Origin of the sequence: Caballeronia sp. LZ034LL (assembly GCF_031451215.1) — a bacterium.
Taxonomy (GTDB): domain Bacteria; phylum Pseudomonadota; class Gammaproteobacteria; order Burkholderiales; family Burkholderiaceae; genus Caballeronia.
Window position 1 is genome coordinate 313,753 of record NZ_JARUXR010000003.1, and the last position, 114,596, is coordinate 428,348.

A 114,596-nucleotide genomic window follows, 5' to 3' on the forward strand; every position below is an offset into this window, starting at 1 on the left:
AAGATCTACGAATACCTGGCGGCAGGGCGGCCGGTGGTGTCGGTTGATCTGCCGGAAATGGCGCAGTTCGGCGAACTGGTGCGCACGGCGACCACTTACGACGGTTTCGTCGATCAGCTGCGCGCCGCGCTGGCGGCGCTGCCCGATTCGAAGGCGGTCGTCTCGCGCCGCAAGGCCTTCTCCGCGGGTCAGACCTGGGCGCATCGCGTCAACGACATCCGCCGCGCGGTGGAAACCTTGCCGCGCCCGACGGTCAGCGCCATCGTGCTGACCTACAACAACATCCATCTGACGATGGACTGTCTCGAGAGTCTGGTGCGCAACACGGCCGGCGTGGATCTCGAGATCGTCGCGGTCGACAACGCCTCCAGCGACGGCTCGCGCGCCTACCTGACCGCGTGGGCCGCTGCGCACTCGAACGTCAAGCTGATCCTCAACGACAAGAACCTCGGCTTTGCAGGCGGCAACAACGTCGGGCTGGCCGCGGCGACGGGCGACTATCTCACGATCCTGAACAACGACACGGTGGTCACGCGCGGCTGGGCACGGCGGCTCGTCAATCATCTGCGCCACCATCCGGAGATCGGGATCATCGGGCCGGTGACCAACAATATCGGCAACGAGGCGCGCCTGACGACGCACTATCGCGGCATCGACGAGATGCACGTCGAGGCCCGCTCGCTCACGGAGCCTTACCGGGGCGAATGGTTCGAACTAAGCGTGGCCGCGTTCTTCTGCGTGATGATGCCGCGCAGCACCTATGAGCGTTGCGGGCCGATCAGCGAAGACTACGGCATCGGCTTCTATGAAGACGACGACTATTGCCGGCTGGTGGAATCGGCGGGACTGCGCGTCGCCTGCGCGGAAGACGTGTTCGTGCATCACTATCTGTCCGCGTCCTTCAACAAGCTGGGCGAGGAACGGAAGCTCGCCTTGCTCGCGACGAACCGGGCGGTCTATGAGGCCAAGTGGGGCACGTGGATGCCGCACAAGTCGCGCGAGCGGTCCAGGGTCGAGGGGGCGGCGGTCTAGCAGCGCGCATTGCGCAGGTTCGAGGCGGCCCGGCCGCTTGTGCAACCTGTCGGAGGCCGGCGCTGCGCGCGCCGGCCTGGCGCTTGATTCATGTCTTTCGCGGGCGTTCAGCCATTTCCCCTTTGGGAACGGCGCACGCTCGCGCACATTCGGCGCGCGCTGACGCGCCAGTCATCGGAACGGAGTTTCAAACATGCAGGTCTGGTCCCGCACGGCCTCGGGAGAAGGGCGCGTCAACTTGCCCTTGATGATCGCCGTCGCGTTCGTTGCTTTCTTCATGACGGCGTTTTATGTGTCATACGCCCACGCCGCCTGGTTCTTCCAGGACGACTTTGGCTTCCTCGAGCGCTATGCAGCAGTGGTCAAGCTCCCGGAGCTGTGGCGCTTCACCAACTTCGGCCGCTTCATCACGCGCAACGTCTACTGGCACTACGGCCAGCAGCTTTTCGCACTGGACGCGCTGTATTTCTATCTCTTCAATCTCTTCTGCATCGGCGTGACGAGCGTGCTGGCCGGGCTGATCGTCACGCGCGGTCATGACCGCTTCGCGGGCGTCGTGGCCGGCCTGTTCTACTACGCATTGCCGGCGACCGCCGCGGCCTACGTGTGGCTGTCGAACTCGCAGCATCTGATCGGCCATGTGTTCGTGATGCTGTTCGTGTACCTGTTCATCAGCCAAGTGCCATCCGCCGATGGCCGCACGCGCTTCGGCACCATCCTCGCGCTGCTGATCGTCCTGGCGTTCGGCTACATGTCGAACATCTTCATGTGCATGGCAGTCAGCCTGCCCGTCTGGATGCTGGTCACGGATGCGAAACACCGGCGGGACTGGCGCAACTATGTGGTGCCGCTGGCGGGCATCGCCTTGTTCGTCGTGTTCTTTCTCAAGCTGAAGGGACAGCAGGTGGATGAATATTCCACGTCCTACACGCTCTCGACGCTGTGGGACAACGCCGCTTATTACTTTGGCGGCCGCGCCTCGCGAGTGGTCTGGGCGATCGTCGTCGTGGCCGGCGCGGCGTATTCATGGGCTAAAGGCAGGCTCTTTACGGCCTGGCTGTTTCTCGCTTCGCTGGCATTCTTCGTGCCTTTCGCGTTCCTGCTGCATCAGCGCTACATGAACTATGGCGTACTCGCGCAACTGTTCTTCCTGATGGGCGTGCTGTCCGCGCTGCACGAGTTGCTGCCGGCGCGGCGCGTGAACCTTGCGCGCTGGATCGGGGTGGCTGCGCTGTTGTTCATCTTCGGATCGGCGTTCCGCGAGCCGATCGCCTGGTTCAGCCGCGAGCCGTACGGCGCGGGCGTGCGTGCCGACGTCGAAGCGCTGCGCAACTATGACCGCGCGCATCCGGAAGTTGCCACGTATTGTTTCCGTCCGAGCCAGATGACCGTCAATTCATCCGGTGCCGCGCACGGGGACATTCCCGCGGAGTGGTGGTTCTCGGGCTTCGGCACGGCCTATACCGTGTTCGTGAATCACGCCAAGACCTTCAGGCTCGCGTCCGGGCCGGAAGCGCCCCGTTGCGACGTCACGCTGGTGCTCGAGAACGGCCATGTCCAGATTCCCGCGAACTGATGCTGCTGCGCGGACCAGGACAAGCGTCCGTCGCACCGTAGGCGGTAACATATAATCCAGCGCGCCGAAACGATGCTCCGCGAGGCGGAAAGCGCAAGGCGTGCATGGCATTGCAGTTCAAACAGAAGCTAGTGGAAGAAGAGAGGGCATCATGATTCTGGTCACGGGCGGCGCGGGGTTCATCGGCGCCAATTTCGTTGTCGACTGGCTCGCGCAGACGGATGAGCCCGTGCTGAACGTCGACAAGCTGACGTACGCCGGCAATCTCAAGACGCTCGAATCCCTCTGGAACGATACGCGTCACGTGTTCGCGCGTGCGGACATCTGCGATCGCGCGGCCATCGACGAGCTGCTGGCCCGGCACACGCCGCGCGCCATCCTGCATTTCGCGGCGGAGAGTCATGTGGATCGCTCGATTCACGGTCCTGCCGATTTCGTGCAGACCAATGTGGTCGGCACCTTCACCTTGCTCGAAGCGGCGCGCCTGTACTGGAGCAAGCTGCCCGAAGCCGACAAGCAGGCCTTCCGTTTCCTGCACGTCTCGACCGACGAAGTCTTCGGTTCGCTCTCGGCCACGGACCCGCAGTTCTCCGAGACCACGCCGTATGCGCCGAACAGTCCCTACTCGGCCACGAAGGCCGGGTCGGACCATCTGGTGCGCGCGTATCATCACACCTACGGTCTGCCGGTCCTCACGACCAACTGCTCGAACAACTACGGCCCGTTCCAGTTCCCCGAGAAGCTGATTCCGTTGATGATCGCCAATGCACTCGGCGGCAAGCCGTTGCCGGTGTATGGCGACGGCCAGAACGTGCGCGACTGGCTCTATGTCGGCGACCATTGCGCGGCGATCCGTGAAGTGCTCGCGCGCGGCGTGCCGGGCGAAACGTACAACGTCGGCGGCTGGAACGAGAAGAAGAATCTCGATGTCGTGCATACGCTCTGCGACCTGCTCGACCAGGCGCGGCCCAAGTCGGGCGGCTCGTATCGCGACCAGATCACCTATGTGAAAGATCGCCCGGGCCATGACCGGCGCTATGCCATCGACGCGCGCAAGCTCGAACGCGAACTCGGCTGGAAGCCGGCGGAGACTTTCGAGACCGGACTCGCGAAGACGGTGCAGTGGTATCTGGACAACCAGGTGTGGTCCGACGAAGTCGCTTCCGGCGAGTACCGGAAATGGGTGGAAACCAACTACGCGCAGCGCGCGTGAGGGAACTGACGATGGCGCGCAAAGGCATCATTCTCGCGGGCGGATCGGGCACCCGGCTCTATCCGATCACGCACGTCGTCTCGAAGCAGCTGCTGCCCGTGTACGACAAGCCGATGATCTACTACCCGCTGTCGACGCTGATGATCGCGGGCATCCGGGACGTGCTGATCATCTCCACGCCGCAGGACACGTCGCGCTTCGAGACGATGCTCGGCGACGGCAGCCAGTGGGGCATGAACATCCAGTACGCGGTGCAGCCTTCGCCCGACGGACTGGCGCAGGCGTTCCTGATCGGCCGCGAGTTCATCGGCAACGATCCCTGCGCGCTGATCCTCGGCGACAACATCTTCTACGGGCACGATCTCGCCAAGCTGCTGGAAAGCGCGAATGCGCGCACGGAAGGCGCCACGGTGTTCGCCTATCACGTGCATGACCCGGAACGTTATGGCGTGGTGGAATTCGACCGCGCGTTCCGCGCGCTGTCGATCGAAGAAAAGCCCGAGAAGCCGCGCTCCAACTATGCGGTGACGGGCCTGTACTTCTACGACAACAGCGTCTGCGACATCGCGGCGGACATCAAGCCTTCGGCGCGCGGCGAACTCGAGATCACCGACGTCAACTCGTGCTATCTGAACGACGGCAAGCTCACCGTGCAGATCATGGGGCGCGGCCATGCCTGGCTCGACACCGGCACGCATGATTCGCTGATCGAAGCCGCCACGTTCATCGCCACGTTGCAGAAGCGGCAGGCGCTGGTGGTGGCCTGTCCGGAAGAGATTGCCTTCCGCCGCCGCTGGATCGACGAGGAAGCCTTGCTCGCACTCGCCCGGCCGCTCGCGAAGAACGCGTACGGACAATATCTGCTCAACCTACCGAAGGACCAAGTCGCATGGCCATCAGCGTAACCGCCACGGCGTTGCCCGAAGTCAAGATCATCGAGCCGAAGGTCTTCGGTGACGCGCGCGGCTTCTTCTACGAAAGCTTCAACGCCCGCGAATTCGGCGAGCTCGTGGCGCCCGGCGTCGAGTTCGTGCAGGACAATCACTCGCGCTCGGCCCGCGGCGTGCTGCGCGGCTTGCATTATCAGATCGAGCATGCGCAGGGCAAGCTCGTGCGCGTGGTGGAAGGCGAAGTGTTCGATGTCGCCGTCGATATCCGCAAGCATTCGCCGAACTTCGGCAAATGGGTGGGCGTGACGCTCTCGGAAGCGAACCATCGGCAATTGTGGGTGCCGCCAGGCTTTGCACATGGCTTCGTGGTGCTGTCGGAGTCGGCCCAGTTTCTCTACAAGACCACCGACTACTGGTATCCGGAGCACGAGCGCAGCCTCGTCTGGAACGACGAGACGATCGGCATCGAATGGCCCATCGACTTCGAGCCGATGCTCGCCGCGAAAGACCGCGACGGCAAGCGCCTCGCCGAAGCGGATTGCTACGCATGAGCGCGCCGGCCCTGCCCACCATCCTGCTGACCGGCGTGAACGGTCAGGTCGGTTATGAACTCGCGCGGACCTTGCAGGGTCTCGGGCGCGTGGTGGCGCTGGATCGCCAGGCGCTCGACCTGCGCGATCTCGATCACGTGCGCAGCGTGCTGCGCGAACTGCGGCCGGCGGTCGTCGTGAATCCCGCGGCCTATACGGCCGTGGATCGCGCGGAAGACGAGCGCGACGAAGCCCGGCATCTCAATGCGGCCTTGCCTGCGACGCTTGCCGAAGAGTGCGCCCGCACGAATGCATGGCTCGTGCATTACTCGACGGACTACGTCTTCGACGGCAGGAAGGACACGCCCTATGTGGAAACCGATGCTGTCGCTCCGCTCAACGTCTATGGCGAAACCAAGCTCGCCGGGGAACAGGCGATTGCGGCAAGCGGCTGCCGGCATCTGATCCTGCGCACGAGCTGGGTCTATGGCGCACGCGGCGCGAACTTCATGCGCACCATCCTGCGGCTGGCGGAGCAGCGCCCGGAACTGACGATCGTCGCGGACCAGTTCGGCGCGCCGACCTGGAGCCGGACCATCGCCGAACTCAGCGCCGGCATGCTGAGCCAGATCGCCTATGCGGAACGCACGCGGCCCAGCTCGGCCGATGCGCTCAGCGGCCTCTATCACCTGACCAACGGCGGGCGCACGTCCTGGTGCGAGTTCGCCGGCGAGATCCTGCGCGTGTGGGGCAAGACGGAGCAGACCCGCGTGACGCCGATTCCGGCCAGCGCCTATACGGTGAAGGCGCGCCGTCCGGTCAACTCGTGTCTGTCGAACGCGAAGCTCGCGGCGGCCTTCGGCCTCGTCGCGCCCGACTGGCGCCACGCGCTCGAACTGTGCGCGCAGCAGACCTGATTCACGCCTGCATCGTCATCCAGTAACATGGCCGCACGGCGCACAGGGCGGCCGGTTCAGGCGCGGGCATGACCTTGTCGCGCGCCGCATCAGGAGCGAGATCAGGGTGGGAAGAAAAGGAGCGACTCAGGCGACCTCGATGAAAGACGTCGCGCGTCTCGCCGGCGTATCGACGATGACCGTCTCGCGCGCCATGCGCGCGCCGGGCAGCGTCTCGCCACACGTGCTGGAGAGCGTGCGCGCGGCCATCGAGGCGAGCGGCTATGTGCCGAACCGCATTGCGGGCAGCCTGTCGTCGAATCGCTCCACCGTGGTCGCGCTCGTCGTGCCGAGCCTGCGCAATGCGCTCTATGCCGAAACCATCAAGGGCATTTCCGAAGTGCTCACGCGCAACGGCCTGCATCTGATGATCTCCGACAGCGGACTCGATCTCGACGAAGAAGAGAAGCTCGTCGCCGAATACATCGCGATGCGCGTCTGCGGCGTCATCCTGCACAACACGAAGCACACGCCGCGCACCGTCACCATGCTGCGCAACAACGGCATCCCCTGCGTGGAAACCGGCAATCTCAGCAGCGACCCCATCGACATGGTGGTCAGCTACTCGAATCATGCCGCGGGCAAGGCCATGGCGCGGCATCTGCTCGAACTGGGCTATCGGCGTTTTGCGTTCGCAAGTCTCGCGGTGGCGGGCAGCGACCGGCTGCGTCAGCGGCGCAACGGGTTTCTCGCGGAACTCAAGCGTGCGGGCGCGGGCATTGCGCCGGGACTGGTGCTGGAAGTGGAGCCGGGACTCGAAAGCGGTTCACGCGCGCTGGCGCGCATCGTAGAACAGGAGCCTTCGGTGCAGGCCGTGTTCTTCGCCGGCGACGTGCTCGCCGCCGGCGCCGTGTTCGAATGCCAGCGGCGCGGCATCGCGGTGCCGGAGCGCATCGCGGTGGCCGCATCCGATGACAACGAGCTGATGCAAAACATCGTGCCGCCGATCACCACCGTTGCGTTTCCGCGCTATGAGATCGGCGTGCGCAGCGCGAGCATGATCGTCGCGCGGACCAAGGGGGTGACGTTGCCGGTGTCGAGCGTCGATGTCGGCTTCGAAGTGATCCAGCGCGGCAGTACCTGAGCACGGTTGCTTTAACCGAGGCCGCTTTCGTCCATCGCTTTGAGCGCCGCGATCAGCGCGAAGCGCGACTGCTCGACCGCCTCGTTCGGATTGCTGCAACGCGTGTTGTAGTAGAGATCGCGGCCGAGGCTCACGATGTCGCGATTCCATTGCGCCGTGCAGCCCGCCAGTTCCACAGCACGCTCCAGCACGCTGTCCGCCGGCACGATCTCGTTGACGAGATGGAACTGCTGCGCCTCCGCCGCGCTCAGCAGCCGCGCGCGATACACCATGTCCCACAGCACCTTTTTCGGCAGACTGTCCTTCACGATGGCCAGCGCAAGGAACGGAAACAGTCCGTGCGCGATTTCCGGCAGACCGAAGGTCGCGCCTTCGTGCGTCACCGCGAGATCGCACGCGGTGAGCAGGCTGAAGCCGCCTGCATGCGTGGGGCCGTTGTTCGCGCAGACCAGCGGCTTGCCGACACGCGTCATCGCACGTTCCATGTCGCTGAACGCGCGCGCGAAACCGAGGCGTCCTTCGCTCGTGCCGCCCGCGCTCATGTAGTCGCCGCCGGTGCAGAAGACCTCGCCGTGGCCCGTGAGCACGACGCCGCTCACCGACTTGTCGATGCGCGCCGCCTCGAACGCGCGCACGGCCTGCTCGGCCATGGCTTGCGTGACGCGATTGTTCTTGTCCGGCCTGGACATCGTGAGGATGCGGACGCTGCCGCGATTTTCGATTTCAATCGTGCCTTCCTGCGCTGCGTTCATAGAGGGTTTCCGTTTTGAGTGGTCGATGAGAAGAGTCAGCCGCGCGCCTCGCGAAGCGCCTGCGCGGCGTCCTGCGCGTTCGTATCCCGGCGATGGTGCCGGCTGACGACAGCAAGAATCAGCCACGCGATCACGCCATACGCGCCGATGGCCTGCAATCCGCCCGCCGTGCTGCCGGTCGCATCCTTGATGACGCCCACCACGTAGGGCGCGGCGAAGCCTGACAGGTTGCCGAGCGAGTTGATCGCCGCGAAGCCGATAGCCGCGACCGCCGGCCCGAGCAAACCGGGCAATAGCGCCCAGAAGACCGGCAGCGCCGAGAACACGCCGAACGAAGCGAGACACAGCAAGGCGAGCTTCAGCGCGGGCACGGCGACGAGCGTCGAGCCGACGAGCCCGATAATGCCGAGCGCCATCGGCAGCAATACATGGAAGCGGCGTTCGCCATGACGGTCTGAGCGACGGCTCCACCACATCATGCCGAACGCGCCGACGACAAACGGAATCGCGGCGACGATGCCGACCTGCATGAGACTCAGATGGAACTCGCGCACGATCTGCGGCAGGAAGAAGCTCAGCCCGAAGTTGATGCCGACAATGCCGAAATAAGCGGCCGCGAGCATCAGCACGAGCGGCCGTCTGACGATGTTGAGGAAGCCGTGCTCGTTGAACGCGACGCTGCGCGTGCGTTCCGCATTGAGCGTGGCATCGAGCCAGGCGCGTTCGTCGTCGGCGAGCCATTCGGCTTGCGCGGGGGAATCGCGCAGCACCTTCAGCACGACGACCGCGAGCACGAGCGAAGGCAGCGCTTCGGCGATGAACATCAGTTGCCAGCCCTTCAGGCCGAAGACGCCGTCATGGCTCAGCAGCCATCCGGACAAAGGTGCGCCGAACACGCTGGCGAACGGCATCGCGGCCATGAACGCGCCCACTACACGGCCGCGATGACGCTCCGGCACCCAGTAAGTCAGGAACAGGATCACACCCGGGAAGAAGCCCGCTTCGGCGGCACCGAGCAGCACGCGCACGATGTAGTAGCTCCATGGCCCGGTAATGAACGCCGTGGCTCCTGACAGGATGCCCCACGTGAGCATGATGCGCGCGATCCAGCGGCGCGCGCCCACGCGTTCGAGCGCGAGGTTTGACGGCACCTCGAAGAAGAAGTAGCCGATGAAGAACAGTCCCGCACCGAGGCCGAACACGGTGGAGGAGAACTTGAGATCCGCACTCATGGTCAGCGCGGCAAAACCGACGTTGACGCGATCGAGGAATGAGATCACGAAGCAGATGATGAGCAAGGGCACGAAGCGGCGCGTGACCCGGCGCATGGTTCGCGATTCGATGTCGGACATGGGTGTGTCTCCTGGGAGCGGCCGGGCGCTTTTGGTCCGGCTTTGTGCATGCATTATCTTGAGCGAGCCGGGCTTGCGAGGAATAGGGGAATACCCTTCGCACCGGTCTCAAGCATCCCGTTTTAACCACTCAAACTATTGATAAATAACGATAAAACGAAATTCCCCCTTGTCGTGATATCGATATCAAAAAGTCGCCGCCAAGCCTTGCTTCCTGCATTGAGTTATCGATATCATGAAACCTCGTCATTCACGCAAGCAGGGGAGAAGACCTTGAACCGTTCCGCCCGATTCCGCGAGTTGCTCAAATCCCCGCCGTTCGTGTGCCTGGGCGCACACGACGCCGTCACCGCCATGCTGGCCGAGCAGGCCGGCGCGAAGGCCATCTATGTGAGCGGCTTCGCGGCGTCCGCCATCGTCGCCGGGCAGCCCGACGTAGGCCAGCTCACGCAGACGGAAATGTTCGATCACATCCGCCGCATCTGTCGCGTGACGAAGGTGCCGGTCTTCGCCGATGCCGATACCGGCTACGGCGGCGTGCTTGACTGCCAACGCACCATCAAGCTGTGGGAAGAAGCAGGTGCATCGGTGCTGCATCTGGAAGATCAGGCGGTGCCGAAGAAGTGCGGGCACTTCGCCGGCAAGCAACTGGTGCCGAAGGAAGAGATGCAGCAGAAGCTCGCCGCGATGCTGGCCGCGCGCACGGATCCGAATTTCTTCATCGTCGCGCGCACTGATGCGATCGCGGTGACGGGTCTGAACGACGCCATCGAGCGGCTCGAATCGTATGCGGCGATCGGCGCGGACGGCCTGTATGCCGATGCACCGGAAAGCATCGACCAGATGCGCGAACTGATCCGCCGCCTGAAGCCGCTCGGCAAGCCGATCCTGTTCAACATGGCGCGTTCGGGCAAGAGCCCGTACCTGTCGTTGAAGGAAGTGCATGAGATCGGTTTCGACTACGCGCTGTGCCCGATCGAACCGATGTTCGCGATGCACAAGGCCGTCAAGGAAATGATGGAGATCTTCATGCGCGAAGGGTCAACCAATGCGGTGGCGGATCGCCTGACCTCGTTCGAGGACTTCAACAAGTTCGTCGGCCTCGACAAGGCCGTCGCGGAAGAGGCGCGCTACGCGAACATCGGCCGCTGAGCGGACGCCGATGCCGATGCCGGGCGCAGCAGCCATGCGCCCGCAAGCCTGGAGGAGACATGCACATCAAGGACCGCATCAGGCATTTTGCCGCGCAGGGCGGGACCTGGAACGCCTCGCTCGATGCGCTCGCGGACGCCGCGCCCGAGTTCATCGACGCGTGGCTCGACTTCGCGGGCAAGCCGCTGCGGCACGGGCCGCTTGCACCGAAGACCAAGGCGCTGATCGGTCTCGCGCTCAATGCGGCGATGACGCATCTGCACGAGGACGGCATCCGCGAACACTTGCGCCGGGCGCTCGACCATGGCGCGACGCGCGAGGAACTGGTCGAGGTGCTGCAACTGGTCAGCGTGATGGCCGTGCATGCGTGCACGCTCGGCGTGCCGATCCTCGCCGAATGCCTGGCGCTCGATCCACATCAGGCCGACGAACTGCAACGCAGCGATGCACGCCGCGACGCGTTGCGCGCGGAGTTCGAGGCCAAGCGCGGCTACTGGAATCCGCTGTGGGAAACGCTGCTTGCGCTCGATCCGGAGTACTTCAAGGCTTTCATCGATTTTTCGGCGGCGCCGTGGTTGTCGGGCGCGCTGGAGCCGAAGGTCAAGGAGTTCGTGTATATCGCGGTGGCGGTATCGGCGACGCATCAGTTCGCGCCGGGTACGCGCATCCACATCAAGAACGCATTGGGCTATGGCGCGAGCGCGGCCGAACTGCTGGAAGTGATGCAGCTTGCCAGCGCGATGGGCATCCAGAGCTTCACGGTGGCGTGGCCCTTGCTCGACGAAGCCATCGCGGAGCATGCGCTCAGACCTGATCGAGGCGAAAGTCCCTGAGCGTGTCGAGCTGCTTCTGCACGCCACGCGCGCGATGCTCGCGGAACAGGCGCTGCGCGGTATCGGCATCGGCGCGGGCGAGCGCTGCGACGATCTCGCGATGTTCGCCCGCCGATGCATGCGGTTTCGGCCCGAGCTTCAGCGTGATGAAACGCACGCGATGAATCTGGTCCCAGTACTTGCGCACGATCTGTTCGAGCCGCGCGTTGCCGCACAGCTTGAGCAGATGCAGGTGGAAGGCTTCGTCGGCGGCGGCCCAGGCTTCGAGATCGTCCTTTGCGAGCGCGCGGTCCATGGCGACGCACGCGCGTTCGAGCGTTTGCAGATCCTTCGCGGCGGGCTTGCTCATGGCGACGAGTTCCGCGGCGGTTGCTTCGAGGCTCGTGAGGATCTGATAGATCTCGCGCATGTCCGCGACCGACACCGGCAACACGCGCATGCCGCGACGCGGCACGAGTTCGACGAGGCCTTCGTCGCGCAGCCGCACCATCGCCTCGCGAACCGGCGTGCGGCTCACGCCGAAGGCTTCGGCGAGATCCTGTTCGGTGGCGTAGGCGCCGGGGCGCAGCGCGTTGTCGAGAATGCGCGCGCGGATCTGGGCGAAGACGGTATAGGAAGAGGTGGTGCGGGAAGAAGGGACGGCGGTCTCGTTCGCTGGAGTCTTCGGCATGGAGGTCGCTCGATGATGATGCGCGCTGTCGCGGGCGTGCCAGGCTGAACGCATTATAGCCAGCGTGTTCACGCTGCATGACGATGTTCAAGGAGACCTGCATGGATGAACTCGAAGTCCGCACCATGCGCCGGGTGCTGCGGCGTTATGTGCCGCTGTTGATCGTGTGCTTCGTCGTGTCGTTTCTCGACCGCGTGAACATCGGCTTCGCCGCGCTGACGATGAATCGCGCGCTTGGTTTCTCGGCGACGACTTTCGGCATCGGCGCGGGCCTGTTCTTCATCGGCTATGTGATTTTCGAGGTGCCGTCGAACCTGATTCTCGAACGGGTCGGCGCGCGCCGCTGGATTGCGCGGATCATGCTGACCTGGGGCGTGCTGTCGGCCTGCATGGCCTTCGTGCAGGGACCCGCGAGCTTCTTCACGCTGCGCGTGCTGCTCGGCATCGCCGAGGCGGGCTTCTTTCCCGGCATCATGCTGTACTTCACGTACTGGATTCCGGGGGCGTGGCGCGCGCGGGTCGTGAGCGTCTTCATGGCCGCGATGCCGTTCGCCAATGTGTTCGGCTCGCTGTTGTCGGGCTGGCTGCTCGGACTCGACGGCGTGTTCGGCCTGCACGGCTGGCAACTGATGTTCATCGCGGAGGGCTTGCCCGCCGTGCTGCTCGCATTCGCCGTGCTCGCCGTATTGCGCGATACGCCCGCGCAGGCGCAGTGGCTTGCGCCGGACGAACGCGCGTGGCTCGCAAACACCATCGCCGCTGAACGCGCCCGCGTGCCCGCCGCGCGACACGGCGGCTGGAGCGCGGTGCGCAACCCGGTGATCGTCGCGCTGGCGCTGGCGTATTTCGGCATCAACCTGTCGATCTTTGGACTGAGCTTCTTCCTGCCGCAGATCGTCCGCGAGTTTCATCTGAGCCTGAGCATGGTCGGCGTGGTCGCGGCCATCCCGTTCTTCATCGCCGGCTTCGGCATGATGTGGTGGGGCCGACGCTCCGACCGTCACGACGAACGCCGCTTCCATGTGCTGCTGCCGATGGCGCTTGCCGTCGTCGGACTCGGCGGCTCCACGCTTGCAGCCGCACCGGTGCTCAAGCTTGGCTTTCTCTGTCTCGCCGCGTTCGGCACCTTCTCGGCGGTGGCGATCTTCTGGTCCACCTTGCCGCTGCTGCTCGGGCCCGCGGTCGCGGCCATCGGCTTCGGCGCGATCAATTCGTTCGGCAATCTCGCGGGCTTCACCGCGCCGTATGCGATAGGCGTCGTGAAGGATGCCACGGGTCATTTCGACGCCGGCATCCAGCTGATTGCGCTGTACGGCTGCTTCGCACTCGCAGCGCTGGCGTGGGCCATGCGCGGCCGGCATGGCCGGGCCGAAGGCGAGACGAACGAACTCGCCGCCACCGAGCGTTCCTGATCCCTGAACTTCAAACCTATCGATGAACATCGTCTTTCTCGACCGCGCCACCCTTGCTCCGCAAACCCGTCTGCGCCGTCCGGATTTTGCGCACACGTGGCGCGAGTATCCGGCGACTGCCGCGCACGAAGTGGCCGAACGCATTCGCGATGCGGACATCGTCATCACGAACAAGGCGCCGATCAGCGCGGCCGCGCTCGAACACGCGCCGCGCGTGAAGCTGGTGGCGGTGGCGGCGACGGGCACGAACGTCATCGACCTGGAGGCGTGCAAGGCGCGCGGCATCGCCGTCTCGAACATTCGCGACTATGCGCGGCATACGGTGCCCGAACATACCTTCGCGCTGATTTTCGCGTTGCGGCGCAGTCTGGTTGCGTATCGCGAGTCAGTGCGCGCGGGCCGCTGGGAAGAGAGCGGTCAGTTCTGTTTCTTCGATCATCCGATCCGCGACCTCGCCGGTTCGACGCTCGGCGTCATCGGCGACGGCGCGCTCGGACGGGCGGTGGCCGCACTGGGTCGAGCGCTCGGCATGCGCGTGCTGATGTCGGCGCACAAGGGCCGCGAGGGCATGGGTTCGCTGTACACGCCGTTCAACACGGTGCTGCGCACGAGCGATGTCATCACGCTGCATTGCCCGCTCACGCCCGCGACGCGCAACCTGATCGACACGCCGGAGTTCGCCGCGATGGAGCGCCGCCCGCTGCTCATCAACACGGCGCGCGGCGGGCTCGTCAACGAGCATGCGCTGGGTCCGGCGCTGCGGGACGGGCAGATTGCGGGCGCGGGTTTCGATGTCGCGACGTCCGAGCCGCTCGCCGACGATCACCCGTTCCGCGCCTTGCTCGACCTGCCGAACTTCATCCTGACGCCGCACGTCGCGTGGGCCAGCGAGGAGGCGGTGCAGGCGCTGGCTGACCAGCTGACCGGCAACCTCGAAGCGTTCGCGCGCGGTGCGCCGCGCAACCTCGTCATCGTCTGAGCATCGTCATACAAACATCGTTTCCGGAGACCGACATGCAGGCTGACACCCGTATCGGCGCACGACTCGACAGCGTGCCGCTGTCCCGCTATCACTGGAAGTTGCTCGCGCTGATTGCGGCGGGCATGTACTTCGATTCGTTCGACATCTACATTGCCGGCACCGTGCTCGCCGCGATGATCAAGAGCGGCGAGTCGACGCTGCAACTCAACGCGACCTTCGTCTCGGTGACCTTCATCGGCATGATGGCGGGCGCGTGGCTGTCCGGCGTGATGGGCGACCGCTACGGACGGCGCTTCTGCTATCAGTTCAATCTGCTGATCTACGGTCTCGCGTCCATCGCGGCGGCGCTCGCGCCCTCGATGACCTGGCTGATCTTCTTCCGGCTCGTGATGGGCATCGGGATGGGTGCGGAGATCGTGGTCGGCTACGGCACGCTGAGCGAGTTCATTCCGCCTGCGTGGCGCGGCCGCTTCGGCACGATCGTCAATCTCATCATCAACTCGTCGCTGTTTCTCTCGACGCTGCTCGGCTGGATGATCGTGCCGCATTACGGCTGGCGCTGGATGTTCGCGATTGCCGGCGTGGGCGCGCTGGTCGCATGGTTCCTGCGCAAGCGCATGCCGGAATCGCCGCGCTGGCTGGCGTCGAAAGGGCGTGAGCGCGAGGCGCTGGCGGTGGTCGAGTCCATCGAGGCTGCTTGCGGCGTGACGTCTTCTGTGTCGCCTTCTGGGTCGTCTTCGGTTGGGCGTGAGAGCGTGCCTGAGGCGAGCAGCCGTCTCCGCGACCTGTTCGCGCCCGGCATGCGTGCGCGCACCATCAGCGCGATCACCGTGCTCGTGGTGCAGTTCGTCGCGCAGTTCGCGTTCGTCAGCTGGATCCCGACTTTTCTGGTCAAGGAAGGCCACACGATTTCCAGTTCGCTCGGGCTGACGGCCATCATGTTCGCGGGCGGACCGGTCGGCTCGCTCATCGCGTTCCTGCTGACCGAGCGCATCGGGCGCAAGTGGGGCATCGTCGCGTTCTCGCTGATCTGTGCGGCGCTCGGGGTCGGCTATCCGTTCGCGCAATCCGAATTCGTGATCGCCGCGCTGGGGTTTGCGATCACCGCGTGTCTTTATGTGTTGTCGTCGTTCACTATCGCCAGCTACGTGCCGGAGCTGTTTCCCACTGCGTTGCGGCTGCGTGGAACAGGGCTCGCGAACACCATCGGGCGCGCGGTCAGCATCGCGTTGCCGTATGCCGTGGCGGCGGCGTATGCGGGCACGGGCATCGCGGGCGTGCTGACGCTGATCGTCGGGACACTGCTGGCGCAGGCGTTGATCGTGGGGATGTTCGGGCCGGAGACGAAGAACCGGTCGCTCGAGGCGATCTCCGTGGGGACAGAGGAAGGGGCGCGGGAGCGTGGGGAGGGGGTGGGGGCGTTTGAGCGGGGAAGGTGAGGGGTTGGGACTTTTCAGATTTTAATCATTCCGTTGTAGTGCGGGATGCAGCAGGCTCGATAGCTTCGATTAACGAGGCTACGAGCGCATGATGCTGACAGGGCACCTTATCCTTCTGGTTGACCGTTGCCGGATCGATCTCAAGCTGAGCATGGCGGAGATTCATGTTCGGCAGCCAATCGGCAGGGAAGAAGCCTGATGAGCATGCCGGCGGTCACGCACCTGACGCCCGTCATCGGCGTGGACGTGCACATGATTCAGACGCCTGCGGGCGTCGTCATGCCTCTGCCGCATCCGCACGTGGGCTTCGTGCTCGATCCGATGGAATACTTGTCGACGCTGCCGGAAGGCGTCGGCAGCATGGTGTCGATGGGGATGATGGCGAGAGCGCGGGAGCCATCGTCAAGCTGGGAAGGCGCAGTGTGAGCGCGGCGGCCGTGGCAGCGGGCGCGATGGCCGTTGCGGTGACTGCCGGCGGTGGCGGTGGCCCGATCTGGGTCAACGGCCTGATGCGCTCGACTGCCGGCACGCAGACCATGCATATGCCCGGGCTGCATTTTCCGATTGGCGGCGTTTTCACGGGTCCTGATGCGCCCAAGCCAGCAGGCAGCGGCGAAGCCTTCCTCGGCCGCATGACCGTGCAGGCCAACGGCGATCCGATGGCCTATGCCGTGCTGCCCGCGCTGACGTGCTGGTTCACGGGAATGCTTTCGCTCTCGCACAACAGCGAGCACACGCGGCGTGGAAGCATGTCGCTGCCCACTTCAGTCATGCTGCCGATTCCGGCATCCCGTCCGGTGTTGGTGGGCGGGCCGCCCGTGCCCAGTATCGCGGCGCTGGCCGGCATAGCGATGCGTGCGGCGTTTTCGCACGGTCTGTCCAGACCGTCGCGTGCCTGCACGGTATCCAGAGCGATTCAGGATCGCGTGGGCAACGGACAATGGGGCAACTTCGTCAGTCTGGTCGCCAGATGGGTCTTTGGCGAACCGGTCAACGGCATCACGGGTGAAGTGGTCGTGCAGCAGCACGACTTCACGGTGCCGGGGCGCTTGCCGCTCGTATGGAACCGCCGCTACGCAAGTCACGACACGCGCCTGGGCGCAGTGGGCTGCGGCTGGCAGTCGCCCGCTGATATCCGCATCGAACTCTTTGAGCACGATGATGAGATCGGCGGCATCGTCTATTTCCCCGACACATGGGTGTGCTTCGACCAGATGCCCGCCGATGAAGGCAGGGCGGCGCGCATCATCGAAGGCATCGGTGGTCATGCGCTTTATCTTGACGGCGCGCATTTGATCGTGCGAAGTCGGGAAGGCATCGAATACCGTTTCGCGCTGCCCGAACGATGGCGCGAACAAGCGCTTGCAGGCAGTCCGCAGCAGCCGCTCCGGTCATGGCTCGTGCAATTCAACGATCTGAACGGCAATGCGTGGCGTATCGAGTTGCCCCGTGAAGGCGGACTGCGTTTCATCGAATGGTCGGACGATGCCCCGACGGGTCGCATCGTGCACTGCGCTCCGGGTGATGTGCTTGGCTGCATCGGCAGGGTGATATTGCACGACGCAGAAGGCCGAATCTGGCCGCTGGCGTGCTACGAGCAGAACGCGCGCAGCGATCTGATCGCGGTCCATGATGCGCTCGACAATCCTTACCGCTTCGAATATGCCGGCGAGCACGTCATGGTGCGGCATACCGATCGCAACGGCTTGTCGTTTTACTATTCGCATCAAATGCACGAGGACGGTCTGTGGCGCGTCGATCATGCATGGGGCGATGGCGGTCTTTATGACTATCGCTTTGAATATGACCTGACGTATCGCGAGACGCGCATTACTGATTCGCTCGGTGGACTTATGCGTCTGCAATGCGATCAGCGCGGACTGCCGGTCATGCTGATCGATCAGTTGGGCAGCATGTCCAGTTATCGCTATGACGGGTGGGGACGCACTGTTGCAGCGGTGGACCCAGCAGGGAACAGGACCACGTGGGAATACGACGTGTGCGGCAATCTGCTAAGTCACACGCTGCCGAATCGTAGCGAGACCCACACAGAGTACGACGACAATCTTCGGCCTATCGCCATTACTGACCCGGAAGGCGGAGAGTGGAAACAGGCATGGGACACGCGCGGTAATCTCGTTAAACAGACCACGCCCTCGGGCCTCGTCATGGCGTTCGCTTACGACCCGCGAGGACAACTTGTGCAGGTGCGCAACGCCGCCCAACAGGTCACGACCCTCGCCTATGACCCGCTGGGTTATCTGGTGGGATTGACCGATCCGCTCGGACGCACCACGCGTCTGAAGCACGATGCCCGCGGCAAGCTGATTGAACGGCAAGCGCCGGGAGAAGAGTCAGCCACCTATAGATGGGACGCCAAGGGACGGCTTGCGGCCTGCATGTTGCCGGGATATCGCTTGGTGTCTTGCAAATACGACGCCGAAGACAACCCCATGCAGTACACCGACGAAGCCGGCCACATCACGCGCTTCAGCTTCTACGGGCAAGGCCAGCTAGCGAGCCGCACCGACGCCAATGGCAATGTCACGCGCTATCACTACAACACCGAAGAACAACTGGTTGGCGTGATCAATGCGCGAGGCGAGACGTGGCATCTGAAGCGTGATGCTGTAGGAAGGCTCGTCGAAGAAATCGGCTATGACAAGCGCTCGCGTCGCTATGCCTATGATCCGGCGGGGCATCTGACGCAGAGCATCGATCCGCTGGGGCAGGTGCTTGCGGTGACGTGCGATCCGTTGGGACGTATCACGCGGCGTGCGGTTACGGGCAGCGATCAAAACGAAGCCTTCACGTACGACAAGCGCGGACAGTTGATTCGTGCGAGCAATGCAAACAGCGTGGTCAAGCGTGCCTATGACCTCGATGGGCAGCTGATGATGGAGCTGCAACAGCACGTCGATGCAACGGGCACGCTCGCATATGCGTACGACGTGGCCGGGCGTCTGATCGAGCAGACGCGCAAGTTGCAAACGGCCGATTCCGTGTTCGAGCAGACGCTCGCTTATACGTATGACGCGCTGGGCGCACCGCAGTCCATCCAGATCGACGACAACGAGCCGATCCGTTTCACGCGCGATATCGCGGGACGGCTGGCTCGTACGCGGTTCACTGGAAACCTCGAACACGTCTACGGATACGACAGCACAGGACGCCTGACGCGCCATGCAACCCGCCGCGCGGGCTTGCACGACGACGATACGCACTTCGGCTATGACATCAATGGCAATCTGACTGAACGCCGCGACAGCCGTATCGGTAGCGATCAATTCAGCTATGACCCGCTCGGACGCATTCTCGCGCATACCGATCCGACCGGGCGGCTGAAGTATTTCGGCTACGACGCCCTTGGAGACCGCTTCAAGGTCGTATGCGACGACGACCGCGGCGAGAACTACAACACAACGATGGCGCGCGCTGGCTACTGGATGCGGCGGGCCAACTGGTGATCCGCCAGGGCGGCGGACATGGCGTGCAGCGCTTCGAGTGGGATGCGTTCGGCCGGCTGGCGAGCTTCGAGAACACGCAGAACGAGCGCTGGGCGTATCGCTATGACGCGCTGGGGCGACGCATCGGCAAACGGGCGACCGATGCATGGCATGGAAAACATAGCCAGCACGGTTCGCAAACGTGGTTCCTGTGGGACGGCGATGCGATGGCGGGTGAGCTGCGGCGCGCTGCGAACAAACAGGACTCAGCACGCTTCTATGCATACCACCTGGGAAGCTTCGAGCCCCTGGCGATGCAGACGAAAGAAGCCGCATCGAAGCGGCTGTACTTCTACCAGAACGACCCGAACGGCGCGCCGGTACGCCTGCGCAACGCGAACGGCGAGATCGTATGGGAAGTACACTACGGCGTGACTGGCGGGGTCGATCATGTCGGGACGGAGCGCATCGAGCAGCCGATCCGTTTGCAAGGGCAATACGAGGACTATGAGAGCAGGCTGAGATATAACCGGCATCGGTACTTCGATCCGCAGACGGGAATCTTCGTCAGTCAGGATCCGATTGGCCTTGCGGGGGGGGTGCATCCTTACCGGTTTGGACCTAATACGTCAGGATGGATTGATCCGCTAGGCCTGACCGAATTAGTAGCGTTCGATCCTTTACCCGACGGTACGCAGGTATTTCGAATTGGAAGTGCGAGAAATCCGTTTGGCTTTGATTTCAGCGGTCCAGAGCTGGCAGCGATCGAAAAGGGGAGGTTCAACGGCCCTCCGGGCATATCGGTAATCAGAGCGGGCAGTGCTGACGAGGCTCGCGAGATATGGAACCGTACGTTCCCGCAAAATCCGGCAACGAGGATAATGCAAGCAAGTGCTGAGGAAATCAGAGTTGCGGGGTTTGATGTCATTCATAATCCGAGCAGGAACGGATTAGGTGATAGCCATGCCCGTTTGATACATCCAGATGGTCCTGACGGGCATAATGCGAACAGGGGTAACCTGATGCAGGTCTTCAAGTGCGGAGGGGGAGGATGAGAGACTATTTGGCAGGAAGCGACGGTGAAATATATGCAACTCTTGATTATGTTCATGACGCAGAGATCGAGCATTTCTTTAGAGGCGAAATAATTGACTATCGACTGCCATCAGAGCTGACCAGCCTTCTCGCGGAATATTCTGAGATTTTGGATGGCATGGCGCTTTCGCTGCTGGATGAGGTTGAAGCTAAGATAGCCAGCTATCATCTGCACTTGAAAAACGCAGGAAAAAGTGTTTTCAACCTCGAAATAGTAAATAAGACGAGCCTAACATTTTTTGACAGATATCCAACTGCAAAGGGATTTATTGACAGACATCCTGGATCGGGTCTTTAAAAAATGGTGGTGCATGAAGGATGAGATCAGAAGTCGACCGGGCGACGAGCGCCTGTTCACGCCATCGCTCAGGCGGCACAAAGCAGCCGTTGATCCAAGACGAGAGAGGCGCCGACGTGTTTCTCGCCGGGCGGCGCGGCGGCGTCTTGGCGGACCGAGTCGAGCGCTTGAAGAAAGCAAGCGGCCAAGCGTCCTTCATCCAGATCGACGTCAACGATGCAACTTCGCGCCAGCAGATGGCCGAGTCGATCGGCGCTCTGGACGTGCTCGTGAACAACGCCGGCGTGGTGATCGACAAACCCGCCGTCGAGCAGAGCGAGGCCGATTGGGATACCGTTGTCGATACCAACCTGCAGGCGATGTTCTTCGTCGCCCAGGCGTTGATGCCCGCGCTGAAGGCCCGCGCGGGATCCGTCATCAACGTGGCGTCGATTCTCGGGCTCAGACAGGCGGGCAATGTGCTGTCGTATGCGGTGTCGAAGGCGGGCGTGGTTCAGCTGACGCAGTCGCTTGCGCTCGAATGGGCGCGCCATGGCATCCGCGTGAATGCGATCGCGCCGGGCTACATCGAGACGCGACTGAATCAGGCGTTCTGGCGCACACCCGCCGGCGAAGCATTGATCCGCCGCATTCCGCAACGCCGCCTTGGGGCAACTCGACGACCTCGACGGCCACTTGACCAGCAGTCTCTAACTCACTCCATCGACCCATGCTGACCGCTACTCCCACTGCACGCAGCCGCGAGATCGCGGACCGCGTCGAAGCGTTCGTTCGTGAACGCGTGATTCCGTATGAACGCGATGACCGCCTCGGGCCACATGGCCCTTCGGCGGAACTGGTCGCGGAACTGCGGGCGCTCGCACGCGAAGCCGGCGTGCTGACGCCGCACATCCTGTCCGACGGCGCGCATCTGTCGCAACTCGAAACCGCCGCCGTGCTCAAGCGTTCAGGGCTATCGCCGCTCGGACCGGTGGCCGTCAATACGATGGCGCCCGACGAAGGCAACATGTACCTGCTCGGCAAAGTGGCCACGCCCGCGCAGAAGACGCGTTTCCTCGACCAGCTCGTCGCAGGCGAGGCGCGCTCGGCGTTCTTCATGACGGAACCCGCCGAAGACGGCGGCGCGGGTTCGGACCCGGGCATGCTCAGGACCACGGCGCGGCGCGACGGCGACGCGTGGATCATCGACGGCGACAAGACCTTCATCACCGGGGCGGTCGGGGCGAAAGTGGGCATCGTCATGGCGCGCACCGACGACGGCGACAAACCGCGCGCCACCATGTTCCTCGTGGCGCTGCCCGATCCGGGCATCGAGATCGTGCGGGTGCTGGATACGATCGACAGTTCGATGCCGGGCGGCCATGCGCGCGTGGCCATTCGCGGCTTGCGCGTGGCTTCGGACGCGGTGCTGGGCGAGGTTCACGGCGGCTTCGAATACGCGCAGATCCGTTTGTCGCCGGCGCGTCTGTCGCATTGCATGCGCTGGCTCGGACTCGCGGTGCGCGCGCAGGAGATCGCGGTGGACTATGCAAGCAAGCGCCATGCGTTCGGCAAGCGGCTGATCGATCACGAAGGCGTCGGCTTCATGCTGGCCGACAACGCGATCGACCTGCAACAGGCCGCGCTGATGATCGACTGGTGCGCGGGCGTGCTCGATCAAGGCGATCTCGGCACCACCGAAAGCTCGATGACCAAGGTCGCCGTATCGGACGCGCTGTTCAGGGTGGCGGACCGCTGCGTGCAGGTGATGGGCGGGTCGGGTGTCTCGCGCGATTCGATCGTGGAACAGTTGTTCCGCGAGGTCCGCGCGTTCCGCATCTATGACGGTCCGACCGAAGTGCACAAGTGGTCGCTGGCCAAGAAGATCAAGCGGGCCGCGCTGGGAGGAAGCTATCGTGTCTGACGCGGCGAATTTCGCAGGGACCGGGCCGGTACGCGACGCGCATCGCTTCGATGAAGCGGCACTCGGCCGATGGATGCAGGAGCACGTCGAAGGTTTCGCCGGACCGATGCAGGTCGAGCAGTTCAAGGGCGGACAATCGAATCCGACGTATCAGCTGCGCACGCCAGACCGCGAGTATGTGCTGCGCCGCAAGCCGCCCGGTCCGCTGCTGAAGGGCGCTCATGCGGTGGAGCGGGAAGCGCGCGTGATCGCGGCGGTCGGCGCGGCTGGGTTTCCCGTGCCGAAGGTGTTCGGCGTCTGCGAAGATCCGCAGGTGCTGGGCAGCGCGTTCTTCGTGATGGAGCGGGTGCGCGGCAGGATCTTCTGGGAATCGGGCTTTTCGAACGTGCCGCAGGCGGAACGGTTCCGTTACCTCGATGCGATGAACGCGACGCTCGCCGATCTGCACCGGCTCGACTATGCGGCGCTCGGTCTCGGCGACTACGGCAAGCCGGGACGTTACGTGGCGCGGCAGGTGGAGCGCTGGTCGCGTCAGTATCTCAGCGACGAAGCCGCCGGACGCAATGCGGACATGGACCACGTCATCGCGTGGCTCGAAGCGAATCTGCCCGCGCGCGATGAAACCGCGTTGACGCACGGCGATTTCCGCGTGGACAACCTGATCTTCGATGCCGTCGAGCCGCGCGTGATTGTCGTGCTCGATTGGGAACTCTCGACGCTCGGCGATCCGCTCGCCGACTTCGCCTATCACGCGATGATGTACCGCCTGCCGACCGATATCCTGGGCGGCATCGGCGGGCTCGATTTCGCGCAACTCGGCCTGCCCGACGAAGCGGCCTACGTGCAGGCCTACTGCCGCCGCACCGGGCGCGAAGCCATCGCGGACTTCGACTACTACGTCGTCTTCAACATGTTTCGCTTTGCGGCGATCCTGCATGGCATCCGCGCGCGCGTCGCCCGAGGGACGGCGGTCAGCGAGGACGCGCGCGCTATGGGCGACCGGTTCGCACGCGTGGCGCAGCTTGCCTGGAGCGAGGCGCAGCGGGCGGGCGGTATGCGCTCGTGACGACGTGCATCGGCGGTGGCCAGGGAATCGCGGCGGTGTTCGAGCGCATCTGAACGTCGCGTTCCCCGATGGCTCCTTGAAAGCCAATGCCTGCACAATGCTCGATCAGTCCAGACCGGGGAGCGACTGCATGACAGATCTCGAGTTGCGAACGTCCAGGCCGCTCAGTGCCGCGTATTCGACGATAGACGGCGACGCGCTGGGCGGCTTCATTGCATCGGCCTATCCCTTCGATGCGCCGTTCACCTGCCGCCTGCTGAGGCGCGGTTTCAATGATGTATATCTGCTGCGCTTCGCCGATGGCCACAAGAAGGTTGCCCGACTGAGTTCGCGCCGGGCGAGAGGGGCGTCGAACGTCGCTTATGAAACCGCGCTGCTTCGGCACCTGAAGCAAGCCGGCGGCGATGTAGCAGCGCCGCTTGGCACGAATACGGGGGCGCTGAGCATCGAAGTCGCGGCGGTGGAAGGCCAGCGATCGCTCGTCGTGTTCGAGTATCTGGAAGGTCAATTTCCCGGTGTCGACCTGCAGGACACGAAGGCGATGGCGGCCAGCCTCGCGACGCTGCATCGTCTGGCGGGAGACTATGGCGGTCCGCCGAGTCAGTATGTGCTGGATCTCGGGCATCTCGTCATGCGGCCGTTGCAGCGGCTGCTGGATCACGAATCGACGGACAAGGCGCTCGCGGAACGCCTGCGAAAGATTGCCGCGGACCTGATCGCGAAGATCGAGGCGGCGCCGCAACTGACCAGGGTGGTCTGCCACGGCGACTGTCATGGCGGCAACACGTTCATGACGAGCGCTCCGGATGGCCGGCGCGTCGGCTCGTTCTTCGATTTCGACGACGGAGGCCCGGGTTATCTCGCCTATGACCTTGCGGTCTATCTCTGGGCCATGTTGCTGCACAGGGAGGAAGCGGCGCTCAGCGAAGAGCAGCACGCACGATGGACGTGTTTCGTCGAGGGTTATCGCGCGGTGTCGCCGGTGTCTCCGAACGATTACGCGGCGATTGCACGGTTCGTCTGCGCGCGGCATTTCTGGTTCCTGGGCGAATATGCAAGCCGCAGCGACGAATGGGGCTCGGCGGCGCTGCCGCTGGAATGGCTGCGGAAACAGGCCGGCAAGCTGGAGTCGTGGAGCGGGATGGAGACGCCGTGAAGGATGCGTGCCGTGGAACAATGTGCGGAAAGACGTGGCACGCAGGGCAATCAAGGACCATCGACAAGAATGAATTTCGACATCATCGGAGACATCCACGGGCAAGCCGACAAGCTTCGCGTGCTTCCGCAACGCCTGGGCTATGTCGAGCGCCATGGCGCAATGCGTCATCCGGAACGAACGGCGATCTTCGTCGGCGACTTCATCGACCGGGGTCCGCATCAGATGGACACGCTCCGGATCGTCCGCGCGATGACGGACGCAGGCAGTGCGCTAGCGGTCATGGGCAACCATGAATTCAATGCCATTGCGTGGTTCATGCGCGACCCCGCGCAAGACGAAGCGTATCTGCGTACCCGGCATGGAGCGCTGGGCGCGAGGAATCGTCATCAGCACGCCGCTTTTCTGGCCGAGGTCGAGGACACGCCGCACGTGCACGCGGACGTGATCGACTGGTTCATGACACTGCCGCTCTGGCTCGATCTGCCCGAGTGTCGCGTAGTGCATGCGTGCTGGCATCCGGACTTCATGGCGGAACTCGAACCGCAGCTGAAGCCTGGCCGTCTGCTCGACGAGACCATGATGGTCAAGGCGAGCCGCAGGGGTTCGAAGGAATACCGGCAGGTCGAGACCGTGCTGAAGGGCATCGAGGTGAAGCTTCCGCCTGGTTGTGGGTTCAAGGACAAGTCGGGCATCACGCGGCATGAAGCGCGCACGCGCTGGTGGGATCCGCATGCCGTCACGTATCGCGACGCTGCGCTCGTGCCGCCCGAGGACAAGGCGCAATTGCCCGATGCCGACATTCCGCCGACAGCCGCAATCGGCTATGCCGGCGACAAACCGGTGTTCATCGGGCACTACTGGATGACGGGCCGTCCCGAGGTTTTATCGTCGAAGGTGGCGTGTGTCGACTACAGCGCGGGGAAAGGCGGCCCGCTGGTCGCGTATCGGTGGAGCGGGGAGGATGCGCTGTCGTCGGCGAACTTCGTGTTGACCGGGGAGGGTTGAGTGGATTACGGAGGAGAGCGCGTCAATCATGCCTCCCGACCCTGATTCCGTTCGACCAGAACGTCCGCGCGTCTTCACCTGAAGGAAAGTCGGTGGGCGCGTCCCCCACAGCCAATGGGTCCACGTTTCGGACACAAAGTGTCCGAGTCGGCCATTACACTGGGCTTCGATCGATAACAACCTCGACACGCGCGACATCGTCGAGGTGTTGCTGGACAAGCTGCCGCGTTCCGCTTGAAGCGCTGCCCACGCGAATCGAAGCCTCCGCACATTCGCTAAAATTGATCCCCGCCGACAGCTCCACAGCCGATGCCGTCCGCCTGCTACCGCCGCACTCAATACGGAGTCTGCTTGAACCCGAATTCCCTGTCTCCCGGACTGATGCTCGTCCATGGCAACCGTTCCGAGCGTCTGCGCGACTTGCTGGTCGAGTGGATGAAGCGCTATCCGCTCGCGCCGCTCGAAAACGAAACCATCCTCGTGCAAAGCAACGGGATCGCGCAGTGGCTCAAGCTCGCGCTCGCCGCGCCCGCGCGTGCCGCGACCGGCGAGGGTGGCTGCGGGATTGCGGCGGCGCTCGACATCGTGTTGCCGTCGCGTTTCATCTGGAAGGCGTACCGCGCGGTGCTGGGCGCGGAGCAGGTCGCGGAAGTGTCGCCCTTCGACCGCACGCGCCTTGCTTGGCGCCTGATCCGCGTGGTGCCGGCGCTTGCCGGCCAGCCCGGCTTCGAGCCGCTCAGGCGCTTCATCAGCGAGGACGACGATCTCCGCAAGCGCTACCAGCTCGCCATGCGTCTCGCGGATCTGTTCGAGCAGTATCAGATGTATCGCGCCGACTGGCTCGCGGCATGGGCACGCGGCGAGGACGTGGCGATCAGTGCGCGCGGCGAACCCGAGCCGCTGCCCGACGAGCAGCGCTGGCAAGCCGCGTTGTGGCGCGCGTTGCTGGACGACGTGGCGCAGTCGCCGGGCGCCGGAAGCGGCGATATCTCATCGACGGGCGGGCGCGCCGCCGTTCACGAAGCATTCATGGCCGCCGCCGCCAGCTTGCCTCACGACATACGCCCCGCGGGCTTGCCGCGCCGTATCGTCGTGTTCGGTATTTCGAGCCTGCCGCGCCAGTCGCTGGAGGCGCTCGCGGCGCTGTCGCGTTGGAGCCAGGTGCTGTTGTGCGTGCCGAATCCGTGCGCGCACTACTGGGCCGACATCGTTCCCGACAAGGACCTGCTGCGCGCCGAGCACTCGCGCCAGACGCGGCGTGCCGGCGCGCCCGCCGAACTGAACGCGGACGAACTGCATCTGCATGCGCATCCGCTGCTCGCGTCCTGGGGCAAGCAGGGGCGCGACTTCATCGGCCTGCTCGACGAGTTCGATAGCGCCGAAGCCCGCGAGAGCTATCGCGCGCAGTTCACCAACATCGGCGAGCGGATCGACCTGTTCGAGGAACGCGAAGCCGAAACGATGCTGGAGCAGTTGCAGGACGACATCCGCGACCTGCGTCCGCTCAGCGAAACGCGCGAGACCTGGCCGCCCGTCGATCCGGAATTCGACGATTCGATCCGCTTTCACATCGCCCATGGCGCGCAGCGCGAGGTGGAGATCCTCCACGACCAGTTGCTCGCCGCCTTCAACGCCGATGAAACCCTGCGCCCGCGCGACATCATCGTGATGGTGCCGGACATCGAGAGCTATGCGCCGCATATCCAGGCCGTGTTCGGTCTGCTGGAGCGCGGCGATCCGCGCCATATTCCGTTCACGGTCGCCGACCGCGGCCAGCGCGCGGCCGACCCGTTGATCGGCGCGCTGGAAACGCTGCTCGATCTGCCGCGCTCGCGCTTCACGGTCAGCGATCTGCTCGATCTGCTCGATGTTCCCGCGCTGCGCCGCCGTTTCGGCATCACGACCGCCGACCTGCCGCGCCTGCGCGCCTGGGTGCGCGGCGCGAACGTGCGCTGGGGGCTGCACGCGAAGCAGCGCGCGAGTCTCGGCTTGCCGAAGGAAGCCGAAGCCGACGCGCTGCATACCTGGGCGTTCGGCCTGCGGCGCATGCTGCTCGGCTACGCGGTCGGCAGCGATGCGGCGGCGTGGCAGGGGATCGAGCCGTTCGGCGAAGTCGGCGGCCTCGATGCCGCGTTGCTCGGCCCGCTCGCGCGCCTGCTCGACGCGCTCGATCACGCATGGACCACGCTCGGCACGCCGGCGACGCCCGCCGAGTGGGCCGTGCGTTTGCGCGGCCTGCGCGAGACCTTCTTCTTCTCGGAGGAGGCCGACGACGCCTATACCTTCGCGCATCTCGACAGCGTGCTGCAAGGCTGGCTCGACGCCTGCACGGAGGCGCAGCTGGAAGACGCGCTGCCTCTTTCGGTGGTTGCGGATCACTGGCTGTCGCAGCTCGACCAGAACGAACTGTCGCAGCGCTTCTTCGGCGGCGCGGTGACCTTCGCGACGCTCATGCCGATGCGCGCGATCCCGTTCCGCCGCGTCTGCCTGCTCGGCATGAACGACGGCGACTATCCGCGCACCCGCGTGCCGATGGACTTCGATATGATGCGCGGCCACTATCGTCCGGGCGATCGTTCGCGGCGCGAGGATGATCGCTACCTGCTGCTGGAAGCGGTGCTGTCGGCGCGGGATCACCTGCATGTGTCGTGGGTCGGGCGCAGCATCAACGACAACACCGAGCGGCCGCCGTCGGTGCTGATCGGGCAATTGCGGGATCACCTGGCGCAGGGCTGGACGTCCTTCGACGAGTCCAATCTGCTCGAAGCCATCACCGTGGAGCATCGCTTGCAGCCGTTCAGCGCGGCCTACTTCCACGACGAGGACGCGCGTCTCTTCACCTATGCCGGCGAATGGCGCAAGACGCCTGCCGCCGATGCCCGTTCAGCCGATGACGCGCCGCTCGAGCTGCCCGAGCGCGAAGAGCCGCTGTCGCTGCGCGAGCTTTCCGAGTTCGCCAAGGATCCGGTGAAGAGTTTCTTCCGACAGCGCCTGCGCGTATCGCTCGACGACGAAGAAGCCGCCAGCGCCGACGAAGAGCCGTTCGAACTCGATCATCTCGCGCAATGGTCCTTGCAGAACGAGCTGATCCAGGCGCAGGCCGCCGGTCCGCTGACCGACGAAGCGCTCGCCCAGACCCGCGAGATGGTCATGGCGGCCATCCGGAGACGTGGCGATCTGGCGAGCGGCGGTTTCGGCGATCACGTGAGCGGCAAGCTGCTCGAACCGATGGACGCGCTCTTCGAAGCATGGCGCGCGCAGCTCGAACGCTGGCCGGTCGTGATCGAGCGCGATCGCGAGGTGCGCTTCGAGACGGCGGGCGTCGCGCGGAACACGCTCGAACTGGCGGACTGGCTCGGTCACTGGCGCACCGACGAAACAGGCCGGGTCGCGCGTCTGCTGCTGTCGAGCAGCGCGCTCGTCGATGACAAGCGCCAGTATCGCTATGCGAAGCTGCTCGGACAGTGGGTCGAGCATCTGGCTGCGAATCTGGACAGCGCCGTGACGACGGTGGTGGTGAGCAAGAAGGGCTCGGTCGAGATGGCGCCGGTCGCGCAGGAGGACGCGCGCACGCATCTGGGCGATCTGATGCGGCTGTGGGAAGAGGGCATGACCCGGCCCTTGCCATTCGCGCTGGATACGGCGCTCAAGTGGCTGTTCGAAAGCGGCAAGGGCGAGGCGGCGGCGCACGGCAAGGCGCGCTCCACGTACGAAGGCAGTCCGCCGTTCAAGTTCGGCGAAGTGGAGGAGAGCGCGTCGCTGCGGCGCGCCTATCCCGACTACGACGCGCTCGTCGCGAGCGGCGAATTCATGGCGTATGCGAAGCGCATGCTCGAACCGATGCTCGCCGCGCTCGCCAGCAATCCCGCCGCCACCGATGCCGCCGATGCCGCCGCAGGAGCCGAAGCATGACCGACCCGCTCGAACCGTCCCACCTGCCGCAACCGCTCGAACCGCTGCGCTTTCCGTTGACGGGGCGCAGTCTCATCGAGGCGAGCGCCGGCACGGGCAAGACCTTCACCATCGCGATGCTTTATGTGCGGCTCGTGCTCGGCCACGATCCCGAAGCCGCGTACGGAGACGGGCCGTCGCGTCCGCTCACGCCGCCGGAGATTCTCGTCGTCACCTTCACGGACGCGGCCACGAAGGAACTGCGCGACCGTATCCGCGCGCGCCTGACCGAAGCGGCGCGCTACTTCCAGGATGAGCCGGACGCCGTCGCCGACGATCTGCTGCACGAACTGCGCGAGCAATACGATCCGGCGCTGTGGTCCGCGTGCGCACGACGTCTCGCGCTCGCTGCCGAATGGATGGACGAGGCCGCGGTGTCGACCATTCACGGCTGGTGCAATCGCATGCTGCGCGAGCATGCGTTCGACAGCGACAGCCTGTTCGAACAGACGCTCGAAACAGATCAGAGCGACCTGCTCGCCGAAGTGGTGCGCGATTACTGGCGCACCTTCATGGCGCCGCTCAATGCTGACGACGCAGCCGCCGTCACGATCTGGGCAGCGGGACCCGAGGCGCTGCAAAAGGCGCTGCGCAACCTGCTCGACGTGAGCGCGCTGCTGCCCGACGCGAAGACGCCCGCCGAGGAACTTGCCGCGCGCCCGCAACTGCTGGCGGCGCTCAAGGAGCCGTGGAAAACGTGGCCCGCGGAGATGTCGGACCTGCTCGACCAGGCGCACAAGGAAGGACGCTACGACAAGAAAAAGTACGCACCGGCCACCTGCCGCAAATGGTTTCAGGCGCTGACCGACTGGGCGAACGATCCCGAACTGCACGAGCCGAAGCTGACGAAGACGGCGATCAGCCGGCTGTCGCCCGGTGAACTCGAAGAGCACTGCGCGCCGGGCGCGACGCCGCTTGCGCACGAAGCATTCGATGCGCTCGCGACGCTCATGCCCCGGCTCGACGCGATCAAGGCATGCCGCGGCACGATCCTCGCGCATGCGGCGCGCTGGGTGGCGCAGCGCTTCGGCGACGAGCAGGCGAGCCGCGCGCAGATGGGTTTCGACGATCTGCTCGAACGGCTCGACGCGGCGTTGCAGGGGCCGAACGGCGCGCGCCTCGCGGAAGTTATCCGCCGGCAGTTTCCGGTCGCGCTGATCGACGAGTTCCAGGACACGGACCCGGTGCAGTACCGCATCTTCGACGCGGTGTATCGCGAGGAAGCCGACGGCGACGGCAGCCGCACGGCGCTCATCATGATCGGCGACCCGAAGCAGGCCATCTATGCGTTTCGCGGGGCCGACATCTTCACTTACCTGGCGGCGCGGCGCTCCTGCGGGACGCGGCTGTTTACGCTGGCGAAGAACTTCCGCTCGACGCACGCGATGGTGGCCGCCGTGAACCACTGCTTCAACCTGGCGGAGACGCGCGAGGACGGCACGGGCGCGTTCCTGTTCCGGCGCGGCGGGGCGAATCCGGTGCCGTTCGTGAGCGTGGCCGCGCAGGGCCGCAAGGACCGTTTCGTCGTGGAAGGCGAGACGCCGCGCGCGCTGACGCTGTGGTCGATCGGACCCGGCAGCGCCGAAACCGCCGATGAACCGCTTGCCAAGGGCGCCTACCTCGAGCGCATGGCGGCGGCGTGCGCCACCGACATGGTGCGGCTGCTCGAACTCGGCCGGCGCGGCGCGGCGGGCTTTGAAGGCGCAGCGGGCTTCGAAGGCGCAGCGGGACGGCGCGCGCTGCGTCCCGCCGACATGGCCGTGCTCGTCAACAACCGCGATGAAGCGCGCAAGATCCGCGCGGAACTGGGCGCGCGCGGCGTGCGCTCGGTGTATCTGTCCGACAAGGATTCGGTGTACGCGAGCGAACAGGCGGGCGAGGTGGCGCACTGGCTGGCGGCGTGCGCCGAACCGGAAGATGGCCGGCTCGTGCGCAATGCGCTCGCCACCACGACGCTCGGCCTGTCGTACGCAGACCTCGATGCCCTGTTCCGCGACGAAGCGCGCTGGGAAGCGTGCATGCTGCAATTTCGCGGCTATCGCGAATACTGGCGCACGAAGGGCATCCTGCCGATGCTGCGCACGTTCCTGAACGACTTCCACGTGCCGGCGCGGCTGCTCGGACTCGATGCAAACGCTCCGCGCCCGGACGCCGACGGCGAGCGCGTGCTCACCGACCTGCTGCATCTGGCGGAACTGTTGCAGCAGGCCAGCGTGCTGATCGAAGGCGAGCAGGGTCTGATCCGGCATCTGCACGAAGAGCGCGAAGCCGCCGGCGACGGCGCGGGTGGCGATGCGCGCCAGATCCGCCTGGAAAGCGACGGCGATCTGGTCAAGGTGGTGACCATCCACAAGTCGAAGGGGCTGGAATATCCGCTCGTGTTCCTGCCGTTCATCTGCGCCTACCGTCAGGTCGATGCCGGCGACACCCTGATCAAATGGCACGATGACGACGGCGCGCTGCACGTCGCCATCGACGGTGCCGGCGAGATGCTCGGACGCGCCGACGACGAGCGCCTCGGCGAAGACCTGCGCAAGCTCTATGTCGCGTTGACGCGGGCGCGTTACGCGACGTGGCTCGGCATCGGGCCGCTCAAGGCGCTGGAGCGCAGCGCGATCGGCTATCTGCTGAACGGGCGCCATGCGCTCGGGCCGGCGCGTCTGGGCGCAGCGTTGCAGGAGGGCTTCGGGGCGTCGGACGACGTCGCATTGCTGCCCGCCCCCGAAGCCGGCGTCGAACGGTTCCAGGCGGATGGAACGGAGCAGCAGCGCGGCGCGGCGCGCGTCTCGGCGCGCGTGGTGCGCGAAGCGTGGTGGATCGCCAGCTATTCGAGCCTGAAGACGGTGGGCGGCGTGCATACGGTCGAGCCGGAAACGCGCCGGCAGGACGTGTTCAACGAGATCCGCGACGCGCAAAGCGATGGCGAGGACGCGGCGAGCGGCGCAGAGGACACCGCGCCCGACATCGCCGCGCCGCGCATGCCGGCGCCGTCCAGCGATACCGCCGCCGCCTTGCACGATTTCCCGCGCGGCTCGCAGCAGGGCAGCTTCCTGCACGACCTGCTCGAATGGGCCGCCGAACGGGGCTTCGAGCAGACCGCGAACGATCCGGACGAACTGCGCGAAGTCATCGCCCGGCGTTGCAGCGTGCGCGGCTGGGAACGCTGGATCGATCCGCTCAATGCGTGGATGCAGCAGATCATCACGACGCCTTTCGTATTGAAGCCGGACTACGGCATGCGGCCGGCGTCGTTCACGCTGGCCGGCCTGAAGACGGCCATCGGCGAGATGGAGTTCTGGTTCGCGGCCGAGCGTGTCGACACCATCGAGCTCGACCGGCTCGTGTGCGCGCATACCTTCGGCGGCGCCGAGCGTCCCGCGCTGGAACAGACCCAGCTCAACGGCATGCTGAAGGGCTTCATGGATCTGGTGTTCGAGGACGACGGACGCTATTACGTGGCGGACTACAAATCGAACTGGCTCGGCGCGGATGACGCCCAGTACACCGTCGAGCGCATTCGCACGCAGATGCTGCGCTCGCGCTATGACCTGCAAATGGTGCTGTATCTGCTCGCGCTGCATCGTCTGCTGAAGGCGCGCCTGCCGGACTACGACTACGACGTGCACATGGGCGGCGCGGTCTACCTGTTCGTGCGCGGATTGAATGCGCCGTCGCAGGGCGTGTGCGCGGAGCGTCCGCCACGCGAGCTGATCGAACGGCTCGATGCCTTGTTCATGGGCGAGCAACATGCCCTTGCCGCCAGACTGGAGACACAATGAGCACGCAGTTCTTTCCGGCTGCGGCCGCCGTTCCCTTCGATGCACGCCGCGCGCTCGACAGCGCCCATGACGCGATCCAGCTGCTCACGCAATGGGTGCAGCGCGGCTGGCTGCGTGAAGTCGATGCCGCCTTCGCCCAGTTTCTCGCGCGCGAGGCCGACGACGCCTCCGGCCTGCTGATCCTGGCGGCGGCGTTCGCCAGCCATCAGCTCGGGCGCGGGCACGCGTGTCTCGACTTGTCCGCGACGCTCTCCGATCCCACTTTCGCGTTGTCCCTGCCGCCGGATGGCGCGCCTGCCCGCGGCCACTCCGGCGCTGAGGACGACGACGACGCGCACCTGCTGCCGTCCAGCGTGCTCAAGGGCGTGACGCTCGAACGCTGGCAGACGGCGCTGGCTCATCCCGCCTTGCTGAGCGACGGCCCGGGCGACACGCCGCTCGTGCTCTCGGACGAGCGGCTGTATCTGCGTCGCTACTGGCGATACGAACAGGATGTGTGCCGGGCGATCCATGAACGCATCGCGGCTGACGACACGGTGCAGGACACGTTCGACATGCCCGCGCTGCGGCATGCGCTCGATGCGCTCTTTCCCACCGCCCCCACGGCATCCGGCGACGAAGCCGAAGCCGACTGGCAGAAGCTGGCCTGCGCGCTGGCCGCGAAGAGCGCGTTCGCCATCGTGACGGGCGGGCCGGGCACCGGCAAGACGACGACCGTCGTCAAGCTGCTGGCGCTGTTGCAGGCCCAGGCGCTGGCGCGCGCCGCCTCCCCGCGCGCGTTGCGCATCCGCCTCGCCGCGCCGACCGGCAAGGCGGCGGCGCGGCTGAACGAGTCGATTGCGGGCGCGGTGGCGAAACTGCCGCTCGACGCCTTTCCCCAAGGCGAGGCGATCCGCGCGGCGATTCCCGTCGACGTGACCACGCTGCACCGGCTGCTCGGCACGGTGCCGGACTCGCGGCGCTTTCGCCATCACGCGGGCCGTCCGCTGTCGCTCGACGTGCTGGTGATCGACGAAGCATCAATGGTCGATCTGGAGATGATGAACGCGGTGCTTGCCGCCTTGCCGCGCGGCGCGCGCATCGTGCTGCTGGGCGACAAGGACCAGCTCGCGTCGGTCGAGGCGGGCGCGGTGCTGGGCGAGTTGTGCAGCCGGGCCGCGCGCGCGCATTACACGCCGGCCACGCAGGCCTGGCTCGAAGCGGCAAGCGGCGAACGCGTCGCCGCGCATTACATCGATCCGGCGGGCGGCGCGCTGGATCAGGGCATCGCGATGCTGCGCAAGAGCCACCGCTTTTCGTCGACGAGCGGGATCGGCAAGCTCGCGCATGCGGTCAACGAAGGCAAGGGCGGCGACCTCGCGAAGATTCTCGCGAAGGGCCATGAGGACATCGCGTACGTGGACTGTCCCGAGCGCGGCGATGCGGTGCTGAAGGCGCTGGCTGTGGAAGGCGCGGTGGCCGCGACGGGCGTGACCGGCGACCTCTTTGCCGAGACGCCCGTGCGCCACGGCTATCGGCACTATCTGCAGACGATGCACGACCACAAGCCCGCGTCAAACGCCGATGACGACGCCTTCGACGCCTGGGCGCATGCCGTACTGCGCGCGCATGGCGAGTTCCAGTTGCTGAGCGCGCTGCGGCGCGGGCCGTGGGGTGTCGAGGGCTTGAACCGGCGCATTGCGCGGCTGTTGCAGGACGAGCAGCTGATTCACGCGGGCGCCGAGTGGTATGCGGGACGGCCGGTGCTCGTCACCCGCAACGACTACGAACTGGGACTCATGAACGGCGACATCGGCATTACGCTCGCGCGGCCGGACCGCGACGGCAAGCCGATGCTGCGCGTCGCGTTCGCGGCCGGCGATGGCTCGTCGCGCATTCATTGGGTGCTGCCGAGCCGGCTGCAGGCCGTCGAGACCGTGTTCGCGCTCACGGTGCACAAGTCGCAGGGTTCCGAGTTCACGCACGCCGCGCTGGTGCTGCCCGAGCGGATCAGCCCGGTGCTGACGCGCGAACTCGTCTATACCGGCATCACGCGCGCGCGCAGGTTCCTGACGATTGCCAGCGCGGGCGGCATGGCGCTGGTCGAGCAGGCGGTGCGGGCGAGCGTGCAGCGCGCGAGCGGTTTGTCTGCGGCGTTCGACGCGCGGTGATTCCGGCATCGGCGGGACGGTCATCGGGCAAGGGACGAACTACCTCCCCGCGCTCTGCCCGCCATCCACATGCAGGATCTCCCCCGTGACGAACGGCGCCGAATCGAGATAGAGAATGGCGTTCGCGATATCGCTCGTCTCGCCCATGCGCCCGAGCGGATGAAACGCCCCCAATGCCTCGTGATTCTCCGCCGCATGCATCGGCGTCTTGATGATGCCGGGCGCCACCGCATTGACCCGGATGCCCTTACGCGCATATTCGATCGCCAGGGATTTCGTCGCGGCGTTCAGGCCGCCTTTCGTCAGCGCGGCCAGCACCGAATAGATGCCGCTCATCGCCGCATGATCGATGCTGGTCGTCACGGTCACCACATGGCCGCTCGCCTGCTTTTCCATTTCGGCGATCGCAAGCTGCGTGATATGAAAGAAGCCCGCCATGTTCACGTTCATCACGGCCGCGTAGTCTTCGGCGGTGTGTTCGGTGAACGGCTTGCCGAGGTAGATGCCAGCATTGTTCACGAGCGTATCGATTCTGCCGAAGCGGGCCATGCCTTCCGAAATGACGCGGCGGGCCGTTGCCGAGTCGCCGATATCGCCGGCGACGCTCAGGATGTTCTCGTCGTCCGACGGCCTGATGGATCGCGAGGTCGCGACGATGCGGTAATCGAGTTGACGGAATGCCTTGACGACTGCAGCGCCAATGCCTTGCGATGCGCCGGTGACGACGACCACCTTGTGTGACGTGTTCATGCTTGACCCAGGAAAAGAGTGTGTGGCTTGACGGCGGAATGATGGAAGCTTTCGATCGAAGCCATTCCGCCGCGTTGATGCGGGCTTTAGAACTCAGCGCTTGCCCGCCTGCGCGAGCCATTGCTCGAGACTGATGCGGCCGATCCGCGCCTGGCCGAGCGGCACGAGCGACTGCTCGTCGACACGGCCGCCATAGTAGAGGGCATCGCGATCCGTCACGACCGGGCGCGTGTCGCCCTGCGCTTGCAGATAGCGCGCGATGATCTCCGCGAAAAGCTTCCGGTCAGGACCCGCGATGTCGACGATGCCGTTCACCGGCGCACCGAGCGCGACCTGAGCGAGGTTGTCGGCGACGTCATCGGCGGCGATCGGCTGGAACAGGCCTTCGCCGATGCGCACCGTTCCATCGACCATGCTGAAATCGGCGATGCCGCCGATGAACTCCATGAACTGCGTCGCCCGAACGATGGAGTACGGCACGCCCGCGGCCGCGATCAGCTTTTCCTGCTCGACCTTGGCGACGAAGTAGGCATTCTCCGGCGTGCGGTCGCACCCGACGATGGAAAGCGCAACGTGATGACGGACGCCCGCCGCGGCTTCGGCGCGGCCGACATTGCGGGCCGACGTGCGGAAAAAGTCGAGTACCGCCTGCGGTTCCCACGAAGGCGCGTTCGTGACATCGACGACGGCATCCGCGCCGGCAAAGGCGTGATCCAGTCCTTCGCCGGTGATCGCGTTGACACCGCTGCGTGGCGATGCGGCGAGCGCTTCATGGCCGACCTCGCCGAGCCGTGCGACGACACGCGATCCGATCAGGCCGGAACCACCCAATACGACGATCTTCATGGCAGATTCTCCCGAACATAAGAATGATTACGCGATGTCTGGGGAGGCTGCGACTTGCGCACAGCCGGTCGCGCCAGGACATCGTGTAAAGCATTGTGGAAGAATCTTGTTCCACCATAAAGTGCCAAGAATGGGTGATCTGACTAGTCCATTCCGGCGCTTCTGTCCAGGGCTTCAGTAGCAACTAGCCAGCGGGTCCACGCGGCTCGTCTGCGGGAGACAGCCGCATGCGTTCGAGAACGGCTGCCACCAGCGCGGCTGCGTCTTCGATATCGTCGGTGATCTGCGCGATGCTGTTGAGGCGTTCATCGATGAGCAGCATCGCCAGCCCGTGCACATAGGCCCAGCCGGCCGTCATCTCGATGGCCCGCGCCGTGTCGATGCGCTGTATCGGCTATTCCGGCACATTCGCCGGACCCAGCGTGCCTGCCAGCGCGCGAATCGACATGCGTCTGGCCTGAAGCAGCGCCTCGTTCGACTGATCGAGCAACTCGTTGCGCGACATCAGCCTGAAAAGATCCGGCTGCTTCAGCGCGAAGCGGATGTAGCCGCGCCCGATTTACGCGATATCCTTCGCCTGGGCGGTCGCATTCGCGGTGATGGTCGCGGCCGATGTGCTGATGGCGTACATGACGTCGGTGCCGCACTCGGTCGGCATTGTCATTACGATTGCGGCGCTGTACGCGGCGATCAAGTTCACCGGATGGTATCCGCAGCAGCAACAGCGTGCGGCCCAGCGGGCATGAAACACCCTTATCGGAGAGGTTCATGAGCACGCCATCGAGGATCGTCGACGCACATGTCCACTTCTACGACTCGGGACACAATCGTCACGCATTCCTGGAGCGCGTGGATCCGGGCTATGAAGCCTTCGGCGGCCACTGCGATGCGCTGCCGCGTCGCTATCTGGTGGCGGACTCTCTCGCGGATACGCGCGATCATCGCGTCGAAGGCGTGGTCTGGCATGAGTTCCTGTCCGACGATCCGTGGCAGGAAGCGTCCTGGGCACAGGAACGTGCGAACGATTCCGGCGTACGGCATGCGCTTGTCGCCATCGTCGATTTTCTCGATCCGGAACTTGAACGCAAACTCGATCAGTATCAAGAGTTGCCGAAGCTGACTGCCGTGCGCGAGCATCTCATCTGGGATCCGTCGAATCCGCTCAAGCGTTTCGCCAAGCGGCCCGATCTGCTTGAATATCCGGCGTGGCGCAAGCAGCTGGGTCTGCTCGAAGGGCGCTCACTCAAGTGCGGTCTGGAGATATTCGCGCACCAGCTGCCTGCGTTGACGGCTGTCATCAACGCCTATCCGCATATCGGTTTTACGGTGGCCGTGATGGGCTGGCCGCTCGACCTGTCCAACGACGGTTTCACGCGCTGGCGCAACGACCTCGCCGAACTGGCACGCTGCGACAACATCCGCGTAAGCATCTCGGCGCTCGAATGCATCTTCGGCATGCGGTGGACAGCGGACCAGGCGGAGCCGTGGGTGCGTGCCACGCTGGACACGATCGGCGTGTCGCGATGCATGTTCGGCAGCCATATGCCGATTGCAGGACTGTCGACCGGCTATGCAGAGCTGTACGCGCGTTATGCGGGCTTCGTCGAAACGTATTCCGCCGATGAGCGCGATGCACTTTTCTACGGCGTCGCGAACGACTGGTTCAATCCATCCTGAGCGCCGCATCGACGATGACTGCTCGCGATGCCGGCCGCCGGCCGGCAGGCGGGCTCATGTTACGATCGTTGCTGTATTCCGAAAGCTTTCCAGCCATACCCTGTTGCCGTTCACGCCGCGTCCTTCCGCGCGTACTGCACGACAGGCGTGACCGCACCGTCCATCCCTGAACATCCCGACACGACCCGATGGCTTCGCCATGAAGCAGCCCATGCAGGTCGAGCAGAAGTGACACTGGAGTCATGCAGCAATGAACAAGTCAAAGACCAAGTTGACCCGTATGGATGCCGAGCGGCTTTTCGAAGGGCTGGCGCCGTCGAAGACCAAGGTGTCGAGTCGCCCGGAGAATCCGTTCGGTCCCGCGACGTCGGACGTCGTGAAGCGCGTCGAGGACGACGAGGCCGCGCTGTGGAAGGACAACCTGATTACGCTTCCGGTCGGCATGGATCTGCCAAAAGGCTATGCGTCGGCGGCACTGATGCGCGAAGCGATGACACGGGCATTGCACGTGAAGTGGGTCCGGGAAGGCAAGGACGAGATCGTCGCGGAATTCCCGGAAGGCTGGGAAGCGGTTCGCCCGAAGACTGGCGCCATCGAACTGCGGGATGCCGGCGGCCGCGTTCGCGCGGTGTACGGCTGGGCCAAGGATGCCGAGTTTCGGCTGCTGCCGCGTTATCTCGTCGAATCACAGTCGCATGGCTCGAACGGACTCGGCAGCGTGCTGGTTCGCGATCGCGAGAACGGGCGCATCGTCGAGCGCTCGTCGAACTGGTCTGCACAGACCGGAACCCGTCATCCGGACTGGCCGAAGCTCACCGCGTGGCTCGATGCCCACTATCCGGATCACCATGATCCGCTGCGTTACTGGGAAGACTGCGAGAGCAATCTGCGGGGTTGAGCGGGGCGGGAAGCGTCTAGCCTGTCTCGGCCAGGCAAGCATGGATCTGTGCGACCACCGCCGCGCCTTCGCCGACCGCCGATGCGACACGCTTGATCGATCCCGACCGCACATCGCCGATGGCGAACACGCGCGCCACGCTCGTCTGCAGGGACATCGCGCCGGCTTCCGGCTGAGGCTGCGGCACCTGCGGGCCGGTCAGGACGAAGCCTTTGCTGTCCAGCGCGACGCCGCATGTCGCGAGCCATCTGCCGTTAGGCTGCGCGCCGATGAAGACGAACAGATGATGCGTCGCGACACTATCGGCCGCCCCGTCTTCACGCCGGTAGTGAACGCGTTCGAGCCGGGCATCGCCTTCGAGCGCGGTCAGATCGGTACGGACATACAGCGTCACGTTGGACAGCGACATGATCCGCTCGATCAAGTAATGCGACATGCTGCGCCGCAAGCTCGCGCCCCGGATGCACAGATGCACGTGTTCGGCATGCGACGCCAGGAACACCACGGCCTGTCCCGCCGAGTTGCCGCCGCCGACCAGCACGACGGGTTCCTTGCGGCATAGCCGGGCTTCGATGGGCGTCGCCCAGTAATACACGCCGTTGCCCTCGAAGCGCGCGAGTCCCTGGATATCCGGACGGCGATATTCCGCGCCGGTTGCAATCACGATCGTCCGTGCCGTGATGCGCCGGCCATCCGTCAATTCGACGCAGGGCAACGCGCCGCCGCAGTGCAAGGCCGTCGCTTCGCAAGGAATGCCGATATGCGCGCCGAACTTCTGCGCCTGGACGAAGGCGCGTCCGGCGAGCGCATGACCGGTGATGCCGGTCGGAAAGCCCAGATAGTTCTCGATGCGCGAACTGCTGCCTGCCTGACCGCCGGGCGCGCGGCAATCGAGCGCCGCCACCGACAAACCTTCCGACGCCGCATACACCGCCGTCGCCAGCCCGGCCGGTCCCGAGCCGACGATCGCCACGTCATAGACATGCGCCGGGTCGAATTCGGGAATGAGCCCGAGACAGGACGCCAGTTGCCCCGCGTCGGGGTTGCGCAGAATGGCGCCGTCCGGACACAGGATCAGGGGAAAGTCGTCGGGCTTGGGGGCGAGGCGTTCGAGCAGTGCGAGCGCTTCGGCATTGCCTTCGGCATCGAGGGCGGTATGCGGAAACACGTTGCGGCGCAGGAAGGTCTGCAGGTCGAGCAGGCGCGCATCGTTCGACGATCCCACCAGCACCACGCCCTGACCGCGTTCGAACACGAGCACGCGGCGCAGGATCAGCGCGCGCATGATCGTCTCGCCGAGATCGGCTTCGCTGATCATGACGGCCTGGAGCGCATCGGGGCGCAGCAGCAGCGCGTCGACGTCTTCGAGAACATGGGCATCCACGACCGCCGGCTTGCTCGACAACTGGGTCACGTCGGACGTGAATTCGCCGCGCTGCGTGTAGGTACAGAGGACGCGCTCGTGTCCGAGCGCATCGCGGCTGACGATGCGCACCGTGCCGGCGAGCAGCACGAAGACGCCGGGACACAGGCTGCCGGCGCTATAGAGCAGGGTGCCGCGCGCGTGCCGGCAGGGTTCGCCAAAACGGCGCAGCCGTTCGATATCGCGCTCCGTCAGGACGGGGAACATCTGTTGATGTCGCGGATGCTCGCGCACGCTGGCTTCGTCCGACTCGGGTGCGCCGAAGAAATCGCTCATGCGGGTGATGCTCCATCGAGGGTCCGAACCGGCCGTCGGGCGCTCCACAGCTCGGCTGCGATTTCCATCATAGGCGAGCCATGTGCGCACGACAGGAGCACCATTGATCGCCCTTGGCCGGCTCATGCGCAATTGGCTGAAGGTCTTGCCGGAGCATGCCTTCGTATGGCTTTGCAAGCAGCACGACGCGGACGCCCGTGCTTTATCTTGCGACGAACTCGGGGTTTGCCCTTGTCCGCCAACATCTCGTTGACTTAGTTAAATCAATTGATTTAATGTCGTTTCGACGCGGACGGATCGAGCCTGCGTTGTCCATACCAAGATCACAAGATCGAATAACGGAGACATGATGACTAGCCAATCCCGGACGCTATTGAGCGCGGCCACGTTTGCGCTCGCCTTGTCGAGCGGCGCCGCCACTGCAGCAACGAGCGGCACCGTTGCATTCCTGATGCCCGATCAGGGCTCGACGCGCTACGAGCAGCACGACTTTCCCGGCTTCAAGGCGGAGATGGGCAAGCTCTGTCCGAACTGCAAGGTGCTGTACCAGAACGCCAACGGCGACGCATCGCAACAGCAGCAGCAATTCAACTCGGCGATTTCGCAAGGCGCGAAAGTGATCGTGCTCGATCCGGTCGATTCGGCCGCCGCCGCGTCGCTCGTGCATCTGGCGCAGAGCCAGGGCGTCAAGGTGATCGCCTATGACCGGCCGATTCCATCGACGCCCGCCGACTACTACGTCTCGTTCGACAACCAGCAGATCGGCCGGGCCGTGGCGCAATCGCTGGTCGAGCATCTGAAGGCAAGCGGCGTCGCGCCGGGCAAGGGCGGCGTGCTCCAGGTGAACGGTTCGCCGACCGATGCCGCCGCGGGCCTCATCAAGAAGGGCAGTCATGAAGGTCTCGCGGGCAGCGGCTACAAGACGCTCGCCGAGTACGACACGCCGGACTGGGCCCCGCCGAAGGCGCAGCAATGGGTCGGCGGGCAGATCAACCGCTTCTCCGGGCAGATTGTCGGCGTGGTCGCCGCCAACGACGGCACCGGCGGCGCCGCCATCGCGGCGTTGAAGGCCGCGGGCGTCAATCCCGTGCCGCCGGTGACGGGCAACGACGCCACTATCGCGGGTCTGCAACTGATCATCGCGGGCGAGCAGTACAACACGATTCTCAAGCCGAGCGAGATCGTCGCGGCAGCGGCGGCGCGCGTCGCGGTCGGGCTGCTCGACGGACAGAAGCCCAAGGCGCAGACGACGCTCTTCAACACGCCGTCGCAACTCTTCCAGCCGACGGTCATCACGCAGAAGAACCTGAAAGCGGAGGTCGTGGACAAGGGCATCGAAAGCGCGAAGAACCTCTGCACCGACCGCTATGCGGAAGGCTGCAAGAAGCTCGGCATCAACTGATCCGGCGCAGTGGCTGCACGGATGCCGTGTCTGCGGCATCCGCCTTCTTCCGATCCGAGGCCTGTCCAAATGAGCGACCAACCGACTGCGGGAGCGCGGACCGGCGAGCTCGTGCTGAGCTTGCGCGGCATCTCCAAACATTTCGGCGCGGTGTCGGCGCTGACGGATATCGAGCTCGACGTGCACGCGGGCGAAGTCGTCGCGCTGGTCGGGGACAACGGCGCGGGCAAGTCGACGCTCGTCAAGATTCTCGCCGGCGTGCATCAGCCGAGCAGCGGCACGATCACCTTCGGCGGCCGCGAAGTGACGCTCGCCGATCCCGGCGCGGCGCTCGACCTGGGCATCGCGACCGTGTTCCAGGACCTCGCGCTGTGCGAGAACCTGGATGTCGTCGCGAACATTTTCCTGGGCCGCGAACTCGCCCCGATGCGTCTCGACGAAGTCGCGATGGAAGTGCGCGCGTGGACGCTGCTGAACGAACTGTCGGCGCGCATTCCGAGCGTGCGCGACGTGGTGGCGTCGCTGTCGGGCGGCCAGCGGCAGACCGTGGCGATCGCGCGTTCGCTGCTGCTCGACCCGAAACTCATCATGCTCGACGAACCCACGGCCGCGCTCGGCGTCGCGCAGACCGCCGAGGTGCTTAACCTGATCGAACGGGTGCGCGACCGCGGTCACGCCGTGATCATGATCAGCCACAACATGGAAGACGTGCGCGCCGTGGCGGACCGGATCGTCGTGCTGCGGCTCGGGCGCAATAACGGCGTGTTCTATCCGGATTCGTCGAATCAGTCGCTGGTCGCGGCCATCACCGGCGCCACCGAGAACGCCGTGTCGCGCCGCGCGGAGCGTCGTCAGGCTGCGCCCAACGCCTGAAGCCAGGAGCCATCGAGATGAGCGACAAATCTACCGAAACGCGCCCGGCCGGCGCGCCGCTCGACCGCAGCGACGTGCGCGTGAAGCACGCCGCGAGCGCGGGCGATGTCATCTCCGCCTTCTTCGACCGCGTGCGTTCCGGCGATCTCGGATCCTTGCCGGTGGTCGTGGGCCTGATCCTCATCTGGACCGTGTTCACGAGCCTGAATCCGGTGTTCCTGTCGGCCAACAATCTGGTCAACCTGTTGTTCGACTGCTCGACCATCGGCGTGATCTCGCTCGGGATTGTCTGCGTGCTGCTGGTCGGACAGATCGATCTTTCGGTCGGCTCGATGAGCGGCTTCGCCTCCGCGCTGGTAGGCGTGCTGTGGGTCAACCAGGGCTGGCCCGCGCTGGCGGCGATCGTCGTGGCGGCGATCGCGGGTGCGGCCGTGGGCGTGCTGTATGCGGTGCTGCTCAACCGCTTCGGCATGCCGAGTTTCGTCGCGACGCTCGCGGGTCTGCTCACGCTCCTGGGCTTGCAGCTCTACGTGCTCGGTCCGTCAGGCTCGATCAACCTGCCGTACGACTCGGTGATGGTCAACCTCGGGCAACTGATGATCATTCCCGCTGCCGTTTCCTATGTCATCGCGCTGCTGCCCGGCGCGGCGCTGCTGATCGCCGGATGGCGCACGAGCGCACGGCGGCGGGCCTCTAACCTGTCGGCGGCTTCGAGCACCTCGTTGCTGATCCGGAGCATCGTGATCACCGTGCTGCTGGAAATCGTCGTGGCTTATCTCAACACCGGACGCGGCGTGCCGCTGATGTTCGGTCTGTTCGTGGGTCTCGCGGTCGCACTGGACTACGCGCTGCGCCGCACGCGCTGGGGCCGGTCGATGAACGCCGTCGGCGGCAATCGCGAAGCCGCGCGGCGCGCGGGCATCAACGTGCGGGCCATCTACACCAGCGCCTTCGTGCTGTGCGCGACGCTAGCCGCGCTCGGCGGCGTGCTGACGGCCGCGCGCCTCGCGTCGGCGAGCACGCAGGCCGGCACCGGCGATGTCAACCTGAACGCCATCGCGGCGGCGGTGATCGGCGGGACGAGTCTGTTCGGCGGTCGCGGCAGCGCGTATTCGGCGGTGCTGGGCATGATCGTGATCCAGTCGATTGCAAGCGGCCTCACGCTGCTGAATCTCTCCTCATCGCTGCGCTTCATGATTACCGGCGCGGTGCTTGCCATTGCGGTGATCGTCGATTCGCTGGCGCGGCAGTCGCGGGTATCGCACGGACGCGCCTGACTTCATTTCAAACCTCACGAAAGGCAGAAACGGACATGAGTGAACTGCTGAAGGGTAAGGTCGCCGCCGTGACGGGCGCGGCATCGGGCATCGGTCTCGAATGCGCGCGCACGTTCGCGGCGGAAGGGGCGAAGGTCGTGCTGATCGATCGCGCCAAAGAGCGGCTGGACGCGCTGTGTGCCGAGATCGGGCCGAACGCAGTGCCGCTCGTCGTGGACCTGCTGCAGCCGTCGCAGGTGAGCGGCATGCTGTCCGGCATTCTCGATGCCGCCGGCGGTCTCGACATCTTCCACGCCAACGCCGGCGCCTATGTGGGCGGCGAGGTCGCGGCAGGCAATCCCGACGACTGGGACCGCATGCTCAATCTCAACATCAACGCCGCGTTTCGCTCGGTGCACGCCGTGTTGCCGCACATGATCGCGCAGAAGTCCGGCGACGTGATGTTCACGAGTTCGGTGGCGGGCTTCGTGCCGGTGGTGTGGGAGCCCGTCTACACGGCATCGAAGTTCGCGGTGCAGGCCTTCGTGCATACGCTCCGGCGGCAGGTGATCAAGCATGGAATTCGCGTCGGCGCGGTCGCGCCCGGTCCGGTCGTGACCGCGCTGCTCGACGACTGGCCGAAAGCGAAGATGGAAGAAGCGCTCGCGGCCGGCAGTCTGATGCAGCCGAAGGAAGTCGCCGATGCCGTGCTCTTCATGCTGAGCCGCCCGCGCAATGTGACGATCCGCGATCTCGTGATTCTGCCGACGAGCGTCGATATCTGAACGCCTTTCAGGACCCCATTCCATGATTCTCGATAAATTCCGCCTCGACGGCAAACTCGCGCTGATCACCGGCGGCACGCGCGGCATCGGCCTGGCGATTGCCCATGCGTTCGGCGAAGCAGGCGCGCGCCTGGTCATCAGCAGCCGCGCTCCGGTGCCGGAAGCCGAACGCAGCCTGCGTGACGCAGGCCTCGAATTCGACTTCATCGCGGCCGATCTTCAGGAAGAGGACGCGCCGCAACGTCTGATCGATGAAACGGTGCAGCGGCACGGACGGCTCGACATTCTCGTCAACAACGCGGGCGTCGCCATTCACGGCGACAGCGGCGATTTCGACGAAGCGCGCTGGCGCCGCATCATGAGCCTGAATCTCGATGCCGTGTTCCGCGCCTGCCGCGCCGCCCTCGTGCCGATGCGCGCGCAGGGCAGCGGCGTGATGCTCAACATGGGTTCGATCTCGGGCATCGTCTCGAATATTCCGCAGAACCAGGTGGCCTACAACAGTTCGAAAGCGGCCGTCCACATGATGACGAAGAGCCTCGCCAGCGAACTGGCGACGGAGAACATCCGCGTCAATGCGGTTGCACCGGGCTATATCGACACGGATATGTCGCGCGGCGGCATCGAGAATCCGGAGTGGTTCAGGATCTGGAGCGGCATGACGCCGATGGTGCGCGTCGGCCAGCCCGAGGAAGTCGCGGCGGCGGCGCTGTTCCTGTGCTCGCCCGCCGCGAGCTATGTGACCGGCGAAGTGCTGGTCGTCGACGGCGGCTATACCACGCGCTGAAAAGCGCGTCGATTCAAGGCAGAACTGGAGTTTCCAAGCGTGCCCGATAAGCACACACGATCGCACACCCGACAGCACACCCGGCATCAGCACGGCTTCAACGGACCTCGCGTGCGCGACCTCAATCGCGCGCTGGTGCTCGAAGTCATTCGACAGGAGCCGGGCATCGGACGCGCCGACATCGCGGCTTCGACGCGGCTCACCGCCGCGACGATCACCAACATCGTCGGCGGCCTGATCGGCGACGGCGCGGTGGAGGAATCGATCGATCGCGAAGTGCGCGCGACCGGACAGCCGGTGCGCAGTCTGCACATCATTGCGGACTATGCCTCGACCATCGGCCTGCACTTCGATCACGAATTCGCGACCGGCGTGCTGGTGGACGTAGCGGGCAACGTGATCCACAAGATGCGTCAGCAACTGTCGATAGAAGATCCCGAGCGCGCGGTCGAGGTGCTTGCTTCGCTTTACAACGCGTTGTACAGGCATCCCGGCCGCGTGGGGAAGATGCTCGGCGTGGGCGTCTCGGTGATGGGGCCGATCGACGGCGCGAGCGGCCGCGTCTGTCAGTCGGCGCAGTATCCGGCCTGGCGTGAGTACGGCTTCCGCGATGCGCTGTCGCAGCACATCGACCACGAGATCCATATCGAGAACAACGGCACGGCGGCGGGACTCGGCGAGTACTGGTTCGGCGATGGCCGGCATTTCGGCAGCTATCTGCACGTGAGTATCGGCAATGGGCTGGGCGGCGCGCTGCTGGTGAACCGGCGCGCGGTGCGCGGCCTGACGGGCAACGGTTGCGAGATCGGCCACGTCAATGCGTACCGCGACGGCGTACCGTGCTTCTGCGGCGCGCGCGGCTGCCTGGAAACCATCGTGTCCTTGCGCGGGCTTGCGCATGCGCTGGGCTGCGAGCATATCGGCGATATCGATCTGAACGCGCTCGACAACGAACGCAGCGCGGCCTTCGAGCGCTGGATCGAGCAGGCCGGCGGTGATCTGGGCCGCGTGCTGGCGAGCGTGTCGAATATCGTCGACGTGTCGGATGTGATCGTGAACGGCATGCTGCCGCCGGAGCCGTTGCAGAGGCTCGTCGCCCGGGCGCGCGACGGCGTGGCTGCCTATGAAATGAACGGCCGTCCCGCACGCATCGCGCTGCATCAGGGCCGCGCCGACAGCGAGATTTCCGCGGCGCTCGGCGCGGCCACCATGCCGCTCTACAGCAACCTGTTCTAGCGGCATACGCAGCGCCGGTTCATCAATGATCGAGGGCACAGGCATGGCTAAATCATCACTCTTCGGAATCCAGACAAACGGCGTCATCATGACGATGGGGGAGATCCTCGTCGAGATCATGGCAACCGAGCGCGGGCAATCCTTTCGTGCGCCGGGCCTGCTGATTGGACCGTATGCAAGCGGCGCGCCGGCCATCTTCATCGATCAGGTGGCCAGGGCGGGCAGCCGTTGCGCGATGATCGGCTGCGTCGGCGACGACGACTTTGGCGTGCTCAACGTGGAGCGGCTGCGCGCGGATGGCGTGGATGTGTCGGCCATCGACGTGCGGCGGCATGAAACCACGGGCAGCGCCTTCGTCACCTATCGCGACGACGGCGAGCGCGACTTCATCTACAACATCGCCAACAGCGCGTCGGCGAAGCTGTCGGAGGCGCAGGTGAGCGAGGCGCGGCTCAAGGACTGCGCGCATTTTCATGTGATGGGTTCGTCGCTGTTCTCGGCTGCGATCATCGACGCCGTGAAGAAGGCGGTCCGTATCGTCAAGGCGCAGGGCGGCACGGTGAGCTTCGATCCCAACGCGCGCAAGGAGATCCTGAACCGGCCCGGCATGCGCGAAGCATTCGATCATCTGATCGCCAGCACGGACGTGTTCCTGCCGAGCGGACACGAAGTCACGCTGCTGACGCAAGCCGATTCCGAGGAAGCCGCCATCGAGGAGCTGCTTGGACGAGGCGTGCGCGAGATCGTCGTCAAGCAGGGCGCGCAGGGCTGCCGTCTGTACGACGGTGGGCAGCGCCTGGACCATCCGGCATTTGCCGTCGAAGAGGTCGATCCCACCGGCGCGGGCGACTGCTTCGGCGCCACTTACATTGCGTGCCGCATGCAGGGCATGGACGCGGAACGCGCGCTGCGCTATGCGAGCGCGAGCGGCGCGCGTGCGGTTCAGGCCAAGGGTCCGATGGAAGGCACCTCGACACTCGCACAACTCGATCAGTTCATCTCGGAGCACTGACATGCATGACGTGGTGACACGCCTTTCCGGCGATGCCGACGCGGGCCGCAGGCTCAAGGGCATCTACTCGATCTGTTCCGCGCATCCCTGGGTGCTCGAAGCCGCGCTGAGACAGGCGCTGGACGACGATACGCCGCTGCTGATCGAATCGACGTCGAATCAGGTCGATCAGTTCGGCGGCTACACCGGCATGAAGCCGGCGGACTTCGTGCGCTTCGTGCACGGCATCGCCGACAAGGTGGGGTTCGCGCGCGAGCGGTTGATCGTCGGCGGCGACCATCTCGGTCCTAACGCGTGGCGCGCATTGCCTGCCGAGGAAGCGATGCAGCGCGCCGATGCGCTGATCGATACCTATGTCAGCGCGGGCTTCAGCAAGATTCATCTCGATGCCAGCATGCCGTGCGGCGGCGATCCCGAGCGGCTGTCCGACGCAGTCGTGGCCGAGCGCGCGTCGCGTCTGTGCGCGATTGCCGAAGCGGCGGCGCAACGCGCGGGGTTCGCCACGCAGCCGGTCTATGTGATCGGCACCGAGGTGCCCGTGCCGGGCGGCGCGAGCGAGGCACTGGAGGGCGTCGAGCTCACGCATGCGGATGCGGCGCTCGAAACGGTCGCGATTCATCGCGCCGCCTGGCACGCGCGCGGTCTCGACGATGCCTGGCAACGCGTGATCGCGCTGGTCGTGCAGCCGGGCGTCGAGTTCGATCATACGAAGGTGATCGACTATCGGCCCGAGCTCGCGGGCGGCCTGTCGCAGGCCTTGAAGCAACTGCCGGGCATGGTCTTCGAGGCCCATTCCACCGACTATCAGACCGCCGACGCCCTGCGTGCGCTGGTACTTGATGGCTTCGCGATCCTCAAGGTCGGTCCGGGCGTGACCTTCGCGCTGCGCGAAGCGCTGTACGCACTCGCCGATATCGAAGCGGAACTCGTGCCGGCGGGCGAGCAGTCGAAGCTGCGCGAGGTGGTCGAGCAGGTGATGACGGACAAGCCGGGTAATTGGGAGCGCTACTACCACGGCGACGAACACGAAAAGCGTCTGCTGCGCACCTATAGCTATAGCGACCGCGTGCGCTACTACTGGACCGATCCCGCAATCGATGCCGCGACGCAGCGCCTGCTGCACAACCTCGACGCGACGCCGATCCCCGAGAACCTGCTGAGCCGTCATCTCCCGGCGCAGTACTGGGCGCTGCGGGCGGGACGCATCGACGGGACGCCGTCGAGCCTGATTCAAAGCAAGGTACGTGAAGTCATCGAGATGTACGCGGCTGCGTGCCGCGCCTGAATCCCTTCTTTTAATGGACGCTGCAAATGAAACTCGAAGGCAAGATTGCGATTGTGACCGGCGCGGCAGCCGGCATCGGCGAGGCGGTCGTGCGCCGCTATCTGGAGGAAGGCGCGAAAGTCGCGGCGGTCGATGTCAAGCCGCAGGCCGACATGAGCGCCACGTTCGGCGGCATTCCGGCCGAACGGCTCCAGCTCATCCAGGCCGATGTCACGGAGCGAGAGGGAATCGAACAGATCGTGAGCGCGACGCTCGGCGCGTTCGGGCGTATCGACATTCTCTACAACAACGCGGCCATCTTCGACATGCGGCCCTTGCTGGACGAATCGTGGGAGATATTCGACCGTGTGTTCGCCGTCAATGTCAAAGGCATGTTCTTCCTGATGCAGCGCGTGGCGCAGCAGATGGTGGAGCAGGGCGGCGGCGGCAAGATCATCAACATGGCGTCGCAGGCGGGCCGGCGCGGCGAAGCGCTGGTGTCCCATTACTGCGCCAGCAAGGCCGCGGTGATCAGCTATACGCAGTCGGCGGCGCTCGCGCTGGCGCCGCACAAGATCAATGTGAACGGGATTGCGCCTGGCGTGATCGATACGCCGATGTGGAAGGACGTCGATGCACTCTTCGCGCGTTATGAGAACCGGCCGATCGGCGAGAAGAAGCGGCTCGTCGGCGAAGCGGTGCCGCTCGGACGCATGGGCAAGCCGGATGAACTGACCGGCGCGGCGGTGTTCCTTGCATCGGCGGATGCGGATTACATCACGGCCCAGACGCTCAATGTGGATGGCGGTAACTGGATGAGCTGACCTGCAATGGGTCATCCCTTTGTCAAACGCGCTGAGGAGCATCCACGCATGTACATGCACAAATTCCGGCTGGACGGCCGTGTCGCGGTGGTGACCGGCGCGGCACGGGGCATCGGTTTCGCCATTGCCGAGGCGCTTGCCGAAGCCGGCGCGCGCGTCGTGCTGACCGACTACGACGCGAAGGCGCTCGACGATGCCGTCGCCAGGCTTGCCGCGACCGGCGCGACGGTGGAAGGCGAGGTGTTCGACGTCACCGATCCCGCCGCGGCGCAGCGCGTGAACGACGCCATCGTGGCACGGCACGGGCGCGTGGATGTGCTGGTGAACAACGCGGGCATCGCCATCTCCGATCATCCGGCGGAAGACATGAGCGACGAAACCTGGAGCCGCGTGATCGATGTCAATCTGACCGGCGTGTTCCGGGCCTGCCGCGCGTTCGGCCGGGGCATGCTGGAACGGGGCGGCGGCAGTATCGTGAACATCGGCTCGATGTCGGGATTCATCGTCAACCGGCCGCAGGAACAGGTGAACTACAACGCGTCGAAGGCGGGGGTGCATCATCTGACGCGTTCGCTGGCGGCCGAATGGGGCGCGCGCGGCGTGCGGGTGAATGCGGTCGCTCCCACTTATATCGACACGGAGATGAACCAGTACGTGCACGCGAAGGAAAACGAGGCGCGCTTGCAGGGCTGGGTCGGCAACACGCCGATGCACCGGCTTGGCCGCGTGGACGAGATCGCCTCCGTGGTGCTGTTTCTCGCAAGCGATGCGGCGAGTCTCATGACCGGAGCGATCGTGCTCGCCGATGGCGGATATGTGTGCTGGTGAGGATGCGCAAGCGCATCGCTTCCGGCCGATGCCTGCAAACCCTGGCGTTTGACGCTACGCTGTCGAATTCGCCTTCAACTTAGTCCGCACATGTCCCGCACTCTTCAAATCGACTTCGTTTCCGATATCGCCTGCCCGTGGTGCGCCGTCGGGCTTGCCTCGCTGCAACGCGCGCTGGACCGCCTCGGCGACTCCGTCGACGCCAGCATCACGCTTCATCCGTTCGAACTGAATCCGGACATGCAGCCGGAAGGCGAGCGCATCGTCGACTATATCGGCCGCAAATATGGCCGCACGCCCGCGCAGATCGCCGAATCGCAGGCGATGATCCGCGAGCGCGGCGCGCAGGAAGGCTTCACGTTCGGTGAACGCAACCGGGTCTACAACACCTTCGATGCGCACCGGCTGCTGCATTGGGCGCGCATCGAAGGCAAGCAGCTCGAGCTCAAGCTCGCGCTGTTGCGCGCCTATCACAGCGAGGGCAAGGACGTGAGCCAGGCGGACGTGCTGATCGATGCCGCACGAAGCGTCGGACTCGATGCCGAGCAAGCGCGCGACGTGCTCGCCAGCGGCCGGTTCGCGGATGAAGTCCGCGCGGAAGAGCGCGAGTTCCAGGAACTCGGCATTCAGTCCGTCCCGGCGATCATCTTCGACCGCAAGTATCTGGTGAGCGGCGGACAGCCTTCGGAAGCTTTCGAAGAAGCGATCCGGAAGATCATCGACGGGCAGGCTTGAAGCGCTTTCATGAAGGCATCGCCTGACTCGATTCCACTGCGAGCAGATTCAGCACGAGCAGGATCGCCGGTTGATTGTCCGCGCCGATCGCGATGTCCAGCACGCCGCCGATTCATTGCCCGAACTTCGTCGAGACGAAATCCGCGCTGTGCGCCGACTTCCTCAAACAGAAAGGCACCGAACGAATGCGCGGTGCCCATCGCGGCCGTCGCGGCGCTCCACACCACGATGGATGCGCCCAGCAGCTTGCGCGGACCGAACCGATCCACGAACCATCCCGACGGCAACTGCCCGAACGCGTAGAACAGCGAGAACGCGCTGCCCAGCAGACCGATGTCAGTCGCCGTGAATCCGAGTTCGTGCTGCATGGCGGGGGCCGCGATCGACAAGGTCAGCCGGTCGATATTGTTGACGAGCGCAATCAGGCATAGGAGGCCGAGAACCATCCATCGCTGACGTCCGGCGGGCTTGGGCATCGGGCTAAGGCCCGGCTCTTTTTTCATGTGCAGCATGAACACGTCTCCTGCGAGTCTTCGATATGCGTGTGTACAGCCGTGACGCCGCAGGGAATGCGGCATGCGTCGGCTGATGAGTTAACGGAAAGGTGAGCGCTTCAGACGCGATCGGCCGGATCGAGCCTTTTCTCGAGCGCACGCTTGATGCGGATGATGTTTGAAATGCCGAAAGACAATTGGTCGATCTCTTGATTGCGCTGCGCGAGATAGTCGGATGCAATCTGATAAGCCATCGTGCGTTCGCGGAGCAGGGCGTCGAGCGCGGTGATGAGTGTCGAAAGTTCGAGCGAGGTCACTTCGACCTGCACGGGCGGATCATCCATCGCCCGCGCTTTCATCACGGGGAATGCCGCGTGTCGTTTGGAGCTTTGCATGTCGCTTCGATCCCGGCGCTAGAGCGTGGCTTCACCACTGAAAGTGGCGATCGCGACCACTGACTTGCCCGACACCGCGCGATGACGCAAGGCGTCGAGTCGTTCTGGAAGTTGGTCGAATGCTCCGGTCAAGATCGATTCAGGCGTCATGCGTCTATCGGCGATGAGTTGCAGAATCCGGTTTCCCGCATCGACGAGGCGCGCCCAGTCGGCATTGTTGCCATGCTGGTGCAGCGCGCCCAGCGCGACTTCGTGCAGCGACAACGTGCGTCCGAACGGCGGGCTCGGCCAGTCCGCGACGCGCCCCTGAATGCAGACCAGATGCCCGTTGGCGGCGAGCGCAGGCGACAGGCGCGCGGCGTGCGTGGCATCGACCGCATCGACGATGGCGAAGAAACGGTTTGCCTGGGTTCGCAGCCATGCACTGTCCGCACCGAGCGGCCCTTCGAAACACTCGCTCGCGCCAAGCATGCGCAAACGGTCCCAATGCCGTGGATGACACATCACGCTGACATCGAAGCCCTGCATCGCGGCGAGTTGCACCGCGTAAAGACCGACCGCGCCGCCCGCGCCGCTGATCAGGACGCGCGCTTCCCGCCTGGACGGGAGCTTGTCGAGCGCGAGCCACGCGGTCAGCGCCGGACATGGCATGCTCGCGGCCGTGGCGAAATCGACCGAAGCGGGAACGGTGAGCAGCGCACGCGCATCGACCGGCGTGTACTCGGCAAAGCTGCCGGGCGACGCCAGACTCGTGTGATACGCGACCCGTTTGCCAAGCCATTCGCGGGGCACATCTGCGCCGATTCCGACGACCTCGCCCGCACCGTCGACGCCCGGCACCTTGCCAGGCTGCCAGTCGACGAGATCGCCGCCCAGCACCTTCCAGTCCACCGGATTCAGGCCGATGACGGCATTGCGCACAAGCACCTGTCCGCGTGCCGGCGGTACGGCGTCGACGGTTTCCAGCGCGAGCGAGAGCGGATCGGCGTGACCGGTCCATGTCCACGCTTGCCATGACCGGGGCATCGAAACTTCATGTTGCATGTGCAGCATCCTTGTTGTGGCGACACGTCAGAAGCGGTCAGCCCTATCGCTCGTCGCGTCGTCCGTGTGAATCCGGTTGAATACGACGCCTGCGAAGCCATCCGCGAACAGTGCCGCAAGCACGTCTTCCGGCGCGGGTGGAACCTGTTGTTCGCCCGGCGCTCCGGACGACCATTCAATCCTGTACTCGATGGGCCAGTTCATGTGCTTTCGGAAGGTTCCGTTGCAAGGGCCGCAGCTGACAGCCGGTATTGAATCGTGCGCGTCTCGCCCGCCTTGAACGTGCTGCCGACGCGACCGGCCAGCGGATGATCCTGCGGCGGCGTCACCACGCGCCCCAGATCGAAGAAGCCGTTCACCGGTTCCACGCCCAGCGCAAAGTTCTTCCCCAACCACGGCGCATAGTCTCTGCCGCCGTTGCTGATCCAGAGCACGGCATCGGGAAAGTCCCCGGTGCTCCAGTCGAGCCGGACTTCGGCGCTGTCAGCCGGATAGCGGAGGACGAACGGCGGCTGGCATGCTTCGAGTTGCACCAGTTCCTCCGTGATGCGCGGCAGCGGGAGCCGCGTCGCATCGAACGAACCGTCGGTTGTTTCGAGCGCCCGCAGCGAGTCGAACGTCCGGTTGGTGACGATGCGCGAGTACGCAGGTTCAATCGGCACGGGATAGGTATGGACAGCGCGATACGGACACGCCACGACTTCGACGCCTTCTTGCGGTACCTTGAAGGTGGGATGCAGCGCGAAGGGCAGTGTGATGTCGCGCCGCACGCGCACGGTCAGCGAAACCGTGAGCGCCGGTTCGCCGGGACTCGCTTCAATGACGCGATCGAGACTTTCGACCGGGTCGTCGGCGGGGTAATCGATGTGCAGCCCGATACGGTGCGGCCCCTGCTCGACACAACGCCACAGATGATTCGAGCTGAAGCCGTGGCGCCATTCGTCGTGCGCCGTGCGCGCTTCGAAGCCTTCCGGGAGACCGGCCGGAACGTCGATCGTTCCGAACGGCAGACACGGCCATTCGCCCCGCAACGCACGCATCAGTCCGGGCCAGGCGGGATCGTCGCCCCACGGCGCGACGTGGAGCGGCGAGACGCTGCGGCCCGCGCCGAGATCGAAGCGCACGGGCGCGAGCATGCCCCCCATGGCCTGCACGGTGGCTTCGCCGTGCGCCCAGTTCAATGTCCAGCGTTCGTTGTCTTGCATCGTGCTGTCCTCGAGAGTGGTGTCGGATGTCGGGCCTCAGGCGCCGACGCGGATCGCCGTCTTGTCGAAGAATGCCTGATCCAGTTCGAAGCCGAGTCCCGGCGCGCCCGGTACGTCGAGCCAGCCGTTCTGCTGTTCCAGCGGCTGCCTGACGAGCGCGGTGCGGTAAGGATGCGACGACGTGTCGTACTCGAACAGCGGTTGATCGGCATAGAGCGAGTAATGCGTGTCGGGCGTGGCCGCGATCATGTGCATCGACGCGTATTGCCCGATCGCCGTGCCCCACACGTGCGGATTGACCTTCACGCCATTGACCTGGGCCAGGGTGTTGATATGCCTGAGCGCCGTGAAGCCGCCCGCGAGACAGATATCGGGCTGGGCGATGTCGACCGCGCCTGCCTTGAACAGATCGTGGAAACCGTACATCGAGAATTCGGCTTCGCCGCCGGCGACGGGCGTATCGATCGCGTCGCGCACGCGCCGATAACCCGCGAGGTCTTCCGGCACGACCGGCTCCTCGATCCACCGCAGCTTGAAGGCCGCCAGCGCACGGCCGAGGCGGATCGCTTCGTTCGCCCCGTAGGCGTGGTTCACGTCGATCATCAGGCGCGTGTGCGGGTCGAGCGCGTCGCGGATCGCCTGCATCACGGCGATGTCGTCGTCGATGCCGAAGCCGAGCTTGACCTTCATCATCGAAAAGCCGGCGGCCTGATGACGCTGTGCCTCGAGCGCCATCTCGGCGGCCTGGCCTTGTCCGGCCGGACGGAAAAAGCCGGTCGCATAGCATTGCACGCGCTGCCGGAATGCGCCGCCGAGCAGTTGCCATACGGGCCGGTTCGCCACCTTGCCGCAGATGTCCCACAACGCGATATCGACCGCGCTGATCGCCTCGAGCACGACGCCCTTGCGGCCGAAGTCGCGCGTGCGCAGATACATGGTGTTCCACAGCACTTCGGTGTCGAGCGGATTGTGCCCGAGCAACAGCGGCTTGAGCGCGCTGTCGATCACCGTGGCGGCGATTTCCGGTGGCTGCAGGCCCACGCTGAAGGTTTCACCCCATCCCTCGACGCCGTCGGTGGTGCGGATGCGCACCACGGTCGTCGAGCGGCCCGTGACCCATCCCTGCGAATAGGCGAACGGCTTGTCCAGCGCCGTCTTGAGCACGAAGGTATCAACGCTTTCGATCTTCAAAGTCTTCTCCTGACGTGAGCGCGGGCGCGCTTCAGATGCGGCCGAATTTATCGAGCAGGTCCTGGAACGTCTTGCCTTCGAGAATCATGCCGCGCATGCGTTCTTCGTTGTCGGCGATGGTGCGAGCCCGTTCATAGACGGCGGCGAGATCCGCGTGCGGCACGACCGCGACGCCGATTTCGTCGGCCACCACCAGATCGCCCGGATTGACGATCACGCCGCCGCAGGAGATCGGCACGTTGATGCTGATCGGCTCGCGCCGTCCGCTGATGGCCGTGTGCGCCTGACGCGGTCCGGCGACCTTGGCCGACACCGGGAAGTCGAGGAAGCGGGCCTCGTCGGTGTCGCGGCAGCTCCCGTCGATCACCGCGCCCACCACGCCCGCATTGCGCGCCAGGCCGGTCATCAGACCGCCCCAGATCGACGTTTCGGTTTCGCCGAACGCATCGATGACGATCACGTCGCCAGGCTTGGCCACGGTGAAGACGTCGAGGCAATCGACGATATCGCCCGCCGTGAGCTGCACGGTCAGCGCCGTGCCGATGATCTTGCGATCCGCGCCCTTCGGCTTGATGTCGTGGCGCATGGTGCCGTTGCGTTGCAGCGCATCCGACACCACGCAGGACAGCGACATGACTTCCGACATGGCGACGAAGCGCGCGACGAGTTCGCTGTCGACTTCGGGACGGGGCTTGATAATGGCGCTCATGAGCATGATTCCTTTGAATGGGTTAGTAACCGGAGACGACCGGATTGAGCGGCTTCTCGCCGAGCAGGACGGCACGCACGTTTTCGGCGGCCACCCGGCGCGCTTCGTGCAGGGCGTCCTGCGAGATGTACGCCGCATGGGGCGTGATGATGCAGTTTTCGAGTGCGAACAGCGGGTTGTCTTCCGGCGACCAGTCGGCTTGCTTGGCGGGTTCCTCTTCCGTGTCGTCGAGCGCCGCCGCGGCGATATGGCCGCTGACCAGCGCGTCGTACAGCGCGCGGTTGTCGACGACCTTGCCGCGCGCGCAGTTGACCAGCAACGCGCCCGGCTTCATCGCGGCCAATGCCTTCGCGTCGATCAGATGATGCGTTTGCGGTGTGTACGGACACATGACGTCGACCAGATCGGCATGGGACAGCAGGTCTTCGAGCGTGACCTTGCGCACGCCATGCGATGCCATGAGGCTGGCGCTGACAAATGGATCGTAGGCCACGACATCGAAGCCGAACGGAATGAGCTTGCGCGCCATGTTCTGCGCGATGCGTCCGAAGCCCACCAGACCGAAGACGCTGCCGCGCATGCGGGGAATCGGCCGGTTCCAGGTGTTCCAGTGCCACTCGCCGCGCCGGGTGGACGCCGCATAGGTCGGGATCGAGCGAAAGATCGTCAGCGCCATGCTGATGGAGTGATCCGCGACTTCCTCGATGCAGTAGTCCGGCACGTTCGTCACGACGATGCCCGCTTCGCGCGCGGCATCGACATCGAGAATGTCCACGCCGATGCCATAGCGCGCGATGACCTTGCACTGCTTGAGGGCGCGGATGGTCGCGGCGGGAATCTTCGCGTATTGCTGCATCAGCGCGTCGGCGTCGCGGGCGAGTTCGGCGAGGCCTTCTCCCGTGCGGGACTGCAAGCCGATCACCTGCGCGCCGATAGGTTCGAGAATCCCGCTCTCGATGGCGAGATCGGGATAGTCGTAATCGGTCACATACACTTTGAACAAGGTCGTTCCTTTCATGAGGGGTTGTGCGATGCGTTGCATCAGTCGAGATTGCGCTCGGCGTATCGATCCATCGCGATCAGCGCGGCGACCACGCTGGACGGCGTGACCGGATAGGGTTCGTTGTGAATGATTTCGCCGGCCCGGCAGGCGCGCTTGGCCACGGTCGTCAGGGCGTCGATGTCCTCGGGGTCCAGGCCGATCTCGCGAAGGCGATACGGCAAGTCGACCGCGCGGCAGAAGCGGAACACGCGCAGACGTTCTTCGTCGGGCACGGCCGACAGAAACAGCGACGCGAGCGTGCCGATCGCCACCTTCTCGCCGTGCAGGAAGTCATGCGAGGAAGGCAGTTCCGCCAGTCCGTGATGAATCGCGTGCGCGGCCGCCACGCCGGCCGATTCGAAGCCGATGCCCGACAGCAGCACGGTGGCTTCCAGCGTAGCGTCGAAATCCGGCGTGACGATGTTGGCTCGGCAGTCGTCGACCGCTTGCGCCGCGTGTTCGAACAGCGTGTCGCGGCAGAGCCTCGCTGTTTCCAGCGCGAGCGCCGTGCCGCGTCCGCCGCACAGGTTCGCGGCATGGGCGCGGGCGCACGCCTGCGCTTCATACCAGGTGGACAGCGCGTCGCCGATACCCGCGATGAAGAAACGCACCGGCGCGTTCGCGATGATCTGCGAGTCCACCAGCACGAGGTCGGGATTGCGCCGCACGAAGCGGTCGCGGACCACGCGGCCCGCGTCGTCGTAGATTACGGAGAGCGCGGAACAGGGCGCATCGGACGCTGCGATGGTCGGCACGCAGACAAAGGGCAGGCGCAGGGCATCGGCGGCGGCGCGGCCGACATCGACCACCTTGCCGCCGCCGAGGGACACCACCATCTGCGCGCCGGTGTCGCGGACCCAGGCGGCCACGGCTTCGATGGCGCGCTCGGTGCACGAGGCCTGCACGCTCCGCGCGTGGATACAGACTCGCTGTACGCGTGCCGTCACGCCTTCGAGCAGCGCGGACACGTTGGCGTCGACCAGACACGCTGCCGACGAGCCGTAGCGCGCGAGTTCGTCATCGAGCACGCTCAATGCACCCGCGCCTTGGACGTAGCGCGATGGAAACACGCTGGTGCGCAGCATCACGGAGGACGAGTTCATTCGAAGGTTCCTGTTCAGCCGACGACATAGCCGCCGTCCACTGCGATCGTCGCGCCGGTGATGTAGCGCGCGGCGGGTGTCGACAGAAAGATGGCGGCGCCCACGAGATCGTCGGCTTCACCCCAGCGCTTGAGCGCCGTTCGTTCGGCTATTTTCGTCGCGGCGGCGTCGTCGCTCCAGAGTCCGTGCGTCATCGCCGTGCGGTGATAACCGGGCGCAATGGCGTTCACCCGCACGCCGTCGCGTCCATGACGATGCGCCAGGGCGCGGGTCAGGCCGAGAATGCCGCTCTTGCTCGCGCAATAGGCGGGCACCTCGGCATCGGCCAGATAGCTCAGCATGGACGCGATATTGATGATCGTGCCTTGCGAACGCTGGAGCAGCGGTATCGTGGCGCTCGCCAGGCGCATGGCGCTGATCAGGTTGATGTCCATGACGTTCAGGAATGTCGTGTCGTCGTATTCCTTGCCGGGCCGCGAGATGCCTTGCGAATTCACGAGAATGTCGAGCCGCTTGAAGCGCTGCGCGAATGAAGCGATCGCGTCGGGATCGGTCACATCGAGATGATCGAAGGCGATCCCGGCGCTCGTGTCGAGGCGCTTGAGTTGCGTGATCTTGTCGATGGAGCTGCCGGTCGCCGTGACCCGCGCGCCGAGTGCCGCGAGTCCTCTGGCAATCTCAAGCCCGATTCCGCTGGTGCCGCCTGAAACGAGCGCGGTCTTGCCGGTCAGTACGTCCGGTGCAAAGCAGGAAAGCATGTCGTTCATGTGGCGTCTTCCGTGTGTTCATCCGAATGGCGATGCGCGCGCGAAGCGCGTTCCATGCTTGCGTCAGAGGGCATGGGTCAGACCTGAATCGGCAGGCTCGCCGTCATGGGTGCGGGCCTGCGCAGGCAGGGTTTCGCCCATCATCAGCGCGACGCCGCGGTCGGCCACGGCATACGTCGTCGCAACGGTGTTGCCGCTGATGATGGTGGGCCACGACGAGGTGTCGAAGACCCGCAAGCCCTCGATGCCGCGCACCGTCATGTCGGTGCGCAGAACGGCCAGCGGATCGTGGTCGGCGCCCATGCGCGCGGTGCCGGCCGGGTGATAGACCGTCTTCACGGTGCGGCGGCAATGTTCCGCCAGCATTTCGTCCGATGCCGCCGATGCATCCGCCAGCGCGCGTTCGTCCGGCAGCACGATCCGCTCGACCATGCCGGCGAGCGGTCCGGCGCGCATGATGCGCGCCGCCCGGCGCATGCCCGCGATCGACAGCCGAAGATCATCGGGATGATGCAGATAGTTCGGATAGACGATCGGCGTCGCCGCCGGGTCGGCCGTCTGCAACGAGACGCGGCCTCGGCTTTGCGGGCGCATCACGCAACTGTTCAGGGTGAAGCCGTAGGTTGCGCGCGTCGACGTGACATCGGGGTCGAGGTACACGGTCGGCAGGCAGAAGACCTGAATCGACGGTGCGCCGGCAGCATCGTCGGGATTGAAGAACGCACCGGCCTCGACGGCGTTCGAGGCGACCGGGCCGTTGTGGAACGCGAGATATTGCAGCCCGTTGCGAATCTGGTTCCAGCCGCGATCCTGATTGAAATAGCCGTATCGTCCCTTGCAGAACGCGACGACGGGCACTTCATGATGATCCTGAAGATTCTCGCCGACGCCGGGCAGGTCGGCGTTCACTGGAATATTCAGGCGCGCCAGTTCGCTGGCCGCACCGATGCCCGACAACATCAGCAGCTTGGGGGTGACGAGCGCGCCCGCGGTCAGGATCACCTGTCCGCCGAAAATCTGTTCGCGCTGCGTTCCGCTTTGCACTTCGATGCCGCGCGCCACGTGGCCTTCGATCAGGATGCGCGTGACCGTGGTATCGGTGCGGATCTCCAGACGCGGATCGTTCATGACCGGCGCAAGGAATGCATCGACCCCGCTGCAGCGGCGGCCACGATAAGTGGTCGTCTGATAGAAGCCCGCGCCCGTTTGCGTGCCGCTGTTGAAATCAGGGTTGAAGGGCAAGCCATCCTGCTGCGCCGCCAGCACGAACGCGCGCGATACATCGCTCAGATTCGCGCCGTCGGACACCTTCAGCGGACCGTCGACGCCGTGTGCCGCGTTGTTGAAGGTGGAGTTGCCTTCGAGCCGGACGAAGTGCGGCAGCAGACGGCGGTAACTCAGGGACGCGTCGCCGGTCATGGAGACCCAGTCGTCATAGTCGCGCGCCTGGCCGCGAATGTAGACCATCGCATTGACGGAACTGCCGCCGCCAAGCACCTTGCCTTGCGGAATCGAAGGCTGGCGGCGGTTCAGATGCGCATGCTCCGCGCTGCGATGAAACGTCATGTAGTCGCGGTTCGTCAGCAGCTTGACGAAGCCTGCGGGCATGTGAATGAGCGGATTGCGGTCGCGCGCGCCCGCCTCGACGAGCAGAACCCGCGCACCATGATCGCGCACCAGCCGCCCGGCGGTCAGACAGCCCGCCGCGCCTGCGCCAATCACGATGAAATCGTAGTGTGTCGATGCTTTGGCCATGACTTGAATTCTGGAAACGATGTGATCGGTCGGAAGCAATCAACGACGCGTGCGCCGCGCCATGCCGGCGAGAATGGCGGCCCCGGCGATCGCCAGACCTTGCACGATCAGCTTGCCGGACTCGCCCGCGCCATAGGCATTGAGCACGTTGAAGAGCAGGGTGAGCGCGAAGGCCGCGGCGCACGGTCCAATCAAGCCGCCGCGTCCGCCGCCGAAGGTGATGCCGCCGAGGATTACGCCCGCGATCGAGTTCATCACCACGTCGGTGCCCACACTGGTCGTGCTCACGCCCACGTAGCCGGACAGCAGCAGGCCGCCCGTCGCCGCGAGCAGACCCGCCGCGACATGCGAGGTGATGAAGACGCCCTCGACCGGCAAGCCCGAAACGGTGGCCGCCACCGGATTGCTGCCCACGGCCTTGAGCAGACGGCCGAAGACCATGAAGCGCAACGGGATCGTGAGCAGCAGCAGCACAGCGATCCAGATCACGGTCGCGATCGGCACGATGCCGAGCTTGGCGCTGCCGAGTATCTGGACCGGCTCGGGCACCGAGCCGGGGCTGCTGCCCGAGCTCAGGAACAGCACCGTGCCCGTGAGGATGGAAGCCATCGCCAGGGTGGCGATCACGGCGGACGCGCGGAACTGCGTGATCAGCACGCCGTTGACCAGGCCGATCAACGCGCCCATCGCCAGCGCGCCGAGAATCAGCAGTGGCGCGGACAGCTCGTTGAGCGGCGCGGTGGTGATCAGATAGTTGGTCATCACAAAGACGCCGCCGATCGACAGGTCGATGGAGCGGCATCGCATCACGATCATCTGCGCGGCGACCGCGAGGCCGAGCGGCGCCGCCTGACGCGCGATGACCATCTGAAACGGCAGTTGCAACAGCACCGGGCGGAAGAAGACGCAGAACAGCAACAGCGCGGCGAGCACGAAGATCGATGGCGGCACGGCGACAATGAGCGTGCGGAAGTCGAAGCGCGGCGCGGCGCGCATCGAAAGCTTGCCGGCTTCGGAGGCGGGTTGGAGAGACATGGCTTGGGTTTCCAGGCTTAGATTCCGATTTCTTTGCGACGGCGCAGGCAGACCGCGAACAGCAGCAGCGCGCCGTTGACCACGGACAGCAGGAAGGGATTGATCTGCACGATGTTCATGGCGTTGCCGACGATACTCAGCAACAACGCGCCGAATGCCGTGCCGAGCGGCCCGCCGATGCCGCCGCTCAGTTGCGTGCCGCCGAGCGCGACGGCCGCCACCGAGTCGAGGCCGTACGACGTGCCGACCCACGGATCGCCGGAGGAAATGCGTCCGGCGAGGAAGATGCCGGCGACCGCCGCGAACAGCGCGCAGATCACATAGGACGCAATGGTCGTGCGCGCGACGGAGACACCCGCGAGCGCTGCGTTGTCGGCGCCGCCGCCGACCGCATAGACATGCAGGCCGAGGCGCGAGCGATGCAGCAGCGACCACGCGACCCAGATCGCCAGCGCGACCCACAGCAGCGCGATCGGCATGCCCATCACCGCGCTGCCGACAGCGGCGGGGATCATCGGCCATACGCTGCCGCCGGGCGACGGCTGCACGAGCAGCACGATGCCCTGCAGCACGGTTCCCGTCGACAAGGTCATGATGATCGGATGCACGCGAAAGCGGGTCACGCCGACACCGTTCACGACGCCGACAAGCGCGGCGCACGCGAGGGTCAGCGCGATCGCAAGTGCGGGCGAGCCGGTGGTGGCGAGAATGCAGGTCGTCAGGCTCATGACGACACCGACCGACAGGTCAAGGCCGCCGGTCAGGATCGGCAAGGTCTGGCCGAGCGCGACCACCATGAGCGGCGTGGCCTGCACGATGAGATTGCCGAGATTCTGCGGCGTGCGGAAGCTGCCGAACGAGACGGCCAGCGCCACGATCGCGATCACCAGCAGCGCGCCGGACACGTACTGGCCGCCGGTGCGGTCAGCTCTAAGAGAAGTGAGGCGCTGAATCATGCGGGGACTCCTGCGAGCGTTTCGGTGCGCGCGACGGCAGCCTGGAGAATGTCTTCCTCGGTCGCGTCCTTCGCGTCGATTTCCTTGACGATCCGGTGGTCGCAGACCACCAGCACCCGGTCGGCCAGGCCGATCACCTCGGGCAGTTCGCGCGACGTGAAGATCACCGCGCCGCCGCGCTCGCAGAAGGTGCGCAGTGCGTTGTAGATCTCGACCTTGGCGCCGACATCGACGCCGCGGGTCGGCTCTTCGATCAGCAGCACATCGGCCTCGATCGCGATCCAGCGGCCCAGCATCACCTTCTGCTGATTGCCGCCCGACAGACTCACGACCGCCTGGGACGGACTTGCCGCGCGAATGTGCAGCTCGTCGGACAGCCGCTTGACGAGCGCCGCGAGCGGCCGCGCGATGGCCCAGGGCCGCTTGCGTTGATGCACGCCGAGCGTGAGGTTGTCGCGGATGGGCAAGTCGAGATACAGACCTTCGCCCTTGCGGTCTTCCGGCATGAAGGCAAGACCGTTCGACAGCGCGCGGCGCACGCCCGCGCGCGGCCGGAAGGACAGCGCCGCGCCCGAACGGCGCTGCAATTCGAGCGTGCCGGTGCAGCCTTTCAGCACGCCCGCGAGCGAGCGGACGATATCGCGTTGTCCTTGCCCTTCGAGGCCGCCGAGTGCGACGATCTCGCCGCGCCGCACGTCGAAATCCACGCTTGCGCGTCCCGGCGCGGTGCTCAGCGAGCTGACTTTCAACGCCGCGCCGTTGTGATGATCCGCGCGCGGCGGATAGAGATGCTCTACATCGCGGCCGACCATCAGCGACAGCAGCCGATCGGGATTCAGGTCGGCGGTGGCGTACGAGCCGACCAGCTTGCCGTCCTTGAGCACCGTCGCCGTATCGCACAGATCGAAGATTTCGCGCATCCGGTGCGAGATGTAGAAGATGCACTTGCCCTGATCGCGCAGCTTGAGCAGCAAGGATTCGATACGCTCGACATCCTTCGTGTTGAGCGCGGCCGTCGGTTCGTCGAAGATGAAGATGTCGGCGCTGACCGCGAGACCCTTGGCGATCTCGACCGATTGCTGCTCCGCCACGGTGAGCGAACTCACCAGCCGGCGCGGATCGATCTTCAGGGCGATATAGCCAAGCGCCGCGCGCGCCTCTTCTTCCATGCGCCTGCGGTTCACGCCCATCAGTCCGCGCTTCGGCTCGCGGCCGAGGAACATGGTCTCGGCAACGGTGAGATTGCCGACCAGCGAGAACTCCTGGAACACGGTCGAAATGCCTGCATTGAGCGCGTCGAGCGGAGACGAGAACCGCACCGGCGTGCCGCGCACCGTGACCTGACCTTCGGTCGGCATGACCACGCCGGCAATGATCTTCATCAAGGTGGACTTGCCTGCGCCGTTTTCACCGGTGACCGCGTGAATCGACCCGGCCTTGCCCGTGATGCCGACATCCACGAGCGAAGGCACGCCGTCATACAGCTTCGTGATGTGACTTGCAGCGACTAACGTTTCCATGACGCGTGTCTCCGCTGCTTACTTCGAGCCGTAGTATTTCTTCAGATCGGCGTCGGAGAGCGAACTGGGCGCCCAGTAGTTGTCGTTCAGGTCGGCGCGGAAGAACTGCGCGAAGTTCGCTTTGGTGATCGGCGCGGGACGCAGCACATAGCGCTTGTGCAGCGATTCGCCGTTGAGCAGCGCAACGGCCGCGCGAATGCCCGCGGCGCCCTGTTCGGACGGAAACACAGCAGCCATCGCATTCGCGCCGCTGTCCTTCCAGGCGCGCATGAAGCCGTTGTTGCCCTCGCCGGTGATGGGCGGAACCGGCTTGCCGAATTCCTTGAATACTTCGATACAGGCGCGGCTCATATCGCCGCCGGAGGACCAGATGCCGTCCGGGTTCGGGTTGGAGAGCATGAGCGACTCGCACACCTGTTTGCCCTTGTTGTAGGACCAGTCGCCGTATTGCTCCGAGGCGATCTTGATGTTCGAACCGGCGAGCGCCTTGCGCAGTCCGTCGTAGCGCATCGTGTCGGCCGCAATGCCGGCTTGGCCGCGCAGCACCCAGATGTTGCCTTTGCCGTGCAACGTATCGACGAGGAACTTGCCGCCAACCTGACCGAAGTAGAGCGACTCGCCCTGGATTTCGGTGGTGTAGGCATCGGTATCGACTTCGGTCGAATGCACGATCACGGGAATGCCCGCCGCGACCGCCTTCTTGATGACCGGCGTGAGCGCGGTGTACGACACCGGTGCGATGATGATGGCATCGACCTTTTGCGCGATCATGTCTTCGATGTCCGCGATCTGTTTCGCCGGCTTGGAGTTGGCGTCGGCGAAGACAAGCTTGGCGATTTCCTTGTGCTTGGCCGCTTCCGCGTCCGTTTCATGCACCATCTGGGTCATCCAGGTATTGCCGAAGCCCCAGATGCTGAAGCCGATCTTCCAGGGCGCCGCCTTCTTGTACTGATTCGGCGCCGTCATCGGATTGGTGCCTTCGCGCACCGTGGCGCCGGGCATCAGGACCGGCTCGGCAGCCTGACTGGCGATGCCGGTCAGCGACAGCACGGCAGCGACGATAGTGCGCAAGAAGAGCGTGGTGGGTTGCTTCATGTTTCGTTGTCTCCGGGTTGACCTGCTGTTTTGCGTTGCTATTGCGTTTGCTTGGCAGCGCTCGTTGTGTAGTGTAATATTTCACATGTTAGATGTTGATGTCAACAACATCTGCGACGGACCGTCGCAAACGAATGAGAGGAGCAGTGCAAATGAGCCGCGGTTTCACACCGATTCAGCACACCCATTTGACCGATCAGGTGTACGACGCCGTGCGCGAACGCATCCTGAGTCGCGCGATCAAGATCGACGAGCAAATCAACGTGGATGAAGTGGCGCTCGAGTTGCAGGTCAGCCGCACGCCGGTGATCGACGCCATCAAGCGCCTGGCGTCGGATGGTCTGGTCGAGGTACGGGCGAGGCGGGGCACGTTCGTCAAGGGCATCACTGAGCAGGACGCCGTCGAGATCTTTCAGGTGCGGGAGGCGCTCGAACTGTATTCGGCGCGTTTCGTGATCCACAGCCCCGAGAATCCGCAGGTGACGAAGCGGATGCGGGCGCTGATCGACGAGATGAGCGGTTTCATGTCCGACAGCGAATTTAAGGACTATCTCGCCTTCTCGATGGCCGACAGCGCGTTCCACAACACGCTGATCGATGCCTGCAACAACCAGCGCATGAAGCTGAGCTACGAGAATCTGAACATCTACATGCACATCATGCGCAGCCATTACTACCGGCCGCTGGTGCCGCCGAAGCGGGTGCACACGGAGCACCTCGCGATCCTCAAGGCGGTCGTGTCGAAGGACGAAGCGGCGGCGGAGCGCGCGATCAGCCAGCACCTTGCCTCGACTCGGGAAAAGATGATCAACAACATCCGGAACAGCGGCGGCGTGCTGTAGATCGGTCGCGCCAGCACGACCACAACCAGGAGACAAACGAGATGCAAGAGTTGGGCAAGGAAGCGTTGCTCGTCGTCGGCACCTATACGTTGCCGATGCCTCACGTCAACGGCCAGGGCAAGGGAATCTACGTACTCGGCTTCGATACGGCCACCGGGAAACTGCGTGAGCACTCGGTTCAGGCAGCCGTCAATCCCTCGTATGTCGCGTTGTCCACGGATCGCAGGCGTGTTTATGCGGTGCGCGAAGTCGATGCGAAAGACGGGCCCGGTCTCGGCGTCTATGACCTCGATCCGGACAGCGGCGCGCTCGAACTGGCGCGGGATGTTCCGACGCCGGGCGGCTGGCCGTGTCACGTGTCGGTCGACAACGATCTGTCCATGTTGTTCGTCTCGAACTATGCGACCGGCGAAGTGCTCGCCTACACCCTCGATTCCCAAGGCACGCCTGCCGGCGAACCGCACGTGCTCGCACGGGAAGGCAGCGGTCCGAACGCCGCGCGTCAGGAGGGCCCGCACGCGCACTGCGCGCTCGTCAGTCCTGACAAGCGTCATCTTTATCTTGCCGATCTCGGCATCGACAGCGTCGTGCGACATCGGTTGAACCCGGGCGGCAAGCCGGAATCCACACCCGACCTCATGCTGCCCGCCGCACCCGGCGCGGGACCGCGTCATCTGGCGTTCACGCGCTCGGGCACGCACCTTCTCGTGAACTACGAACTGAACTCGACGGTACGCATGTATGCACTCGGCGATGACGGCGTGCAACAGGTGAGCGAAGTGTCGACGTTGCCCGAATCGTTCGATCAGGAGAGCGCGACGGGGGGCATGCGTCTGCATCCGTCGGGCAGGTTCGTATACGTCGGCAACCGGGGCCACGACTCCGTGTTCGCCGCGCGCATCGACGAAGCGAAGGGCACGCTTGAGGCGATCGGAACCTGGTTCGTCGGCGGCCGGACGCCGCGCGATATCCGTGTGTCGCCGGACGGGAAATTTCTGCTGGCGGCATCGCAGGACGACGGCTTCATCCGCGTCTTTTCGATCGACGCGCAGACGGGCGCACTGACCGACACCGGGCATACGCACGCGATTCCTTCGGCTGTCTGCATCGAATTCATCTAAGGAGAATGGCAGCATGAATCATCCTGTTCCTCGCCGTGTCATGGTCACCGGCGCCGGCGGCAATCTGGGGCAAAAGGTCGTCGAGGCGCTGACCCGCACCGAATGGTGCGAGCAGGTCGTCGGCATAGACCGCAGCGGCGATTACTCGAAGTTCTCGGACGTCGCGCGCAAGCGCCTTCGTCTCGTGCAGGGCGATCTGACGCAACGCGCCGGCGAATGGACCCGCGCAATGGACGAAGTCGATGCCGTGATCCATTTCGCCGCGCTCAATCCGGTGCCCGATTCGTCATGGCTCGATTCGCTGGCGTCCTATGAGATGACGTCGAATCTGCTGATGGAATGCGTGCGCGCAGGCGTCGCGCGCTTCGTGTTCGCCTCGTCGAACCACACAATGGGCGCCTACAAGGACATGCCGCTCGCCGCCGGAATGGGACCGGGCCTGCTTACCACGGACATTCCCACCGCGCCCGGAACGAAATGGCATGACGGCACGCGCGAACTGCATTCGCTCGCGTACGGCACGGCCAAGGTCATGGGCGAAAAGCTCTGCGCGTCCGTGACGGAACTGGCGGGCGGGAAGCTGAGCACGGTATCAGTTCGGGTCGGCTGGGCGCTGACCGGCGACAACGATGCGCGCGACATCACGCATTCCGGTTCGCCTGCATCGACCTCGGACACCACGACGCTGGATGACGAAGCCCGCCGCACGTTGCGCTGGTTCCGCAACATGTGGCTGTCCAATCGCGATCTCGATCAGTTGTTCATTCGCTCAGTCCTCGCGTCCAGCGACGCATGGCCTTCTCAGGCGATCGTCGTCAACGGCGTATCGAACAATGAGGACATGGACTGGGATCTGAATGGCGCGGTCGAGTACCTCGGCTATCGGCCCGAAGACAACGCCTACGCTCATGTCGAAAGGGCATAACGAGGTCGCGTGCCCATGACCATTTCCAATATTGAAGACCTGCGGCGCGAGGCCCGGCGCAAGTTGCCGCGGATGTTCTTCGACTACATTGACGGCGGTGCGTTTTCCGAACGCACGCTGGCGCGCAATACCGAGGACTTTGACCAGTACACGCTCGAGCAGCGCGTGCTTGTTGATCTCGCGAAGCGCGACCTGTCAGCCGAGTTTCTGGGCGCGCGCTATTCGATGCCGGCCATGCTCGCGCCGGTCGGTTTCGCCGGATCGTTCTGGCCGGATGGCGAAGTGCAGGCCGCCCACGCCGCGCGCGAGGCGAACATACCGATGTGCCTGTCCACCTTCTCTATCAACTCGATCGAGGAAGTGGGCGCCGTCATGCCGCGCGGCCTGTCCATGCAGCTCTACGTGTTCAAGGATCGCGAACTCGCCGCCGAAATCATGCAGCGTGCGTGGAAGGTCGGCGTGACCACGCTGTTCCTCACGGCGGACACGAACGTCTCGTCGGTCCGCGAACGCGACACACGCAATGGCTTTCGCACCTCGGCATCGCTCAAGTTGGGGACGATCCTCGATCTGATGTCGCGGCCCGCATGGTGCGTGCGCATGGGTCTGCACGGCCGCCTGATGCTCGGCAACGTCAGGGGCAAGGCAGGCGTGCCGCCCAATCTGATGGCGCAGGCGGCCTATCTCTCGGCGAACGTCGACCCGAGCATGAGCTGGTCCGACCTCGCCTGGCTGCGTCGCGAGTGGCCGGGCAAGCTCGTCGTCAAGGGCGTGCTGTCGGTGCAGGACGCCGCCCGCGCGCTCGACGGCGGAGTCGACGGCATCTGCGTGTCGAATCATGGCGGGCGTCAGCTCGACGGCGCGCGTTCATCCATTTCCACCTTGCCCGAGATTGCACGTTTCGTCGCGGGCCGCGCCGAGGTGTTGCTGGACAGCGGTATCCGTCGGGGCAGTCATATCGTGAAGGCGATCGGGCTGGGCGCGGACGCGGTGCTGCTGGGCCGCGCGTATGCGTACGGGCTCGGTGCGTCGGGACGCAAGGGCGTGCGGCAGGCGATCGAGCTCATGCGTACCGAAACCGATCTGACGCTGGCCCTGATGGGCATGTGTTCGATCGACGAGCTGCGCGCCAACCGTGCCGCCGTGCAGCATCGCTTCACGCCGGGTGCAAGCGAGCCCGTGCCCGATGTCGGCCAGTTGCTCGATGGCATGACGCGTGAAGCGCAGGCGTCGCGCTGAGTCCTGCAACGAACCCATCCCCACAAAACAGGAAGGAGCCCAGTGATGGCTGAGATCGTCGAAAAGTATTCCCCCATGACACCCTATCAATTGCCCTTTCCGAAGGAAGCGCAGAAGGAAGTCGTCGTCCCGTTCGCCATTCCCACCGATGAACGCGTGTGGGTACCGCAGGCCGAGAACGTGTCGTTCCGTCCGCTGTGCCTGAATGCGTCGCAAGGCTACTGGATGAACCTGCTGCGCGTGCGCAAGTCGGGCGTGCTGAGCCGACACCGCCATCCGCAAGGCGTGCACGGCATGGTGCTCAAGGGGCGCTGGAAATATCTGGAACACGAATGGACCGCCACGGAAGGCAGCTACGTCTACGAGCCGCCGGGCGAGACGCATACGCTGTACGTGCCTGAAGACGTGGAAGAGATGATCACGTATTTCCAGGTCAACGGCGTGATGTTCTATTGCGATCCGTACGGCAACTACACCGGTTACGAAGACGTGTTCACAAAGATCGACATGTGCCGCAAGCACTATGCGCAGGTCGGCCTGGGCGAAGACTACGTCGATCAGTTCATCCGGTAATCAACCTTCAAAACTCCTATGACGTTCAAAGAAAATCTTCTGGATGGCAAGGTTGCGCTCGTGACGGGCGGCCGGTCGGGCATCGGGGCGGCGATCGCCAACCGTTTGGCGCAACTCGGCGCGCGCGTCGTCGCGGCGGGCTTGCCTCAGCCTGAAGGCGCCGTTGATACGCTGGATGCAGCCGTCGGACAGGTATCGCTCGATGTCTGTTCTGCCGAAGATGTCACCGCAGTGCTGGGCCGATTTGAACGCCTGGACATTCTCGTCAATTGCGCGGGCGTGATCCGGCGCGGCGACGAGCACGATGTAGACGTGTTCGAGAAAGTGCTGGATATCAACCTCAACGGCACGATGCGCGCGTGCGCGGCCGCACGCCCATTGCTGGCGCAATCGTCCGGATGCATCGTTAATACCGCGTCAATGCTGAGCTTCTTTGGTGGCGGCCTGGTGCCGGCGTACAGCGCCAGCAAGGGCGGCGTCGCGCAGCTGACCAAGTCGCTTGCGATCGCTTATGCGGCCGACCGCATCCGTGTGAACGCGATCGCGCCGGGATGGATCGCCACGCCGCTGACGCAGGCGCTACAGAATGACGACGCCCGCTCGCAAGCCATTCTCGGTCGCACGCCGCTCGCGCGATGGGGCACGCCCGAAGAGGTTGCGCAAGTCGCGGTGTTCCTGTGCACGCCGGCCGCCTCGTTCATGACGGCATCGATCGTACCGGTGGACGGCGGCTACCTCGTGGCCTGACATCGCCCAAACGGCGTCACACTGCGAAGCTCGCGCGACGACTAGAAGATCACTTCGCCCTCCTGGACTCCAGAATGCAAATTGAATCCCACAGCTCACCTGCGCTTATTGGTCTCGACTGGGGCACTTCGTCATTGCGCGCCTATCTGTTCGACGCGGCAGGCGGCGTCATCGATACGCGCCAGTCCGCGAACGGCATCATGCGCTTGCCGAAGCCGGGAGAGGCGGGCGGCTTCGACGAAGCCTTCGAAGCGATCTGCGGCGACTGGCTGAGCGCGCGCGAAGTGCCGGTCATCGCGGCCGGCATGATCGGCAGCGCGCAGGGCTGGGCCGAGGCGCCCTACGTGACCGCGCCCGCGAATTGCGCACCGTTGAGTGGCGGCCTCAAGACGGTGAAGTCCCTGCGCGGCGTGCCAGTTCATATCGTCCCGGGAATCATCGAGCGGAGCAGGCTTCCGAACGTGATGCGTGGCGAAGAAACGCAGATCTTCGGCGCGCTGGCTGCGTATCCTGAGCTTGCCGATGGCGGCAGGACCCTGATTGGCCTTCCTGGGACGCACGCCAAATGGGCGTTTGTCGTGAATGGAAAGATCGAGCGCTTCCTGACGTTCATGACAGGCGAAGTGTTCGGCGTCTTGCGCGATTACACCATTCTTGGGCGCACGATGCATCCGTGCCCGTGTACCGACGAAGCCGCGTTCCTGCGTGGCGTCGATACCGCCAGACAATGCGGCGAGGCAGGCATGCTCGCGACAATCTTCAGCGCACGCACGCTGGGCCTGACGGGAGCGTTGCAGGCCGAGCAACAGGCGGACTATCTATCGGGTCTGCTCATTGCGCACGAACTGCTCGGATTGTCGAATCATCTCGTGCTCGGACATACCGCGCTTGCCGACTGGACGCTCGGACTTATTGGCGAGGGCGCGCTGTGCCGCCGCTATGAACTGGCGCTCGAACGGCTCGACTGCACTCATGTTCGCGTGCTTCAAGGCACGACGGAACGTGGGCTTTTTCACATCGCGCATGACGCGGGTCTGTTGTCGCTCGCGAATGCCAATTGAGTGTGGATGAACACAGCGAACATGGAATCGAAAACAGACGATCTCACCCGCGAGACGACCCGCGCCCGGCTGACCGGGTCGCTTGAAATGTGTCCGCTCATTGCAATATTGCGCGGTATCGAAATGCACGAAGCAGCCGCTCATGCGAGCGTGCTCTACGAAGCAGGATTTCGCGTCATCGAAGTTCCGCTCAACTCGCCGCGTCCGCTGGACAGCATCCGCGCGATTCGCGACGCGTTGCCTGCCGATGCGATCGTCGGCGCCGGAACCGTCCTGCGTGCGGCGGACGTGCACGACGTCGAGGAAGCAGGTGGACAGTTGATCGTCATGCCGCATAGCGATGCCGAGGTCATCTCGGCGGCACGTGAGCGCGGAATGATGACGGCGCCTGGCGTAGCAACGCCCACGGAAGCGTTCGCCGCGCTGAAGAACGGCGCAGACGTGCTGAAGCTGTTTCCGTTCGAGCAATTGGGCGCGAGCGTACTGAAGGCGTGGCGCAGCGTAATGCCGCACGGCACTGCGCTGATTCCGGTGGGCGGCGTTCAGCCCGTGGATCTCGCTTCGCTGCGCGCAGCAGGCGCTAGCGGCTTCGGACTCGGATCGGGCTTGTATAAGCCGGGCCAGGGCATCGAGGTGACCCGGTCCAATGCGCTGGCTTACAGGGCTGCGGTGAACTAGTTGCTTCGTGACGCAAGTGTGCTGCGCTGACGGCCGTGCGTGATCTCCGAACGTGATTGCGGCCCGGTTTGAATCGCATCGACGATACGTGTGAAGCTCTGCCGCGTCCGATCAATATGCGTGTTGATCAGCGCGAGTATGCGGTCGAGATGGTTCTTGCGCGCCGCTTCGGCAATCTGCCGATGTTCATCGAAGCTGAGATCCGTGTGCGTTGGCCTGGCTGCGAGATGTGTCCGCAGCGCGGCGATCTTTCCGCTGTGCAGGGCGTACGTGCTCGCCATCAACTGGTTGCCGCAAAAATCGAAAAAGCACTGATGAAATGCGGTGTCGCATTCGAGGTAGACGCGTGTCTTGCCTTTCGCGCGCGCCGCGGTCATCTTTTCCACGATCTCGTCGAGTTTATCGGCGAAACCTTCGCTGTCTCGCTGCATGGCACGCGTCACCGCCGTGCACTCGAGCGCCTGACGAAGCTCGCATAAGTCGCGCACTTCGTCCTCGCTGGGCAGGAATACAGTCGCGCCGCGCTGCGGAAGCACCTTGACGAGGCCTTCCATCCGCAGCAGCGACAAGGCTTCGCGTACGGGTGTCTTCGATACGTGCAGGATTTCCGCCAGAATCCGCTCGGACAAAGGCTGTCCAAGCTCATAATCGCCGCTGACGATCGCCGCGCGCAATTTCGCGGCGACGGTCTCCGTGAGCGATGTACCGCGTTCAATGGGCTCCATGATGCGTCCGGGTTGATGCTGAGAAATGATACGTGAGAACCGTCACGGAGAAATATTCCAAAGGGTCGCGCTCGCAGCCCTGCCAATCGCGCCGGCACCGCGAGCGCGCATGCCGCGATTCAACCGCGACGCCGATCGGTTACCTGGCTGAGCATCACTGCCCCGACAATCAGCGCACCGCGGACGACATATTGCCAGTACTCGGAGACGTTCATCAGCGTCATGCCGTTGCCGATGACACCGAGAAACAGCACGCCGATGAAAGTGCCCCAGATGCGTCCCTTGCCGCCGAAAAGACTGGTGCCGCCGATGATGGTCGCGGCGATGACGTCGAGCTCCATGCCGGTCGCCGTGGTACCCGTTCCCGAGCCGATCTGGGATGCGATCAGGATCCCGCTCAGAGCGGAAAGTCCACCGGTCAGCACCAGCGTCGCGGTCTTGATCCACGACACCTTGATGCCGGAGAGGCGCGCTGCCTCCGCGTTCCCGCCGACCGCATAGACGGCCCGGCCGAAGGTCGTATAGCTCATCACGAAGTGCATCACCAGCACGACGGCGACGAACACAAAGGCGGGAAAGGGCAGGCCGAAGAGGGCACCGTTGCCGATGAAATCGAACCAGCCCGGAAAAGTTGCAAGCGGATAGCCGCCTGTGATCAGATTCGCGGCGCCGCGCAACGCGGCAAACAAGCCGAGCGTTGTAATGAACGTCGGCACGTTGAAGCTCGCTTTCATCATGCCGCTGAATGCGCCGCATGCCATGCCGGCCACGATCGCCGCGACCGATCCGAGAATCACCGCGGCAACGCTGCCCATCGCCGGCGTGCATGCGCCGACGACCCACGCGAGAATACATCCGGCCAGCGCCATGCCTGAACCGACCGACAAGTCGATCTCGGCGCAGATGATGACGGCGGTCATCCCGCACGCGACGATGCCGAGCATCGAGATCGCCCGCATCACATTGAGCAGATTCGAGAATGTGGAGAAGCCGGGCGCGCAGAACGCCAGCATGATGGCGACTGCAATCAGCACGAGTTCCAGCATATAGCGATAGAACACGGATTCACCCGTCCCGCCTGCCTTGACGGCTGAGGTCGTATTCGACATTGCACTTCCTTTGGCGCTCATTGCACGCCCTCCATCATGATTTGGTAAAGATCGTCGAGGGCGATCGTTTGCGGGTTGACCTCGGCCACGAACCGTCCGCGATGCATGATCAGGATACGGTCGCAGACTTCCAGCAATTCCTCCGGCTCGCTCGACACCACAATGGCGCTCATGCCGTGCGACGCCTTCTCGCGGATGATGCCGAAGATCTGCTCCTTGGCTTGAATGTCGATCCCGCGGCTTGGCTCGTCGAAGAACATCACGCGAGGATTGGTATTGAACCAGTTGCCCAGCACGACCTTCTGTTGATTTCCACCCGACATCGAAGAGACGGGCAACTGAGGGCGTGGAGCCTTGATCGCCAGGTCGGCAATCTGCCGGCGCACGGGCCCGGCTTCCATCTGCTGATTGATGAATGAGCGGCGCGACATCCGGCCCAGGCCCGCCAGACACAAGTTCGTATGAATGGAGTGCATCTGAACGAGGCCATGTTCCTTGCGGTTCTCGGGCGTATAGCCCAGCCCCAGCTTTTTCATTCGTGCCGGCGACGGTGCCGGCACTGCCTTACCGTCCAGTTCGATGGAGCCGCTGTCCAGCGGATCCGCGCCGAAGATCGAGCGCAGCAACTCGGTGCGTCCCGCGCCGAGCATACCGGAGATACCGAGTACTTCGCCGCGCCGCAAGTCAAAGCTGATGTCCTCGAAGACGCCTTCTCGTTGCAGGTTCTTGACCGACAGCGCGGGCTGCTCCGTGGGCAAGTCGCGCGGCTGTACGCGAGCCGGCACATGATGCTCGCCGAACATCGCCCGTACTACTTCTCTCGGACTGGTTTGTGCGATTGGCACCGAGCTGATGTGATCGCCATCGCGCAGCACGGTGCAGGTGTCGGCGATGTCGAAGATCTCATTCATGCGATGCGTGATGTAGAGCATCGTCACACCGTGCGAGCGAAGCAGGCGCACCAGCGTGAAGAGCCGGTCGACCTCACGATGACTCAGCGCCGACGTCGGCTCGTCCAGCAGCAGCACAGAGGGCGAAGTGACATATGCCTTGACGATTTCCACCATCTGTTGCTGGCCGACCGGTAGCTTCGACACCGGATCGTCCGGTGATATGTCGAGGCCCGTCGCCTCGAGCATGCGCTCAGCGTCGCTGCGCAACCGCTTCCAGTCGACGCCCGGCCTGAAGCCTTTGCGCATGACCGGCAGCCGACCGAGGAAAATATTCTCCGCGACCGAAAGCGTCGGGACCAGCGACAGTTCCTGATGCACCATCCGGATACCGACCGAGAAGGCATCGGCCGGATGGTGGAAATCGCAGGGTGTGTCGTTGAGCCGTAACTGGCCGCCATCCGCACGGATCGACCCACCGAGAATTTTCAGGAGAGTCGATTTTCCGGAGCCGTTCTTGCCCATCAGAGCATGGATCTGTCCCGACTCGAATGTATGCGTGAAGGGTTTCAGCGCGACGATGGAACCAAAACTGCGTGACAAGCCGCGTGCTTCGATGCGCGCGAACGTCTTGCGCGCTGTCTCGGCATCGACGGTCGCGTGAGCCGCGAAGGGCGTATCAGTTGACATTCTTCAGGCTCGAAGCGTAATCGGCGAGCGTCTTCGGATCATCGCGGCTGAGCGGCACGGCCGGCACTTCGACGACCTTGTCGACGGGTTGGCCTTTCACGGCCTTCAGGGCCGCCTTGACCGCTTCACGGCCGATCAGCTTCGGTTGGGCTGCGGTAGTGGCAATGAGCACGTCGTCGTTGTCCTGCAGGAACTTGGTCAATTGTTCGGAGCCGTCGGTGCCGAATACGAAGACCTTGCCCTGCTTGTTTCATGCGCCGAACTGCCTGCACCGCGCCCACGGTTCCGCCTTCGTTGGCCGCATAGATGACGTTGATATTCGGATTGGCCGTCAGCATGTCGCTGACCACCGTGACTGCTTTCTCGGCGAGCCATGCATCCTGCTCTGCGGCAATCTTGAGGGTGCCGCCCTTGCGTGCCTCGGTCAGAAAGCCTTGCGTGCGCGCCGTGCTCAACTCGGGCAGTTGAGCCTTGAAGCCGATGAGACCGACCGTGGCATTGCCACCCAGCTTTTGCTTGATGAAGCGCGCCGCAGCCTTGCCGGTCCCGCCACCCATGATCGCGCCCGAAGATCCGACCCGCGCGGCCGGGAAATCGGCCTTGATGTCCGTCGTCCACGTCACGACCTGAATGCCTTTGTCGTGTGCTCGCTTGAGTGCCGGAATCGACGCCTGATCGCTCAGTGGGGCGATGACGATCGCTTTGACTCCTCGGGAAATATAGGTATCGATAAGGCTCGCTTCCTTCTCGGCCTTGTTGTCGGAATTGCCATCCAGCAAGGTCACATTCTCGGCCTTGGCCTCTTCGCTCATGCCGCGTGCAACGCTTCGCATGAACATGTCCTGCTGAAACACGATGCCTGCGATGGCGACGTTGTCTGCCGCGTGTGCCAGGCCTGCGCTTGAGAAAGCGAGGGCGGCCGCAAGGACCGTCAGGATGCGATTGCTCATGGTTCTCCTTTGATTGTAGGACCAGACGCTCGCTCGCCATGAGATTTGGTGTGTGGCATCTGGTATGCCAGTCATTCTATGAGCAACTCGTAACGACGGCATTGGTACTTTCACTAGGAACGAGCCTGGAGCGGATGCGCTCGATGCCGCAAACGATGCCGTCAACGAGCTCAGTGTTTTGAGCAATCTCCCGTAGAACTTTCGCTACCTCACTGCGGGCGGAAGGGCGGAGTTGATATGAGCAATCGAGGATTTGTGCACGCGACGATTGCTCCGTTCGCGTTGCATCATTTCATCAATCCGGCTATGAAAGAGGCGCTGTAACTCTTCGTTTCTGGCCGGTTTTGCTGCTCGCTTCTTTGTGGCTTTCGCTTTCGCGGAACTGGTCTTGAAGCGCCACGATTCATTGCCGGATTCGACGATGTGGCAGTGGTGCGTGACCCCGGCCCAGCAGCGCTGTCGTCATCTTTACATCCCCAACACCGTCGCCCACTCGCCGAAGATGAGGTTTGTGGTGATCGCGACACTCGTATGCTCGTACAGCTTTGAGAGCAAGTGCGGCAGTCATCTGGTAGGCGATCGAGCGTATCTGACTGTCTGCCCTCAGCCAGCCCGTCAGCCGTGCGGCCCACTCGTCAACGACGCTGGGGCTTAAGCGCTTTGGATACTTCGGCTCGACAGCATCGGTCTGCCGCAGCCATCGCTGCGATATCTGAGAGGTCTTCTTGAAGCGGTCGACCGGGCGTTGAAAGGCGAGGCCTACGGCGTTCCGACCGGCATCAATGCGCTCGACCAGATCATCAAGGCGCTCCAAACCGGGCGCGTCTATACGCTCGCCGGCAGGACCTTGATGAGAAAGAGCGCTTTGGCGCTGTCGATCGCGCACAACATCGTCAAGACGAAGAAGAAAGGCCTCTATTTCTCGCTGGAAATGGGAGGGCAGGAGTTGACTGCGCGAGCGCGTCGGCTACAACCCTGGAGGCATCAAGAGCATCGCGAACGATTTCCACATCCCGGTTTTGCTGCTCGCCCAGGTCGGTCGCGTCGTCGACAGCCGCGAAAACAAACGGCCAGGTCGAAACATTCCGCCAGCGCAAGATCGACGCGCAGGCCAAAGCCGAAGTGATCATCGCGAAGAACGCGGCGGGCAGTTGGCGATGGCGCACGTTCGGTTTGATGGCGCCCGCCAGTCTTTCGACGATCTGCAGTGTTGATCGATCTTGGACGGTGCTGGGGCATTGCAGACGGGAAGGATCAAGAAGCCTTGCAGGCTTCAACGACCAAACTCTTACCGACGCCGCGGGCAATATTGTGAACACCAGTGGTGACAGCATTGAATTTCATCTGTCCATCCACCGCCTTCGAATCCGTCCTTTCCCATTCCTATCTTCCACGCCAGGCGGATTGCTTAGCATGACGACCGACCGGTAGCCGAGTAAGGGGCCGTAGTTATACTCAAAAGACCATCTCGACGACGTGTTTTGGCGGATCGGTTACCGCATAGCTGCCGACGAAATATGTTGCCGGCATATTCGGCTTAGTGTTGAGTCTGACCACATGCTGGCTCGCGTCAAGCTGCATCCAATAGCCCCCTCCCTGGCAGCGATCGCGATGCAGTCCTGGATAAAAGCCTCCGTGCGCGACACTCAACGAAATTACGTTCGTCTCGAAGATGCCTTGATCGTGCTGGCACGTAGAACATGCCGCCGATGTCGCTATCCAAGCGCATGCTCAGAATCGTCTTTTTTCCAACGCTCTTTCGATCCTCAACAGGCGAAGGGTACGGCCGCTTGATAGGGCTTTTCGACGCGCGCAGCTCTTTGGCCTGCGCCAAAGAATACGAGCGCAGTAGATCGCTGAAAAGCCGAATGTGCCGTTTGTAGATTTCTTTCGATACCGCGCTGTCTTGTGCCATTCCTGTCTTGTCCCGCCTGGCGGCGGTGTGTGTTCGTGCCAGCAGTCTGTCATGCAGCTCGGTCGATAGGGAACAAATTCAGCAACAAAATGGCTATATTGACATAATAGTATTTACCGGATTTTTATATATGTAGGTCGTGGATCAACTGTCGGGTTTCTGCCAGATTCAACTGTCGCATTTTGACGTAGGTTCATTGCCAGACAAGCGTTTCAGGCGCGCGGGCGATGAACACCATTGGGACCATCACGATCAGATTATCGGACGAGCCAGCGAGATTCGGGTAGTCCACATTCGCAGGACCGAGCCGAGATGCGCGCTCATTCCATGAGGGAATAAGTTCTATCACCGCCACCTGCCTTCTTGCAGCGCGGCGGCTGCCCGATCATGTGTTCACCGTCAACCCACCGAGGAAACATCGATGAACACGTTCAACACCTACACAATCGATGCCGCACCGGCCGAGTCAAAGCCCCTTCTCGAAAGCACCAAAGCCGCGTTCGGTTTCGTGCCGAATCTGCAGTCGTTCATGGCGGAGTCTCCCGAACTGCTTGCCGGCTACTCCGCGCTTTGGGACCTGTTCTCCAAAAGCACCCTCACCCCGCATGAACAACAAGTCGTCTATCTGACATCGAACTTCGAGAACGACTGCCATTACTGCATGGCCGGTCACAGCACACTCGCGAAGATGATCAAGATGGAGCCGGCCGTGATCGATGCACTGCGCGCGGGCACTGCACTGCCAGATGCGAAGCTCGAAGCGCTGCACCGCTTCGCGACCATCGTCGTACGTGAACGGGGATTTGCAACCGAGGCAGAAGTCGACGCTTTCCTCGCCGCCGGCTACACGCGTCGAAACGTCCTTGAGGTGATTCTCGGCGTCGCGACGAAGATGATGAGCAACTACACGAATCACATCGTCCACACGCCTCTGGACGCATTTATGAAGGGCAATGAATGGGTCAAGCCTTTGCTCGCCACTGCCTAAGCCGCGTTTTGATGCCGGGATGGCTTCCGACCGCCCCTGACGATTACCGCAACAGAGTTGGCTTGCCCGGCATCTGGACAGCCCGCAGCATAACCAACCCTTCTGTCCTTTCGATGGAGAACGACATGTCACTGCAGGACAAACTGGACGCATTCAAAGCGGACTTTAAAGGCGGCAAGCCGCCGTACTATGCACCGCCTGAAATTCACCCGATCATGGAACGCGCGACAGCGGAACTGATCGCGAGCGGGCAGGCGGCCCGCACGATCAAGGCCGGCGACCGCGCACCCGCCTTTACCCTCAAGGATCAAGATGGCAAGGAGATTTCGTCGGTCAGACTGCTCGAGCGCGGGCCGCTCGTCATCACGTTCTATCGCGGCGTCTGGTGCCCGTACTGCAACATCGAATTGCAGGCGATGAACGATGCACTTGCGCAGATCGAAGGATTCGGTGCGAGCGTCGTCGCAATCTCTCCGCAGACGGCCGTGAACAGCCGCAAGTCGGTGCGAGACAACAAGCTCCACTTCCCGGTGTTGAGCGACGCAAATGGCGATGTCGGCGCCGCATTTGGCCTGCGCTTCGCGCTGCCCGATTATTTGATCGCTCTTTACAAGACGCTCCAGAACGATCTACCCGCGTTCAACGCTGATCCGTCATGGACGCTGCCCATGCCTGCGCGCTTCGTGATCGGCCAGGATGGCGTCGTGCTGTATTCGGAAGTGAATCCCGACTACACGCATCGCCCCGATCCGGCCGATATGCTCCCGGTACTGGAGCGTGCCGCCGCAAAGGTCTGAGCGCCAATGCACGTCATCGCCGCCTTCGGGCGGCTCCTCGTTTAGGCTTTCCGTAAATTTACATCATGATAAACCGTACTTTTCTCGTGACAGGTGCCACCAAAGGCATTGGCCTTGCGCTCAGCGAACGGCTGATCGCGGAGGGGCATCGGGTCATCGGTATCGCTCGCACACCCGCGGCATTTCCGGGCGAACTCGTCACGCTGGATCTCGGCGACCGCGCGGCAACCGATGCGGCACTCGGTGAGCTCGGACAACGTTACGCCGTCGACGGGATTATCAACAACGTCGGACTGGTTCGGCCGCAACGCCTCGGAGAGATCGATCTCGATGCGCTCGACGAGGTCTTTTCCGTTAATCTTCATCCGGCGATACAGACGGTGCAGGCATTTCTGCCTGGCATGCGCGATCGTGGCTGGGGGCGCATCGTCAACATCTCCAGCCTGACCATTCTGGGTATCACGCAGCGAACCGCGTACGCCGCTGCAAAGGCCGCGCTCGTGAGCTTCGCCCGCACTTGGGCGCTTGAACTGGCGACAACCGGCATCACCATCAACTCTGTCGCGCCCGGCCCAACGGAAACGGAACTGTTCCGCGCAAACAGCCCACTCGGCAGCGAAGGCGAGCAGCGCTATCTTTCCGCTGTACCGATGCGGCGATTTGGACAACCAGCGGAAATCGCTGCGGCGATCGCATTCCTGCTTTCGGACGACGCAGGCTTCATCACCGGTCAGACGCTGTTTGTCGACGGTGGAGCGTCAATCGGCAAGGCCGCCATCTGAAGACGCGTTGGCCTTCGGAACAAACAGGCTTTCGACGAACGTGACGAAAGCGCGCGCTTTCGTCGTTGCCATTCGTCCCGACGGAAAAACCGCCCATACGTCGACGCCTGGCAACGTCCAGTCGGTGAGCACCGCCCGCACGGACCCGTCTGCAAGTTCTGGCGCGAACATCCACTCCGATGCAATCGCGAGGCCCATGTGTGCGAGAACGGCTGCCCGCATCCCTTCGGCGGCGCTGACCCGCATCCGGCCCGACACCGTAACAGCGGCTTCGGTGCCGTCTGCATGGCCAAACGCCCACGATTCGCCACCGCTGCGCATCGCATGCACAACCGCTCCATGCTGGCTGAGATCGGCCGGAGTACGAGGCTCGCCATACCGTGCGAAATATTCGCTCGTGCCGACCACCAGTCGTCTGCCGCTTACGATGCGACGTGCAGTCATCCCTGAGTCGTCAAGACGGCCCATGCGGAGGGCAACGTCGACGCCTTCTTCGAGCAGATCGATTGGACGGTCATCCATCACGATCTCTACATCGAGTTTCGGGTGTTGGTCGAGGAAGGCTCCCAGCGCAGGAATGACATGCAGCCTCGCGAACGTGACGGCCGCTCCGACGCGCAGCCGCCCTGAGAGACCGTCTGACGATTTGCGAACCGAATATTCCGCGCGATCGGCCTCTTCGATAGCAAGACGCGCGTGTTCGTAGAACCGCTGGCCAGCGTCGGTCGGTGTCAGCCCACGAGTCGAGCGCAGTAACAACCGGGCGTTCAAGTGCTCTTCCAGCTGTGCGATCGACTTTGAAACGGCAGGTTGTCCAATCTGGAGTCGCCGTGCTGCGGCCGAGAACGAGCCGGCCTCTACGACGGCGATAAAGGTTTCCATTGCTGCCAGACGATCCATCGGGTCTATGTCTCGGGAATGGGGTAAGAGAAGAATCTGCGCTCCACTGCTGAATGCGAGAGACAGCGGGCACCCGGCAGGAAACCGCGGGACTATACCGCAGCCGGATGTCTTGAGCGCGCCACAGCGTTTGCGCTTCTGTTCATTGGGATGCTTGCGGCGAGATGTCCACTCACCAGGTGCGCCCATGCCCGCGCGGAATAACTCATATCACTGCGGCGCGGCTTCCGAGGCGCACGCGGATCCGCGAAAGTTCGGTCATCCCATTCACGCTTTCTGGACTCGCCATGTACCACGTCTACGCGTTTGCCACGCCGAATTCCGTCAAGGTTCCCATTGCGCTCGAGGAACTCGGTCTCCAATACGAACTGCATCCCGTGAACGTCAGGAAAGGCGAACAGAAGCACGCCGATTTCGTCGCAATGAATCTCAACGGCAAGGTGCCGGTGCTTCGGGATAGTGAGATGAGTTTCACACTCAGCGAGTCGGCGGCGATCCTGGTCTATCTGGCCGAACGACATGGTGCGCTATTGGCGCATGATCCTCTGACACGCGCCCGCACCTTCGAGCAACTCTTCGCGCATGCTTCCGGCCTCGGTCCAGCCTTCGGGCAAGCGGGATATTTTCTGCGGTTAGCGCCCGCAGAAACGTCAGAGCATGCCCTCGACCGATTTTCGCACGAAGCTCGTCGCCAGCTCGGCCTGCTCGACGCATTACTCTCCGCCCGGCCCTTCGTCGCCGGCGAACAATTCTCGATCGCTGACATCGCCCATTTCGGATGGATTTGGCGCCGGACATTTCCGGGACTGACGCTGGACGACGTGCCAAATGTGCAGCGCTGGTTCGACACTGTAGCGGGTCGCCCCGCAGTAGAGCGGGCTATCGCGAGAACAGAGACCCTTGCTGAAGAAAGGCAACCGGCATGAAAAAGCTCTTGCCGAAGAGCCATGCCCTGATCGCGCTCGCGATCGTCTCGACTGTGGCGGGGACTCTCAACAGCCGCCCTATATTGATGCAACGACCAACGCTTCTGTCGAGTGTCGCAGTGAGTGCGGAGCTTACCCGGATGATGTGCTTCGGCATGGTCTGGCTCACGCGCAGCACCCGCTACCCTCTCACCAACATCCAGAGAACAAGATGAACAGACTTTTTAGCGGCATCAAAGTCGGCCCTTTCGAACTGGCACATCGTGTTGTGCTTGCGCCGCTTACGCGCATGCGTACCGAAGAAGGCAACGTACCGGGCGATCTGATGGTTGACTATTACACGCAGCGCGCGTCCAGCGGCGGCCTGCTGATCAGCGACGCCACAGCCGTATCGCCTCTTGGCATCGCCTATGTCGACGCACCGGGCATTTATACGGAAGAGCAGATGCGCGGTTGGAAGCGTGTTATTGATGCCGTGCATTCGAAAGGCGCTCGCATCTTTTTGCAGATGTGGCATGCAGGTCGTCAGGCGCATCCCGGCAATACCGGTGGACACTGGCCGGTCGCGCCGTCCGCGCTACGCTCGTTCGAACACGCAGCGATCCGGGATGAAAAAGGCGACATCGTCGAAGCGCAACTGGTCGTGCCGAGGGCGCTCGACACTGAAGAGATCCGGGCGATTGTCGAGCAGTTTCGTCACGGCGCGGAACTCGCGAAGCAGGCGGGGTTTGACGGCGTCGAGTTACACGGAGCGAACGGTTATCTGTTCGAGCAGTTTCTACTGGACGGCACCAACAAGCGCAACGATGAGTATGGCGGAACAGTCACTAACCGCGCTCGCTTTCTTTTCGATACGCTCGACGCCGTTGTGTCAGTGTGGGGGCCAGGTCGTGTAGCGCTCCGACTATCACCGAGCGGAACGTACGGGACGATGTCGGACAGTGATCCGCACGCCACGTTCGGTTATGTGGCGCAACGTCTCAACGACTACGCGCTTGCGTACCTGCATGTCATCGAACCTCGCATTCGCGGTATCGTCGAACAGGCGACGCGAGAGACAGACGTAACGTCAAAAGACATGAGCCGCATCTATAGGGGGACGGTCATCGCGGCCGGTGGTTTTACTGGCGAAAGCGCGGAACAGATCATTGCGGACGGACACGCGGATCTGGTCGCTTTCGGCCGCATGTTCATTTCCAATCCGGATCTCCCCCACCGCTTACGCAAAGGCCTACCGCTTACGCCGTACGACCGCTCGACGTTCTATGGCGGAGACAGACGAGGGTACACGGACTACGCCCCAAATCCATTGACGACGGCGTAATGGAGGCTGTGATCACCAGTGCGTCGCATTTCAGGAAAGGCGGCGTCAGAGCCATTGCCGCATCCAGTGCGCGAAGCGGTCCCTCCAAGGTCTGTCTTCGCGATTACTGAGCGGTCGTTGCTGCCCGACTTCGGAAGGCTGCCCGCTTCGCAACCACGTGGTGAAGCCGGGCGTCGGCTTACGCCTGCACGAAAGCCAGCAGATCAGCGTTCAACACATCCGCATTGACGGTCAACATACCGTGCGAATAGCCGGGATACGTCTTCAGAGTTCCGTTCCTGAGCAACTCGATCGACTTCTTTGCCGAATCACCGATCGGCACGATCTGGTCGTCCTCACCGTGCAACACGAGCGTGGGCACCGTGATGGCGCGAAGATCTTCTGTCTGGTCCGTTTCGGAAAAGGCCTTGATGCCCTCGTAATGTGCCTTTGCGCTGCCCATCATGCCCTGCCGCCACCAGTTCTGAATGACGCCCTGATGGACCGTCGCATCAGGGCGGTTGAAGCCATAGAACGGACCCGACGGTACGTCTAAAAAGAACTGCGCACGGTTGTCGGCGAGTGCCTTGCGAAATCCATCGAAGACCTCGATGGGCAGACCTTCCGGATTCGTGTCCGTCTTTACCATGAGCGGCGGCACGGCGCTCACCAGTACGGCTTTCGCCACGCGACCCGCCGGCTGGCCGTGTTTAGCCACATAGCGCGCAACTTCACCACCGCCCGTCGAATGGCCGATGTGCACCGCATTGCGAAGGTCGAGCGCTTCGGCTACGGCAAACGCATCGGCGGCGTAGTGATCCATGTCATGCCCATCCGACACCTGTGACGAACGGCCGTGACCGCGCCGGTCATGCGCAATGACACGATAGCCCTTTTGAACGAAGAACAGCATCTGCGCATCCCAGTCGTCGGACGACAACGGCCAGCCATGATGGAAGACAATGGGCTGCGCGTCTTTCGGGCCCCAGTCCTTGTAGAAGATCTCGACGTTGTCGTTCGTGGTGATGTACGGCATGGTCATTTCCTTTCTGAAGTTGTTAGTGGCAATGTCCGGCTGTCTTGAATCCGGTAATCTCAGCGCTGTTGCCGACGTGAGAAGCATACGGAAACGTCCGCCGACGCAAAATAGCTGCTTCTGCAAACCATCGTTGCAGCCGTGCAATATAAGGGACCAAAAAGTCATTCGAACGACGCCGACCGGCTTCATTTCGCACCGAGCCATACCGGTTCAGAGAGATGCTGTGCGAGATAGTCCGAGAGCGCCGTGACTTTGGCTGGACGCGCGCGCGCCGACGGCGTCACGAAGTAGAGACCGCCTTTTGTCAGATGCCAGTCCTTCAAAATCGGCTCCAGCCGCCCATCCGCCAGGTACTCGCCGGCGATAAACTCGGGCAACTCCGCAATAGCCAGCCCTTCCAGCAACGTGGGCAACAGCGCATCGGAATTCGTTACCCGGAGCGGACCGACGGGCGTGACCGGCTCCTCCTCGCCTGCATCGTTGACGAAACGCCAGACATCGCTGCGCGCTCGGTACGCGTAAGACAAACATGGCCTGTCGACGAGATCGCGGGGATGGGTCAGACGGCCGTGTCGCTCGAGATACTTTGGTGATGCGACAAGCAGTTGAGAGACTGGACACAGGCGCTTCGCCACAAGCGATGAGTCTGGCAACGCCGCGATTCTCAGCGCCGCATCGAAACCCTGCGCGACGATGTCGACAGTCGCATCGGATAGATGCAAGTCGATCGACACCTCGGGATAGGCCTTGAAGAAGCCCGGCAAGAGCGGCGCGACCCAGCGCAAGCCGAACGACATCGGCACGGCCAGACGCACGAGACCGCGTGGCTGAACCGACATCTCTCGCGCGGCGTTTTCCGCCTCCTGTGCCTGCCGGTAGATGTCCCCGGCTTTCTCCGCAATCGTTCCGCCAAATTCCGTGAGGGCAAGCTGGCGCGAAGTCCGGTTGAAGAGCCTCGCGCCAAGCCGCTCTTCGAGTCTCGCCACGCCGCGCGAGACCGTGGCGACCGACACACCCATCGCACGCGCTGCCGCGGCGAACGATCCCTCTTCGGCGACTTTTGCAAACATCGCCAGTCCTTCGAAATCGGGAAACTTCGTCGTTTCACTTTTGCAATGATGGTTTGCAGACGATTCTATTTCGAAAAGATCATTGCGTCGATATTCTTCTCACATCGCTTCACGACTCATTAACCGGACAACAAGGAGAAACACCATGACACGCAAGCTCGAAGGAAAGATCGCTCTTGTCACCGGCGCCACCAGCGGCATCGGCCTCGCAACAGCCAAGCGCTTCGCGGCAGAAGGCGCGCATGTGTACATTACCGGCCGCCGCCAAGCCGAACTCGATGCAGCCGTTCTGGAAGTCGGCAATGCGACGGGCGTACGCGTCGATTCGTCGAAACTCGATCAGCTCGACGCACTGTATGAGCAGATTCGCGGTGAGAAAGGCCGGCTGGATGTGCTGTTCGCCAATGCAGGCGGCGGCTCGATGCAGCCCTTGGGCGAGATCACCGAAGCGCACTATCACGACACGTTCGACCGCAATGTGAAGGGCACGCTCTTCACGGTGCAGAAGGCGCTTCCGCTGCTGTCCAAGGGCGCTTCGGTGATTCTGGCCGGGTCCACCACGACGATCGAAGGCACCGCTGCCTTCAGCGTGTACTCGGCATCGAAAGCCGCGATCCGCAACTTCGCCCGAAGCTGGATCCTCGATCTGAAGGATCGCGGCATCCGTGTCAATACGATCAGCCCCGGCGCGACCAAGACGCCTGGCTTGGTCGAGCTCGCAGGACCGGACGCCACGCAGCAACAAGGCCTGCTGGACTATCTGGCTTCGCGCATTCCGATGGGCCGTGTCGGCGATCCGAACGAAATCGCTTCTGCAGCGCTCTTCCTGGCATCCGACGACGCGAGCTTCGTGAACGGCGCCGAGTTGTTCGTCGATGGCGGTCAGGCACAAGTCTGAGGACGCCGCTCTCGGTGGCAGCGCCAGGCTGCGCTGCCACAGTCGGCACATGGAGATCGGCGCAATATGGAGCATGAGCCAACGCAGTTGTTTCAGATCTGGCTGACACCGCGCACGCTAGCCGGTGAGCCAAGTTGGGCTCAACGTCGTTTCGATATGGATCGACAAGTTGAAGGCTTCAGTGTCTTCGCGAGCGGCGCGTCAGCGGACATTGACGCCGGCGCCCTGCCTATAGATGCTGATGCTCGTCTCCTGGCTGCAAACATGCATGCCGGGCAGTGCCTTGATTGCACGTTGTCCGAGGGTGCGATGGCTTATCTTGTACCCACAGCAGGCAGCATTCGGGTGAACGACGTCCGCCTCGCCGCCGGCGATGAAGCGGCAGTGATCAACGAGTCTGCTCTGTCGATCACTTGCATTCGGCGACACATGGGTTGTGCTTCTCGAGACCATGCCGTCTTCGAACGCGGCCGTTCGAGCAGCCACGCTGTGACTCAGGCAAGCGGCGAAGAATGACTGACCTCGGTTCGTCGGGGCAGTTAAGTCTTGTTGCCGGCCAAGAATTCTCGCGGCCGACGATCGTCGGAAACGGAACGTTGTCGTAAAGCACATCGTCGGCGAGCATGTCGAGCGCTTCATCGATACGATTGGCGCTCCAATGACCGAAGAAATCGATAGCGATGCGGATGGGATCAGTGGGCATGATCGAGATTCTCGCCGTCGCGGTCATCGACGCCGTCGATAGCCGAGACCGACGAATGGGTTTATCCCGCGCATCGTTTTCCATGATGAACGGTACGGGTCAACGCGCGTCATGAGCGAGATTCACTTGTTTCATCAACGGATCCATTCGCTACATCGGCTCGCGTACGTTGCTCTCTTTGATCGACACTGCAACGGCTCCGATCCGTTCATTACCCTGGCCGGCATCAGCCGCCAAAGAGTCTCTGCTGACTCTTTTATGTTGGGATGCAAACATACTTCCACCCATCCGCTTCTCCACAATTCCATGAAGCTCGACAGATTAAACGCCTAAAACAACGGGGACACGAGCAAATTCTGATCGGCGATCGATACCGAATCAGGTCGCATCCGTTCAGCCAGGTCGTGCAATCACGATCGCAGCCATCGCCAAAATCACAAAAAGCAAGGGAGCTGCAATATGGGAAGTGCGCAACAATCACTCGTCATCGGTGGTCAGGGCTTCCTGGGCGCCGCGATCGTACGCCATCTGATTGCGCGGGGAGATGCAGTCACGATCGCCGACCGATACGCGGATACCGCGAAGTGCGACGCACTGTTTGGTGAGGGTGCGGCCAAGGTCGTTAGGGCCGACATCATGGATGCGCAGGCCATGCGCGACCTGACCCAAGGCCAAGACACCGTCTACCACCTGGCGGGCAAGCTGGGGACGACCGAGCTGGATGATGACGTGGTGGCCGGAATCCAGATCAATATCACCGGCGCCGTGAATGTCTTTGCGGCCTGTGTGCAGAACGGCGTGCCCAATCTCTTCTATCCGTCCAAGCCGAACGTCTGGCTTAACACCTACACGATCACCAAGCACGCTTCGGAGCAGTTCGCAAAGCTTTACGCGTCGATGGGCAGCACGAACATCTCGACGTTACGCTACTTCAACGCCTATGGCCCCGGTCAAGCCACGGGTCCGGTCCGCAAGATCATTCCGTCCTTTGCGGAACGCGCGAGCAAGGGTATGCCCATCGAGATCTTCGGCAGCGGAGAGCAGATTGTCGACATGATCCATTCCGATGACATCGGCCGCCTGACCGTGGAATTCGTCGAGGCGGGCGGCAGCGCGGACCCCATCGACCTGGGACGGGGCATCGGTCTTTCCGTCAACGAGATCGCGGCTGCGGTGAACGACTATTTCGGCAATGGCGCCGGCGTCGTTCACTTGCCCATGCGCCGTGGCGAGACACCGGAGACCCGCTTGATCGCCGACATGCAGCCGCTCCGAACCGTGCTGGGCGACCTGAGGTTCCTGGACTGGACTGAGTCGCTTCACGACACGCTGGAATGGTACGCAAGGGCCTTTGCACAACCGCAGGCAGCCTGATGAACGTGCTTGTTGTCGTCGCGCATCCCGATGACGAGGTGATCGGCTGCGGCGGAACCGTAACCCGCCTTTCCGAGAACGGCCATGACGTGCGGGTGTTGCTGCCCGTGCGGCGCAACGATCCGCGCGGCGTGGCGCACTGGGCGGAACTGGAGCGTGCCTTCAGGCGCAGTTGCGCCCACCTCGGCGCGGAGGCTCTCGTGGCTGACCCGCTGATCGACGAAAAGTCACTCGAGGCGGGCGTTCATCACCTGCACGATCTCATCTTGCCGGAGGTCGAATGGGCGGACACGATCTTCACGCATTGGCCCGGCGACTGCAATCAGGTCCACGGCAGCGTCAGCCGTGCCGTGGAGATTGCAACTCGCCCTTTTCGGCGGCGCAAAAATGTCTATCTCTTCGAGGTGTCCACGTCGACCGAACAGGGCTTCTTCCCCACCTTCGTGCCGAACATGTGGTCGCCACTGGAGGCGCGACACGTGGCCCGAAAGTGTGAAGCCATGAGCTTCTATGCCACGGAATGGGCTGGCGGGCGAACACCGGAAGCGCTGGCGCGGCGCATGCAGACCCGAGGCGACGATATCGGCGCGCACGCCGCGGAAGCGTTCAATATCGCCCGCTTTTTCCTCTAGCCGCTCAGGGCCCGACGATCCGTACGATCGTCAGCACCGCGATCCGGACATCCAGCAACAGGTTGAACGTCCGGATGTATTCCAGATCGTCATCGATCATGTCGAACACACTGACGTTCTTGCGCCGCGCGCGCACCTGCCACAGGCCGGTCAGTCCGGGTCGGACAACCGAGCGCGCTTGCCGGATATCGGGCACGTCGGCCAGCATCGAGATGACTAGCGCGCGCGGGCCGATCAGACTCATATCGCCGCGCAGCACGTTGATGAGCTGAGGGAGTTCGTCAATGCTCAGTCGGCGCAGCAGCCCGCCAAGGCGGCCGATCCGCGGATCGGGATCGTAGGTGAGCGTCTCGCCATTCGGCCCCCGTGTCGCCAGTCCATGAGCTTTCAGAACCGCGTCGGCGTCGCGGTGCATCGTCCGCAGCTTGTAGCAGACGAACTGCCGCTCTTCCCTGCCCCAGCGATTGGCCAGATGCAGAACCGGGCGGCCGGAGCTGAACAGGATCGCGCCCATGGCGAGCAGGAGAACAGGACCGAGCGCGAGCAGAAGCAGCACCGCGCCGGCGATATCGAGCAAGCGCTTGATGCGATACGACGCGCGGCGCTCGGGCGCGGCCGGCTTAATTGATCTGCTCCGGTGCGCAATACGTGGTCTCGGGCGCACCGGACATGATGCGGTGGACGACTTCCAGACCCTGCATGTAGGCATGGTCCATGTTCGACACTTCGTAGCGCCAGCCGCCGAAGCGTCCCCGGCTGAAGATGCCAAGTGGTTCCAGTTGCTCGTGAATGTCCTTCAGCGCGGCATCGCGGCCTTGAAAAGGCAAGGGATAGCCATGAGCGAGCACCTTTTCGAAGGTGGAGACGACGGCCTGACCGTCGATCAGGCCGATGGCACGCAGCCCTTGCAGCACATCACGGCGCAAATTGTCGTCGATCGTTGCGGGCTGGTCAGCCGCACGGCTGATTTCGCAAAGGATCGAATAGTACGGGCCACCAGACGGCACATTGCCAGGTGAAAAATTCGAGGGAATTGTCACGCGCCAGAAAGGATGTGCGGTATCGGGGCACTGAAAACTGTGCACGCCGCGATAGCGTTCCGGAATGGTCCCGCGCATGCCGAAGCCGAGCAGAATCGCGGAGGATCGGCGCAACCGCTTTCCCAGACACTGGATATCCGGCCGGTCGACGCAGGACTCGGCCAGAGTGTCCAGCGGAATGGAAGAGATGAGCGCGGTGTACGGATGACGCGTTCCGTCCGAGAGATGAATCTGGCGCTTGCCGGCCTCGATTGCCACGATGCTGCGGCCAAGATGAATGCGTTGCGCGCCGATCCGCTCGATTGCCCGTTGCCAGATCGTACCCATGCCGCCCGCGCGGGGATAAGGCACGCGTTCGTTCCGGCTCCAGGCCGGGTCGTCCGTGCGGAGGATCGCATGTTTGAGCATGCGGCGAAGGCGCACCTGCGGCACGTTGTGCAAGGGTGAGCCGCTGCGTTGGCGGACCCACTCGCTGCTCATCTCCCGTGGATCGAGCGTCCACATCTTTCGGTTAAGCGGCTCCATGATCCGACGCGTCAGTTCGCGGCCGAAGGAACGATGAAGATGATGATGGAAGTTATCGGCGGCTTCGGGCGCCGCACGTCGGCCGATGCCTATCGCTTTGCCCAGACGGTGCAGCAGTAAATCAGAGAAGATCGGCAATGCGTGTGCCGGCGGAAAGCGGTGAACGTGACGCTGAATGGGCGTCGGAATGAGCTTGCCGAACATATGGACACCGCGAATCGGTTCGGACTCGTGCCACTCGATGTCCAAAGAACGGAGCGTCGCACTGAACGCAGCGTACTTCTCGTGAACGAACAGCACATGTCCGCCATAGTCGAACAGAAAACCCTCCGGCGTGACGGCGGAGGCTGCGTTGCCGCCAGCGTGGTCGCGCTCGTCGATCAGAATGAAAGGCGTCGAGGAATACGCCTGACGGAGTGTCAATGCAGCGCCGATTCCGCAGGGTCCCGCGCCAGCTATGATGATTGACGGACTCGCCATGCCGCTCCAGTAAGCAATGGGTGCCTTGGGTGGCCCTCTCGATAACCTGCCCAAACTCCAGCTTTCAAGATTGCAGTTTTTCGTCGTCTTTCGCAACCGCATGGCTGCTGCTTTCTGGTGTGGCTTGTGGGATCGGCCACGCTCGGCTTTGAATGTCACTATGACGTCCAGAGAATGGCTCCTCGTTCCCGCGGCGTATTCGGCCTCCCTGGTGTGCGCAATTCGCGCTGCCGCACGTCCAGTCAGGACGCTCACGCAGATGCTGCGGCGCGCCTGTTACGTGCTGGCCCTGTGCATGATCACGCTCGGCTCGTACGAACTCTATGACCGGTTCTCCAATAAAATTGGGGGCGCTTTGACTGGAATGGCCGCTCTTGTCGTCATGACCGGCGTGTTGTTGGCGGGTTTTGGAATGATCGCGGGGGGAATCATGTCATTGTGGCCCGGACGGGGAGGCAGACGTTCCACACCCTGGCTTTCCGTGTGCGATAGGCGCCGTTCGAATGACCGCCTGACTACGATGACGAACGGCGGGGATTGGCCGAACCCAATGGTCGTCGCTGACTGCTCGGAACAAGAGGCCGGCAAAGCTGCCCTAGCTGCTCGACATGCGGCGAAACAGCATGATTCGCACGATCGCCCACTTTCGAGGCTTGATGAGACAAAAACAGTGAATGCGCTTACTCGCACCGCTGTCCAACCGCAACAGCTGGTCTCAATAAATATCGCGCCGATAGCGTCCGGCAACACGCAACGCGTCGAGTTCGGCCCGCCCGAGAATCTCGGCGAGCGCCGTCTCCACGGAACGGCCCAAGCGTGCCGCGCTGCCGCACACATAAATCGCCGCATCGGCCAGCACCCATTCGCGCAGCAGCGTCGCATGGATGCGCAGAGCGTCGTGCACGTAACGCAGTCGGGCGCCATCGCGTGACCACACCAGATCCAGCCGTTGCAGCATGCCCAGGTCCTGCCAACGAGCGAGTTCGTCCACATGGAACGCATCGTGTAACTGGTTGCGTTCTCCGAAGATCAGCCAGTTCGCGCCGCAGCCGCGCTCAATACGCGACTTGAGATGCGCCCGCAAACCAGCCAACCCGGTGCCCGCGCCGATCAGCACGAGCGGGCGATCATCGTCCGGCGCATGGAACGCGCGATTACTGCGCACGCGCACCTCGACGGATGCGCCCGGTGTCGCGTGCCGGGTCAGCCAGCCTGACGCGATGCCAAGCGAAACACCGTCGCAGGCGTCCGCGTCCGCATGCCGCGCTTGCCGCACCAGCAGTTCGATCCGCCCGTCCGCCGGTAGTGAGGAAATCGAGTAATCGCGCGTCGCAAGGGGTTTTAGCGTGTCGACCAGTTCCTGTGGCATGTAACCGCGCAGTGCATCGACATCGGCAGGCAAAACGCGCGATGCCAGCGCGGCTTGCAGCGTCGTGAGCGCGCCTTCGCAGCGGACCGGCGCGTGCGCGTCGAGTGGCAAGCGGCGCAGCCAGGCCGACACCACCCCGGCCGCATGCCGCGGACGAATCTGCGCGATGTCTCCGGCCTGCCAGTCGAGCGCGCCGGCATTCATTGGCGTGAGACAGACGTGATAAGCAGGACCACCTACGCTGCCCGGGTTGAGCAACGTTCGCGCCTCGAGGGTCCAGGGCGAGAAACCCGAGCGGTGCGAGGCCAAGTCAGGCTGCGCAAGATTTCCCGCCAATGACGAGACCTGCGTGCTCCATCGGTGCAACGCGCCGGCATCGTTGTCGTCCACTTCGATCGACGCGAACAACGGCTTCGCGCCCTGCCCGCGCAGCCAGTCCTCTACTCGATGTCCGAATGCGCAAAACCCGGCATAGCGGCGGTCGCCGAGCGCGAGCATGGCGTAGTGAGGCATCGGCGGCATTGGCGGCGACGGCGGCGGCGGCGGCGGCGCAGCGTCGGACGCGATTGCGCGGCCAGGAAAGCGCGCGGCGTGATCGGGCGCGTCGCCCTCCCCCGTCGTGCTGACAATAAACAGCGCGCGTTCATAGCCGCTCAGCCGTACTGCGTTGATCGCCTCCAGTGGTTCGAGGTCCACGGCGAGGCCCGCATGACGCAGCGTCGCAGCGGACTGAGCGGCCAGTTCTTCCGCGCGGCCCGTCTGGCTCGCGTAGGCGACCAGCACGGACGCTGGCGTTTTTGATCCGTCGTCGGTCGCACGCGTCCGCTGATGCGTCGCGCGAACCGCCATGCACATTGCCGCGTACGAGAGGATCACGCCGCCTGCCATCGCGATGCGCGTCGGGCCGCAACACGCACCGACCGCGCCGCCGAGCGACACAGCGCCCCACGCCAGCGACGCCCGCATCATTCGAGCATCGCCGCGTAGGCGGGACTGACGCTTTCCGTGAAACCCTCGGGCGTCCGCGCCACGCAACGCGCCGCCAGCCCCTCGCGCGCAGCGAACGCCATCCCCGCTTCGCGCCCGAGCACCATGAGCGCGGTCGAGTAAGCATCGGCGAGCATGCATTGAGGATGCAGCACGGTCACCGAGGCCAGTGCGTGACTCGCCGGATAACCGGTGCGCGGATCGACGATGTGCATCTGGCGGCGCGCATCGGCGTCGAAGAAATAGCGGCGATAGTCGCCCGAGGTCGCCACTGCAAGCCCATGCAGCGCGATCAGATCGTATGTCGTCGTGCCTTCGCGTGCGCCGTCGCCAGGCGGCGTTTCGATTTCCACCCACCAGGGCATGCCGTCCGGCTTCACGCCTTCGCCGCGCAACTCGCCGCCGATCTCCACCAGCCGGTGCGCAATACCGATCTCGCCAAGCGCATCGCTCACGGCATCCACGGCATGACCTTTCGCGATCGATCCGAGATCCAGCGATGCGCCGCCCGGTTGCCGCACTGCTTGCGCCGCGTGGTCCAGTTCGATGCGGCTCCATCCGCAGCGGCGCCGGACAGCTTCGACGTCGTCGGGACCGGGCGTGCGTACGCGCCGTCCCGACGGTCCGAAGCCCCACAGGTCAACCAGCGGCCCGGCGCTCGGATCGAATGCGCCGCCGCTCAGGCGCGCGGCATTCAGCGCGGCCTCGACCACGCTGAAGCAGGCCGGCGGCAGGTTCACCCAACTGTCGAACAACGCGCTGTTAAAGCCGGAAATGGCCGAATCCACGCACCAGTTGCTCATCTGCGCAATCACCGAGTCCAGCACGGCGCGAATGGTCGCATCGATGACGTCGATCCGCTCCTGCGCCTCTCCTGCGTCGACCACGCACGACACGCTCCAGGTCGTGCCCATCGTATCGCCGCCAAAGCGTGCGATGCGCCCGTCCTCCGCCGGCGCGTCCGCACCGTTCATCGTCATCCAGGGCACGATGACCCGCCGTGCGTCCTCTGCTGCGTGTCGCCTCATCGCAGCCTCATTGCGGCATCACTTCAAGCGTCGCCGCATAGGTCGCGCGGCGCGACGTGGCGAGTTTCACGCTCGTCTGCGCGTCCTGCGTGCTCGCCTCCAGCCAGTACATGCCCGGTGCGGGCCACTTGACGGTGAAGCGTCCGTCCGCGTCCGTCGCGGTTTCGATGCCGCCCAACTGATCGCGATAGCGAATCCCGCCCGGCACCACCGACACCTTCACGTTCGCCGCCGGCCGGCCGTCGAGCAGAAGCCGGAAACGAGCAGGCGTCTGCGCCAGCAGGTCGTCGGGGTGCGTGTCCGGCGCCAGTTCAAGTCCATGCCCCGTGTTCTGCAGCGCGACAGTGGTCGGCTTGCCGCGCGTGACGAACGATTCGACGCGCGTCTCGCTTTCCGTCACCTTGAGTTCGTCTGCATTCGCGGGCACGTCCTTCGCGAACGATTCCGCCGTGCCGCGCCAGCGCTTCGTTTCGCCGTTCACCTTGTAGCTTGCGAACAGCGCATGCCCCGCGACCGCGATCCGATAGGTGCCTTCCTGCGTCAAGTGCACGTCGAATACGCTGCGATAGCGCAACGTGCTTGCGTTCTCCACCTTCACGGCGTTGCCATCGGGACCGGTGACGACGAGACCATCCAGTCGCAACGGAAAATGTTCGAAGTAGAAAAGGTCGTTCGAGACGGCAGCATCGACCGTGATCCACGGATCGTTGCCGGACAAGACTGTCGCGGACGGCAGCAGCCACATGCGATGCGCCTGCACGGCGAGCGGCGCGAGCAGCGCTGACGCCAGCGCCGCCGTGAGCGTGAGTTTCTTCAAAGCAAAGTTCATGAGTTGACCTTGTCTACAGAGATGCAATTAAGGTTTGACCACCAGCGTGACGGGGCCGAGTTCATGCTCGCCCCGCGCCTGCGCGCTCGTCGATGCCGCTGCCGGAGGCCACGTGAACGGCACGCGCACGACTTCGTGTCCGCCGGTCTCGCGTGCCGCTTCCACGACCAGTTGATAGTCTCCCGGCGCCAGCTTGCCGAGCGGCGCGCGGCCGTCGCTGAAACTGATGACCTGTTCGCCGGGCGCGCGTGTTGCGCCGGAGATGCCGTCAGCGGGCATGTTCAGGTCGCGGCCCGCCTTGCGCCACCACTGACGCATGTCCTTCAGCCACTTCGTGCCTTCGCCGCCCTTCTTCTTGCCGTCGTACCAGACCGCGAGCGTCGCGACAGGCGTCTGGTCGGCTTTCTCGATCCACATCGATACATACGGCCGGTGATACTCGGCCACGCCGAGTGAAGGAATAGTGACCGTGACATTCATTTCAACCGCATGAGCGGCGCCGGCGAGCGGCGTGGTGGCCGCGCCCACGAGGGAGACGGCGAGCAATCGACGCATGTCGAACCTTTTTTCTGACTGATGGGTTAGTGGATGAAAACGATGACAAGCAGCAGCGGCACGACCACGCCCAGCCCGACCAGCGGCCAGGTTGCGCCGCGATTGCGCGCATGCAGCTTGAGGAGGAACAATCCGGTGACGCTGAAAACGAGGCAGGCGAACGCGAACATGTCGATGAACAGATTCCACGCGCCGCCCGTGTTACGGCCTTTGTGAAGGTCGTTCAGGTACGACAGCCAGCCGCGCGTCGTCAGTTCGTATTGCACGTCGCCGGTCGCGCGGTCCACGCTCAGCCAGGCATCGCCGCCGGGCCGAGGCAATGCGATGTAGATCTCGCCGTCAGACCATTCGGCTTCATGGCCGGCGATATCGACGTTGAACCGACGCTCGATGAAGTCGGCCATCTCGGCCGGCACCGCACGCGGCTTTTGCCCGGTGTCGTGGCTCACGGCATGCAAAAGAGCCGTCGGCAATCGCGCCGAACTGCGCGTCACGCGCGGATGTCCTTCGATACTGCTCGCGTGATTCAGCGTGAAGCCCGTGATCGCGAAACCCATCATGCCGATCAGACACACTGCGGAACTGATCCAGTGCCAGCGATGAAGGTGACGCAGCCAGAACGCCCGGCGTTGCGAGGCATCGGCGCGTGCAGCGGTTTGCAGAGGTTGGGCGTTCATGATGGGCTTTCGAAGCGGCGTTCTGCCGGGTGTCATCTTGCTTGCGCGAGAGATGATAATCGTTCTCATTTGTAAGAACCAGACCAAATGATTACGAAATTTTTCGAAAGCAGCGCGGCTCAGCACCAACTGCGAACCCGACAGAAATTCTTGGAACTTTTCTTTTAAGGAGCTATTGACTTGCAAATGAGAACGACTTACATTTGTCACGCTTTCTTACAGCATGTTTCTGCAAGTTTCGTGGGCGCGGTGAAAGCCTTCCATCGTCGTCCGACTGGTGTCCGTTGACCGGCCACCGGAACCCGAATCACATCCGGACCCGTCTCGCATCATCCGCACGCGTCCGGTCGCGCAGTCAGTTCTTCTGACGCCGATTCGCCGTTCAAATCCGATCGCCAGCCATCGCGCGAGGGAACGCATCGACTGATCGCGCCCGGCCGCTTCAGCCAGCCACGCCATGCCGGGGCTTATCCGGTCCATTGTCCTGCTCCCGCAGGATGACTAATCTTTCGAGCTGAAGATGGCCTACATTCGTAGTCGCAAACTCGCGCCCTGCCGCGCGGTTCCCACTGGTACGACCCTGAGCGGCGCAGCGGCACGCGCGACGATCGCAAGCGGAATCGCGCTCGGTTGCGCGCTGCCCGTCGCGGCTCAGACTGCGGACACGCAAACCCAGACGACCCTTGCCCAGTCCCAGGCAACAACGAGCCAAAACGCGACCCTGCCCGCCGTGCGCGTGACGGCGCAATCGAACAGCGACTACAAGAGCGAAACGTTGGCGTCGCCCAAGTTCACGCAGCCGATCGAAGACACGACGCAGACCATCACGATCATCAACAAGGACGTGATGCGCGATCAACAGGCAACCACGCTCACGGAAGCGCTGCGCAACGTGCCGGGCGTGGGCACCTTCTACGCGGGCGAAAACGGCAGCACCAGCACGGGCGACTCCATCTACATGCGCGGCGTGGATACGTCCAACAGCATCTATATCGACGGCATCCGCGACACCAGCACGGTCTATCGCGACATGTTCAACTACGACCAGGTCGAGGTCATCAAGGGCCCGTCCGGCTCCGACTATGGCCGCAGCGCGCCGAGCGGCTCGATCAACCTGGTCACGAAACAGCCAAACCTCGACAACACTTTCGACGCCAGCCTGTCCGGCGGCACGTCGAACTACGCGCGCGGCACGCTCGACTGGAACCAGAAGCTCAACGACACATCCGCGTTCCGCCTGAACCTGATGGGCCACAAGGCGGACGTCGCGGGCCGCGACGAAGTGGAGAACCAGCGCTGGGGCATTGCGCCCTCGCTGGCTTTCGGCCTGAACACGCCGACTACCGTCTATATCGATTACCTGCACGTCAAGCAGGACAACATTCCTGACGGCGGGGTGTCGACCATCGGCTTGCCGGGTTATACCGCCCCGAGCGCGGCGCTCGGCGTGCTCAACACCGCGCCGAAGGTGAACACGCACAACTTCTACGGCACGGCATCCGATCACGACGATTCGACCACTGATATGGCGACGGTGCGCATCGAGCACAAGCTGAACAACGCGACGACCATCCGCAACATCACGCGCTGGGCCGAGACGAAGCAGGATTACATGCTGACCTCGTTCATGGCGGCGGCGACGAACCTGAGCTTGCCGAATCCGGCCAATCCCGCCACCTGGACCATGACGCGCACGCCGAATCTGCGCGACAGCAACAACCGCATCCTGACGAACCAGACGAACGTCACCAGCACGTTCAATACGGGTCCGGTCAAGCACGATGTCAGCGCGGGTTTCGAACTCACGCGTGAAGAACAGACCCTCTACGGGCACACCACGCCGACCGAGCCGGCAGTCAGCATCTACTATCCGAACAGCAATGTGTTCGCGACCAACTACAGCCGCAACGGCGCGAATGCTACCGGCACGACCAACACCGTCGCGGCCTACGCGTTCGATACGATCTCGATCGGCAGCCGCATCGAGCTGAACGGCGGGCTGCGCTGGGATCACTACAACACCGACTACAACAGCGCGACTGCCTGCGGCGGCACGGGACGCACGGTGGTGGCTTGTCCGGGGGGCGCGGCTGCGGGCACGCCGGTCACGACCATTGATACCTCGACGAACGGCAACCTGATCGACTGGAAAGCGGGCGCCTTGTACCGGATCACGAACAACGGCAACGTCTACTTCAACTATGGCGTGTCGCAACAGCCGCCGGGCGGTTCGAACTTCGCGCTCGCCGCGGGAGGAACGGGCAACAGCGCGAACCGGATCGATTTCGCGCCGCAGAAGGCCAAGACCTACGAACTGGGCACGAAGTGGGAGCTGTTCGGGCGCCGCTTGCTGGCGACCGCTGCGCTGTTCCGCACCGACATCACCAACGAAGTGCAGCTGCTCGATGACGGCACGTATGGACAGATTGGCAAGAAGCGCGTGCAGGGTGTTGAGTTGAGCGCGCAAGGCCAGATCACGCCGGCATGGTCGGTGATTGCCGGCTATACGTATCAGGATGCGAAGGTCGCGGCCGGTAGCGCCATCTCGCAGGACGGCTCCACGCTGCTGACCTACACGCCGCGCAATGCGCTTTCGCTGTGGACCACCTACAAGCTGCCGTACGGCTTCACGCTCGGCGGCGGCGCGCGCTACGTGAGCGGTTTGCAGCGCGGCACGGACGGCGCGGTCGGCACGCCCGATCACACCGATGCGTACTGGGTCTTCGACGCGCTGGCCACCTACAACGTCACCAAGCATCTGAACCTGCAACTGAACGTGTACAACATCTTCAACCGCAGTTATGTGGCGTCCATCAACAAGAGCGGCTATCGTTACTTCCCGGGCGCGCCGCGCACGGCGGTGGTCACGGCCAATCTGAGCTTCTGAGGCGGCACCCTCTCGTCGCGCATGCAGGCGCGCGGCGGGAGATGAAACATCGAACGGAGCAACGCATCATGATGCTGCATATCCCCGAGGTCCTGAACGCAGGCGAAGTGCAGCATCTGCGCGCACGGCTCGATGTCGCGCAGTGGGTCGACGGCCGCGCGACCGTCGGCTCGCAAGGGGCACAGGTCAAGCAGAACCGGCAATTGCCCGAAGACGCGGCCGACATGCCGCAACTGCGGCGCATCGTCGAAGACGCGTTGAAGCGCAATGGCTTGTTCTTTTCGGCGGCGCTGCCGTTGCGCGTGTCGCCGCCATTGTTCAACCGCTATGAGGGCGCCGGGCGTGAACACTATGGCTTTCACGTCGATGGCGCCGTGCGCGCGACGCCAGCGGATCCCGGCTGGATGCGCACGGATCTCTCGGCGACACTCTTTCTATCGGAACCCGACGAGTACGAAGGCGGCGACCTGACCGTACGCGATACCTATGGCGAGCATGAAGTCCGTCTGCCGGCGGGCGATCTCGTGCTGTATCCGTCATCGAGCCTGCATGGCGTATCGCCGGTTACGCGAGGCGCGCGCGTGTGCTCGTTTCTGTGGATTCAAAGCATGGTCCGCAACGACCAGAAGCGCACGATGCTGTTCGAACTGGATCAGACCATCCAGACGCTGCGCAGCCGGCATGGGGAGAGTGAGGAAACCTTGTCGCTGTCCAATCACTATCACAATCTCTTGCGCGAGTGGTCGGAGATCTGATCTTCCGGAAGGCAAAGCTAGCGAAACGCCGTGTCTGCGTCGTGGCCGCTTTACCTGAAGTCATGCGTCGCTCGCCGGGCGCCCCATTGATCGAGAAGCTGCGAACGCCTCTGTTCGAGTTCGACTCGCCGTGCGTGCAGGAGTTGAAACTCTTGCTGGGTTCGCTCGAGTTGCATGCCGTCATCGCGCGCGGCGAGCAAGCGCTCATGACATTGATCGGACAACCGCCAGCACTCCGCGATTTGCCGTTCGATGAGGGTGATTTGTTCCTGTTCGGCTAAGCCTGGCATCTTCACGCCTGTAAAAAGAACCCGCTGATCAATACCTCGATGCAGCGGGCTGTTCCTCGGATGGCCCTGTGGGCTCTGTCGTATCAGCACCTTGCCATTCGTTGATGTTGGTGCTTCTCTCTCAGGTTCATTTCTGTTCTGTCATACAAAAGATATCTTACAAAAAGCTAAACATCGAACCGGTGTTTACCCGTAGTTCACAATGTGCTTCCCAGCAGCAGAAAATTCGCCAACAGCTAACATTGCAGCTCACGTCGCGGTGTGACGGTTTTTCTTCTGCGCAGCGGCTGCTTCTGTCGAGTCTGGAATCGATCTTCGCAAAGAAGGCCGAGATGGCGTTCGGCTGTTCGGGCATCAGATGGTGAGAGGTCAGGATGTGGGTGACCTGTTGACGCCGGTAGTGTGGCGGAAGGATGGAACTGGCGTGCGCTTCACTCTCTTTCGGGTTTAGGCCGTCGACAGTGGGTACATACCTGCCGTTTGACTACTGCTCCGCTGCGCGCGGCTCACGCCAGACGCCGCAGCAAGTGCGCCTTGACCACGAGGGTCAAGCCGAGCTGACCGGCACTCGCCGACTCGGCGCATGCTCACGCGCTCTGATCATCCGGCTATGCGAAACGAGCGTACCGCGTCGCGCCCCGTCCCCCTCGCCGACTGCATTGCATCGACGGCTTGAAGTACCTCGCCGTCGGCGGATACGACGCTCAGCGAGAGAAGCGCCGCGTTCTCGGAGATCCCGCTCGCGGCAAGCGCGCACCCCACAGCCACCATCAGCACCCAGCCCACGCCCGCCGCTGAACCCCGCATTGTCATCATGATGTTTTCCTTGCTTCGCGATGAAACTCACAAGGAAATTCTGCGCCGTGCCGATTGCGGTCTCGTTTCAATTCACTCTGCGCCCGGTTACATCTGCAATCCTGCTCGTCAAGCCCCTCCGCCGACTTTGCAACCCCCTGTCTCAGCCTGTGTTTTGGGCGTTTTTTCGGAGAAAGTGCGTGTTACACTCCAATCGCTTTTTTAAGACAATTCCTCTTGACGATCCGCCAAACGGCTTGACGCGCGACTTGGCATCCGTTTCACGGAATGGACAGACTTTGGGTCACAGGCTGGCCATCGGGATAGACGGAAAGCGAATTGCCTGGGTCATAGGGCAGATCCACGGACATCGCACGGCCGTCGAGCACGAAATCAATCTTGTATAGATCGCCGCCGCGAAAGCGGGTGTGCTGGACATCGCCGCATTGATCGTTCGTCACGAAGTGCTCAAGCGGCACGTCGACAGGCGAATCCGGCGTGGCCGGCTTGGGCGGGGGAATCAGAACATGCCAGAGCGCCATGCCGATCGCAACGCCCGCCACGCCACCCGCGGCGGTGACCGGCCATTTGTGGGTCAGCGCGTGCCCGAGCACGCCGCCGCCCGCGCCCAGCACGATGCCCAACGGTCCCACGACCCAGCCGACCGCGCCGCCTGCCAGTGCAGCGGGCAGGATCCAGATGCGTTGCGTCAGGTAATGGGCGGCGAGCCATGCCGCGCCGGCCGCGCCGAGTGGCGCGCCCGTCAGTCCCTCGAGATTGCGCACGAACCATGGGCGCGCGTTGGCCTGGGCCACTTCGTATTGGCGCACGGTAGTGAGCGTTGGGCGACATTCGTTTTGCGTGGCCAGCGCGGTCGTCGTCAGAGTGCTCACGGCGACGACCGGCACGGTCACGGGCGAACCGGACTCAGGTTGAGCGGGACTCATGCCGTTATTGGCATCTGCTGCCATGCATGGTCCGGCAAAGCTAAGGGCGAGCGCCCATGCGCTGAGAACGCGGGCGGCGGACGGCACACGCCGGGCGGTCACACAACGACGACGAGAAAGAATGAGGACCATGAGTAGAGCCACTGGCACGACGGGCAAGCACCCGGCTCGGGCGGTGCCGGACAGGATTGCCGCAAGGGTAGCAGAGCGCGTCATGCGCGTCGCTTCTTTCTCACGATGCGGCCTGGGTGCCTGGGCAGCCGCCGCCTGCCTGGCGCTGCTGGCCGGTTGCTCGATGTTCAGCGGCACGAGCGCGAAGCAGGCTGTCGCCGCGGTGGACTGGAACGCCGCCTCCGATGCGATCCTCGTTCAGCTCGACGCCGACGATCTCCTCAACGAATACAACAACGAGCCGCATACCCTGCTGCTCGGCGTGGTGCAGACCGCGGACGCCGATTCGTTCAAGAAGCTCGCGGCAAGCGCCGCGACGCTCGCGGGCACGCTCGGCGAGTCGGGACCGAATCCCGCCATCCTGCAACTCACGCGCTACGTGGTACAGCCGGGCGGCCATACGATCCTGTCGATCGACCGCGCCGCGAAGACCCGGATGGTCGGCCTGATCGCCGGCTACTACACGATGGACCCGGCCTCGAGCGCCCGTCTGTTCGAGATTCCGCTCGCCATTTCGAATCAGTCGTTCGTCGGCCACGACTACAGCGCGCAGCCGCAGACCCTTGCGCTGCATCTGTCGCTTGGACGCGACGCTATCAGCACCGCCGTGCGCCTGAATCCCGAGCCGCCGCAGCTCGTCGCCGCCCAGAAGCGCGCGCAGGCGAAGCAGCAGATCGTACCGCTCGACGGCGGCGGCAAGGAAGTGCCGCTGATCGCGCCGGGTTCCAGCGGCGCGCCCGATACCGCCACCCTCAAACTGCCTAACTGAAGGGCCCCGACGTGGAAGACAAGCAAGCGGTCTATTGGCATCAGGGGATGTTTCTGCAACCGCAGCATTTCCAGCTCGCCGATCAGCACAACCGGTTCACGCAGACGCCGCTGTTCGAAGCCGGCGTGCCGCATTTCTGGGGCGTCGGTGCGCTGGAGCTGTCGAAAAGCGCGGTCGCCAACCGCACGATCGACGTGCGTCACGCCCGGCTGCTGTTCCGCGATCATCACTATGTCCAGTATCCCGAGAACGCGGTGATCGCGCCTCGCACGTTCGATGCAAGCTGGGTGCAGGGCGACCGTCCACTGACCGTGTATCTCGGCGTGCGCCGCGCGAGCGAGCAGGACCGCAACGTCACCGAAGTCGGCACGCTTGCCGAGGCCGCCGACGCGACGACGCGCTTCGCCACCGTGATGTCGGTGCCCGAGACGCCCGATCTTTACTCGCAAGGCCCCGGCGCGCCGCTCCAGACGCTGCGCTACGTGCTGAAGGTGTTCTTCGAATCGGAACTGGATCACCTCGATCAATACGAGCTGATCCCGGTCGCGCGGCTCGTGCGCGACGGCGACACCGTGGTGCTCGCCGACCGCTTCATCCCGCCGAGCTACGCGCTGGCCGGCTCCGACGCGCTGCGCGCGATGCTGCGCGAAATCCGCGACGAACTGTCTGGCCGTGCTCGCCAGTTGCAGGAGTACAAGAGCCCGCGCGAAATGCAGAAGGCCGAGTTTGATGCCTCTTACATGCTGTTCCTGCTCGCATTGCGCTCGCTCAATCGTTTCTCCCCGAGCCTGTTCCACCTGATCGAGAGCGAGCAGGTGCATCCCTGGATGGCTTATGGCGTATTGCGGCAACTCGTCGGCGAGCTGAGTTCGTTCTCCGAGCGTTTCAACATGCTGGGCGAGATGGACGGCGGCGGCGCGGGCCTGCCGCCTTACGATCATCTCGATCTGGACACCTGCTTCAGTCGCGCGCGCGTGACGATCGGACATCTGCTCAACGAGATCACCGTCGGACCGGAATATCTCGTCGTGCTCGAACCGCGCGACGGCGTGTACCAGGGCCAGGTGCCGCGCAGCATGTTCGGCAACCGCAACCGTTTCTATCTCGTCGTGCGGACCCAGGAAGACCCGCAATGGGTCGCCGACGGCATCGTCAACGGCGCGCGTCTGGCCGCGCTGGGCGACATCCCGACGCTCGTGCGCCATGCGCTGCCCGGGCTCGAACTGATCCACATGCCGCACGCGCCGCAGGGTCTTCCGCGCCGGGCGCATTCGTTCTATTTCCGCATCGAGCAGGTGAGCGAGCAATGGGAACTCGTCGAACGCGAGGGCGACATCGCGCTGCACTGGCTCGATGCGCCCGCCGATCTGCGCGCGGAAGTCGTGATTCTGCGGAGATGACGTGGCTCTGACCGACACCCTCCTCCCTGTCATCGCACTGGTGCGCCAGACGCTCGACGCGTCCGCCGCGCCGACGTTCTTGCGCCCCCGGCCGCTGCCCGCTGCAACGCTGCCGGCCGATGCCGCCATCACGACCGGAGCCGCCGCTGGCGCCCTGCCGGCGGCTCCGCGCCCCCTGCCCGTGGTTGCGCGTCCTGCCCCGGGCGGCGGTTCGCCGTTCGCCCCGCAGCGGCTCGGCGAGTCGAGTGTCACCGAAATCGACGCGCCCCCGGTTCCCGCTCCGCTGCCGTCCTCGCCGTCGCCGTCGGCGCCGGGTGTCGCGCCCGGCACGCCGTCGGAAGGCGCGGCCCGCGCCCGGGCGCTCGCCGAAGCGCTTGACGAGGAGATCGACACGGCCCGCCACGAGGCGCACGCGCTGCATGTGGTGCCATCGGATTTCGACAGCGCGCTGTTCGCCGTACTGGCCTGGGCGGACGAGGTGCTCATCTCGTCGGACTGGGCGGGCGCGCCGCACTGGCAGCGGCAACTGCTGCAACGCCGCCATTTCAATACGACGACCGCCGGCGTCGCGTTCTACACGCGCCTCGACGATCTGCGCGACGACCAGACCGCCGTGCGTGAGGTCTACGCGCTGTGTCTGGCGCTCGGCTTCAGAGGCCGCTACGCGCAGGAACGCGACACGCGTCAGCTCGACGAACGCCGCCGCCGGACCTTGCAACAGGTGCTCGACGCGGGCGGCGTGCCGGCCGCCACCGGCACCGTGCTGTTCCCGCAAGCGTACGTCACCGAGGATTCGGCGCGCGCGGCGCAGACCGGCATCGAACCGGCAGCGCGGCGCGTGCGCGGACGTCTGCGCCGGCAGACCTTGATCGCGTTCGGCCTGCCGCTGCTGATTCTCGTCGTCCTTTACGGTACCTATCACGCGATCATCGTGCAGATGGTGAACGCCCTTCTCCCGCTGATTCAATGAAAGCTCTGCGCACCGTTCTGCTCTGGCTGCTCGCGCTCGTCGTGCTTGGACTCGTGAGCTGGGGCCTGACGCTCTACCTCGAATGGCCGCTATGGGCCGCCGCCGCCATCTTCTTCGGCGTGCTCGGCGCTTTTATGATGCTGATCGTGCTGCGCCGCATGCTGCTCGCGTATCGCTCGCGCAGCATCATCGCGCGGCAGCGGCGCGCCGAAAAGGAAGCCGCGCAGCGCGGCTCGCGCACGGGCGCGCTGCGGAGCAAATTTCGCGAAGCCGCGGGTCTGCTGCGCAGTTCGAGCCTCAAACGGCTCGGCAACCCGCTCTACGTGCTGCCGTGGTACCTGGTGATCGGCCGGCCGGGCGCGGGCAAGACCACGGCACTGGCGCGCACGCGGCTCTCGACATCGCTGCAGGATCAGACGCAGAACGGCGCGCCGGTACCGCAAACCGAGAACTGCGACTGGTGGTATTTCGACCGCTCGATCGTCCTCGACTGCGCGGGCCGCTATGTCGGCGCGGAGAACGAAGAAGACGATCGCCGCGAATGGAATCTCGTGCTGGACCTGCTGTCGCGCTATCGCGGCCGCGAGGGCATCAACGGGCTCGTGCTGGCGGTATCCGCCGACCGGCTGGTGACGCCGGACCGCGAGGAAATCGATCAGGAAGCGCGCGTGATCCGCGCCCGTATCGAACAATTGATCCGCCTGTTCGGACGGCGTTTTCCGGTGTACGTGCTGGTCACCAAATGCGATCAGCTCTACGGCTTCGAACGCTGGAGCACGCTGCTGCCGGAGACCGCGCTCAGCCAGGCCATGGGCCATCTCGCGCCTGCCGGCGATGAAGCGCAGTCGACCGAATCGTTCCTCACCAACGCCTTCGACGCCATCGTCGCGCGCCTGCGCGCCATGCGCATCGCATTGGTGGCCCGGCATCCGCAGTCCGCGGTGGAACTGCTGCTGTTTCCGAACGAACTCGACCGCCTGCGCGCGGGCGCCGAGCTGTTCGTCGAGGCGTGCCTTGGAGAAAGTCCGTACCTCGAATCGCCGTTCCTGCGCGGCGTGTTCTTTTCGAGCGGCCTGCAAGCGGGTGGCGCGCGTTCCGCCGTCCTGCCCGACACGCTGCACCCGACACCGCCCCACGAGCCGACCACCACCGGCGTCTTCCTGCACGACCTGTTCGGCCGGATCCTGCCGCAGGACCGCAACGTCGCCAAGCCCGCGGCGCTGGTGAACCGCTGGCTCGCGGCGACGCAGAATCTCGGCCTGTTCGCCTGGCTGCTCTGCGCCATTGCGATCGGCGTATTGATCACGATGTCGTTCTTCCGTAATGTGAACACGCTCGCGCTGATCGAGCACAACTACCCGTTCCAGCAGCATTACTCGGGATTGCTCGTCGATGACGCCGCCACCCTGTCGCGCGCCAACGACGCGCTGCTCGAGATCGATCGCCGCAGTCACAACTGGCGTTCGCGCTGGATGATCTCGAGCAAGATCGACGAATTACAGGACCGGCTGCACAAGCAATATGTGCGGAACTACCTGAGCTACATCCGCCCAGCGGTCGAACGCGACGTGGATGTCGATCTTCGCCGCGATCTCGTCAACGATACCGATCAAACCCTCCCGCTCAGCACGCTGAACGAAGTCCGCACCACCAACCTGCTGAAAGCGAAACTCGCCGGCGCCGACCGTCCGCAACTCGCGTCGATGCCGCAGCCGGTCTACAGCGACATGGCGCCGTGGTCGCCGCGGCTGTTCGACCAGGTCAACGGCTTGCGCATTTCGTACATTGCGTGGTCCGAGACGAACTCGCAGGAAATCGTCTCGCGCCTCGCGCATCAGCAGGCCACCTTGAACCAGGCGCTGTACATCGACCAGATGCATTGGCTCACCCAGCTCGCGCCCATCGATAACCAGCTGCGCGACGTCACGCTCGCGGATTTCTGGCTCGACGCCAACGCCGCGCGCGCACAGGCGCTGCGCCTCGCCAATGCGAGCGACAGCGCACCGCCCACGGTCGCGGGCGGACGGGTCGCCGCGCAGGCGCAACGGAACCGCACGACGCGCGCCACGGACGATCCCAAAGCAGTCGAAGCCGAGCGAACCGGCGCCGAGCTCGCCGAGGCCGCGCGCCTGGGTGCGATCAAGGTGGCGGCCGCCTACACGCGCGCGGGCCGCGCGGATATCGACGGCTATCTGAAGGAAGTCAAGGACGCCGTCGACGACGACGCCCATCTGGCCCAGCAGCAGGCGCTGTTCGAGCGCACCTATCAGAACCAGCGCTTCGAGACCTGGCAGAACTTCGTGCAGAGCGTGCCCCAGGGCGAGCAGATGCTATCCGGCCGCGATGCCTGGCGCAGCCGTCTGCCGACGATCACGCAGAGTACGAGCCCGTATTTGCGCGCACTCGACCGGCTCAACGAGGAATTCGAGACCCTGTCCGACGCGCAACTTCCCGACTGGCTGCAGACCGCGCGGCACATGGGGCGTCTGCGGCGTGACGCGACCGGTGCGCTGATCGCGGGCAAGGCCGGCGGCATCGTGCAGAGCATCAATTCATTCGGCGGCCAGGCGCTGCGCGAGACGCTCTCCAACGACCCGTCAGCGGGCGCGACGTCGTTGCGCATCAATACGCGTGCAGCGGCCGCGATGCGCGATTACTTCCAGAACGTCAACCAGATCGCCGCGACCGTCACCGATGGCGAAGCGAAGGCCTACACCGTGGCGGCGGCGTTCCATGGCTTCGGCGTCGATCCGGCGGTCAAGACTTCGCCCGTGCACGATGCGGCCCGCGCGTTGCTGCGCCTGCGCGACGATGTGGATTCGAACGGCGCCGCCGATCAGGCCATCTGGCATCTGATCGGCGGGCCGCTGCATTTCGTGCTCGCGTACACCGAGGAAGAGGCTTCGTGCGCGCTGCAATCGGACTGGGACAGCAAGGTGTACTGGCCGCTGCAATCCGCGACGAGCATGTCGCAAGTCGTCGATCAGTTGTACGGGCCGCAAGGCTCGGTATGGAATTTTGTCGACGGTCCCGCGAAGCCTTTCCTCACGCACGGCGCCAACACGATTTCCGAGGTGCAGACGGCGGATTACAGCGTGCCGTTCACGACGGCCTTCCTGCCGACGCTCAATTCGGCGGTCGGCAAGCGCGTTGCGCAGTTGATGGAGACGCAGCGGGCCAAGGCGCGCGCCGAATCCGACGCCGCGCAGGCGCAGGCCGCCCAGGAGCAGGCGAAGCAGCAGCAGACCAACGCGGAAACGGCGCTCGCGGACATCAAGCAGAAGATCGCTACGGCCGAGGCCGTCGCGTATCCGTTGAGCATCACCGCGCAGCCGATCGACGTGAATCCGTCCGCCCGCGTGCGCCCGTTCGCGACCGTGCTGACGGTGCAATGCGCGAGCGGCGCGCACACGCTCACCAACTTCAACTTTCCGGTCAGCGACACCTTCAACTGGACGCTCGGACAATGCGGCGAGGTCACGCTGCTGATTCGCTTCGATGGCCTCACGCTCTCGAAACGCTATCGCGGCGATGCAGGCGTGGTCAGCTTCCTGCGCGATTTCCGCGACGGACACCGCCTGTTCACGCCGCAGGACTTCCCGTCGTCGGCGAGCGCGCTTGCGCAACGCGGTATCGAACAGATCACGGTGCGTTACGAGTTTCGTGGTGAGGATGCGATCATCGACGGCGCCACGCAACTCGCGCAACTGATGGACGAGCGCCGGCAGCAGACGCAGACGCGCCAGCAAGCGATCGACACGCTCGCCGCCCAGACGCAGCAACTGCTTCTGATCAAGCTCGCGAATACTAATGGCGGCGCGGAGCCGAGGCCGCTGCGCGTGTCGCTGCCGCAGCGCATCGGCGTGTGCTGGAATCAGAATGCACTGCCCGCGAGCACGCAGACGCTGCAGCAGCGTTTCGACAGCCTGCTGGAGCCGCGCGGCCCGCTCGTCACGGCCGCCGCGCCGGCCTACGCACCGGTCCAGTCCCAGCCGACAGGCGCGCCCGACGTGCCGCCGCTGCCGACTCTGCCGAATACGGTGACAGTGCCGACGGGCGCGTCGGGCTCTTGAAGCCGCGCCGTCGCCCGGCTTATATCGTGCCGAGCGTCAGCTTGACCGCCGCGGCCGCATCGATACGCCCGATGCGGCCGACCAGCGCAAGCGCTTCGGCGTGGGCATCATTTTGCCGGTAGAGCGCATGCGCCGCGCTCAACGCTTCGAGCGCGAGCTGGGGCGTCCAGCGGTCGAGTTCGTGCCGATCCACTTCCGCGACGATCATCTGCGCGAACGGCCGCAACGGCGCGTTCGGCCGGTGCGCGAGCATCAGCTCGCCCAGGTGGATGGTCGCGCGCAGACGCTGCTCAGGATTCCCTCCGAGCGTTGCGCCCTGCAAGGCGATCGCCGCCGCTTCCAGATCCCCGGCCGCCGCCAGCGAGCGCGCCGTGCCGACCGCGACCGCCAATGCATCCGGTGCGGCGCCTCCGCCTGAACTCGCAGCGGCATTGCGCTGCAGACTCGTCAGCCATTCGAGCGTGGCGCCATCGGCGAAGGGCTTGCCGTCGGCGAACGTCAGGTTGGGCAGTTCGGGCGCGCGGCGCAGCAGTTGCAGCGTCGCGGCGTTGACTTCGGCGAGCGCGTTCGCGAACGGCTCGCCCGCTCGTGCCAGCGCCTGGGCGCTCGCACGATTCAGGTCCATCCAGAACGGAAAGGCAAGCAGGTTCGCTTCGGCGAACGCGAGCGTATCTTCCGGCGCGTCGCCGGATTGCAGCCGGTCCAGCGCGAGCGCCAGCTCCGCGATGGGACCCGGGATGCGCGTCTGGCCGCGTTCGGCGGGCGGCGCGGACTCGATGCCGCCCCACGCCGCCATGCGGTTGAGCCGATATGCCTGCGCATCGGCGGAACGGTTGCCTCGCCGGTAGCCGGCAAGCGATGCAAGCCGCTCCGCGATCTGCTCGAACGCACGGTCGGCGTCGGCATCCGAGACGATCGTCGAGGTCGACAACGGCGCGATCGCGAGCGGCGCCGAAGGCTTCGGCGACGGCGGCGGCGTCTGCGAGGCGGGTGCCTGCGAGTGCTCCGTCACTGCGGCCCGAGGCGCTTCCGCAACGGCTTCAGCGACAGCTTCCGGCACTGCTTCGTTCACGGGCAAGGTACGGATCTGATTGAGCAAGGGCCGCACGCTCGGCGCATCGGGATCCTTGTCGGCGAGGCGCACATCGATGCTGTCCAGATGCTGTTGCAGCGTGTCGATCAGCGCACGTTCCTGCGGCTGGTCGCGATCCACCTTGTCCGCGACGAACTGCACCGCCCGCTCGACAATCCACGACAGCGCATTGCGCCGCGCGCGCAGCCGCGAGAGCCCCGGATGCAGCGTCTCCCAGAAATGGGTCAGCAAGTCGTCGATGACGGTCAAGCCGTTCGCGAGTCCGTCGAGGCCCGAGCGGCGCATCAGCGCGCCGGTCAGATAGCACGCGACGAGCAGATCCTTGCCCCGCTCGGACAGCAGCACGGTCGCGGCGCGCTGCACCACGTCCCAGTCGGTGGAGGCGGCCGCGCTCGGGCTGTTGAGCTTGTCGATCTCGGTTTGCAGGCGGTCGAAATCGGGATCGTCGCGAACGTCGTCGCCCGCGGGGTTGTCAGGCGAGATCGGCGTGACGCCGAGCGTGTCGAAAGGAGCAGTCATGGTCATGCGATCGATGCGGAGAGGGACAGCCGGCTCACCATACCTCCTCGATCTCCGTGTTCAGGTAGTAGCCCGCGCCGCGCTCGGTGCACAGCAGCTTGGGAGTGCGCGCGTCTTCCTCGATCTTGCGTCGCAGGCGCAGGATCTGGACGTCGATGGCGCGATCGAAGACGTCGTCGAAAGCGCGCGTGCGCTCGATCATGTGCTCGCGCGTCACCACCCGGTTCGGGGCGCCGAGCAGCACGACCAGCAGATTGAATTCGGCATTCGTCAACGCCACCGTGTCATCGTCCTTCGACTTCAGGCGGCGCGTGTTCAGATTCAACGTCCAGCCGCCGAAGCGATAGGCACGCGGCAGCTTTCCGCGCGTGATCGGCGCGCCCTGCGCCACGGCGGCGCCGGTGCGGCGCAGCACCGCGCGCACCCGCGCCAGCACTTCGCGCGGCGAATACGGCTTGGTCACGTAGTCGTCGGCTCCGAGTTCCAGGCCCATGACGCGATCGGCTTCCTCGGTGCGTCCGGTCACGCAGATGATCGGCATGGCGCCGCCCGTCGCGCTGCCGCGCCACTCCCGCGCGAGTTCGAGTCCATCGCCGTCGGGCAGCCCCAGGTCGAGCAGCACGAGGTCGAAGGTATCGGCGGCCAGCAGTTC

Annotated in this window: 105 protein-coding genes and 3 pseudogenes (2 of these 108 only partly in view); 65 read left to right on the top strand and 43 right to left on the bottom strand. The window is 64.1% G+C overall.

Annotated features, from left to right (window positions below; genetic code table 11):
• The 7 genes from QCE83_RS22525 to QCE83_RS22555 all read left to right on the top strand — a co-directional run.
• On the top strand, positions 1–1,032 hold the end of the coding sequence (locus QCE83_RS22525; protein ID WP_309816359.1) for a glycosyltransferase. It extends 2,217 nt beyond the left edge of the window; 1,032 of the gene's 3,249 nt are visible here — the last part of the coding sequence; the start codon falls outside the window, past its left edge; the stop codon is at positions 1,030–1,032.
• A 193-nt stretch (positions 1,033–1,225) separates the two neighbouring features.
• Positions 1,226–2,608 (top strand): hypothetical protein, encoded by a 1,383-nt coding sequence (locus QCE83_RS22530; RefSeq protein WP_309816362.1) that lies wholly within the window; start codon positions 1,226–1,228, stop codon positions 2,606–2,608.
• Positions 2,609–2,759: 151 nt separating this feature from the next.
• Entirely contained in the window at positions 2,760–3,821 is a 1,062-nt protein-coding gene (rfbB, locus tag QCE83_RS22535; protein WP_309816365.1) for a dTDP-glucose 4,6-dehydratase, read from the top strand.
• 11 nt (positions 3,822–3,832) lie between these two features.
• On the top strand, positions 3,833–4,726 hold the full coding sequence (gene rfbA / locus QCE83_RS22540; RefSeq protein WP_309816369.1) for a glucose-1-phosphate thymidylyltransferase RfbA: 894 nt from the start codon (positions 3,833–3,835) through the stop codon (positions 4,724–4,726).
• Positions 4,711–5,262 carry a dTDP-4-dehydrorhamnose 3,5-epimerase gene (rfbC, locus tag QCE83_RS22545; protein WP_309816372.1) on the top strand — a complete coding sequence of 184 codons (552 nt, stop codon included), beginning with the start codon at positions 4,711–4,713 and terminating at the stop codon, positions 5,260–5,262. Before rfbA ends, rfbC begins: the two co-directional genes overlap by 16 nt.
• Positions 5,259–6,158, top strand: coding sequence for a dTDP-4-dehydrorhamnose reductase (rfbD, locus tag QCE83_RS22550; protein WP_309816376.1), 900 nt, complete (start codon positions 5,259–5,261; stop codon positions 6,156–6,158). Before rfbC ends, rfbD begins: the two co-directional genes overlap by 4 nt.
• 139 nt (positions 6,159–6,297) lie before the next feature.
• Complete coding sequence (locus QCE83_RS22555) at positions 6,298–7,281, top strand: LacI family DNA-binding transcriptional regulator (RefSeq protein WP_309816379.1); 984 nt, start codon at positions 6,298–6,300, stop codon at positions 7,279–7,281.
• A gap of 11 nt (positions 7,282–7,292) precedes the next feature.
• On the opposite strand, the gene QCE83_RS22560 is transcribed toward QCE83_RS22555, so the two are convergent.
• Positions 7,293–8,033 (bottom strand): enoyl-CoA hydratase/isomerase family protein, encoded by a 741-nt coding sequence (locus QCE83_RS22560; RefSeq protein ID WP_309816381.1) that lies wholly within the window; start codon positions 8,031–8,033, stop codon positions 7,293–7,295.
• A 35-nt stretch (positions 8,034–8,068) separates the two neighbouring features.
• Entirely contained in the window at positions 8,069–9,385 is a 1,317-nt protein-coding gene (locus tag QCE83_RS22565) for an MFS transporter (protein WP_309816385.1), read from the bottom strand.
• Positions 9,386–9,658: 273 nt separating this feature from the next.
• Here QCE83_RS22565 and QCE83_RS22570 point away from each other — a divergent pair, with 273 nt between their 5' ends.
• Entirely contained in the window at positions 9,659–10,537 is an 879-nt protein-coding gene (locus tag QCE83_RS22570; protein WP_309816389.1) for an isocitrate lyase/PEP mutase family protein, read from the top strand.
• Between the two features lie 59 nt (positions 10,538–10,596).
• Entirely contained in the window at positions 10,597–11,370 is a 774-nt protein-coding gene (locus tag QCE83_RS22575; protein WP_309816391.1) for a carboxymuconolactone decarboxylase family protein, read from the top strand.
• Here QCE83_RS22575 and QCE83_RS22580 read toward each other — a convergent pair.
• Complete coding sequence (locus QCE83_RS22580; protein WP_309816393.1) at positions 11,342–12,040, bottom strand: GntR family transcriptional regulator; 699 nt, start codon at positions 12,038–12,040, stop codon at positions 11,342–11,344. The genes QCE83_RS22575 and QCE83_RS22580 overlap by 29 nt on opposite strands.
• Positions 12,041–12,141: 101 nt before the next feature.
• Here QCE83_RS22580 and QCE83_RS22585 point away from each other — a divergent pair, with 101 nt between their 5' ends.
• The 16 genes and pseudogenes from QCE83_RS22585 to recD all read left to right on the top strand — a co-directional run bounded on the left by QCE83_RS22585 (position 12,142) and on the right by recD (position 35,725).
• Positions 12,142–13,452: an MFS transporter gene (locus QCE83_RS22585; RefSeq protein ID WP_309816396.1), complete on the top strand. Its 1,311-nt coding sequence runs from the start codon at positions 12,142–12,144 to the stop codon at positions 13,450–13,452.
• A 22-nt stretch (positions 13,453–13,474) separates the two neighbouring features.
• Positions 13,475–14,431, top strand: coding sequence for a D-2-hydroxyacid dehydrogenase (locus QCE83_RS22590; protein WP_309816400.1), 957 nt, complete (start codon positions 13,475–13,477; stop codon positions 14,429–14,431).
• Between the two features lie 35 nt (positions 14,432–14,466).
• Positions 14,467–15,873 carry an MFS transporter gene (locus QCE83_RS22595; protein WP_309816403.1) on the top strand — a complete coding sequence of 469 codons (1,407 nt, stop codon included), beginning with the start codon at positions 14,467–14,469 and terminating at the stop codon, positions 15,871–15,873.
• A 198-nt stretch (positions 15,874–16,071) separates the two neighbouring features.
• Positions 16,072–16,299 carry a hypothetical protein gene (locus tag QCE83_RS22600; protein ID WP_309816405.1) on the top strand — a complete coding sequence of 76 codons (228 nt, stop codon included), beginning with the start codon at positions 16,072–16,074 and terminating at the stop codon, positions 16,297–16,299.
• Positions 16,296–19,340: a DUF6531 domain-containing protein gene (locus tag QCE83_RS22605; RefSeq protein WP_309816407.1), complete on the top strand. Its 3,045-nt coding sequence runs from the start codon at positions 16,296–16,298 to the stop codon at positions 19,338–19,340. The genes QCE83_RS22600 and QCE83_RS22605 overlap by 4 nt, the downstream gene beginning before the upstream one ends.
• On the top strand, positions 19,337–20,374 hold the full coding sequence (locus tag QCE83_RS22610; RefSeq protein WP_309816410.1) for an RHS repeat-associated core domain-containing protein: 1,038 nt from the start codon (positions 19,337–19,339) through the stop codon (positions 20,372–20,374). The genes QCE83_RS22605 and QCE83_RS22610 overlap by 4 nt, the downstream gene beginning before the upstream one ends.
• Positions 20,371–20,712 (top strand): hypothetical protein, encoded by a 342-nt coding sequence (locus QCE83_RS22615; RefSeq protein ID WP_309816413.1) that lies wholly within the window; start codon positions 20,371–20,373, stop codon positions 20,710–20,712. Before QCE83_RS22610 ends, QCE83_RS22615 begins: the two co-directional genes overlap by 4 nt.
• 20 nt (positions 20,713–20,732) lie before the next feature.
• On the top strand, positions 20,733–21,428 hold the full coding sequence (locus QCE83_RS22620) for an SDR family oxidoreductase (protein ID WP_309816417.1): 696 nt from the start codon (positions 20,733–20,735) through the stop codon (positions 21,426–21,428).
• The gene (locus QCE83_RS22625; RefSeq protein WP_309816420.1) at positions 21,422–22,615 is read left to right on the top strand and encodes an acyl-CoA dehydrogenase family protein; all 1,194 of its coding nucleotides are present in this window, start codon (positions 21,422–21,424) and stop codon (positions 22,613–22,615) included. Before QCE83_RS22620 ends, QCE83_RS22625 begins: the two co-directional genes overlap by 7 nt.
• Positions 22,608–23,666 (top strand): annotated as a pseudogene (locus tag QCE83_RS22630) (phosphotransferase); the annotation flags it as partial. The gene QCE83_RS22625 and the pseudogene QCE83_RS22630, both read left to right, overlap by 8 nt.
• A pseudogene (locus QCE83_RS35155) lies at positions 23,609–23,734 on the top strand (acetyl-CoA C-acyltransferase); the annotation flags it as partial. The pseudogenes QCE83_RS22630 and QCE83_RS35155, both read left to right, overlap by 58 nt.
• 77 nt (positions 23,735–23,811) lie before the next feature.
• A complete protein-coding gene (locus tag QCE83_RS22635; RefSeq protein ID WP_309816426.1) occupies positions 23,812–24,837 on the top strand; it encodes a phosphotransferase in 1,026 nt (341 codons plus the stop codon).
• 69 nt (positions 24,838–24,906) lie between these two features.
• On the top strand, positions 24,907–25,845 hold the full coding sequence (locus QCE83_RS22640; protein WP_309816430.1) for a metallophosphoesterase: 939 nt from the start codon (positions 24,907–24,909) through the stop codon (positions 25,843–25,845).
• 351 nt (positions 25,846–26,196) lie between these two features.
• The gene (recC, locus tag QCE83_RS22645) at positions 26,197–29,757 is read left to right on the top strand and encodes an exodeoxyribonuclease V subunit gamma (protein WP_309816432.1); all 3,561 of its coding nucleotides are present in this window, start codon (positions 26,197–26,199) and stop codon (positions 29,755–29,757) included.
• Entirely contained in the window at positions 29,754–33,575 is a 3,822-nt protein-coding gene (recB, locus tag QCE83_RS22650; RefSeq protein WP_309816435.1) for an exodeoxyribonuclease V subunit beta, read from the top strand. The genes recC and recB overlap by 4 nt, the downstream gene beginning before the upstream one ends.
• Positions 33,572–35,725: an exodeoxyribonuclease V subunit alpha gene (recD, locus tag QCE83_RS22655; RefSeq protein ID WP_309816438.1), complete on the top strand. Its 2,154-nt coding sequence runs from the start codon at positions 33,572–33,574 to the stop codon at positions 35,723–35,725. The genes recB and recD overlap by 4 nt, the downstream gene beginning before the upstream one ends.
• A gap of 39 nt (positions 35,726–35,764) precedes the next feature.
• Here recD and QCE83_RS22660 read toward each other — a convergent pair whose 3' ends face one another.
• From QCE83_RS22660 to QCE83_RS22670, 3 genes are all read right to left on the bottom strand, one after another.
• Entirely contained in the window at positions 35,765–36,475 is a 711-nt protein-coding gene (locus QCE83_RS22660; protein WP_309816440.1) for an SDR family oxidoreductase, read from the bottom strand.
• A 93-nt stretch (positions 36,476–36,568) separates the two neighbouring features.
• Positions 36,569–37,321, bottom strand: a complete 753-nt coding sequence (locus QCE83_RS22665; RefSeq protein WP_309816442.1) for an SDR family oxidoreductase — start codon at positions 37,319–37,321, stop codon at positions 36,569–36,571.
• 184 nt (positions 37,322–37,505) lie between these two features.
• Positions 37,506–37,679, bottom strand: a complete 174-nt coding sequence (locus QCE83_RS22670) for a hypothetical protein (protein ID WP_309816444.1) — start codon at positions 37,677–37,679, stop codon at positions 37,506–37,508.
• A gap of 241 nt (positions 37,680–37,920) precedes the next feature.
• Between QCE83_RS22670 and QCE83_RS22675 the strand changes: the two genes are divergently transcribed.
• The 3 genes from QCE83_RS22675 to QCE83_RS22685 all read left to right on the top strand — a co-directional run bounded on the left by QCE83_RS22675 (position 37,921) and on the right by QCE83_RS22685 (position 39,896).
• Positions 37,921–38,067: a hypothetical protein gene (locus QCE83_RS22675; protein WP_309816447.1), complete on the top strand. Its 147-nt coding sequence runs from the start codon at positions 37,921–37,923 to the stop codon at positions 38,065–38,067.
• A 22-nt stretch (positions 38,068–38,089) separates the two neighbouring features.
• Complete coding sequence (locus QCE83_RS22680) at positions 38,090–38,998, top strand: amidohydrolase family protein (protein ID WP_309816450.1); 909 nt, start codon at positions 38,090–38,092, stop codon at positions 38,996–38,998.
• Positions 38,999–39,248: 250 nt separating this feature from the next.
• Positions 39,249–39,896 (top strand): hypothetical protein, encoded by a 648-nt coding sequence (locus QCE83_RS22685; RefSeq protein WP_309816453.1) that lies wholly within the window; start codon positions 39,249–39,251, stop codon positions 39,894–39,896.
• Positions 39,897–39,912: 16 nt separating this feature from the next.
• Here QCE83_RS22685 and QCE83_RS22690 read toward each other — a convergent pair whose 3' ends face one another.
• On the bottom strand, positions 39,913–41,595 hold the full coding sequence (locus QCE83_RS22690) for an FAD-dependent oxidoreductase (RefSeq protein WP_309816456.1): 1,683 nt from the start codon (positions 41,593–41,595) through the stop codon (positions 39,913–39,915).
• A 349-nt stretch (positions 41,596–41,944) separates the two neighbouring features.
• Here QCE83_RS22690 and QCE83_RS22695 point away from each other — a divergent pair, with 349 nt between their 5' ends.
• The 11 genes from QCE83_RS22695 to QCE83_RS22745 all read left to right on the top strand — a co-directional run bounded on the left by QCE83_RS22695 (position 41,945) and on the right by QCE83_RS22745 (position 52,597).
• Positions 41,945–42,997: a sugar ABC transporter substrate-binding protein gene (locus tag QCE83_RS22695; protein WP_309816458.1), complete on the top strand. Its 1,053-nt coding sequence runs from the start codon at positions 41,945–41,947 to the stop codon at positions 42,995–42,997.
• A gap of 69 nt (positions 42,998–43,066) precedes the next feature.
• A complete protein-coding gene (locus tag QCE83_RS22700) occupies positions 43,067–43,870 on the top strand; it encodes an ATP-binding cassette domain-containing protein (protein WP_309816461.1) in 804 nt (267 codons plus the stop codon).
• 17 nt (positions 43,871–43,887) lie between these two features.
• Positions 43,888–45,147 (top strand): ABC transporter permease subunit, encoded by a 1,260-nt coding sequence (locus tag QCE83_RS22705; protein WP_309816464.1) that lies wholly within the window; start codon positions 43,888–43,890, stop codon positions 45,145–45,147.
• Positions 45,148–45,182: 35 nt separating this feature from the next.
• Positions 45,183–45,911: an SDR family oxidoreductase gene (locus QCE83_RS22710; protein WP_309816466.1), complete on the top strand. Its 729-nt coding sequence runs from the start codon at positions 45,183–45,185 to the stop codon at positions 45,909–45,911.
• A 22-nt stretch (positions 45,912–45,933) separates the two neighbouring features.
• Entirely contained in the window at positions 45,934–46,698 is a 765-nt protein-coding gene (locus QCE83_RS22715) for an SDR family NAD(P)-dependent oxidoreductase (protein ID WP_309816469.1), read from the top strand.
• A 111-nt stretch (positions 46,699–46,809) separates the two neighbouring features.
• Entirely contained in the window at positions 46,810–47,934 is a 1,125-nt protein-coding gene (locus tag QCE83_RS22720; RefSeq protein WP_309816473.1) for an ROK family protein, read from the top strand.
• Positions 47,935–47,977: 43 nt separating this feature from the next.
• Complete coding sequence (locus QCE83_RS22725; RefSeq protein ID WP_309816475.1) at positions 47,978–48,946, top strand: sugar kinase; 969 nt, start codon at positions 47,978–47,980, stop codon at positions 48,944–48,946.
• Position 48,947: 1 nt separating this feature from the next.
• Positions 48,948–50,231: a D-tagatose-bisphosphate aldolase, class II, non-catalytic subunit gene (locus tag QCE83_RS22730; RefSeq protein WP_309816478.1), complete on the top strand. Its 1,284-nt coding sequence runs from the start codon at positions 48,948–48,950 to the stop codon at positions 50,229–50,231.
• A gap of 26 nt (positions 50,232–50,257) precedes the next feature.
• On the top strand, positions 50,258–51,034 hold the full coding sequence (locus tag QCE83_RS22735; RefSeq protein ID WP_309816481.1) for an L-iditol 2-dehydrogenase: 777 nt from the start codon (positions 50,258–50,260) through the stop codon (positions 51,032–51,034).
• A 48-nt stretch (positions 51,035–51,082) separates the two neighbouring features.
• Positions 51,083–51,862 (top strand): SDR family NAD(P)-dependent oxidoreductase, encoded by a 780-nt coding sequence (locus QCE83_RS22740; RefSeq protein ID WP_309816484.1) that lies wholly within the window; start codon positions 51,083–51,085, stop codon positions 51,860–51,862.
• A gap of 90 nt (positions 51,863–51,952) precedes the next feature.
• On the top strand, positions 51,953–52,597 hold the full coding sequence (locus tag QCE83_RS22745) for a DsbA family oxidoreductase (protein WP_309816486.1): 645 nt from the start codon (positions 51,953–51,955) through the stop codon (positions 52,595–52,597).
• Here QCE83_RS22745 and QCE83_RS22750 read toward each other — a convergent pair.
• From QCE83_RS22750 to QCE83_RS22820, 15 genes are all read right to left on the bottom strand, one after another.
• Positions 52,489–53,109: an MFS transporter gene (locus tag QCE83_RS22750; protein WP_309816490.1), complete on the bottom strand. Its 621-nt coding sequence runs from the start codon at positions 53,107–53,109 to the stop codon at positions 52,489–52,491. The two genes, QCE83_RS22745 and QCE83_RS22750, sit on opposite strands and share 109 nt — an antisense overlap.
• A gap of 101 nt (positions 53,110–53,210) precedes the next feature.
• Positions 53,211–53,435 (bottom strand): hypothetical protein, encoded by a 225-nt coding sequence (locus QCE83_RS22755; RefSeq protein WP_309816492.1) that lies wholly within the window; start codon positions 53,433–53,435, stop codon positions 53,211–53,213.
• 69 nt (positions 53,436–53,504) lie between these two features.
• Positions 53,505–54,530 (bottom strand): zinc-binding dehydrogenase, encoded by a 1,026-nt coding sequence (locus QCE83_RS22760; protein ID WP_309816495.1) that lies wholly within the window; start codon positions 54,528–54,530, stop codon positions 53,505–53,507.
• A gap of 27 nt (positions 54,531–54,557) precedes the next feature.
• On the bottom strand, positions 54,558–54,734 hold the full coding sequence (locus QCE83_RS22765; RefSeq protein ID WP_309816497.1) for a hypothetical protein: 177 nt from the start codon (positions 54,732–54,734) through the stop codon (positions 54,558–54,560).
• Positions 54,731–55,735 carry a hypothetical protein gene (locus QCE83_RS22770; protein WP_309816500.1) on the bottom strand — a complete coding sequence of 335 codons (1,005 nt, stop codon included), beginning with the start codon at positions 55,733–55,735 and terminating at the stop codon, positions 54,731–54,733. The genes QCE83_RS22765 and QCE83_RS22770 overlap by 4 nt, the downstream gene beginning before the upstream one ends.
• A gap of 36 nt (positions 55,736–55,771) precedes the next feature.
• Positions 55,772–56,926, bottom strand: coding sequence for a mandelate racemase/muconate lactonizing enzyme family protein (locus QCE83_RS22775; protein WP_309816502.1), 1,155 nt, complete (start codon positions 56,924–56,926; stop codon positions 55,772–55,774).
• A 31-nt stretch (positions 56,927–56,957) separates the two neighbouring features.
• The gene (locus QCE83_RS22780) at positions 56,958–57,635 is read right to left on the bottom strand and encodes an RraA family protein (protein ID WP_309816507.1); all 678 of its coding nucleotides are present in this window, start codon (positions 57,633–57,635) and stop codon (positions 56,958–56,960) included.
• Positions 57,636–57,657: 22 nt separating this feature from the next.
• Positions 57,658–58,629 carry a C-terminal binding protein gene (locus QCE83_RS22785; RefSeq protein ID WP_309818703.1) on the bottom strand — a complete coding sequence of 324 codons (972 nt, stop codon included), beginning with the start codon at positions 58,627–58,629 and terminating at the stop codon, positions 57,658–57,660.
• Positions 58,630–58,676: 47 nt separating this feature from the next.
• The gene (locus tag QCE83_RS22790; protein ID WP_309816509.1) at positions 58,677–59,780 is read right to left on the bottom strand and encodes a glycerol dehydrogenase; all 1,104 of its coding nucleotides are present in this window, start codon (positions 59,778–59,780) and stop codon (positions 58,677–58,679) included.
• Positions 59,781–59,794: 14 nt separating this feature from the next.
• On the bottom strand, positions 59,795–60,547 hold the full coding sequence (locus tag QCE83_RS22795; protein ID WP_309816511.1) for an SDR family oxidoreductase: 753 nt from the start codon (positions 60,545–60,547) through the stop codon (positions 59,795–59,797).
• A gap of 63 nt (positions 60,548–60,610) precedes the next feature.
• The gene (locus tag QCE83_RS22800; RefSeq protein WP_309816515.1) at positions 60,611–62,302 is read right to left on the bottom strand and encodes a GMC family oxidoreductase N-terminal domain-containing protein; all 1,692 of its coding nucleotides are present in this window, start codon (positions 62,300–62,302) and stop codon (positions 60,611–60,613) included.
• A gap of 39 nt (positions 62,303–62,341) precedes the next feature.
• Complete coding sequence (locus QCE83_RS22805; RefSeq protein ID WP_309816518.1) at positions 62,342–63,337, bottom strand: ABC transporter permease subunit; 996 nt, start codon at positions 63,335–63,337, stop codon at positions 62,342–62,344.
• A gap of 17 nt (positions 63,338–63,354) precedes the next feature.
• A complete protein-coding gene (locus tag QCE83_RS22810) occupies positions 63,355–64,293 on the bottom strand; it encodes an ABC transporter permease (RefSeq protein ID WP_309816522.1) in 939 nt (312 codons plus the stop codon).
• Positions 64,290–65,813 carry a sugar ABC transporter ATP-binding protein gene (locus tag QCE83_RS22815; protein WP_309816525.1) on the bottom strand — a complete coding sequence of 508 codons (1,524 nt, stop codon included), beginning with the start codon at positions 65,811–65,813 and terminating at the stop codon, positions 64,290–64,292. Before QCE83_RS22815 ends, QCE83_RS22810 begins: the two co-directional genes overlap by 4 nt.
• Before the next feature lie 18 nt (positions 65,814–65,831).
• Complete coding sequence (locus QCE83_RS22820) at positions 65,832–66,908, bottom strand: ABC transporter substrate-binding protein (RefSeq protein ID WP_309816527.1); 1,077 nt, start codon at positions 66,906–66,908, stop codon at positions 65,832–65,834.
• Between the two features lie 152 nt (positions 66,909–67,060).
• On the opposite strand from QCE83_RS22820, the gene QCE83_RS22825 reads away from it, so the two are divergent.
• From QCE83_RS22825 to QCE83_RS22860, 8 genes are all read left to right on the top strand, one after another.
• Positions 67,061–67,750, top strand: coding sequence for a GntR family transcriptional regulator (locus QCE83_RS22825; protein WP_309816529.1), 690 nt, complete (start codon positions 67,061–67,063; stop codon positions 67,748–67,750).
• A gap of 41 nt (positions 67,751–67,791) precedes the next feature.
• The gene (locus QCE83_RS22830; protein WP_309816533.1) at positions 67,792–68,871 is read left to right on the top strand and encodes a lactonase family protein; all 1,080 of its coding nucleotides are present in this window, start codon (positions 67,792–67,794) and stop codon (positions 68,869–68,871) included.
• A gap of 13 nt (positions 68,872–68,884) precedes the next feature.
• The gene (locus tag QCE83_RS22835) at positions 68,885–69,796 is read left to right on the top strand and encodes an NAD(P)-dependent oxidoreductase (protein ID WP_309816536.1); all 912 of its coding nucleotides are present in this window, start codon (positions 68,885–68,887) and stop codon (positions 69,794–69,796) included.
• Positions 69,797–69,811: 15 nt separating this feature from the next.
• Positions 69,812–71,035, top strand: a complete 1,224-nt coding sequence (locus QCE83_RS22840; protein WP_309816538.1) for an alpha-hydroxy acid oxidase — start codon at positions 69,812–69,814, stop codon at positions 71,033–71,035.
• Between the two features lie 45 nt (positions 71,036–71,080).
• Complete coding sequence (locus QCE83_RS22845; RefSeq protein WP_309816542.1) at positions 71,081–71,608, top strand: 2,4'-dihydroxyacetophenone dioxygenase family protein; 528 nt, start codon at positions 71,081–71,083, stop codon at positions 71,606–71,608.
• An 18-nt stretch (positions 71,609–71,626) separates the two neighbouring features.
• Complete coding sequence (locus QCE83_RS22850; RefSeq protein ID WP_309816544.1) at positions 71,627–72,355, top strand: SDR family oxidoreductase; 729 nt, start codon at positions 71,627–71,629, stop codon at positions 72,353–72,355.
• 74 nt (positions 72,356–72,429) lie between these two features.
• The gene (locus QCE83_RS22855; RefSeq protein WP_309816546.1) at positions 72,430–73,416 is read left to right on the top strand and encodes a 2-dehydro-3-deoxygalactonokinase; all 987 of its coding nucleotides are present in this window, start codon (positions 72,430–72,432) and stop codon (positions 73,414–73,416) included.
• Positions 73,417–73,437: 21 nt separating this feature from the next.
• Complete coding sequence (locus tag QCE83_RS22860; protein ID WP_404985370.1) at positions 73,438–74,094, top strand: 2-dehydro-3-deoxy-6-phosphogalactonate aldolase; 657 nt, start codon at positions 73,438–73,440, stop codon at positions 74,092–74,094.
• On the opposite strand, the gene QCE83_RS22865 is transcribed toward QCE83_RS22860, so the two are convergent.
• From QCE83_RS22865 to QCE83_RS22890, 6 genes and pseudogenes are all read right to left on the bottom strand, one after another.
• Positions 74,091–74,819 (bottom strand): GntR family transcriptional regulator, encoded by a 729-nt coding sequence (locus QCE83_RS22865; protein WP_309816549.1) that lies wholly within the window; start codon positions 74,817–74,819, stop codon positions 74,091–74,093. The two genes, QCE83_RS22860 and QCE83_RS22865, sit on opposite strands and share 4 nt — an antisense overlap.
• Before the next feature lie 119 nt (positions 74,820–74,938).
• On the bottom strand, positions 74,939–75,949 hold the full coding sequence (locus QCE83_RS22870) for an ABC transporter permease (protein WP_309816551.1): 1,011 nt from the start codon (positions 75,947–75,949) through the stop codon (positions 74,939–74,941).
• Entirely contained in the window at positions 75,946–77,508 is a 1,563-nt protein-coding gene (locus QCE83_RS22875) for a sugar ABC transporter ATP-binding protein (RefSeq protein ID WP_309816554.1), read from the bottom strand. The genes QCE83_RS22870 and QCE83_RS22875 overlap by 4 nt, the downstream gene beginning before the upstream one ends.
• A complete protein-coding gene (locus QCE83_RS22880) occupies positions 77,498–77,680 on the bottom strand; it encodes a hypothetical protein (protein ID WP_309816558.1) in 183 nt (60 codons plus the stop codon). The genes QCE83_RS22875 and QCE83_RS22880 overlap by 11 nt, the downstream gene beginning before the upstream one ends.
• Positions 77,634–78,458, bottom strand: coding sequence for a substrate-binding domain-containing protein (locus QCE83_RS22885; protein WP_309816561.1), 825 nt, complete (start codon positions 78,456–78,458; stop codon positions 77,634–77,636). The genes QCE83_RS22880 and QCE83_RS22885 overlap by 47 nt, the downstream gene beginning before the upstream one ends.
• Before the next feature lie 204 nt (positions 78,459–78,662).
• Positions 78,663–79,016, bottom strand: a pseudogene (locus QCE83_RS22890) (ATP-binding protein); the annotation flags it as partial.
• A 187-nt stretch (positions 79,017–79,203) separates the two neighbouring features.
• Here QCE83_RS22890 and QCE83_RS35160 point away from each other — a divergent pair.
• The 4 genes from QCE83_RS35160 to QCE83_RS22910 all read left to right on the top strand — a co-directional run bounded on the left by QCE83_RS35160 (position 79,204) and on the right by QCE83_RS22910 (position 82,940).
• On the top strand, positions 79,204–79,584 hold the full coding sequence (locus QCE83_RS35160; protein WP_404985373.1) for a DnaB-like helicase C-terminal domain-containing protein: 381 nt from the start codon (positions 79,204–79,206) through the stop codon (positions 79,582–79,584).
• A 1,210-nt stretch (positions 79,585–80,794) separates the two neighbouring features.
• Positions 80,795–81,361, top strand: coding sequence for a carboxymuconolactone decarboxylase family protein (locus QCE83_RS22900; RefSeq protein WP_309816567.1), 567 nt, complete (start codon positions 80,795–80,797; stop codon positions 81,359–81,361).
• 125 nt (positions 81,362–81,486) lie between these two features.
• Positions 81,487–82,158 carry a peroxiredoxin-like family protein gene (locus QCE83_RS22905; protein WP_309816570.1) on the top strand — a complete coding sequence of 224 codons (672 nt, stop codon included), beginning with the start codon at positions 81,487–81,489 and terminating at the stop codon, positions 82,156–82,158.
• A 65-nt stretch (positions 82,159–82,223) separates the two neighbouring features.
• Entirely contained in the window at positions 82,224–82,940 is a 717-nt protein-coding gene (locus QCE83_RS22910) for an SDR family oxidoreductase (RefSeq protein WP_309816574.1), read from the top strand.
• On the opposite strand, the gene QCE83_RS22915 is transcribed toward QCE83_RS22910, so the two are convergent.
• The gene (locus QCE83_RS22915; RefSeq protein WP_309816577.1) at positions 82,917–83,840 is read right to left on the bottom strand and encodes a LysR substrate-binding domain-containing protein; all 924 of its coding nucleotides are present in this window, start codon (positions 83,838–83,840) and stop codon (positions 82,917–82,919) included. The genes QCE83_RS22910 and QCE83_RS22915 overlap by 24 nt on opposite strands.
• Before the next feature lie 287 nt (positions 83,841–84,127).
• On the opposite strand from QCE83_RS22915, the gene QCE83_RS22920 reads away from it, so the two are divergent.
• From QCE83_RS22920 to QCE83_RS22930, 3 genes are read left to right on the top strand one after another with little or no spacing between them, the layout of a single operon-like run.
• A complete protein-coding gene (locus tag QCE83_RS22920; RefSeq protein WP_309816579.1) occupies positions 84,128–84,766 on the top strand; it encodes a glutathione binding-like protein in 639 nt (212 codons plus the stop codon).
• The gene (locus QCE83_RS22925; protein WP_309816582.1) at positions 84,763–84,981 is read left to right on the top strand and encodes a hypothetical protein; all 219 of its coding nucleotides are present in this window, start codon (positions 84,763–84,765) and stop codon (positions 84,979–84,981) included. Before QCE83_RS22920 ends, QCE83_RS22925 begins: the two co-directional genes overlap by 4 nt.
• On the top strand, positions 84,978–86,090 hold the full coding sequence (locus tag QCE83_RS22930) for an alkene reductase (RefSeq protein ID WP_309816584.1): 1,113 nt from the start codon (positions 84,978–84,980) through the stop codon (positions 86,088–86,090). The genes QCE83_RS22925 and QCE83_RS22930 overlap by 4 nt, the downstream gene beginning before the upstream one ends.
• 178 nt (positions 86,091–86,268) lie before the next feature.
• Here QCE83_RS22930 and QCE83_RS22935 read toward each other — a convergent pair whose 3' ends face one another.
• Positions 86,269–87,105: an alpha/beta hydrolase gene (locus QCE83_RS22935; protein ID WP_309816588.1), complete on the bottom strand. Its 837-nt coding sequence runs from the start codon at positions 87,103–87,105 to the stop codon at positions 86,269–86,271.
• Positions 87,106–87,293: 188 nt separating this feature from the next.
• Entirely contained in the window at positions 87,294–88,178 is an 885-nt protein-coding gene (locus QCE83_RS22940; RefSeq protein WP_309816592.1) for a LysR family transcriptional regulator, read from the bottom strand.
• A gap of 145 nt (positions 88,179–88,323) precedes the next feature.
• Between QCE83_RS22940 and QCE83_RS22945 the strand changes: the two genes are divergently transcribed.
• Both QCE83_RS22945 and QCE83_RS35165 read left to right on the top strand, forming a co-directional pair.
• Positions 88,324–89,076: an SDR family oxidoreductase gene (locus QCE83_RS22945; RefSeq protein ID WP_309816596.1), complete on the top strand. Its 753-nt coding sequence runs from the start codon at positions 88,324–88,326 to the stop codon at positions 89,074–89,076.
• Positions 89,077–89,232: 156 nt separating this feature from the next.
• Positions 89,233–89,592, top strand: a complete 360-nt coding sequence (locus QCE83_RS35165; RefSeq protein ID WP_404985691.1) for a hypothetical protein — start codon at positions 89,233–89,235, stop codon at positions 89,590–89,592.
• Here QCE83_RS35165 and QCE83_RS22950 read toward each other — a convergent pair.
• Positions 89,486–89,806 (bottom strand): hypothetical protein, encoded by a 321-nt coding sequence (locus QCE83_RS22950; RefSeq protein WP_309816598.1) that lies wholly within the window; start codon positions 89,804–89,806, stop codon positions 89,486–89,488. The genes QCE83_RS35165 and QCE83_RS22950 overlap by 107 nt on opposite strands.
• Before the next feature lie 432 nt (positions 89,807–90,238).
• Between QCE83_RS22950 and QCE83_RS22955 the strand changes: the two genes are divergently transcribed.
• Positions 90,239–91,153: an NAD(P)-dependent oxidoreductase gene (locus QCE83_RS22955; protein ID WP_309816600.1), complete on the top strand. Its 915-nt coding sequence runs from the start codon at positions 90,239–90,241 to the stop codon at positions 91,151–91,153.
• Positions 91,153–91,785, top strand: coding sequence for a PIG-L family deacetylase (locus tag QCE83_RS22960; RefSeq protein WP_309816603.1), 633 nt, complete (start codon positions 91,153–91,155; stop codon positions 91,783–91,785). The genes QCE83_RS22955 and QCE83_RS22960 overlap by 1 nt, the downstream gene beginning before the upstream one ends.
• A 4-nt stretch (positions 91,786–91,789) precedes the next feature.
• On the opposite strand, the gene QCE83_RS22965 is transcribed toward QCE83_RS22960, so the two are convergent.
• The 7 genes from QCE83_RS22965 to QCE83_RS22995 all read right to left on the bottom strand — a co-directional run bounded on the left by QCE83_RS22965 (position 91,790) and on the right by QCE83_RS22995 (position 99,275).
• On the bottom strand, positions 91,790–92,362 hold the full coding sequence (locus tag QCE83_RS22965) for a sugar transferase (protein ID WP_309816607.1): 573 nt from the start codon (positions 92,360–92,362) through the stop codon (positions 91,790–91,792).
• A 43-nt stretch (positions 92,363–92,405) separates the two neighbouring features.
• Entirely contained in the window at positions 92,406–93,830 is a 1,425-nt protein-coding gene (locus QCE83_RS22970) for an FAD-dependent oxidoreductase (RefSeq protein ID WP_309816611.1), read from the bottom strand.
• A gap of 715 nt (positions 93,831–94,545) precedes the next feature.
• Positions 94,546–96,087: a sulfite reductase flavoprotein subunit alpha gene (locus tag QCE83_RS22975; protein ID WP_309816614.1), complete on the bottom strand. Its 1,542-nt coding sequence runs from the start codon at positions 96,085–96,087 to the stop codon at positions 94,546–94,548.
• A 77-nt stretch (positions 96,088–96,164) separates the two neighbouring features.
• Positions 96,165–97,214, bottom strand: a complete 1,050-nt coding sequence (locus tag QCE83_RS22980) for an FAD:protein FMN transferase (RefSeq protein ID WP_404985380.1) — start codon at positions 97,212–97,214, stop codon at positions 96,165–96,167.
• A 7-nt stretch (positions 97,215–97,221) separates the two neighbouring features.
• The gene (locus QCE83_RS22985) at positions 97,222–98,043 is read right to left on the bottom strand and encodes a DUF4198 domain-containing protein (protein WP_309816616.1); all 822 of its coding nucleotides are present in this window, start codon (positions 98,041–98,043) and stop codon (positions 97,222–97,224) included.
• A gap of 27 nt (positions 98,044–98,070) precedes the next feature.
• Positions 98,071–98,598: a DUF2271 domain-containing protein gene (locus tag QCE83_RS22990; RefSeq protein WP_309816619.1), complete on the bottom strand. Its 528-nt coding sequence runs from the start codon at positions 98,596–98,598 to the stop codon at positions 98,071–98,073.
• A 26-nt stretch (positions 98,599–98,624) separates the two neighbouring features.
• Positions 98,625–99,275: a PepSY-associated TM helix domain-containing protein gene (locus QCE83_RS22995; protein WP_309818709.1), complete on the bottom strand. Its 651-nt coding sequence runs from the start codon at positions 99,273–99,275 to the stop codon at positions 98,625–98,627.
• Between the two features lie 520 nt (positions 99,276–99,795).
• Here QCE83_RS22995 and QCE83_RS23000 point away from each other — a divergent pair.
• The 3 genes from QCE83_RS23000 to QCE83_RS23010 all read left to right on the top strand — a co-directional run bounded on the left by QCE83_RS23000 (position 99,796) and on the right by QCE83_RS23010 (position 103,198).
• Positions 99,796–102,162 carry a catecholate siderophore receptor Fiu gene (locus QCE83_RS23000; RefSeq protein WP_309816628.1) on the top strand — a complete coding sequence of 789 codons (2,367 nt, stop codon included), beginning with the start codon at positions 99,796–99,798 and terminating at the stop codon, positions 102,160–102,162.
• 68 nt (positions 102,163–102,230) lie between these two features.
• The gene (locus QCE83_RS23005) at positions 102,231–102,917 is read left to right on the top strand and encodes a Fe2+-dependent dioxygenase (protein WP_309816631.1); all 687 of its coding nucleotides are present in this window, start codon (positions 102,231–102,233) and stop codon (positions 102,915–102,917) included.
• A gap of 86 nt (positions 102,918–103,003) precedes the next feature.
• Positions 103,004–103,198 (top strand): hypothetical protein, encoded by a 195-nt coding sequence (locus tag QCE83_RS23010; protein ID WP_309816634.1) that lies wholly within the window; start codon positions 103,004–103,006, stop codon positions 103,196–103,198.
• Between the two features lie 609 nt (positions 103,199–103,807).
• Here the strand turns inward: QCE83_RS23010 and QCE83_RS23015 are convergent.
• Complete coding sequence (locus QCE83_RS23015) at positions 103,808–104,023, bottom strand: hypothetical protein (RefSeq protein ID WP_309816637.1); 216 nt, start codon at positions 104,021–104,023, stop codon at positions 103,808–103,810.
• 260 nt (positions 104,024–104,283) lie between these two features.
• Entirely contained in the window at positions 104,284–104,973 is a 690-nt protein-coding gene (locus QCE83_RS23020) for a hypothetical protein (protein WP_309816640.1), read from the bottom strand.
• 190 nt (positions 104,974–105,163) lie between these two features.
• On the opposite strand from QCE83_RS23020, the gene QCE83_RS23025 reads away from it, so the two are divergent.
• From QCE83_RS23025 to QCE83_RS23040, 4 genes are read left to right on the top strand one after another with little or no spacing between them, the layout of a single operon-like run.
• Positions 105,164–105,889 carry a type VI secretion lipoprotein TssJ gene (locus tag QCE83_RS23025; protein WP_309816643.1) on the top strand — a complete coding sequence of 242 codons (726 nt, stop codon included), beginning with the start codon at positions 105,164–105,166 and terminating at the stop codon, positions 105,887–105,889.
• 11 nt (positions 105,890–105,900) lie between these two features.
• Positions 105,901–107,289: a type VI secretion system baseplate subunit TssK gene (tssK, locus tag QCE83_RS23030; RefSeq protein ID WP_309816646.1), complete on the top strand. Its 1,389-nt coding sequence runs from the start codon at positions 105,901–105,903 to the stop codon at positions 107,287–107,289.
• Between the two features lies 1 nt (position 107,290).
• Positions 107,291–108,259, top strand: coding sequence for a DotU family type IV/VI secretion system protein (locus QCE83_RS23035; RefSeq protein WP_309816648.1), 969 nt, complete (start codon positions 107,291–107,293; stop codon positions 108,257–108,259).
• Positions 108,256–112,332 (top strand): type VI secretion protein IcmF/TssM N-terminal domain-containing protein, encoded by a 4,077-nt coding sequence (locus QCE83_RS23040; protein ID WP_309816650.1) that lies wholly within the window; start codon positions 108,256–108,258, stop codon positions 112,330–112,332. The genes QCE83_RS23035 and QCE83_RS23040 overlap by 4 nt, the downstream gene beginning before the upstream one ends.
• Before the next feature lie 19 nt (positions 112,333–112,351).
• Here QCE83_RS23040 and tssA read toward each other — a convergent pair whose 3' ends face one another.
• Positions 112,352–113,944 (bottom strand): type VI secretion system protein TssA, encoded by a 1,593-nt coding sequence (tssA, locus tag QCE83_RS23045; protein WP_309816653.1) that lies wholly within the window; start codon positions 113,942–113,944, stop codon positions 112,352–112,354.
• A 34-nt stretch (positions 113,945–113,978) separates the two neighbouring features.
• On the bottom strand, positions 113,979–114,596 hold the 3' portion of the coding sequence (locus QCE83_RS23050; protein ID WP_404985693.1) for a response regulator. It continues 132 nt past the right edge of the window; the window shows 618 of its 750 coding nt (coding positions 133–750); its start codon lies off the right edge, out of view; it ends in the stop codon at positions 113,979–113,981.

Bases quoted from the DNA above. Each gene is read 5' to 3' on its own strand.
- QCE83_RS22530 (WP_309816362.1), top strand. From the start codon at position 1,226: ATGCAGGTCTGGTCCCGCACGGCCTCGGGAGAAGGGCGCGTCAACTTG.
- rfbB (WP_309816365.1), top strand. From the start codon at position 2,760: ATGATTCTGGTCACGGGCGGCGCGGGGTTCATCGGCGCCAATTTCGTT.
- rfbA (WP_309816369.1), top strand. From the start codon at position 3,833: ATGGCGCGCAAAGGCATCATTCTCGCGGGCGGATCGGGCACCCGGCTC.
- rfbC (WP_309816372.1), top strand. From the start codon at position 4,711: ATGGCCATCAGCGTAACCGCCACGGCGTTGCCCGAAGTCAAGATCATC.
- rfbD (WP_309816376.1), top strand. From the start codon at position 5,259: ATGAGCGCGCCGGCCCTGCCCACCATCCTGCTGACCGGCGTGAACGGT.
- QCE83_RS22555 (WP_309816379.1), top strand. From the start codon at position 6,298: ATGAAAGACGTCGCGCGTCTCGCCGGCGTATCGACGATGACCGTCTCG.
- QCE83_RS22560 (WP_309816381.1), bottom strand. From the start codon at position 8,033: ATGAACGCAGCGCAGGAAGGCACGATTGAAATCGAAAATCGCGGCAGC.
- QCE83_RS22565 (WP_309816385.1), bottom strand. From the start codon at position 9,385: ATGTCCGACATCGAATCGCGAACCATGCGCCGGGTCACGCGCCGCTTC.
- QCE83_RS22575 (WP_309816391.1), top strand. From the start codon at position 10,597: ATGCACATCAAGGACCGCATCAGGCATTTTGCCGCGCAGGGCGGGACC.
- QCE83_RS22580 (WP_309816393.1), bottom strand. From the start codon at position 12,040: ATGCCGAAGACTCCAGCGAACGAGACCGCCGTCCCTTCTTCCCGCACC.
- QCE83_RS22585 (WP_309816396.1), top strand. From the start codon at position 12,142: ATGGATGAACTCGAAGTCCGCACCATGCGCCGGGTGCTGCGGCGTTAT.
- QCE83_RS22590 (WP_309816400.1), top strand. From the start codon at position 13,475: ATGAACATCGTCTTTCTCGACCGCGCCACCCTTGCTCCGCAAACCCGT.
- QCE83_RS22595 (WP_309816403.1), top strand. From the start codon at position 14,467: ATGCAGGCTGACACCCGTATCGGCGCACGACTCGACAGCGTGCCGCTG.
- QCE83_RS22600 (WP_309816405.1), top strand. From the start codon at position 16,072: ATGAGCATGCCGGCGGTCACGCACCTGACGCCCGTCATCGGCGTGGAC.
- QCE83_RS22615 (WP_309816413.1), top strand. From the start codon at position 20,371: ATGAGAGACTATTTGGCAGGAAGCGACGGTGAAATATATGCAACTCTT.
- QCE83_RS22620 (WP_309816417.1), top strand. From the start codon at position 20,733: ATGAGATCAGAAGTCGACCGGGCGACGAGCGCCTGTTCACGCCATCGC.
- QCE83_RS22625 (WP_309816420.1), top strand. From the start codon at position 21,422: ATGCTGACCGCTACTCCCACTGCACGCAGCCGCGAGATCGCGGACCGC.
- QCE83_RS22635 (WP_309816426.1), top strand. From the start codon at position 23,812: ATGACAGATCTCGAGTTGCGAACGTCCAGGCCGCTCAGTGCCGCGTAT.
- QCE83_RS22640 (WP_309816430.1), top strand. From the start codon at position 24,907: ATGAATTTCGACATCATCGGAGACATCCACGGGCAAGCCGACAAGCTT.
- recB (WP_309816435.1), top strand. From the start codon at position 29,754: ATGACCGACCCGCTCGAACCGTCCCACCTGCCGCAACCGCTCGAACCG.
- recD (WP_309816438.1), top strand. From the start codon at position 33,572: ATGAGCACGCAGTTCTTTCCGGCTGCGGCCGCCGTTCCCTTCGATGCA.
- QCE83_RS22660 (WP_309816440.1), bottom strand. From the start codon at position 36,475: ATGAACACGTCACACAAGGTGGTCGTCGTCACCGGCGCATCGCAAGGC.
- QCE83_RS22665 (WP_309816442.1), bottom strand. From the start codon at position 37,321: ATGAAGATCGTCGTATTGGGTGGTTCCGGCCTGATCGGATCGCGTGTC.
- QCE83_RS22670 (WP_309816444.1), bottom strand. From the start codon at position 37,679: ATGACGGCCGGCTGGGCCTATGTGCACGGGCTGGCGATGCTGCTCATC.
- QCE83_RS22675 (WP_309816447.1), top strand. From the start codon at position 37,921: ATGGTCGCGGCCGATGTGCTGATGGCGTACATGACGTCGGTGCCGCAC.
- QCE83_RS22680 (WP_309816450.1), top strand. From the start codon at position 38,090: ATGAGCACGCCATCGAGGATCGTCGACGCACATGTCCACTTCTACGAC.
- QCE83_RS22685 (WP_309816453.1), top strand. From the start codon at position 39,249: ATGAACAAGTCAAAGACCAAGTTGACCCGTATGGATGCCGAGCGGCTT.
- QCE83_RS22690 (WP_309816456.1), bottom strand. From the start codon at position 41,595: ATGAGCGATTTCTTCGGCGCACCCGAGTCGGACGAAGCCAGCGTGCGC.
- QCE83_RS22695 (WP_309816458.1), top strand. From the start codon at position 41,945: ATGACTAGCCAATCCCGGACGCTATTGAGCGCGGCCACGTTTGCGCTC.
- QCE83_RS22700 (WP_309816461.1), top strand. From the start codon at position 43,067: ATGAGCGACCAACCGACTGCGGGAGCGCGGACCGGCGAGCTCGTGCTG.
- QCE83_RS22705 (WP_309816464.1), top strand. From the start codon at position 43,888: ATGAGCGACAAATCTACCGAAACGCGCCCGGCCGGCGCGCCGCTCGAC.
- QCE83_RS22710 (WP_309816466.1), top strand. From the start codon at position 45,183: ATGAGTGAACTGCTGAAGGGTAAGGTCGCCGCCGTGACGGGCGCGGCA.
- QCE83_RS22715 (WP_309816469.1), top strand. From the start codon at position 45,934: ATGATTCTCGATAAATTCCGCCTCGACGGCAAACTCGCGCTGATCACC.
- QCE83_RS22725 (WP_309816475.1), top strand. From the start codon at position 47,978: ATGGCTAAATCATCACTCTTCGGAATCCAGACAAACGGCGTCATCATG.
- QCE83_RS22730 (WP_309816478.1), top strand. From the start codon at position 48,948: ATGCATGACGTGGTGACACGCCTTTCCGGCGATGCCGACGCGGGCCGC.
- QCE83_RS22735 (WP_309816481.1), top strand. From the start codon at position 50,258: ATGAAACTCGAAGGCAAGATTGCGATTGTGACCGGCGCGGCAGCCGGC.
- QCE83_RS22740 (WP_309816484.1), top strand. From the start codon at position 51,083: ATGTACATGCACAAATTCCGGCTGGACGGCCGTGTCGCGGTGGTGACC.
- QCE83_RS22745 (WP_309816486.1), top strand. From the start codon at position 51,953: ATGTCCCGCACTCTTCAAATCGACTTCGTTTCCGATATCGCCTGCCCG.
- QCE83_RS22750 (WP_309816490.1), bottom strand. From the start codon at position 53,109: ATGCTGCACATGAAAAAAGAGCCGGGCCTTAGCCCGATGCCCAAGCCC.
- QCE83_RS22755 (WP_309816492.1), bottom strand. From the start codon at position 53,435: ATGGATGATCCGCCCGTGCAGGTCGAAGTGACCTCGCTCGAACTTTCG.
- QCE83_RS22760 (WP_309816495.1), bottom strand. From the start codon at position 54,530: ATGCAACATGAAGTTTCGATGCCCCGGTCATGGCAAGCGTGGACATGG.
- QCE83_RS22765 (WP_309816497.1), bottom strand. From the start codon at position 54,734: ATGAACTGGCCCATCGAGTACAGGATTGAATGGTCGTCCGGAGCGCCG.
- QCE83_RS22770 (WP_309816500.1), bottom strand. From the start codon at position 55,735: ATGCAAGACAACGAACGCTGGACATTGAACTGGGCGCACGGCGAAGCC.
- QCE83_RS22780 (WP_309816507.1), bottom strand. From the start codon at position 57,635: ATGAGCGCCATTATCAAGCCCCGTCCCGAAGTCGACAGCGAACTCGTC.
- QCE83_RS22790 (WP_309816509.1), bottom strand. From the start codon at position 59,780: ATGAACTCGTCCTCCGTGATGCTGCGCACCAGCGTGTTTCCATCGCGC.
- QCE83_RS22795 (WP_309816511.1), bottom strand. From the start codon at position 60,547: ATGAACGACATGCTTTCCTGCTTTGCACCGGACGTACTGACCGGCAAG.
- QCE83_RS22800 (WP_309816515.1), bottom strand. From the start codon at position 62,302: ATGGCCAAAGCATCGACACACTACGATTTCATCGTGATTGGCGCAGGC.
- QCE83_RS22805 (WP_309816518.1), bottom strand. From the start codon at position 63,337: ATGTCTCTCCAACCCGCCTCCGAAGCCGGCAAGCTTTCGATGCGCGCC.
- QCE83_RS22810 (WP_309816522.1), bottom strand. From the start codon at position 64,293: ATGATTCAGCGCCTCACTTCTCTTAGAGCTGACCGCACCGGCGGCCAG.
- QCE83_RS22815 (WP_309816525.1), bottom strand. From the start codon at position 65,813: ATGGAAACGTTAGTCGCTGCAAGTCACATCACGAAGCTGTATGACGGC.
- QCE83_RS22820 (WP_309816527.1), bottom strand. From the start codon at position 66,908: ATGAAGCAACCCACCACGCTCTTCTTGCGCACTATCGTCGCTGCCGTG.
- QCE83_RS22825 (WP_309816529.1), top strand. From the start codon at position 67,061: ATGAGCCGCGGTTTCACACCGATTCAGCACACCCATTTGACCGATCAG.
- QCE83_RS22830 (WP_309816533.1), top strand. From the start codon at position 67,792: ATGCAAGAGTTGGGCAAGGAAGCGTTGCTCGTCGTCGGCACCTATACG.
- QCE83_RS22835 (WP_309816536.1), top strand. From the start codon at position 68,885: ATGAATCATCCTGTTCCTCGCCGTGTCATGGTCACCGGCGCCGGCGGC.
- QCE83_RS22840 (WP_309816538.1), top strand. From the start codon at position 69,812: ATGACCATTTCCAATATTGAAGACCTGCGGCGCGAGGCCCGGCGCAAG.
- QCE83_RS22845 (WP_309816542.1), top strand. From the start codon at position 71,081: ATGGCTGAGATCGTCGAAAAGTATTCCCCCATGACACCCTATCAATTG.
- QCE83_RS22850 (WP_309816544.1), top strand. From the start codon at position 71,627: ATGACGTTCAAAGAAAATCTTCTGGATGGCAAGGTTGCGCTCGTGACG.
- QCE83_RS22855 (WP_309816546.1), top strand. From the start codon at position 72,430: ATGCAAATTGAATCCCACAGCTCACCTGCGCTTATTGGTCTCGACTGG.
- QCE83_RS22860 (WP_404985370.1), top strand. From the start codon at position 73,438: ATGGAATCGAAAACAGACGATCTCACCCGCGAGACGACCCGCGCCCGG.
- QCE83_RS22865 (WP_309816549.1), bottom strand. From the start codon at position 74,819: ATGGAGCCCATTGAACGCGGTACATCGCTCACGGAGACCGTCGCCGCG.
- QCE83_RS22870 (WP_309816551.1), bottom strand. From the start codon at position 75,949: ATGAGCGCCAAAGGAAGTGCAATGTCGAATACGACCTCAGCCGTCAAG.
- QCE83_RS22875 (WP_309816554.1), bottom strand. From the start codon at position 77,508: ATGTCAACTGATACGCCCTTCGCGGCTCACGCGACCGTCGATGCCGAG.
- QCE83_RS22885 (WP_309816561.1), bottom strand. From the start codon at position 78,458: ATGAGCAATCGCATCCTGACGGTCCTTGCGGCCGCCCTCGCTTTCTCA.
- QCE83_RS22900 (WP_309816567.1), top strand. From the start codon at position 80,795: ATGAACACGTTCAACACCTACACAATCGATGCCGCACCGGCCGAGTCA.
- QCE83_RS22905 (WP_309816570.1), top strand. From the start codon at position 81,487: ATGTCACTGCAGGACAAACTGGACGCATTCAAAGCGGACTTTAAAGGC.
- QCE83_RS22910 (WP_309816574.1), top strand. From the start codon at position 82,224: ATGATAAACCGTACTTTTCTCGTGACAGGTGCCACCAAAGGCATTGGC.
- QCE83_RS22915 (WP_309816577.1), bottom strand. From the start codon at position 83,840: ATGGATCGTCTGGCAGCAATGGAAACCTTTATCGCCGTCGTAGAGGCC.
- QCE83_RS22920 (WP_309816579.1), top strand. From the start codon at position 84,128: ATGTACCACGTCTACGCGTTTGCCACGCCGAATTCCGTCAAGGTTCCC.
- QCE83_RS22925 (WP_309816582.1), top strand. From the start codon at position 84,763: ATGAAAAAGCTCTTGCCGAAGAGCCATGCCCTGATCGCGCTCGCGATC.
- QCE83_RS22930 (WP_309816584.1), top strand. From the start codon at position 84,978: ATGAACAGACTTTTTAGCGGCATCAAAGTCGGCCCTTTCGAACTGGCA.
- QCE83_RS22935 (WP_309816588.1), bottom strand. From the start codon at position 87,105: ATGCCGTACATCACCACGAACGACAACGTCGAGATCTTCTACAAGGAC.
- QCE83_RS22940 (WP_309816592.1), bottom strand. From the start codon at position 88,178: ATGTTTGCAAAAGTCGCCGAAGAGGGATCGTTCGCCGCGGCAGCGCGT.
- QCE83_RS22945 (WP_309816596.1), top strand. From the start codon at position 88,324: ATGACACGCAAGCTCGAAGGAAAGATCGCTCTTGTCACCGGCGCCACC.
- QCE83_RS35165 (WP_404985691.1), top strand. From the start codon at position 89,233: ATGGATCGACAAGTTGAAGGCTTCAGTGTCTTCGCGAGCGGCGCGTCA.
- QCE83_RS22950 (WP_309816598.1), bottom strand. From the start codon at position 89,806: ATGACCGCGACGGCGAGAATCTCGATCATGCCCACTGATCCCATCCGC.
- QCE83_RS22955 (WP_309816600.1), top strand. From the start codon at position 90,239: ATGGGAAGTGCGCAACAATCACTCGTCATCGGTGGTCAGGGCTTCCTG.
- QCE83_RS22960 (WP_309816603.1), top strand. From the start codon at position 91,153: ATGAACGTGCTTGTTGTCGTCGCGCATCCCGATGACGAGGTGATCGGC.
- QCE83_RS22970 (WP_309816611.1), bottom strand. From the start codon at position 93,830: ATGGCGAGTCCGTCAATCATCATAGCTGGCGCGGGACCCTGCGGAATC.
- QCE83_RS22975 (WP_309816614.1), bottom strand. From the start codon at position 96,087: ATGGCAGGCGGCGTGATCCTCTCGTACGCGGCAATGTGCATGGCGGTT.
- QCE83_RS22980 (WP_404985380.1), bottom strand. From the start codon at position 97,214: ATGAGGCGACACGCAGCAGAGGACGCACGGCGGGTCATCGTGCCCTGG.
- QCE83_RS22985 (WP_309816616.1), bottom strand. From the start codon at position 98,043: ATGAACTTTGCTTTGAAGAAACTCACGCTCACGGCGGCGCTGGCGTCA.
- QCE83_RS22990 (WP_309816619.1), bottom strand. From the start codon at position 98,598: ATGCGTCGATTGCTCGCCGTCTCCCTCGTGGGCGCGGCCACCACGCCG.
- QCE83_RS22995 (WP_309818709.1), bottom strand. From the start codon at position 99,275: ATGAACGCCCAACCTCTGCAAACCGCTGCACGCGCCGATGCCTCGCAA.
- QCE83_RS23000 (WP_309816628.1), top strand. From the start codon at position 99,796: ATGGCCTACATTCGTAGTCGCAAACTCGCGCCCTGCCGCGCGGTTCCC.
- QCE83_RS23005 (WP_309816631.1), top strand. From the start codon at position 102,231: ATGATGCTGCATATCCCCGAGGTCCTGAACGCAGGCGAAGTGCAGCAT.
- QCE83_RS23015 (WP_309816637.1), bottom strand. From the start codon at position 104,023: ATGATGACAATGCGGGGTTCAGCGGCGGGCGTGGGCTGGGTGCTGATG.
- QCE83_RS23020 (WP_309816640.1), bottom strand. From the start codon at position 104,973: ATGGCAGCAGATGCCAATAACGGCATGAGTCCCGCTCAACCTGAGTCC.
- QCE83_RS23025 (WP_309816643.1), top strand. From the start codon at position 105,164: ATGCGCGTCGCTTCTTTCTCACGATGCGGCCTGGGTGCCTGGGCAGCC.
- QCE83_RS23040 (WP_309816650.1), top strand. From the start codon at position 108,256: ATGAAAGCTCTGCGCACCGTTCTGCTCTGGCTGCTCGCGCTCGTCGTG.
- tssA (WP_309816653.1), bottom strand. From the start codon at position 113,944: ATGACTGCTCCTTTCGACACGCTCGGCGTCACGCCGATCTCGCCTGAC.